General features: G+C 58.6%; 95 protein-coding genes, 1 tRNA gene and 3 pseudogenes (1 of these 99 cut by a window edge). 32 read left to right on the top strand and 67 right to left on the bottom strand.

Features of this window, described 5'->3' with window-relative positions:
- The 3 genes from AB0P14_RS06390 to AB0P14_RS06380 form a co-directional block, all read left to right on the top strand.
- Positions 1-99, top strand: the 3' portion of a protein-coding gene (locus tag AB0P14_RS06390; protein ID WP_363839217.1) for a 3-oxoacyl-ACP synthase III. The gene continues 927 nt to the left of window position 1, outside the view; only the last 99 of its 1026 coding nucleotides appear in the window; its start codon lies off the left edge, out of view; its stop codon occupies positions 97-99.
- Positions 100-101: 2 nt separating this feature from the next.
- Positions 102-2795, top strand: coding sequence for an alpha/beta fold hydrolase (locus AB0P14_RS06385; RefSeq protein ID WP_363839214.1), 2694 nt, complete (start codon positions 102-104; stop codon positions 2793-2795).
- A gap of 125 nt (positions 2796-2920) precedes the next feature.
- Complete coding sequence (locus tag AB0P14_RS06380; RefSeq protein WP_363839387.1) at positions 2921-3892, top strand: NAD-dependent epimerase/dehydratase family protein; 972 nt, start codon at positions 2921-2923, stop codon at positions 3890-3892.
- Between the two features lie 205 nt (positions 3893-4097).
- Here AB0P14_RS06380 and AB0P14_RS06375 read toward each other — a convergent pair whose 3' ends face one another.
- From AB0P14_RS06375 to AB0P14_RS06350, 6 genes are all read right to left on the bottom strand, one after another.
- Positions 4098-5066 (bottom strand): hypothetical protein, encoded by a 969-nt coding sequence (locus tag AB0P14_RS06375; RefSeq protein WP_363839211.1) that lies wholly within the window; start codon positions 5064-5066, stop codon positions 4098-4100.
- A gap of 190 nt (positions 5067-5256) precedes the next feature.
- Positions 5257-5538 carry a type II toxin-antitoxin system RelE/ParE family toxin gene (locus AB0P14_RS06370; protein WP_363839208.1) on the bottom strand — a complete coding sequence of 94 codons (282 nt, stop codon included), beginning with the start codon at positions 5536-5538 and terminating at the stop codon, positions 5257-5259.
- A 4-nt stretch (positions 5539-5542) separates the two neighbouring features.
- Complete coding sequence (gene mutM / locus AB0P14_RS06365; RefSeq protein ID WP_363839206.1) at positions 5543-6490, bottom strand: bifunctional DNA-formamidopyrimidine glycosylase/DNA-(apurinic or apyrimidinic site) lyase; 948 nt, start codon at positions 6488-6490, stop codon at positions 5543-5545.
- Positions 6490-7293 carry a ribonuclease III gene (gene rnc, locus AB0P14_RS06360; protein WP_363839203.1) on the bottom strand — a complete coding sequence of 268 codons (804 nt, stop codon included), beginning with the start codon at positions 7291-7293 and terminating at the stop codon, positions 6490-6492. The genes mutM and rnc overlap by 1 nt, the downstream gene beginning before the upstream one ends.
- A gap of 54 nt (positions 7294-7347) precedes the next feature.
- The gene (gene rpmF, locus AB0P14_RS06355) at positions 7348-7551 is read right to left on the bottom strand and encodes a 50S ribosomal protein L32 (protein WP_054011667.1); all 204 of its coding nucleotides are present in this window, start codon (positions 7549-7551) and stop codon (positions 7348-7350) included.
- A 58-nt stretch (positions 7552-7609) separates the two neighbouring features.
- The gene (locus AB0P14_RS06350) at positions 7610-8089 is read right to left on the bottom strand and encodes a YceD family protein (protein WP_363839200.1); all 480 of its coding nucleotides are present in this window, start codon (positions 8087-8089) and stop codon (positions 7610-7612) included.
- 429 nt (positions 8090-8518) lie between these two features.
- On the opposite strand from AB0P14_RS06350, the gene AB0P14_RS06345 reads away from it, so the two are divergent.
- Positions 8519-9670, top strand: coding sequence for a hypothetical protein (locus AB0P14_RS06345; RefSeq protein ID WP_363839197.1), 1152 nt, complete (start codon positions 8519-8521; stop codon positions 9668-9670).
- A 249-nt stretch (positions 9671-9919) separates the two neighbouring features.
- On the opposite strand, the gene coaD is transcribed toward AB0P14_RS06345, so the two are convergent.
- Positions 9920-10435, bottom strand: a complete 516-nt coding sequence (coaD, locus tag AB0P14_RS06340; RefSeq protein ID WP_363839194.1) for a pantetheine-phosphate adenylyltransferase — start codon at positions 10433-10435, stop codon at positions 9920-9922.
- A gap of 259 nt (positions 10436-10694) precedes the next feature.
- Here coaD and AB0P14_RS06335 point away from each other — a divergent pair, with 259 nt between their 5' ends.
- The gene (locus tag AB0P14_RS06335) at positions 10695-11891 is read left to right on the top strand and encodes an aminotransferase class I/II-fold pyridoxal phosphate-dependent enzyme (protein ID WP_363839191.1); all 1197 of its coding nucleotides are present in this window, start codon (positions 10695-10697) and stop codon (positions 11889-11891) included.
- A complete protein-coding gene (locus AB0P14_RS06330; protein ID WP_363839188.1) occupies positions 11891-12664 on the top strand; it encodes a fused MFS/spermidine synthase in 774 nt (257 codons plus the stop codon). Before AB0P14_RS06335 ends, AB0P14_RS06330 begins: the two co-directional genes overlap by 1 nt.
- Positions 12665-12795: 131 nt before the next feature.
- Here the strand turns inward: AB0P14_RS06330 and AB0P14_RS06325 are convergent, their stop codons facing one another.
- Complete coding sequence (locus tag AB0P14_RS06325; protein ID WP_363839185.1) at positions 12796-13764, bottom strand: hypothetical protein; 969 nt, start codon at positions 13762-13764, stop codon at positions 12796-12798.
- Positions 13765-14085: 321 nt separating this feature from the next.
- Here AB0P14_RS06325 and AB0P14_RS06320 point away from each other — a divergent pair, with 321 nt between their 5' ends.
- Positions 14086-14211, top strand: coding sequence for a hypothetical protein (locus AB0P14_RS06320; protein WP_363839182.1), 126 nt, complete (start codon positions 14086-14088; stop codon positions 14209-14211).
- 49 nt (positions 14212-14260) lie between these two features.
- Here AB0P14_RS06320 and AB0P14_RS06315 read toward each other — a convergent pair whose 3' ends face one another.
- From AB0P14_RS06315 to AB0P14_RS06265, 11 genes are all read right to left on the bottom strand, one after another.
- The gene (locus AB0P14_RS06315; protein WP_363839180.1) at positions 14261-15265 is read right to left on the bottom strand and encodes a Gfo/Idh/MocA family oxidoreductase; all 1005 of its coding nucleotides are present in this window, start codon (positions 15263-15265) and stop codon (positions 14261-14263) included.
- A 66-nt stretch (positions 15266-15331) separates the two neighbouring features.
- On the bottom strand, positions 15332-15937 hold the full coding sequence (gene rsmD / locus AB0P14_RS06310) for a 16S rRNA (guanine(966)-N(2))-methyltransferase RsmD (RefSeq protein WP_363839177.1): 606 nt from the start codon (positions 15935-15937) through the stop codon (positions 15332-15334).
- Between the two features lie 93 nt (positions 15938-16030).
- Positions 16031-18259 carry an ATP-dependent DNA helicase RecG gene (locus AB0P14_RS06305; RefSeq protein ID WP_363839174.1) on the bottom strand — a complete coding sequence of 743 codons (2229 nt, stop codon included), beginning with the start codon at positions 18257-18259 and terminating at the stop codon, positions 16031-16033.
- The gene (locus AB0P14_RS06300; RefSeq protein WP_363839384.1) at positions 18246-19184 is read right to left on the bottom strand and encodes a DAK2 domain-containing protein; all 939 of its coding nucleotides are present in this window, start codon (positions 19182-19184) and stop codon (positions 18246-18248) included. Before AB0P14_RS06300 ends, AB0P14_RS06305 begins: the two co-directional genes overlap by 14 nt.
- A 40-nt stretch (positions 19185-19224) precedes the next feature.
- A complete protein-coding gene (gene thiL / locus AB0P14_RS06295) occupies positions 19225-20241 on the bottom strand; it encodes a thiamine-phosphate kinase (protein WP_363839171.1) in 1017 nt (338 codons plus the stop codon).
- A gap of 101 nt (positions 20242-20342) precedes the next feature.
- Positions 20343-21023, bottom strand: a complete 681-nt coding sequence (locus AB0P14_RS06290) for a GntR family transcriptional regulator (RefSeq protein WP_363839168.1) — start codon at positions 21021-21023, stop codon at positions 20343-20345.
- A 47-nt stretch (positions 21024-21070) separates the two neighbouring features.
- Positions 21071-22813, bottom strand: coding sequence for a biotin carboxylase N-terminal domain-containing protein (locus AB0P14_RS06285; protein ID WP_363839165.1), 1743 nt, complete (start codon positions 22811-22813; stop codon positions 21071-21073).
- Positions 22810-24438, bottom strand: a complete 1629-nt coding sequence (locus AB0P14_RS06280; RefSeq protein ID WP_363839162.1) for a 5-oxoprolinase/urea amidolyase family protein — start codon at positions 24436-24438, stop codon at positions 22810-22812. The genes AB0P14_RS06285 and AB0P14_RS06280 overlap by 4 nt, the downstream gene beginning before the upstream one ends.
- Positions 24435-25193, bottom strand: coding sequence for a 5-oxoprolinase subunit PxpA (locus AB0P14_RS06275; protein WP_363839159.1), 759 nt, complete (start codon positions 25191-25193; stop codon positions 24435-24437). The genes AB0P14_RS06280 and AB0P14_RS06275 overlap by 4 nt, the downstream gene beginning before the upstream one ends.
- A gap of 123 nt (positions 25194-25316) precedes the next feature.
- The gene (locus AB0P14_RS06270; protein WP_363839156.1) at positions 25317-26132 is read right to left on the bottom strand and encodes a putative hydro-lyase; all 816 of its coding nucleotides are present in this window, start codon (positions 26130-26132) and stop codon (positions 25317-25319) included.
- A gap of 62 nt (positions 26133-26194) precedes the next feature.
- Positions 26195-27412, bottom strand: coding sequence for an NRAMP family divalent metal transporter (locus AB0P14_RS06265; protein WP_363839154.1), 1218 nt, complete (start codon positions 27410-27412; stop codon positions 26195-26197).
- Between the two features lie 545 nt (positions 27413-27957).
- Here AB0P14_RS06265 and AB0P14_RS06260 point away from each other — a divergent pair.
- A complete protein-coding gene (locus AB0P14_RS06260) occupies positions 27958-28326 on the top strand; it encodes a hypothetical protein (RefSeq protein WP_363839152.1) in 369 nt (122 codons plus the stop codon).
- Positions 28327-29219: 893 nt separating this feature from the next.
- Here AB0P14_RS06260 and AB0P14_RS06255 read toward each other — a convergent pair.
- Positions 29220-29828: an NAD(P)-binding domain-containing protein gene (locus AB0P14_RS06255; protein ID WP_363839150.1), complete on the bottom strand. Its 609-nt coding sequence runs from the start codon at positions 29826-29828 to the stop codon at positions 29220-29222.
- A 124-nt stretch (positions 29829-29952) separates the two neighbouring features.
- Between AB0P14_RS06255 and AB0P14_RS06250 the strand changes: the two genes are divergently transcribed.
- A complete protein-coding gene (locus tag AB0P14_RS06250; protein WP_363839148.1) occupies positions 29953-30393 on the top strand; it encodes a MarR family transcriptional regulator in 441 nt (146 codons plus the stop codon).
- Between the two features lie 33 nt (positions 30394-30426).
- Positions 30427-31209 carry a GNAT family N-acetyltransferase gene (locus tag AB0P14_RS06245; RefSeq protein WP_363839146.1) on the top strand — a complete coding sequence of 261 codons (783 nt, stop codon included), beginning with the start codon at positions 30427-30429 and terminating at the stop codon, positions 31207-31209.
- On the opposite strand, the gene AB0P14_RS06240 is transcribed toward AB0P14_RS06245, so the two are convergent.
- The 5 genes from AB0P14_RS06240 to AB0P14_RS06220 form a co-directional block, all read right to left on the bottom strand.
- Positions 31206-31337, bottom strand: a complete 132-nt coding sequence (locus AB0P14_RS06240; protein ID WP_363839143.1) for a hypothetical protein — start codon at positions 31335-31337, stop codon at positions 31206-31208. The genes AB0P14_RS06245 and AB0P14_RS06240 overlap by 4 nt on opposite strands.
- A gap of 20 nt (positions 31338-31357) precedes the next feature.
- Positions 31358-33037, bottom strand: a complete 1680-nt coding sequence (hutU, locus tag AB0P14_RS06235; protein ID WP_363839140.1) for a urocanate hydratase — start codon at positions 33035-33037, stop codon at positions 31358-31360.
- A 231-nt stretch (positions 33038-33268) separates the two neighbouring features.
- Positions 33269-33847, bottom strand: coding sequence for a helix-turn-helix domain-containing protein (locus tag AB0P14_RS06230; RefSeq protein WP_363839137.1), 579 nt, complete (start codon positions 33845-33847; stop codon positions 33269-33271).
- A gap of 92 nt (positions 33848-33939) precedes the next feature.
- Entirely contained in the window at positions 33940-34674 is a 735-nt protein-coding gene (locus AB0P14_RS06225) for an ABC transporter ATP-binding protein (RefSeq protein WP_363839134.1), read from the bottom strand.
- Positions 34671-35813 (bottom strand): ABC transporter permease, encoded by a 1143-nt coding sequence (locus AB0P14_RS06220; protein WP_363839131.1) that lies wholly within the window; start codon positions 35811-35813, stop codon positions 34671-34673. Before AB0P14_RS06220 ends, AB0P14_RS06225 begins: the two co-directional genes overlap by 4 nt.
- Positions 35814-36067: 254 nt before the next feature.
- On the opposite strand from AB0P14_RS06220, the gene AB0P14_RS06215 reads away from it, so the two are divergent.
- A complete protein-coding gene (locus AB0P14_RS06215) occupies positions 36068-36559 on the top strand; it encodes a hypothetical protein (protein WP_363839128.1) in 492 nt (163 codons plus the stop codon).
- Positions 36560-36595: 36 nt separating this feature from the next.
- Positions 36596-36847: a DUF6458 family protein gene (locus AB0P14_RS06210; RefSeq protein WP_363839125.1), complete on the top strand. Its 252-nt coding sequence runs from the start codon at positions 36596-36598 to the stop codon at positions 36845-36847.
- 85 nt (positions 36848-36932) lie between these two features.
- Here AB0P14_RS06210 and AB0P14_RS06205 read toward each other — a convergent pair whose 3' ends face one another.
- Positions 36933-38120: an acyl-CoA dehydrogenase family protein gene (locus AB0P14_RS06205; protein ID WP_363839122.1), complete on the bottom strand. Its 1188-nt coding sequence runs from the start codon at positions 38118-38120 to the stop codon at positions 36933-36935.
- 303 nt (positions 38121-38423) lie between these two features.
- Here AB0P14_RS06205 and AB0P14_RS06200 point away from each other — a divergent pair, with 303 nt between their 5' ends.
- Complete coding sequence (locus AB0P14_RS06200) at positions 38424-39896, top strand: cytosine permease (protein ID WP_363839119.1); 1473 nt, start codon at positions 38424-38426, stop codon at positions 39894-39896.
- A gap of 68 nt (positions 39897-39964) precedes the next feature.
- The gene (locus AB0P14_RS06195; RefSeq protein WP_363839116.1) at positions 39965-41071 is read left to right on the top strand and encodes a histidinol-phosphate transaminase; all 1107 of its coding nucleotides are present in this window, start codon (positions 39965-39967) and stop codon (positions 41069-41071) included.
- On the opposite strand, the gene AB0P14_RS06190 is transcribed toward AB0P14_RS06195, so the two are convergent.
- The 3 genes from AB0P14_RS06190 to AB0P14_RS06180 form a co-directional block, all read right to left on the bottom strand.
- On the bottom strand, positions 41068-41367 hold the full coding sequence (locus tag AB0P14_RS06190; RefSeq protein WP_363839399.1) for a hypothetical protein: 300 nt from the start codon (positions 41365-41367) through the stop codon (positions 41068-41070). The genes AB0P14_RS06195 and AB0P14_RS06190 overlap by 4 nt on opposite strands.
- An 18-nt stretch (positions 41368-41385) precedes the next feature.
- Positions 41386-42774: an FAD-linked oxidase C-terminal domain-containing protein gene (locus AB0P14_RS06185; protein WP_363839113.1), complete on the bottom strand. Its 1389-nt coding sequence runs from the start codon at positions 42772-42774 to the stop codon at positions 41386-41388.
- Positions 42775-42932: 158 nt separating this feature from the next.
- Complete coding sequence (locus AB0P14_RS06180; protein ID WP_363839111.1) at positions 42933-43772, bottom strand: IclR family transcriptional regulator; 840 nt, start codon at positions 43770-43772, stop codon at positions 42933-42935.
- Positions 43773-43914: 142 nt separating this feature from the next.
- On the opposite strand from AB0P14_RS06180, the gene AB0P14_RS06175 reads away from it, so the two are divergent.
- The gene (locus AB0P14_RS06175; RefSeq protein WP_363839109.1) at positions 43915-45105 is read left to right on the top strand and encodes a CoA transferase; all 1191 of its coding nucleotides are present in this window, start codon (positions 43915-43917) and stop codon (positions 45103-45105) included.
- A gap of 307 nt (positions 45106-45412) precedes the next feature.
- Positions 45413-46156: pseudogene (locus AB0P14_RS06170) on the top strand (iron chelate uptake ABC transporter family permease subunit).
- Positions 46157-46165: 9 nt separating this feature from the next.
- Here AB0P14_RS06170 and AB0P14_RS06165 read toward each other — a convergent pair.
- The 3 genes and pseudogenes from AB0P14_RS06165 to AB0P14_RS06155 all read right to left on the bottom strand — a co-directional run bounded on the left by AB0P14_RS06165 (position 46166) and on the right by AB0P14_RS06155 (position 46925).
- Positions 46166-46465, bottom strand: coding sequence for a hypothetical protein (locus AB0P14_RS06165; RefSeq protein WP_363839106.1), 300 nt, complete (start codon positions 46463-46465; stop codon positions 46166-46168).
- Positions 46407-46724, bottom strand: a pseudogene (locus AB0P14_RS06160) (alpha/beta fold hydrolase); the annotation flags it as partial. The pseudogene AB0P14_RS06160 and the gene AB0P14_RS06165, both read right to left, overlap by 59 nt.
- Positions 46725-46784: 60 nt before the next feature.
- Positions 46785-46925: a hypothetical protein gene (locus AB0P14_RS06155; RefSeq protein WP_363839103.1), complete on the bottom strand. Its 141-nt coding sequence runs from the start codon at positions 46923-46925 to the stop codon at positions 46785-46787.
- On the opposite strand from AB0P14_RS06155, the gene AB0P14_RS06150 reads away from it, so the two are divergent.
- A complete protein-coding gene (locus tag AB0P14_RS06150; RefSeq protein ID WP_363839101.1) occupies positions 46924-47937 on the top strand; it encodes an aminotransferase class I/II-fold pyridoxal phosphate-dependent enzyme in 1014 nt (337 codons plus the stop codon). The genes AB0P14_RS06155 and AB0P14_RS06150 overlap by 2 nt on opposite strands.
- Here the strand turns inward: AB0P14_RS06150 and AB0P14_RS06145 are convergent.
- Entirely contained in the window at positions 47911-48750 is an 840-nt protein-coding gene (locus tag AB0P14_RS06145; RefSeq protein WP_363839099.1) for an IclR family transcriptional regulator, read from the bottom strand. The two genes, AB0P14_RS06150 and AB0P14_RS06145, sit on opposite strands and share 27 nt — an antisense overlap.
- A 189-nt stretch (positions 48751-48939) precedes the next feature.
- Here AB0P14_RS06145 and AB0P14_RS06140 point away from each other — a divergent pair, with 189 nt between their 5' ends.
- From AB0P14_RS06140 to AB0P14_RS06095, 10 genes and pseudogenes are all read left to right on the top strand, one after another.
- Positions 48940-49515: a YdcF family protein gene (locus tag AB0P14_RS06140; protein ID WP_363839096.1), complete on the top strand. Its 576-nt coding sequence runs from the start codon at positions 48940-48942 to the stop codon at positions 49513-49515.
- Positions 49516-50021: 506 nt separating this feature from the next.
- Positions 50022-51164, top strand: a complete 1143-nt coding sequence (gene wecB / locus AB0P14_RS06135; protein ID WP_363839381.1) for a UDP-N-acetylglucosamine 2-epimerase (non-hydrolyzing) — start codon at positions 50022-50024, stop codon at positions 51162-51164.
- Between the two features lie 409 nt (positions 51165-51573).
- Complete coding sequence (locus tag AB0P14_RS06130) at positions 51574-52824, top strand: hypothetical protein (RefSeq protein ID WP_363839093.1); 1251 nt, start codon at positions 51574-51576, stop codon at positions 52822-52824.
- 435 nt (positions 52825-53259) lie between these two features.
- Entirely contained in the window at positions 53260-53670 is a 411-nt protein-coding gene (locus AB0P14_RS06125) for a hypothetical protein (RefSeq protein WP_363839090.1), read from the top strand.
- On the top strand, positions 53667-55781 hold the full coding sequence (locus AB0P14_RS06120) for a glycosyltransferase (protein WP_363839087.1): 2115 nt from the start codon (positions 53667-53669) through the stop codon (positions 55779-55781). Before AB0P14_RS06125 ends, AB0P14_RS06120 begins: the two co-directional genes overlap by 4 nt.
- Positions 55778-56416 carry a hypothetical protein gene (locus tag AB0P14_RS06115; protein ID WP_363839084.1) on the top strand — a complete coding sequence of 213 codons (639 nt, stop codon included), beginning with the start codon at positions 55778-55780 and terminating at the stop codon, positions 56414-56416. The genes AB0P14_RS06120 and AB0P14_RS06115 overlap by 4 nt, the downstream gene beginning before the upstream one ends.
- Positions 56413-57789: a UDP-glucose/GDP-mannose dehydrogenase family protein gene (locus AB0P14_RS06110; protein ID WP_363839081.1), complete on the top strand. Its 1377-nt coding sequence runs from the start codon at positions 56413-56415 to the stop codon at positions 57787-57789. The genes AB0P14_RS06115 and AB0P14_RS06110 overlap by 4 nt, the downstream gene beginning before the upstream one ends.
- A gap of 527 nt (positions 57790-58316) precedes the next feature.
- Positions 58317-58682, top strand: a pseudogene (locus AB0P14_RS06105) (IS481 family transposase); the annotation flags it as partial.
- A gap of 422 nt (positions 58683-59104) precedes the next feature.
- A complete protein-coding gene (locus AB0P14_RS06100; RefSeq protein ID WP_363839072.1) occupies positions 59105-61348 on the top strand; it encodes a putative transposase in 2244 nt (747 codons plus the stop codon).
- A gap of 42 nt (positions 61349-61390) precedes the next feature.
- Positions 61391-61792: an ATP-binding protein gene (locus AB0P14_RS06095; RefSeq protein WP_363839378.1), complete on the top strand. Its 402-nt coding sequence runs from the start codon at positions 61391-61393 to the stop codon at positions 61790-61792.
- Positions 61793-61961: 169 nt separating this feature from the next.
- Here AB0P14_RS06095 and AB0P14_RS06090 read toward each other — a convergent pair whose 3' ends face one another.
- Together AB0P14_RS06090 and AB0P14_RS06085 are read right to left on the bottom strand one after the other, a co-directional pair.
- Positions 61962-63245: a hypothetical protein gene (locus AB0P14_RS06090; protein WP_363839078.1), complete on the bottom strand. Its 1284-nt coding sequence runs from the start codon at positions 63243-63245 to the stop codon at positions 61962-61964.
- A 206-nt stretch (positions 63246-63451) separates the two neighbouring features.
- The gene (locus AB0P14_RS06085; RefSeq protein WP_363839075.1) at positions 63452-64399 is read right to left on the bottom strand and encodes an ISAs1 family transposase; all 948 of its coding nucleotides are present in this window, start codon (positions 64397-64399) and stop codon (positions 63452-63454) included.
- Between the two features lie 63 nt (positions 64400-64462).
- Here AB0P14_RS06085 and AB0P14_RS06080 point away from each other — a divergent pair, with 63 nt between their 5' ends.
- Positions 64463-66706, top strand: coding sequence for a putative transposase (locus AB0P14_RS06080; protein WP_363839072.1), 2244 nt, complete (start codon positions 64463-64465; stop codon positions 66704-66706).
- A gap of 13 nt (positions 66707-66719) precedes the next feature.
- Here the strand turns inward: AB0P14_RS06080 and AB0P14_RS06075 are convergent, their stop codons facing one another.
- The 13 genes from AB0P14_RS06075 to AB0P14_RS06015 form a co-directional block, all read right to left on the bottom strand.
- The gene (locus AB0P14_RS06075) at positions 66720-68951 is read right to left on the bottom strand and encodes a putative transposase (protein WP_363839070.1); all 2232 of its coding nucleotides are present in this window, start codon (positions 68949-68951) and stop codon (positions 66720-66722) included.
- Positions 68952-69340: 389 nt separating this feature from the next.
- On the bottom strand, positions 69341-70000 hold the full coding sequence (locus AB0P14_RS06070; protein WP_363839067.1) for a CatB-related O-acetyltransferase: 660 nt from the start codon (positions 69998-70000) through the stop codon (positions 69341-69343).
- Positions 70001-70103: 103 nt separating this feature from the next.
- Complete coding sequence (locus AB0P14_RS06065) at positions 70104-71264, bottom strand: polysaccharide pyruvyl transferase family protein (RefSeq protein WP_363839064.1); 1161 nt, start codon at positions 71262-71264, stop codon at positions 70104-70106.
- Between the two features lie 46 nt (positions 71265-71310).
- A complete protein-coding gene (locus tag AB0P14_RS06060) occupies positions 71311-72471 on the bottom strand; it encodes a hypothetical protein (RefSeq protein WP_363839061.1) in 1161 nt (386 codons plus the stop codon).
- A 911-nt stretch (positions 72472-73382) separates the two neighbouring features.
- On the bottom strand, positions 73383-75551 hold the full coding sequence (locus AB0P14_RS06055) for a polysaccharide lyase family 8 super-sandwich domain-containing protein (protein ID WP_363839058.1): 2169 nt from the start codon (positions 75549-75551) through the stop codon (positions 73383-73385).
- 172 nt (positions 75552-75723) lie between these two features.
- Entirely contained in the window at positions 75724-78222 is a 2499-nt protein-coding gene (locus AB0P14_RS06050; protein WP_363839055.1) for a heparinase II/III family protein, read from the bottom strand.
- A gap of 272 nt (positions 78223-78494) precedes the next feature.
- Complete coding sequence (locus AB0P14_RS06045) at positions 78495-82940, bottom strand: glycosyltransferase (RefSeq protein WP_363839052.1); 4446 nt, start codon at positions 82938-82940, stop codon at positions 78495-78497.
- A gap of 27 nt (positions 82941-82967) precedes the next feature.
- Positions 82968-84221, bottom strand: a complete 1254-nt coding sequence (gene wecC / locus AB0P14_RS06040; protein WP_363839375.1) for a UDP-N-acetyl-D-mannosamine dehydrogenase — start codon at positions 84219-84221, stop codon at positions 82968-82970.
- A gap of 7 nt (positions 84222-84228) precedes the next feature.
- Positions 84229-86136 carry a glycosyltransferase gene (locus tag AB0P14_RS06035; protein WP_363839049.1) on the bottom strand — a complete coding sequence of 636 codons (1908 nt, stop codon included), beginning with the start codon at positions 86134-86136 and terminating at the stop codon, positions 84229-84231.
- Positions 86133-87023: an ABC transporter ATP-binding protein gene (locus AB0P14_RS06030; RefSeq protein WP_363839046.1), complete on the bottom strand. Its 891-nt coding sequence runs from the start codon at positions 87021-87023 to the stop codon at positions 86133-86135. The genes AB0P14_RS06035 and AB0P14_RS06030 overlap by 4 nt, the downstream gene beginning before the upstream one ends.
- Positions 87013-87861 (bottom strand): ABC transporter permease, encoded by an 849-nt coding sequence (locus AB0P14_RS06025; RefSeq protein WP_363839040.1) that lies wholly within the window; start codon positions 87859-87861, stop codon positions 87013-87015. Before AB0P14_RS06025 ends, AB0P14_RS06030 begins: the two co-directional genes overlap by 11 nt.
- Positions 87862-87907: 46 nt before the next feature.
- On the bottom strand, positions 87908-89638 hold the full coding sequence (locus tag AB0P14_RS06020) for a glycosyltransferase family 4 protein (RefSeq protein WP_363839037.1): 1731 nt from the start codon (positions 89636-89638) through the stop codon (positions 87908-87910).
- Positions 89635-90873, bottom strand: coding sequence for a glycosyltransferase family 4 protein (locus tag AB0P14_RS06015; protein ID WP_363839034.1), 1239 nt, complete (start codon positions 90871-90873; stop codon positions 89635-89637). The genes AB0P14_RS06020 and AB0P14_RS06015 overlap by 4 nt, the downstream gene beginning before the upstream one ends.
- A 104-nt stretch (positions 90874-90977) precedes the next feature.
- Between AB0P14_RS06015 and AB0P14_RS06010 the strand changes: the two genes are divergently transcribed.
- Positions 90978-91472, top strand: a complete 495-nt coding sequence (locus AB0P14_RS06010) for a hypothetical protein (protein WP_363839031.1) — start codon at positions 90978-90980, stop codon at positions 91470-91472.
- Between the two features lie 393 nt (positions 91473-91865).
- Here AB0P14_RS06010 and AB0P14_RS06005 read toward each other — a convergent pair whose 3' ends face one another.
- Positions 91866-92267, bottom strand: coding sequence for a hypothetical protein (locus tag AB0P14_RS06005; RefSeq protein ID WP_363839029.1), 402 nt, complete (start codon positions 92265-92267; stop codon positions 91866-91868).
- Positions 92268-92405: 138 nt separating this feature from the next.
- Positions 92406-92729, bottom strand: coding sequence for a hypothetical protein (locus AB0P14_RS06000; protein WP_363839026.1), 324 nt, complete (start codon positions 92727-92729; stop codon positions 92406-92408).
- A 246-nt stretch (positions 92730-92975) separates the two neighbouring features.
- On the opposite strand from AB0P14_RS06000, the gene AB0P14_RS05995 reads away from it, so the two are divergent.
- On the top strand, positions 92976-93467 hold the full coding sequence (locus AB0P14_RS05995; RefSeq protein ID WP_363839024.1) for a DUF3515 domain-containing protein: 492 nt from the start codon (positions 92976-92978) through the stop codon (positions 93465-93467).
- Positions 93468-93506: 39 nt separating this feature from the next.
- On the opposite strand, the gene AB0P14_RS05990 is transcribed toward AB0P14_RS05995, so the two are convergent.
- From AB0P14_RS05990 to leuC, 13 genes are all read right to left on the bottom strand, one after another.
- The gene (locus AB0P14_RS05990; protein ID WP_363839021.1) at positions 93507-94541 is read right to left on the bottom strand and encodes an LCP family protein; all 1035 of its coding nucleotides are present in this window, start codon (positions 94539-94541) and stop codon (positions 93507-93509) included.
- 72 nt (positions 94542-94613) lie between these two features.
- Positions 94614-96290: a hypothetical protein gene (locus tag AB0P14_RS05985; protein ID WP_363839018.1), complete on the bottom strand. Its 1677-nt coding sequence runs from the start codon at positions 96288-96290 to the stop codon at positions 94614-94616.
- A gap of 145 nt (positions 96291-96435) precedes the next feature.
- Complete coding sequence (locus tag AB0P14_RS05980; RefSeq protein WP_363839014.1) at positions 96436-97605, bottom strand: class I SAM-dependent methyltransferase; 1170 nt, start codon at positions 97603-97605, stop codon at positions 96436-96438.
- A 144-nt stretch (positions 97606-97749) separates the two neighbouring features.
- The gene (locus tag AB0P14_RS05975) at positions 97750-98298 is read right to left on the bottom strand and encodes a hypothetical protein (RefSeq protein WP_363839011.1); all 549 of its coding nucleotides are present in this window, start codon (positions 98296-98298) and stop codon (positions 97750-97752) included.
- A gap of 325 nt (positions 98299-98623) precedes the next feature.
- Positions 98624-99757, bottom strand: a complete 1134-nt coding sequence (locus tag AB0P14_RS05970) for a D-alanine--D-alanine ligase family protein (protein WP_363839008.1) — start codon at positions 99755-99757, stop codon at positions 98624-98626.
- A 3-nt stretch (positions 99758-99760) separates the two neighbouring features.
- Entirely contained in the window at positions 99761-100798 is a 1038-nt protein-coding gene (locus AB0P14_RS05965; RefSeq protein ID WP_363839005.1) for an NAD(P)H-dependent glycerol-3-phosphate dehydrogenase, read from the bottom strand.
- A complete protein-coding gene (locus AB0P14_RS05960) occupies positions 100795-101670 on the bottom strand; it encodes a lysophospholipid acyltransferase family protein (RefSeq protein WP_363839003.1) in 876 nt (291 codons plus the stop codon). Before AB0P14_RS05960 ends, AB0P14_RS05965 begins: the two co-directional genes overlap by 4 nt.
- A 5-nt stretch (positions 101671-101675) precedes the next feature.
- The gene (gene murA / locus AB0P14_RS05955) at positions 101676-103013 is read right to left on the bottom strand and encodes a UDP-N-acetylglucosamine 1-carboxyvinyltransferase (RefSeq protein ID WP_363839000.1); all 1338 of its coding nucleotides are present in this window, start codon (positions 103011-103013) and stop codon (positions 101676-101678) included.
- A gap of 388 nt (positions 103014-103401) precedes the next feature.
- The gene (locus AB0P14_RS05950; RefSeq protein WP_363838997.1) at positions 103402-104691 is read right to left on the bottom strand and encodes a sugar ABC transporter permease; all 1290 of its coding nucleotides are present in this window, start codon (positions 104689-104691) and stop codon (positions 103402-103404) included.
- A complete protein-coding gene (locus tag AB0P14_RS05945) occupies positions 104688-105614 on the bottom strand; it encodes an ATP-binding cassette domain-containing protein (RefSeq protein WP_363838993.1) in 927 nt (308 codons plus the stop codon). The genes AB0P14_RS05950 and AB0P14_RS05945 overlap by 4 nt, the downstream gene beginning before the upstream one ends.
- 90 nt (positions 105615-105704) lie before the next feature.
- Positions 105705-106826, bottom strand: coding sequence for a sugar ABC transporter substrate-binding protein (locus AB0P14_RS05940; protein WP_363838990.1), 1122 nt, complete (start codon positions 106824-106826; stop codon positions 105705-105707).
- A 216-nt stretch (positions 106827-107042) separates the two neighbouring features.
- On the bottom strand, positions 107043-107642 hold the full coding sequence (gene leuD, locus AB0P14_RS05935; RefSeq protein ID WP_363838987.1) for a 3-isopropylmalate dehydratase small subunit: 600 nt from the start codon (positions 107640-107642) through the stop codon (positions 107043-107045).
- Between the two features lie 12 nt (positions 107643-107654).
- Complete coding sequence (leuC, locus tag AB0P14_RS05930) at positions 107655-109118, bottom strand: 3-isopropylmalate dehydratase large subunit (RefSeq protein ID WP_363839372.1); 1464 nt, start codon at positions 109116-109118, stop codon at positions 107655-107657.
- Between the two features lie 270 nt (positions 109119-109388).
- Between leuC and AB0P14_RS05925 the strand changes: the two genes are divergently transcribed.
- Positions 109389-110108, top strand: a complete 720-nt coding sequence (locus tag AB0P14_RS05925) for an IclR family transcriptional regulator (RefSeq protein WP_110106717.1) — start codon at positions 109389-109391, stop codon at positions 110106-110108.
- 85 nt (positions 110109-110193) lie between these two features.
- Positions 110194-110727 (top strand): DUF1697 domain-containing protein, encoded by a 534-nt coding sequence (locus AB0P14_RS05920; RefSeq protein WP_363838984.1) that lies wholly within the window; start codon positions 110194-110196, stop codon positions 110725-110727.
- Positions 110728-110762: 35 nt separating this feature from the next.
- On the opposite strand, the gene AB0P14_RS05915 is transcribed toward AB0P14_RS05920, so the two are convergent.
- The 4 genes from AB0P14_RS05915 to AB0P14_RS05900 all read right to left on the bottom strand — a co-directional run bounded on the left by AB0P14_RS05915 (position 110763) and on the right by AB0P14_RS05900 (position 115259).
- Positions 110763-112373, bottom strand: coding sequence for a GTPase (locus AB0P14_RS05915; RefSeq protein ID WP_363838981.1), 1611 nt, complete (start codon positions 112371-112373; stop codon positions 110763-110765).
- A complete protein-coding gene (locus tag AB0P14_RS05910; protein WP_363839369.1) occupies positions 112370-114091 on the bottom strand; it encodes a dynamin family protein in 1722 nt (573 codons plus the stop codon). Before AB0P14_RS05910 ends, AB0P14_RS05915 begins: the two co-directional genes overlap by 4 nt.
- Before the next feature lie 283 nt (positions 114092-114374).
- Positions 114375-114698, bottom strand: coding sequence for a DUF4234 domain-containing protein (locus AB0P14_RS05905; protein WP_363838979.1), 324 nt, complete (start codon positions 114696-114698; stop codon positions 114375-114377).
- A 488-nt stretch (positions 114699-115186) separates the two neighbouring features.
- Positions 115187-115259 (bottom strand) — tRNA-Glu (locus AB0P14_RS05900).
- Positions 115260-115343 lie beyond the last annotated feature (84 nt).

Genomic DNA, 115343 nt, shown 5'->3' with positions numbered 1-115343 from the left:
TTGGCCCAGGAATCCCAGAGCCTGAACCGTGGCGACCGCGTGCTGTGCATGGGTGTTGGCTCCGGTTTGAACACCGCCATGATGGAAATTGCGTGGTAGCAGTGGCTTCTGAAGGAATTGTTTTTTCTCAGCTTGAAGCACAGCCGCTTTCTCAGCCGTGGCCCGGTGTTGAAGCATCGTGGCGACACGTTCGCAACGTTCCCTCCACCGCCGCGGTTGATCCCGAGGGCACCAGCCGGCAGTGGCACTATCTGGACAACGAGTCCGATGTGTTGGCCACCGGTCTTGTGCCCCGCGGTACCCTGCTGTGTGTGCACGGCAACCCCACGTGGTCGTATTTGTGGCGGACCCTGCTCGCAGAAGCCACCTCCCCGGAGACCTTGGCCACCGGCGGCCCGTGGCGCGTCATCGCCGTAGATCAGCTCGACATGGGTTTCTCTGAGCGCACCGGCACCTTCCGTCGCCTCGAGGACCGCATCACCGACCTCTCCGACTTCACCGCCGATCTGGGTCTCAGCGGTCCGATTATCAGCGTGGGGCACGACTGGGGCGGCATTATTTCCCTTGGCTGGGCCACCCGCCACAAGGACCAGCTGGCCGCCGTCGTTCTTACCAACACGGCTGTTCACCCAGCCGGATTCTCACTTCCCCCGGCCCTTCAATTGGCCCTTCATCCCGCTGTTCACAAGTGGGGCACGACGACGTCTTCCGCCTTTTTGCGCGTCACCCACAATCTCGCGCAGCCCGCCTTGGCTGATGAGGTCAGGGACGCGTTCATGGCCCCGTACCGCTCTGTGGCGCGGCGAGCCGGTGTAGGTAACTTTGTGGCCGATATTCCTGCCACCCCTGCGCACCCCTCATGGGCTGCGCTGGATGCAGTATCTACGTCCATCAGCTCCTTGGAGGTACCCGCGCTGCTGCTGTGGGGTCCCAAGGATCCGGTGTTCTCGGACCGGTACCTGCGTGATCTTTTGACCCGGTTGCCGCAGGCCCAGGTGCACCGTTTTGAAGGTGCCAGCCATTTGGTTCAAGAAGACCGCGACATTGCCACTCCGGCATTCGCGTGGTTGGCCCAAGCGGTAGCCGAGCCTGTGGCGCCGGTTTCTACAAGCTCAACTCTCGCGGCCACCGACGCCTCCGGCTACATCCCGATGCTGGCTGAGCTGGATACGCGCAGTACGGACACCACCACCGCCGTCGTAGACATGCTGCCTGGTGGAGCAACCCGCGCCCTGACGTGGGCTCAACTATTCCGCGACGTGAACGATCTCGCCACTGGTCTGCGTGAGCTCGGCGTCAAGCCCGGAAATCGGGTCAACCTCTTGGTGCCCCCTGGCATCAACCTGACCACCTTGATCTACGCGTGCCTGCGTTTAGGCGCCGTCATTGTTGTGGCCGATGCGGGGCTGGGCACCAAGGGACTCAGCCGAGCCATCAAGGGAGCCGGACCGGACTTCCTCATTGGCATTGAACGCGGTCTAGCTGGTGCTCGCCTCTATAACTGGCCCGGTATCCGGATCGCCGCCGAAGATTTTACCGGCTCCACGGCCGCTGTGAAGAAGTCCTTGTTCAACGTTGCGGCCACGGTGCCTCAGCTAATGGCCAACGGTCGCGTTTCGCGGCTTGCAGGCTACCCCTCCGCTTTTGCCGCACCCGAAGCTGACGCTGATGCAGCCGTGCTGTTCACTTCTGGTTCCACGGGCCCGGCTAAGGGAGTGGTGTACACACACCGCCGCCTGGCCGCTATGCGCGACACTCTCAAGGCCACCTACCGTTTGGAGGCTGGAACCGCCCTTGTGGCCGGATTCGCTCCGTTCGCGCTGCTAGGTCCGGCGCTGGGAGCAACCACTGTCACCCCCGATATGGACGTCACGGCCCCGCGCACGCTGAGCGCCAAAGCGTTGGCGGAGGCTGCTGCCGCGATTGAGGCAACAGTTGTTTTCGCCTCCCCCGCGGCACTCGTGAACGTGGTGGCGACCGCAGCGGAACTCTCACCTGAGCTGCGAAAGGTGATGGCCGGCGTCGAACTTCTCCTCTCGGCGGGCGCTCCCTTGGGGCACAAGCTGCTCACTCAGGTGCAGGAACTGGCCGCCAACGCCGAACTTCACACGCCGTACGGGATGACCGAAGCGCTGCCGATCACCGACATTGACCTGCCGGGCATCCTTGCCGCCGGCGTGGGAAATGGCGTGTGTGTTGGGACTGCGGTGGCTGGCGCTACGGTGTCGATCGCGCCGATCACGGGCGAGGGGCTGGTGCTGGAGTCGACGACGGCGGCGAATGTCACCGGTGAGATTCTGGTCAGCGCTCCGCATGTGAAGGAACGTTACGATCGTCTGTGGATCACCGAACAGCACAGCGTTTCCATTCCGGGCTGGCACCGGACTGGCGATGTGGGGCATCTGGATTCAGAGGGCCGGTTGTGGGTTGAGGGGCGGATGGAGCACATCCTGACCACAGCCGCTGGCGTGAAGACTCCTGTTGCTCCCGAGCAGGCCATCGAACTCGTGGCTGAAGTTTCGCGGGCCGCTGTGGTTGGTGTGGGGCCGATGGGCACTCAAGCTGCTGTGGCGATCGTGGAAACCAACCCCGCGGTCAAGCGCCCGGGCTTGGCCTCTGCGCCGCTGACCACCGCTGTTCGGGAAGCGTCGCTCTCAGTGGGTTTGCCGCTGGCCGCGGTCATCACCATTGACGCCATGCCCACCGATGTACGGCACAATTCCAAGATGGACCGGGCCAAGTTGTCGCGCTGGGCGGCGCGCATGTTGGCTGGGGAGAAAGCCGGACAGCCGTGAGCACCGGCTCTGAAGTTGCGGGCTTGCGCGGCGCTGCAGCCTCTGGCGCTGGCTCCGGCTCTGGCCCTGGCTCCGGCTCCGGTTCCGGCTCCGGCTCTGGCTCTGGCTCTCCTCAACGGAGGGTATTGGTCACCGGCACCAGCGGCATGCTGGGCCGTGCCGTGGCGCAACTGTTGCACGATCGTGGATATTTTGTCCGCAGCTTGCAACGCCGCCCGGTCCAGGCTCCTTGGGAATCCATCCAGGGCTCTGTTGCGGATCCTGATGTTGCGGCCCGGGCCGTGGCAGGGATGGACGCCGTAGTGCATTTGGCGGCGAAGGTTTCCTTCACTGGCGATTGGACAGACTTTGTGTCCACAAACATTGTGGGTACACGTCAGCTGATCTCCGCGTCCCAGCATGAAGGCCTGCGAGATTTCGTGTTTGTTTCTTCTCCCTCCGTGGCGCATTTTGGGAGTTCCATTGTGGGCGCTTCCGCCGGTACCGCCAATCCTGATTTGGCCCGTGGATACTACGCGCGGTCCAAGGCAGCCGCCGAGGTAATCGCACTGTCCGAGGACTCCCCCGAGTTCCGAGTCACGGCTATTCGCCCGCACGTGGTGTGGGGTCCTGGCGATACTCAGCTGGTGGAGCGCGTGGTGGAACGCGCCCGTGCGGGACGCCTCCCATTGCTTGATGGCGGGCGCGCGCTCATCGACACCACCTATGTGGACAACGCAGCCGAGGCCATTGTGCGCGGACTCGAGCGCATGGACCAGGCTCACGGGCAGGCACTGGTTGTCACCAATGGCGAACCCCGTGCCGTGGGCGAGCTCATTGCCGGAATCTGCGCCGCTGCTGGCGTAAAAGCTCCGGGCTACTCCGTCCCAGGATGGCTGGCTCGTGGTGCTGGTTCTGTCATTGAAAAGGTCTGGACAGCTGCCGGTTCGCGGGGCTGGGTTCACGACGAACCTCCCATGACCCGATTCCTCGCCGAACAGCTCTCCACCGCCCACTGGTTCGATCAGCGGCACACCCAAGCGGTGCTGGATTGGACCCCTTCGGTGTCACTCGATGAGGGTCTGGCCCGGCTCGCGGAGTACTACAGCACGCGCTAGGTATTGACCGTCGCGTTGTTTGGAGACCCCTGTGTAGGGTGGGGCGGGCTCCTGCGAGCCGCATATATTGCCGGAACAGACTCCTGCTGGGCCCACCGCAGATGAAACTACCAGCTGATCGGTGGTTAGCCACGTTCTTCGATGTGTAACTACCGATCTCGGGGCTAACATCAGCCCACGTTTGCCGTGGTCAGATATGCGCCTGCTACGCGGCAGCTTGTGCGGCAGAAAGATAGGCCGGCATGATCCTGACTTTGAGCGTTTCGGGATCCTCGAGGTGCTTCCACTTCACCCGAATGAATCTCCAGCCCTCTTCGACCAAAGCGTTTTCGCGTTCACGTTCTTTGATCAATGCCTGTTCTGGGCTGTCCCCGTAGTCGAAGTACTTAGTGTCACCGTCAAACTCCAGGATCAGCCGGATGCCACGCCACATGAAATCCACTCTGAAGCTTCCGTTGTTTGTGCTGATCCAGACTTGTTGCTCCGGCTGTTCAATAGGCAGTTCTCCAACAATGAGTCTGGTTCTTGTTTCGCCAGCGGATTCTGAGGATCTGCTCAAGGATCTGATAGCCTGCCTCGCCCGGCGAATACCGCGTCGCCCTAAGCCTCCTTCAAGCAATTGATCGAGAGCCTGAAGACTCAGCCCAGCCGCCAAAGCCGAATCGCCGATCACCACAGCCTGGGCAAAGGGTGCCACCGTTGCACAGTCGAGCACGGTCCTCTCCAATGTGGTGAACTTGACCCGGCCCAGTCCGTGAATGACCCTTTCGACGATGTCCTCGTCACGGACTTCCTGGGCATGCATCACCACGTCCGACGCAGTTTTTGACGGTGATGAATTGTTGGGAGAACTGATATGGATGAGCGGAGAACTGTTCCACACATGCAGGCGATGTAATCTCGCGGCGCTGAAGTGCGAATAGACGTGCTGACTGTTGGACTGGACAATGTGCGCGGACAGGACAAGCTTGTCCTGAACCCACGGTTTCCGTCCCTGCCACTCGTGCATGGGAATGTACACACCACGACGCATCCGATAAACAAGCCCCGCGTTGACGCCAACTTCCAGATTTCTGGTGGTCAATCCAGCGCTGAGCAGCTGCCCTGTGGTGGCAATAATTCTGCCTTGAGGCCAGAGCTGCGTAAATCGTGCCTCCGTGGGTGAACTGTCCATGGAAGAAAGTCTGGTAAAAATTGGACGCTCAAACAATGGCAAAGTCAGGAAAGCGCCGTTTCTGTGGATAACGCGAGCTCCTCGCCGTACAAACTGAAAAACTTGGGCTGGAGTTAGCCTCGAGATCGGTAGATACACAGCCTCTCACGTGGCTAAGCACCGATCATCTGGTGGACAGGCCCAACGTGGCTCAGCGGTAGATCTCGCGGCAGTGTCTGAGCCGCAAGTCGAGCACAACACGTTGGTCATCGTTGACGTCAGAGGCCACCCTGTAGTCACCGACGCGAATGCGTAGTTCACCATCACCGTCGGTCAGCTGAATACACCCCGACGGGCTTAGATCTTCGCTCAGATTCTCGATGGCGCGCAGAATATTATGCGCAATCGACTGATTGAGTTTCCGAAGCGCCTTCGCAACAGATGGTACGTAGACGATCGAGTAAGACGACGCACCCACAGCCTGCTTTGCCAAAACCCTACATTCGCGCGTTGCGGGGCTTCGCTTGACACACAGGGCAAGTGAAAGAGGACCGGTTCATGAACATATCGCGACGTATCTTGGTGGAGAGCCCCAGCTCTGCGCAGCGATGGCAGAGTTCGCCTTCACGGCCGTAGGCGTTCAGTGAGCGGGAAAAGTAACCCGAAGCGCCGTTGACGTTGACGTACAGCGAATCGAAGCTGGTGCCACCGGCGTCCAGCGCCCTAGACATGACATCCCGTGCCGCGTAAATGATGCGCTCAGTATCGGGACGACGGAACGTTTCCGTGGGCCGGGCGTAATGCATTCTGGCAGCCCAGAGCGCCTCATCAGCGTAGATATTGCCAATACCGGAAACAAAAGCCTGATCCAGCAGCGCCCGCTTGATTCCCGTCTTGCGAGCACGCAGGCTCTGATGGAGAGCCTCAATGTCGAAGTACGGATCAAGTGGATCCCGAGCAATATGGGCCGCTTCTTCGGGGATTAGAGCCCAATCACTCACGCCAGCACCGCCGGGAAGTCCGTCGGCGGTGGGGACAAGTGAGGTCACGAAGAGTCCACCGAAGATGCGCTGGTCAACAAAGCGCAGTTCTTCCGGTGCGTCGGCTCGCGAGGAAAAGGAAAGACGGACCTTGAGGTGTTTTTCGTGCGGCTGTTCCGGTGACTCCACCAGCAACTGCCCGCTCATACCCAAGTGAGCCACGAGTGCTGTGTGCGGCGTGTCTGAAACGGACGGGTCATCCGACAGCGGCATCCACAGGAACTTGCCGCGGCGAACCACGTCCAGCACGGTGGTGCCGATCAAGTTGCCGCGGAAATCTTCAACACCCAGCGAGTGCCGGCGGATGGAGCGGGGATCAGGGACAGAAACATCCACAATCCTCCGCCCGGCTACCCAGCGCTCAAGGCCGCGGCGGACAACCTCAACCTCGGGCAGCTCCGGCATTATTTGTCAGCGGAAGAAACGTCAGGGGACACACCCTCGGAGGAGGGTACGGCGTCGTTCTTGGGGGCGGAAGAAGACGAAGAACCAGAAGAGAACTTCTTCTCCAGATCCACCCAAGCGGCAGCTGCGGCAGTGCGCTCGGCTTCCTTCTTGGAGGGTCCGGTGCCCGTGCCATAATGCTTGCCGCCAATCATCAGGTTGGCGGTGAAGGAGCGGTCGTGGTCAGGACCCACACCGGTGATGTCATAGACAATGGTGCCGAGGTGGCGGGAAGCAGCAATTTCCTGGATGTTGGTTTTCCAGTCGGTGCCGGCGCCGAGCACGGCGGAATCGGCCAGCAGTGGGCCAACCAGGCGCATGACCAGTTGGCGGGCAACTTCGATGCCGTGGGTGAGGTAGGCGGCGCCAATGAGCGCTTCCATGGTGTCAGCCAGGATGGAGGACTTGTTGCGGCCCTTGGTGAGCTTTTCGCCCTGTCCGAGGTAGATGAACTCGCCGATCCCCAGCTCGCGGCCAATGGAGGCCAAGGCGCGGGTGGAGACTACGGCGGAACGGCGCTTGGCCAGGTCACCCTCGGGCAACAACGGGTTGTCGCGGTAGAGCGCGTCGGTGACGGAGAAGCCCAGGATGGAGTCGCCGAGGAACTCGAGGCGCTCGTTCGTGGGGATGCCACCGTTTTCATAGGCGTAGGACCTATGTGTGAGGGCAAGACGAAGCGTCCCGGCATCAATACTGACACCGAGACGCTTCAAGAGCAGTTTGTGTCCGTCCGTGAGTTCCGGTGATGGAATTTCTGCGGACATGACTCTCCTGCTAAGTATTAAACAAACTGAACGGACCAAATGGTCCAGGCGTCTTTAGACGTCAGCAACCTTACGGCCCTTGTATTCCAAGAACAGTGCGGTACCGGCTGAGTCGGTGACGACCTTGGCCTGGTGCGGCAGGCTGTAAACAACCTCGCCGTTTTCAATGGTCTTGACCAGAGCAGGCGCGGTGGCCTTCCACTGGGAACGGCGTGCGCGCGTATTGGCACGGGACATCTTCCGCTTGGGAACAGCCACGGCAAACTCTTTTCTCTCGATAACTCACAGGCATCTGCCCATGAGTAAAACTTATTTGCTAGTTTTCTTCGCCGGTTAAGCCCTGTAGGGCAGCCCACCGAGGATCTAGGATCTCGTGATGGTGCCCCGGCTCATCCGCAAGGTGTATTCCGCATTCGGAACACAGACCCTCGCAGTCTTCCCGGCACACCGGCTGGAACGGCAGGGCGGTTACCACTGCGTCCCGCAACACCGGTTCAAGATCGATAGAATCGTGCTCGACCCAACGTTGCTGATCTTCTTCTTGTTCAAGGAATTCCGCGGACGGCTCCTCGTAGAAGAAAAGTTCTTGCACATCGACTTCGAAGTCATCCTCGAACGTCTCCAAGCAGCGGGAACACTCACCTGTCACATCGACAAGTACGTTACCCGAAACAAGAATACCTTCATGAACGGCCTCAAAACGGAGCTCCAGATCCAGTTCGGATCCAGGAACCGCGCCAATGAGCGGGGTGCCAAAATCTTCCGGCACAGGTATACGCTCTTCGAACTTCCACATACTGCCCGGGCTGCGCCCAAGCTCCCTTACACTGACGGTGAGGGGCGTGCCATGGCTGGGCTTGTTGCCCAACGTGGTTTCGCTAATGAGAACTCCTGTAAGAACATATGACCGACGCACCATCTTAGCCCGAAAGCTCCCGGGCATCAAAATGAGCGGTACCAGACCAAATTGGCCTTATTCAGTCTACGACAGTAAGTGCCTTTGCGACGAACCGCAATCCGTGATGTAACTCTCAGGCCGTGCTCGATTGGCTGCTTTGTCCACTTTGGCCCTGATCTGCATGGTTTTCTTCCTTAAGCACGACGCCGGATGGCCGGCCCGTGTCCCTCTCGCTTCCTTTGGCTTGGCCCAGGGTTGGGGACGCCACGGCCGTCAAGAGCTGCTGTTTTCAGGCGCAGTGGCAGCAAAGTGGGCATAATCGAAACCATGATCCTCCCCGTGTACGTCCCCGACTGGCAAATAGGCGATGGTGACATCGAGCACCCCCGCCTCGGCATGTCGCTGAGTCATGTGCTGGTTTTGGAAACGGACAACCGCCGTCCAAAGTTGGATACTGAACAAGACCAGTCGTATGGGAACTTTGGTCAGGAAGTCACGCTGTCCGGAGTGGCCAAGCCGCTGGGAGCCCAATCCGTGTATGCCCCAGGCGCTTTCCCTACAGCGATCCATTGCGAGGGATTCGAGCTGTATTGGGATGCTCCAACCCTGACCGAAGGCCCGGTGACGCTGACCGGGATCATCAATGCCACGGATTACGGCAAGGTGCCCGAAGGCTTTCCGGAAGCCTCCGGTGTGGTGGTCTCCATGGAACTGGCAACACTGCTCTATGAAAACGCAGACGGTGGCGGAGTGCACTGGGCTCCTGCCCACGGTCACGAGCAGCAGTTCCGACCCATCAGCAACTATCCAGACTATGTGCCAGCAGCCGGCGAGGCCGGGGCCGGCACCGAATCGTCTCCTCATCTGGTGACCACAGGTGTGGTGCTGCATCTGGACATCAATGCCGTGGATCCAGAGGCAGCGGCCGCTACAACTGACCCCACACAGGCCGACGCAACTGGCTCGCTTATCCGTATCAGGCTCTATCCCGACTATGCCGATACCGTGCTGTGGTTGTACGGCCCTGTGCCGTATGCCGACGCCAAGCTTTCCCCAGCTCTCACTGCAGACATGGAAGCGTGGGAGGCCTCGTACTACGCCTCACTCGACAGCAACCAATCATGGAAGCATCCCAAAGCTGCTACACCGTTCACCGCCACCGGGACGAAACTAGCACAGCGGCTCGCCGAAGAACTGGGTGACGGCTTTGAAGTGGACTTCCACTCTTACGCGCCCAGGTCCACCCGCAAGCGCTTCCGCTCGGAGCAGCCCAGCCAGAACCCCGCAGCAGCAGACGCTTTCCGTGCCATGGTGGCCGCCGAGGAGGAACTCAAGGCGCGCATCGAGGCCGATCAGAGCGACGGCGTGGGGTGGTTCGCGTATGCGCCACTTTCCGGGACAGTATATGATCCGGGCGGGCACTTTCCGGCACATCAGCTCAACCCTGCCCAGCAGGAAAACCTCGAAACAGGGCCATAACCGCCGGGGCATCCCTCAGCTCGCGTCTCCCCGCCCCGCGCCTCAGCAACACAGCTCCTCAGCTCCTCAGCCACTCAGCAACACAGCGCCTTATTTATACGCACGCCACACCCGGCCAAGCTGCGGTGCTGTGACACTGCCGCAGCTAGGCGCCCTCCGGTTGCGCATAAGTTAAGTCGAACTTTGCGTATCCGCATTGCGGGCCCGCCGCCGATGCGGATAAGTCGCGGAAAGCGGAACCCAAACCTGCTACCCCTTCGGCGGGACCACGGTGACAGGTCTGGTGTCCGGACCGACGTCGCCTTGCAAGCGGCGCAACACTGCGCGTGGCACAAAATCAGCTACGCTCCCGCCGAGTGTGTGCACTTCCTTGATGAGGGTGGAGGACAGGTGCAAGTAACGGCTGTCCCCGGGCAGGAACACAGTCTCCACTCCGGAGAGCTGGCGGTTCATGGTGGCCATCGGCAGTTCGTAATCAAAATCTGAGGAGGACCGCAGACCCTTGACGATGGCGGAGACTCCGCGGTCGTGACAGTAGTCCGAGAGTAGGCCCTCCCCCATGGGCTCGACCACAATCCCTGACAATGCCGCGAAGGTGTTCCGCGCCATGTCCAGACGTTCAGGGAGCGTGAATCGGTACTTCTTCGCATAGTTCGTGGAGACCGCCACGATCACTTCGTCGAACAAGGCCGAAGCGCGGGCAATCACCTCAATGTGTCCCTTATGGATAGGGTCAAAGGATCCGGGGCATACAGCGCGTCGCATACAGAAGAATCTAGTCCACCTGCATGCCGCTGACCAATGTTTTTGGCACACACACGTCATCTTGCGTCGAGTACCAGCCGGTAACGATCAATAAGCACCCAACACAGGAACCAACCAGAGCCACCCAACAGCGCAAACCCGGCACACCTCCCCCGCTCGGCCTAGCTACTTATAGGGCTTAGCGCGCCCCGGCCGGTAACCTTGCCAAGGTAGCCTGCGTTATATGAGAACACTATGAGCACTTGATTGAGGAGCATCCATGAGCACGCCCTGGCACCGGACCGCACAAGGAGCCAATCTATTAGGCCCGGATGGGTCCCTCGGGGTGACCATTTTCGAGGAAATAACCACCCTCGCCAACAGGCACCAGGCCATCAATCTCGGCCAGGGCTTCCCGGATGAAGACGGCCCTGCGGAGCTCAGCCGCATCGCCCAAGACGCCATCGCCAACGGCAACAACCAGTACGCGCCCGGCAAGGGCATTCTGGATCTGCGCCGCGCCGTTGCCGACCATCAGCACCGCTTCTACGGCATCACCCTCGATCCGGAAACCGAAGTCATCATCTCCACGGGCGCCACCGAGGCCATCGCCGCCGCTGTTCTGGCACTGACCGGCCCCGGCGATGAGGTCCTCACCTTCGAGCCTTTCTACGATTCCTACGGCGCCATGATTGCCCTCAGCGGCGCCAAGCACACTACGGCTGCGCTGCTGGCACCTGACTTCATGCCGGATCTGGCCACGCTGGAGAAGAGCTTCAGCCCGCGCACCAAAATGGTCATCCTGAACAACCCGCACAACCCCACCGGCGCCATGTTCCCTCTTGAAGTGCTGAGTGAAATTGTCCGCCTCGCCATCAAGTACGACGCCGTCATCCTCAGCGATGAGGTCTATGAGCACCTGACGTTTGGTCCCCGGCACATACCCGTAGCCACGCTGCCCGGTGCGGCTGAGCGAACGCTCACCATCTCCTCCGCTGGCAAGACCTTCTCCTTCACCGGCTGGAAGATCGGCTGGCTTTCCGGCCCCGCGGAACTCGTCGCCGCGGCCCGCACCGTCAAGCAATTTCTGAGCTACTCCTCCGGCACGCCGTTCCAAGGTGCCATCGCCGCCGGCCTGCGCATGGAGGACAGCTTTTTCACCGACGCCGCCGCGACATTGGCCCACAAGCGCGACATCCTGGCCGAGGGTCTGCGCGCGGCCGGGCTCGACGTCTATTTGCCGCAGGGCACGTATTTCATCAACGCCGATACGCAGAAATTGGGCATCACCGATGCCACCGCATTGGCCCGCCGCCTTCCGGAACTCATTGGCGTTGCCGCCATTCCTGTCCCGGTCTTCTGCCACCCCGATGGCGCCAAACGCACCCGCTCCCTGCTGCGTTTCGCCTTCTGCAAACAAGTTCCGTTGCTGGAACAGGCCGCCGAACGCCTCGCAACCCTCAAGGACAAGCTCTAATGGCCACGCCCAGCCGTTTCCTGCGCACCAGCGGTGTCCACGCCACAATCGAAGCCGATCCTTGGCACAACAATGCCTTCGTCTTGAGCATCGACGGTGCGGAGCAGTCGCACGTAAACCTTGCTGCACCGCAGGAAGTGTTCTACGAATATCTGCGCCGCATTGCCAACGCCATTGATCTAGTCAAGCCTGCTGGGGAACCCATTACTGCGTTGCATCTGGGCGCCGGAGCCCTGACGCTGGCCCGCTACATTCAGGCCACCCGTCCGGGTTCGCTGCAGCACGCCGTGGAACTCGAGCGCGAACTGTTGGACTTTGTCTTGGAGCAGCTGCCCCTGCCCGCCGGCACAAATCTGGCCAGCCATGTGGGCGATGCCCGCGAAGAGTTGGCCGCTCTGCCCGAAAACCTGAAGTTCGACGTCGTTGTCCTGGACATTTTCAGCGGTCCGGACGCGCCTGCTCATCTCGCCTGCGAAGACTTTTACCGCGAAGCCGCGGCAGTGCTGGCGCCGGAAGGAATCCTGGCCGTCAACGTAGGAGACGAGCCCGGTTTCACCCTGGTGACCAGCCAGACCAAGGCACTGCAGGAAGCCATGCCCAGTGTGGCCGCTTATGGCACAACCATGTTATTTAGCCGCCGGTACCCCGGAAACATCATCCTGTTGGGCAAGAACAGCCCATGGCCACAAGGGTGGGCGCAAGCACTAGTGGCGGCAGGACCGCACCCGGCTACAGTCATGAGCGGCGTAGAGCTAGACGAACTGATCAACTGACGAGCTAGCCGCCCGCCCCACTACAGACGCTAGCGCAGTAAATGCCGTGTTTCTCCAGACGCTAGCGCACTAGAAACGGCGTTTCCCAACCCTTCAATCACCCAGCGAGGGAGCTCCTGCAGAAACCGGCGTTACTTCACGGCCCAAGCACAGGCCATGTCCTTGCCGCCTAAATCTGATTCAACGCCGAACACTCTAAAGCCCACTAGATTCCATCCCTCACGTGCAACTAAGGGAAAGTCGATTTGTTCAAAAATAACGCCTTCCTGTCCGGCAGTGGCGGCCACTTGGGCTGTCTTGGACGGGCTCGCCCATAGATCGACAAGACCGGGTGCAGAGTCGGGATATTTTGGTCCAGGACAAATGCCACCCCACGCGACAACCGGGGCCGTCTGCACCGGCCACGTCTCCGCTCCGGAGTCAGCTTCTGACCCTGTGTTGTCTGAGATGACAGTGATGGTTCGTTTTTTCAGACCCGTGCCCGGATCGGAGCATGGAATTTCGTCATCGAGTCCAGGAATCCGGTGGTACTCGGTCAGGTTAATGGCCCCCTCGGTGATCACCGGGAGTTCTACCAATGTGGCGCACCTGCCGGTTTCCGCTATCGGATACTTCAACTGCACAGCCCCGGAGACTTCGGCGATCCAGATGTACCAGAAACCTCTAGATCCTTCAGGCGTCTGACCGTCGATGCGAGCCACCGCATCGTCATCGCCGTCCCCGTCAACGTCGCCGTAGACCATCTCACCCAGCTTGTAAGTGCTGGAAAATTCCCCGGGATTTATAGTCGCCTCCCCGTTGACCAGCTTCACCTCGCTCGGCAGTTCTAATCCGCGGAAAGAATACAGCCACGTGGTGTTGGCCAGATCTATGCTCCGAATATCCACTGCGCTGGGCGTGGGAGAGCTGGGTTTCGATGAAGCGGTTGACGGTTTAGTGCCAGCCGAGCCCGTTGCAGTAGCTTCGATGGAGGTTCCATCCGAAGCGCCCGATTCTCCCCCGGATCCTGGCGGATCTGATGCCCCGCCATTACAGGCTGTCAGCGCTGACAACGCCATAGCTCCAAGGACGAGTGAGAGAGTTGCAGTCCGGGTGCGCATAATTGAAGCCTTTGGCTCAGCAAGTGTGCAGTGTCCTGAACTTATGACAACACTGCCGGGCTGTCAACGTTGAGTTTTCAACCGTGCACGGACCCTCCAACAATCGGTCCCACGGCTTTGTTTGAGGAAAGCGAGAGCACCGTTACACGGCCCACATTCTCATTCCGGAGGCGGTTCCCCGTAAGATGGAAGACGGTTCGGGCTGGCACCCGAGGAATTACCGCTTATTCATGGAGATCAATGTCCCGCTCAGCAAGGGTCCGAACATCGGACCGCCGAAGCTCTAGCAAACACGGTTCTGACAAACCGGCTTATCGCCGCATGAACCACTCAGTGGACCACTCCAACCGCAACAAGCGCCGCGCCTTCGCGATCATCTCCGCCTGCGTTGTACTGATCGCAGCCACAGCCCTCGTGCTAGCGCTGGCACCCTTGTTCACGCGCTAGAGCACCTGGCGTTCACGCCCTAGACCACCCAGCCCGCCACGATCACACGCTAATGAGCCAGCAGCCCAGCCACCTCAGCGGCCGAGAATTCCACCGGCTCGCCCGAGGCGATTGAAGCGTAAGCTGCCTCTGCCAGCGCAACCGCCATGACACCGTCAAGCGGGCTAACCCGAGATGGCGAACCAGTGGCCAGTGCCGCAGCAAACTCCGCAATCTGCAAAGTGTAAGGGCTATCAGCCGGTGACTGCACCGGCAGCTGACCGCCCACTGTATCCTCAGCCGCGCCGTCGTCAGCGGCGGCCACGGGCAGCGGAAAACGCCACATTCCGGCGTCACCCTCCACCGCAATGGAGGTGTGGAACGGCATGCTGTCCGGGCCCCACTCCCCCTGCAGCAAACTGACGGCACCGCTTTCATGGGTCAGAAACACCTTCGCCGTGACTGGCCGCGGAACCACACCGTTTACTGTACGCGGGTCCTGCAGAGCCTCAACTTGGACGACTTCCCCGGCCAGCCACCGCGCCTGGTCGAGATCATGGATCATCTGGTCCCTGACAATGCCCCCGGCCAGCCCCTCGTTGAAAAACCAGGAACCCGCCGCCGGAGCCGCACTGGCACGGCTAAGCCGCACCACCTGCGCAGCACCGAACAGACCCTGATCCAGCCGCTCCTTCGCCTGCACATACTCAGGGAAAAACCGCACCACATGAGCTGGGAACAGCCGTACCCCTGCAGCCTGGGCGGCGTTGACGATCTCGGCGGCCCGGGTGACAGACTCGGCCAGCGGCTTCTCACACATCACGTCCTTACCCGCAGCAATGGCAGCCATGGCGTAGTGATGGTGCGTCGTGGTAGGCGTGAGAATGCTGACCAGGTCCGAGGCGGCCAGCAGCGCATCGAGTGAATCCACCTCCGCAACCCCGTATTCCTGCACCAGATGAACGGCCCCGGAGCGCGAATAAACACTCACCTGTGCCCCCAACTGCTGCCACCCGGCAATGTGAACGCCGGCAATCCCACCGGCACCAATGAGACCTACGCGCAGCTGTGTCACTAAAGCATCCTTGTCGTTAGTCAGTGTGAAAACGCTTCGAGCCGTGGGCCGATGTGGGTCGGCTGCTTAATCAGTTGAAGGTTCGACGCCGGCCGCTTCAGTCACCGGCTCGGCGAACCAGAGGCGGGTCTCACCGTATTTTTTATGTGCCAGTCCAGTCAGTCCGGCCGGCCAGGTGGGCTCGGGCGTGCGTGCTGAACGCTCCACAATCACCACGGCAAAGTGGCTCAGCTGCGGAGCCAACAATTCCAGCACCAAAGAGAGTTCTGCCTCGGTCAGCGGGTACGGCGGATCCATGAAGACCAGGTCCCATTGCTCTAGGGCAGCCTCGGCAGTCCTGGCCAGGAATGATTCCACTTTGGAGCGCTGCACCCTGACAACTTTGGAGCCGAGCACCTTGTTGACCAGGTCGGCATTGAGCTGGCAGACGGCCGCAGCTTTGTCGTTGAACTCGACGAGTTCTACAGATTTTGCACCGCGGCTGGCACTTTCGGCACCCAGAGATCCGGAGCCTGCGTACAGGTCAAGAACCCGCGTGTCAGCGAGCATATTCATGGATTCCAGCCGAGAAAAAAGTGCTTCCTTGACTCGGTCGGTGGTGGGTCGGGTGCCCTCCCCCGGTACTGACACCAAGGTGCTCCCGCCAGCTGCTCCGGCCACAATGCGGGTCATGCCCGCGCTCCAGCTACCATGCAGTTCACGGCCGGTGCTGTGACAAGCACAGCTGTGCCGCTGCTAGCACGGCCACTCAGAGCCACGGAATTCTTAGCCACGTTCAAGGAAAGCCTCATTCTGTTCGGTCAAGTACATCTCAATTTCCAGCTTCAGCGCCGGATGGAATTCCAGTTCAGGATCAAGCTCAACAATCCGGATGGCGTCCTGCCTGGCCCTGCCGATCAATGCTTCATCCCGCACCGCACTGAGCATTCGTAAACCACTGACGCCGCCTGATTGCCGAGCACCCAGAATGTCGCCTTCTCGGCGCATTTCCAAATCTTGCTTGGCCAGCACAAAACCATCAATCGTGGCAGCCACGGCATCGAGCCGTTTTCGGCTGGGGTGATCCCGTTCCAAGCCGGTCACCAACAGGCAGGTTCCGGGGTGCCCGCCGCGTCCAATGCGGCCCCGGAGCTGATGCAGTTGTGACATGCCAAAGCGGTCGGCATCCACGATCACCATGAGGGTGGCATTGTGCACATCCACACCCACCTCGATCACCGTGGTGGCCACCAGAACATCAATCTCACCGGCAGTGAATCCTGCCATGACGTCCTGCTTCCGGGCAGAATCCATCCGCCCGTGCAGCATCTCAATTCGCAGACCGGCTAGGGCCGGAACCGTGCGCAAGTACTCCAGAGTTTCCAACACACCTGTCATGGGGCGCGCGTCTGTCTTGTCCGCAGGAATGTCCTGCGCATCGGGAGCATCACCGATCTTGGGGCAGACCACATACACCTGATGTCCGGCGTCGACCTCTTCACGAGTGCGGGCCCACACGCGCGATTCCCAGCTGGGGTGCTCCGACAGAGGAGCGACGTAGGTAAGGATGGGTGTGCGCCCAGCCGGCAGCTCCGTCAACTCCGAGACCTCAAGATCTCCAAACACGGTCATGGCCACGGTGCGCGGAATGGGCGTGGCGGTCATGACCAGCAGGTGTGGGGGCTTGTGGGCTTTGGCGCGTAGAACATCGCGCTGCTCCACCCCGAAGCGGTGCTGCTCATCGACCACGATGAGCCCCAGATCGGCAAACTGCACATTGTCGGATAAAAGCGCATGCGTGCCAATAACAATGCCAGCTTCGCCGGAAGCGGCCGCCAGTAGCGCCTTCTTCTTGACCGCGGCGGGCATGGATCCGGTCAGTAGCGTCACTTGAGTGGCGGAGGTACCACCCAGCAAGGAGCCCTCACCCAGCGGACCCAGCAGCGCAGAAATGGAGCGTAGATGCTGGGCGGCCAGCACCTCGGTGGGGGCTAAGAATGCTGCCTGCCCACCGGCGTCGATCACTTGGAGCATGGCACGCAGGGCGACAACCGTCTTGCCGGAACCCACCTCACCTTGCAACAGCCGGTGCATGGGGTGGCCCTGGGCAACCTCGGAGGCGAGCAACGCGCCGATCTCCTGCTGGCCAGCGGTGAGGGTGTAGGGCAGTTTGGTGTCGAAGGCGTCCAACAATCCGCCGTGGACCGGAGGCCGGCCGGTGGCGTCCTGCTTCATGACCGCCAGACGGCGTTGCGCCAAAGCCGTTTGCAGCGCCAAAGCCTCTTGATAGCGGAAGCGCTTGCGTGCCCGGGGCCACGATTCCATGTCCGTAGGAGCGTGGATCTCGTTGTAGGCCTCAGGCAGTGGCATGAGCTGCTCACGCGCGGCAATGTGCTTGGGGATGGGATCGGGCACCTTATCCAGATCCAGCACAGGCAGCAGCGCCTCGATAACATCCGCCGTTTTCCAGCTGGGAAACTTCAATGTGGCCGGATACACCGGAATGGGCCTAGCAGCCTGAAGCTCTGCTTCATGCTCGGCCAGTTCGTCATCCGGCAAAAGAACATAGCCGGGGTTGGTCAGCACCTGGCGGCCACCGTACTCCCCCACCTTGCCGGAGAACAGAGCCAACACTCCCTCTTGGAGTTCCTTCTTAGCGGTGTAGCCGTTGAAAAAACTGATGGCTAGATCGGCCGGACGCCCGGAGTTGTCCTTGATGACAATGTCGGTGATGGTGCCCTTGCGCTTCTGCATAAAGCGAGTGTGCTGGGATACCACGCGTGCCAAGATGGTGGCGTCCTCACCCAGTTCCAATCGGTTCAGATCGGTCAGATCACCGCGCTCCAGATACCGGCGCGGGAACTGGTGCAGCAGCTGGCCGGCCGTGGTGAGGCCCAGGTTTTTTTCCACCACATTGGCCGTGGCTTGGCCCAGCAGACGGGAGATATCCATGGCAAGGTCTGAATTCCCTTGTGCAGGGTTGGGGAATCTGGGGCCGGGGTCAGAGGAGCTCATGGGCGTCCTGCGCTGCAGTGGCGGACAGCGCTGAAATGCTCACGTTGCTGGGATCACCCACAGCATGGATAGCTTCGAGAGCAACATGGGCTGAGGGTACGTGGACATGCACCCGCCACGGATACGCGCCGGTGGGGTCAGCCTGTTCAGATACCGCGCTCATGATGACCGAGTCACCCATGCTATCGAGTTCCAAACGGAGGCCGGCTGCGGCCAGCGGCGTCAAAGAGATGGTGCACATGACCTCGACGCCTTCCTGTTCCGGCATGGTCAGGGCAATATTGGGGTCTTGAACCTTGTAGCCGGATAAACCATCCAATAATTCTTCCTGCAACGGCTCCCCGATCATGACCGAACGCAAGCAGTCCAAGATGAGCAGCAATCCGACGCCACCAGCATCAACCACGTGAGCTTCGCTGAGAACTCCCAGCTGGGACTCGGTCAGCACCACGGCATCCCGGGCAGCACGGACGGCGGCGTCGATGGTGTCCGCCAACGCTTGGTTGGATTCGTCACCGTTGAGGGTGGCTTCCGCGGAAGCGGCACCCCGGGCTGCGGCTTCCAGTACGGAGAGCATGGTGCCGGGCATGGGTTCGCTCAGGGCGCTCCAGGCCCGCAACTGGGCGCGGTGCAATGAGGCTGCCAGCAGCGGTCCGCTCATGCGTTGGGCGTCGATCAGGGGTTCGGCCATGGCGGCCAGTGATACGGCGAAAAGAGTTCCGGAGTTTCCTCTGGCCTGTTCCATCGCGGCGCGACCCGCGGCAGCCAGGGTGGCGCCAACATCGGACGGCTCCAAGTCCGCCACTTCCTGTGCGGCCGCACGGACCGTCAAGTACAAGTTGGTGCCCGTATCTGCATCCGCCACCGGGTAAATGTTGATGGCGTTTAGTCTGTCGCTGTGGTTGGCCAACGTTTGTTCGGCCATGGCCAGCCAGCGGCGGACTACGGGTGCAGTTGCGGTGATCTTAGACTGCAAAATGATCCCATCCCAGGGCGCCTGAAACGACGCCTTCAAAATTCTGTCCGTCAATGGTCACGGCCGCAACAGCCGCCTCCATGGACACTATTGAGCCTATCGCAATGAACCCTTCCGGGAGTGTGCGGCCTGCCGGGAATGTGGATAAGAGTCCGTGATCTTCTCCGCCCGTCAGCACCCATTGGAGCGCATTTTTCCCAAGCACGACGGCGGTTTCCTCCAGTTCGCGTGCCATGACGGCGAGCACGGTGGAGTCCAGATCCACAGCTACTTTACTTGCTGTGGCGATGCGGGTGGCGTCTCGCAGCAGGCCATCTGAAATGTCCATCATGGATGTGGCCCCGGCCCGCGCGGCTGCGGGCCCGGCGACCAGCGGCGGGATCGGGCGGGCAAAGAGTCCCGCGGCGTGAGCCATGGCCGGGGTGAACTCTGAGACGGCAATGCTGCTCTCATGCAAGGCCCAGCCAGCAGCGGAGACTCCCATATTTCCGCAGACTGCCACTTGGTCCCCCCTCTTGGCGCCGCTGCGTAACACAGGCTCCAGCCCCTCCAAAGATCCTGTGACCGCCACTGTCACCACAAGTTCGCTGCCGCCGGAGAGGTCCCCGCCTGCCACTGAACACTGTGGGGCACCGAGCCCTACTATGGCGGCACTCAAGCCGTCGGCAAAGTCCTCAACCCAGGTGACCGGCGTCGTACGTGGGAGGGTGAGGCTGACAACCATGGCGGTGGCAACGGCACCCATGGCATTGATGTCGCTGAGGTTTTGCGCGGCGGCCTTCCAGCCGACGTCGTACCCGGAGGAGGTGCTGCCGTTGGGCCAGAGGAGGCGGAAATCCTTGTCCTGGACTTGGGTGTCAATGGAGATGACCGTGCGGCCGTCCGGGGCGGCGATGATGGCGGAATCGTCGCCGGGGCCCAGCAGTGTGGTGTTGCCGGCGTGCAGGCGCGGGAAGATCCGGGCTAGGAGCTCGGATTCGGAGAGTTGATCCACGGTCAGGTTCATCCTTTAACCGTAACCGAGGGGTAGGACATTGCTCGCAATGGGCTGGTGGGGTGCTCGCCCACCATGCTCGCAGGTGCGGCAGGACGAGAGCACCCCACCTGTTAGTTCTCCTGCTCCAAATGCTCTAGCAGCTCGGCTTCTGCCCGGTCCAGGTAAAGGCGCAGCGCCTGTGCTGCCTCCTCGCGCTTGCCGTCCTGCAAAAGCGTCACCAGTGAGCCATTGAGCTCGACGTAGTGTGAATGGAAGTCTGGTGCATCGCTCATGGCATGGAAGACCAGACGCATTTGCGCCAACACGCGCGTCATCAATTCCTGCAGACGTTCGCTGCCGGTGGCCCGCACCAACTCTTCATGAAAGCGCTGATTAGCATCGGCCATGGCCGCAGTGTCACCTTCAGCAAGCGCGGCCCGAGCGTCAACCACCACATCCGCCAGCGCCTGAACGTCTAATTGTTGGCCCCAGAGGACGGCCGCAGGTTCGATCATGCGCCGCACACCGTAAATTTCCTTCACGCCCGCGACGCCGGGAGACGCCACAAAGACACCGCGGTTGGGGATGCGGGTGATGATCAGCTCATGATCAAGCACTGTAAAGGCCTCACGCAACGTATTCCGGGATACCCCCAGCGCTTCGGAGAGTGCCAGTTCCGAAAGCTTGGCCCCCGGAAGTAATTGGCCTTCCGCGATGCGGGCGCGGATCACGGAAGTTACCCAGGCGCCGGTGTGCGCGTGGGTGGACCCCTCCGCGAGGGGTTGGACTGAAAATAACGCGTTCACTGGCATCTTCCCAATCTAATCCACCCCGGTCCCCAACCACGCACCCGCAAGTGTTAAGCGATAGTTCCGAGGACATCGCCCCGGGAAATCGCAGCGCCCGGTTCCTGACCACCGCGAGTAAAGGTCCCGGCCTTATGCGCCACAATGTTCGATTCCATCTTCATAGCCTCCAGTACGGCCACGGTGTCACCCTCGGCCACGACCGCGCCGTCCACGAGGACCCATTTGATCAGATTCCCATTCATCGGGGCGCTCAGCGCGGCATCGTCGGTGGCCGCAGCAATATTTTCGGCCGCAACATCGCGTGCCGTCCCGCTTGCGCCATGGCGGATCGAATCAACCAGTGAGGCGGGCAAGCCAATGTTCATGGCCTTGCCATCGATCTCGATAGTCAGAGTTTCGCGTTCGGCACCCGGTTGGGCGGCGGCGATTTCCGGGCTGGCGGCCAGCTCCTGGGCAAACTCGGATTCGATCCACGTGGTGTAGACCCCGTAGCGCTCGTCATTGGCAAAGTCGGCGTTACGCACCACGGCACGGTGGAAGGGCAACACACTGGGGACACCGGTGATGACCATTTCATCCAGTGCCACCTTGGCCCGGCGCAGCGCCTGGGCGCGGGTGGCGCCTGTGACGATCAGCTTCGCCATCAGCGAGTCATAGTGTGAAGGGATCACCGATCCACTCCGCACCCCGGAGTCCACCCGGATACCCGAACCGGTGGGTGCCTCAAAACCGGTGATGCGGCCCGGACCGGGCAAGAAGCCACGGGCAGGGTCTTCGGCGTTGATCCGGAACTCGAAGGAGTGGCCCACCGGTGCAGGATCTTCGGTGAAAGAGAGGGGCAGTCCCGCGGCAACTCGGAATTGCTCGGCCACAAGGTCCACACCGGTAGTTTCCTCGGTGACCGGGTGCTCAACCTGCAGCCTGGTATTGACCTCCAGGAAGGAGATCAGCCCATCCGGTGCCACTAGATACTCCACGGTTCCGGCGCCATGATAACCGGCCTCGCGACAGATGGACTTCGCTGAAGAATGGATGGAGGCACGCTGTTCCTCGCTCAGGAAAGGGGCCGGCGCCTCCTCGACGAGCTTCTGGTTGCGTCGCTGCAGTGAGCAGTCGCGGGTGCCCACCACCACCACATTGCCGTGCGTGTCAGCCAGAACCTGGGCTTCGACGTGGCGCGGCTTATCGAGGAAACGTTCTACGAAGCATTCGCCGCGGCCAAAGGCCAACGTGGCCTCACGGACCGCCGATTCAAAGGCGTTGTCAATCTCCTCGAAGCTACGCACCACCTTAATGCCGCGCCCGCCGCCACCGAAGGCGGCCTTGATGGCCACCGGCATGCCGAATTCTTCGGCGAAGGCGCGGACCTCGGCACCTGATGCCACCGCGCCATCGGTGCCCGGGACCAACGGGGCTCCGGCACGAACCGCGATTTCGCGTGCCGTGACCTTGTTGCCCAGCAACCGAATGGCCTCCGGGGTGGGCCCGATCCAGCTCAACCCGGCGTCGATGACAGCCTGCGCAAAGTCGGCATTTTCGGAGAGGAACCCGTACCCCGGGTGCACAGCGTCAGCACCAGAGCGTGCAGCTATGTCAAGGATCTTGGGAATGTTCAGATAGGTCTCGGCACCTGTGGAGCCATTCAGTGCGTAGGCCTCATCGGCCCGGCGCACATGGAGCGCATCGGCGTCGGGATCCGCGTATATGGCCACCGAAACCATTGAAGCGTCGGCACAGGCGCGGGCAATGCGGACGGCGATTTCCCCGCGGTTGGCAATCAATACTTTTTTCATGCGTGGATTCCTTCATCGGGGAGGGCCTGAATGGGGGCGTGCAGATCAGACAAAACAAAACGGATAGAGGCACCGGGCGGCAACTGAGCGGCCGCGGGCAGATCCTCGGCAATGACTCCGGCAATGACGGGATAGCCGCCGGTCACCGGATGATCTGCCAGGAAGAGTACCGGCAGCCCCGAGGGCGGGACCTGCAGGGCACCAGCCGCGACGCCCTCCGAGGCCAGCTCGCCGGTGCGGGCGCGTTCCAGTGCTGTGCCGTTAGCCCCAAGCGCAAGACGAATACCAACGCGGTTGGATTCTGTCGAGACGCTCCAAATTTGTCCTGTCAGCTGAGCGAGCCCCGCGGCATCGAACCAGTCATCGCGGGGACCCGGACTGATCCTCAAGGCGTAGATACCGTCAGCGCCGGGTAGTGGAAGCGTCGAGGATTCCGGGTTACCAACTACGTGCGCACCACGGATGGCACCCACGGGCAGCATGCTGCCGCGGGCCAGTGGAGCCGGGCCAATGCCGGACATGGAGTCGGTGGAGCGCGAGCCAAGCACCCGGGGAACATCGATGCCACCGCGGACGGCAAGATAGCTGCGGAGGCCGTCGCCTGCAGGGGTGAGGCTGAGGGTTTCACCATCCAGCAACGCAAACGGAGTGTCCATCGGAAGTTCGCGTACCCCGTGGAAGTCATCTCCATCCACCGGCTCCACAGTGATAGTTGCGGTGGCGCCGGAAACAGCCAGGACCGCATCGCCCTGGGCGCGCAAGCTCAAGGAACCCATGAGATTTTCGATGACCGCGCACCGATCGTCGTTGCCCACTAGGCGGTTGGCCTGAGCTGCTGAGCGAGTATCGGCTGCCCCCGAGGCGGAGACGCCCAGATCGCCCAGCCCGGGACGGCCAAGGTCCTGGATGAGGGATTGCGGACCCGGGTCCAAGATTTCTAGCAGGTTGGTTCCGGCAAGCATCGCCGGAACGTGGGTGTTGGCTGGCGCCGGGGAAACATGTAGAGTCTCGCGGCTCGGGACGAAGCGCACCCGGTCCTGAGGTCGGATCAATGCTGGTTTTTCACGGTCAAGATCCCACAGCACAGCATCGGTGTGGCCGATCAGTTGCCAGCCGCCGGGAGATTGCCGAGGGTAGACGGCCGAAGAATTCCCGGCCAGTGCCACGGCCCCTGAGGGGACCACCTTACGCGGGGTGGAACGGCGAGGGACGTTGAGCAGCTGATTTTCACCCATGAGGTAGGCGAAGCCGGGCGCGAACCCACCGAAAGCCGCCCGCCAGGTTTGTTGCGTATGCGCGTTGATGACAGCTTCAACGCTCAGTCCGGTCAACCCCGCGACCTCGGCAAGATCATCGCCGTCGTAGTGCACGGGTATTTCAACGAGTGAACCGGTGTTGGCTGCCGCTGTGCCAAGTTCCAAGGCCAGCACCGCGGTCGCGATTTTTTCTGCGTTCTCCGTGGAATCTGCCTTGATGAAGAGAGTGCTTGCCGCAGCCAGTACATCGATCTGACCCGGCAGCGGGTTAGCGCTCAGCAACGCGGCCAGAGCCAGTACCGAATCGAGGTCCGAGAGCTCAACGAGCACCGCCCGGGAACCTGCGAAGCGCGTGGCTAGGACGCTCATACGAAGCTCTTGATGCCGACGCCCGCGTTTTCCAAGCCCGCGCGTACCGCCGCGGCCATGGCCACTGCCCCTGCTGTGTCCCCATGCACGCAGATACTCTCGGCATTCATTGGGATCACCGAGCCATCGATGGCCACGATTCTTGCCTCGGTGGCCAGCCGGAGCATGTTTGCGGTGACTTGCGCAGGGTCGTGCAGTACCGCGTTGGCTTCGCGGCGAGAGACAAGGGTACCGTCGGGGTTGTAGTTCCTATCGGCAAATGCCTCGGCGACAGGTCGCAGTCCTGCGGCCGCAGCCTTGGTGAGCGCAACCGAGCCGGGCAGCAATAGCACCGGCAGATCCGAACCGAAGGCACGGATGGCATCCACCACGGCTTGGGCATGGGCTTCGTGATGCACGATGGTGTTGTAGAGGGCGCCGTGTGGTTTGACGTATTTGATGCCCGCTCCGGCGGCCCGTGCCAGCGCCTCGAGGGCACCGAGCTGATAAAGCACGTCGTCGGCGAGCTCGGTGGGGGAACAATCCAGGAAGCGGCGTCCGAAGCCGGCGAGGTCCCGGTAGCCGACGTGCGCGCCGATAGTGACACCCGCGGCCACTGCGTCGCGGCAGGTCTGAGCAATGACGCTGGGATCTCCTGCATGGAATCCGCAGGCAACATTTGCTGAGGAAACTGAGGCGAAAATTGCTGCGTCATCCCCCATGGTCCAATTGCCGAAGGATTCTCCGACGTCAGAATTCAAGTCTATGTATGGCATTTGTGACCCCGGTCTCGTGAATTGGCTTGTTCTAAGGATGCACCATGAATCAAGATTGTTCAACAATCTGCGATTGAGCGATTCCTGGCTTCGTTGGGCTTCGTTCGATGCCCCCGGGAACCGCTAGGGCACCAGGTAGCGGCTGTCCCTGGCGTCGGTAATGAGCATGTGCCCTGGGGCGTGCCCGATAGCAAGTGCCGGACGTGATTCCATGACCGCGGCCTGGGGCGTGACCCCACAGGCCCAGAACACCGGAATATGCCCAGCCGGGATGTCGACTGCATCACCAAAGTCGGGCTTGGAAAGATCCATAATGCCCAACTCTTCGGGATTGCCAATGTGCACCGGCGCTCCATGGACGGCGGGGTAGCGCGAGGTGATGCGTACGGCGTCGGACACCTGTGAGGCGGGGATGGGGCGCATGGAGACCACCATGGGCCCGGACATGGCGCCGGCCGAAGCGCTGCGGATGTTGGACTTGAACATCGGCACATTGACGCCCGCCTCGATGTGGGCGATGGAGATTCCACCCTCCATCAATGCTGTCTCAAACGTGAATGAGCAGCCCACTATGAACGTCACCAGATCATCGCGCCAGTACTCACTGAGGTCAGTGGGTTCGGCGACCTTGATGCCGTTCTCATACACGTAGTATTGCGAGACATCCGTGCGGATGTCTCCACCTACCAGCAGTTCCCCGCTGGTCTCGCCTGCGTCAAGCACGCCGAGGATAGGACAAGATTTGGGGTTGCGTTGGGCAAAGAGCAGCACGTCGAAGGCCTGCTCCTTGGGCACAATGATCAGGTTGGCCTGCGCGTAGCCCCGGGAGAACCCGGCCGTAGGCCCCACCAGTCCGTTGCGGAAAAGTTCGCGTGCCTGCGCAGGTGACAGCTCGGCGCGATTTTCCGGTAGCGAAGCGCTTCGTTTAATTGCGCTCATGACGTGACGATTCCTTTCAAAAGTTCCAAAAGACGTGCGGCCCGGGTGGGAGACGGAGTTACTTAGACCCATAGTTTGGCCAGGCCGGCCAGCGAGTTCCAGCCCAGGAACAGGGTGAGTAGCCAGGTAGCCACACCGATGACCAGCAGCCACTTCGGATAGACGTAACCCTGCAGGAGATCCCGGCGGCGCCAAGCGGCCCAAAGCAGGACAGCGAAACCGAAGGGCAGAATCAGGCCGTTGAAGGCGCCGGCGAAGATCAACAGCGTCTGCGGAGCCTGGCCGAGGAAGAGATAGATGACCGCGCAGACGGCAATGAAGGCGACGGTGATGAGGTTGCGGGTGCGCTCCGGAGTGCTGGACTTGGTAATGAATGAAACCGAGGTGTATGCGGCACCGATCACCGAGGTCAGAGCGGCGGCCCAGAGGATCACACCGAAGGAGCGGATGCCGATTTCACCGGCCGCGTGGCCAAAGGCCTCTGCGGCCTTGTTGTCGCTGGTCAGGACCACGCCGCCGGCGACTACGCCGAGGATGGCTAGGAACAGGAGTACGCGCATGATGCCGGTGACGATGATGCTCAGGATTGAGGTCCGGGTGATGTCCTTAACGTTCTCGACGCCGGCCGCGCCGGAATCGACCATGCGGTGCGCACCGGCGTAGGTGATGTAGCCGCCCACGGTGCCACCGATCAGTGTGGTGATGATCAGGAAGTTAATGTTCTCCGGCGCCACAGCGTTCTTCAGCGCTTCGCCCACGGGAGGGGCGGCAACTATGGCTACGTAGAGCATCAGCAGAATCATGATGGCCCCGAGCAGCACCACGATCTTATCCAGCGCCATGCCCGCACGCTTGGAGAGGAAAATGAGGATCGCGACGCCTGCGGAAATGAGCCCACCAATCTTGGGATCCAGCCCCAACATGGCGTTCATGCCCAGACCGGTGCCGGCGATGTTACCAATGTTGAACACCATTCCACCAATGAAGACCAGGGCGGCAAGCGCCCAACCAGCACCAGGCAGGACCTTGTTGCCCAGTTCCTGGGCGCGCATTCCTGAGACGCCAATGATGCGCCAGACGTTCAACTGAACCGCAATGTCCACCAGGATGGAGACGACAATGGCGAAGGCGAAGGAGGCGCCGATCTGGACCGTGAATTCAGTGGTCTGAGTGATGAATCCGGGACCGATAGCGCTGGTGGCCATGAGGAACATGGCACCGAGCATTGCCGTACGTCGTGCGGAAGCGCTGAGCTTCGGTTTTACAGTGGGAGTAGCCATGATTCCATCCGTCGGGGTGCGGGTGACTGTCGTCACAAGAAGGAGCGATGAGAAGTGCACTACAGGTTGTTGAACAATCTCAGCAATAGGTTGTTCAACAATCTTTTTCAATAGCGGTGGCTAATCTCAGTCGTCGACTACCCCGACACCGCTACATAGCCTTGGACATGACATGCCCCAGACAGTAATGGGACAGGAATCGATGTACCAGACCTTGTATCTGAGGGCCCCGGCATTACCGCATCCTGAAGCCACACCGTCAATTGCAGCTATGGGAGCTTCTGGCGGGCGACCTCACTGAATTCATTCATACGACTCCCCGCATTCAGGCCATCGCCCACCACGGCCGATTTGAACCTCAAGAACTGGCATACCCGAATGGATCACCCTCCACGCCACTAACACTGATGCGCTTGTCACCAAACAACGTGACACCCAATAGCACTCAACGCTTCAGGACCAGATCCGCAGGAACTCTCGCAGGCTGGCTTCCACGATTGGCCCAGCGCTGTGCTGGAGTCAGGAGCCAGTGCTAATCTCCCAGCATGAATGCTTCACAGCGGTACTTGATGAATTACAGCTGGGTCTGGGCTCCTGAGAATCCAGAGCTGATCAAAGTCGCACGTCTCGTCATGAGCCTGGAGTTGGCCCCTCAGGAGCAAGATGAGCTGGAGCCCCTACTGGAAAAGTGGCTTGACGGTCTGAACCGGGACTTTGCCACCAACCACTGGTATAGCGGTGGTTGCGGCTTTCAGTTACTCGCCAGAGAAGAAGATTCGGTCCAGATCCTATTCTCCTCTGGCGGGCAGGACGTGGCCGACTCGCTGCAAGCCGGCGTGGACACTTTCTACGATCAGGTGCTGAAACCACTCCACACAGCCAGAGTTACTTGGACCGAGCTGCCATTGGGGTGAAGCAGGCGTGAGACCGGCGGCGCCGCAGCCCCCGAGGAAAACTGCTGATCACTATTTTGGTACTGGCCAGCCTTCATTCAGCCGTCAATTTAGACATGCCACAAGCCACACAAACATCCACTCCCGCACCACCAGAGGTGCCGCTCGCAACAAATTTGGCCACGGGCTGGGCATGAGGTTCCACTCCAAGATGGGCATCTATTGATTCACATGCGTCCAACCGCTCTATCAAGTCATGCGTGGACACGATGGGTCCGTTGGGGCGTAAGCCCACCGCTGCTGACCGCTGGGCAAGAGTTGTGAGAATCGAGCTTCTAAAGGACCACAAATAATCATTCCTAGCCCATGATCCTGAGTCTAATTTCCCAGACCACGAGGACGACTAGGGCAACAGCCAAGCCAGCAAATACAGCCAACAAACTCTCATTCGTGTCAGCCAACGCGCACATAAGAGGATTAGGCGGGGCTGGGAGACGGCCCAACATAACAGGCGCCGGACGGACGAAACTTGTTGGACAATATTGTTGTCCGATCCAGTGCAGTATCAGTCCGGTACCCACCCAGCTACCTACGAACCAGCCTGACTCCCACGCAACATCTCCAGATGTTCGTTCCGGCATGACGCCTCCATATTTCAGTTCGTGGTCCAATGATCCGCCCACAGCCCGCCTCTGGCAATAGGACGGTTGGGACCATTAACTTGCGCCAGCGAAAGGCAAATGGGCAAGCTGTGGATACGGACCAAAAACTACTCACGCACCAGCCACGCCTTCACGATCTGCCTCCCAAAACCATGTGCCTTACATGGCTGGCGAAATCCTGGCCGGAAATCCCGTCCCAGCCCGGCACCGGCGCTCCCACCCGCACCCGCAACCCACCCCGTCAGCGAACCGTCAGCGAACCACGCGGATATTGAACGGCGCACCGTGGAACTGCTGCATCATTGCCACGAAGAGCGGAAAGTAGTGCTCCACTCCTCGAGCCGATGCGATGCCACCCAGATCCACCTGTGTATCCACGCCCCAGCCCAGTTCCGTAAGCAGCGAGCTGACCAGGGCCTTAGCCTCGGCGTCGTCGCCCGAAAGGAACACCGACGACGCTTCCGGGAGCGATCCCGGCGCCAAGACTAGCGTCCCCGGCACCGTGTTGAGCGATTTGACCACCTTCGTCGCCGGCAGTGCCTGCTGCAGGAGCTCGCCCAGGCTCACAGTCGGGTACATCAGTTCAAAGCTTGGCGTTACGGCGTTGCCGATGTCCAACAGCACTTTGCCGGCAAGATCATCGGCAAGCGGAGTCAAAAATTCCAGCGTGAACGAAGCCAGGATCGCATTCACCACCAGGTCAGCATCGCGGATCGCCTCAACAGCGCTGGTGACTGGCGCAGCCAGGTCCGCGTGTGCCGCGGGGTCCCGCGATCCAAAAACTACCGTGTGCCCCGCAGCGATGAACCCGCCGGCAAGTGTGGTGGCCATGTGGCCTGTCCCAAGGATTGCAATATGCATAACTATGCTTCTTTCAGAGTGTGGCACTAAACTAAAGTAGTTCGAACTTGAACTACTTTTTCAACGTAGCACTAGTTCAAATTTGAATCAATAGTTTATGTGCGACCCAAAAAAGGAGCCCCAGATGAAGGAAACACTGGACAGCGGTGAACTCGATGCGTACTTTGCGCTCGTCACTGCCGGAGACCTCGTCCAGCGTGCCGTCTCGGCGCAGTGCTCCGAGCATGGACTGACTCCGTTGCAGTTCTCTATCCTTGCCCGACTCCTGGACGCCAAAGATGGGCTCCGGATGAGTGACCTCGCCGATACTCTCGTCGTCTCGCGAAGCGGACTGACGTACCAGATCGGCCAGCTTGAGAAAGCGGGCTTCGTGGTGAGGGAATCGTCGGACTCGGATAGCCGGTGCGTGGTCGCACAGCTGACATCTACCGGACGTGAGCGGGTGCAAAAGACATTCCCTGGACACGTTGCGCTGGTACGGGAAAAGTTCATCGATCTCCTCAGCCCGGAAGAAGTTGCCACCATCCGCACCGCCCTGGAAAAAGTTGTTGCCAGCTTGCAGTAGCACCAGCTGCCAAGCCGTGTGAAGCTAGGAGCAATGACAAGCAAAGAGCAGTACCTCAAGGCCTACGACCAGCAACTCCGCACCGACGCCGAAACGCCCAGCGCCATCGACGTCACCAGGCTCGGCCCGCTTCGCCTGGTGACGTTTGCCGGTGGCCGCGGCTTCATCACGTACCAGGACCTCGGCGGCACCCACCACATCCCAACCCTCGTCACCACAGCGCTGGATCATTTCCGCGCCATCCCCGAGATTTCCAGTGTCGAGTGGAAAACCCGCGGCCATGACAACGCGCCCGGCCTGCATGAGGCACTGATCGCCCACGGCTTCGTCCCGGAGGACCCGGAATCGATCATGATTGGCCCACTCGAGGCTTTGGCACAAGAGGTCCAGCTGCCCGCAGGCGTGACGCTACGAAAAATCGAAGGAGAAGCCGACATCCGCGCCATGAGCGCCATGGCTGACGCAGCCTTCGGCGACCCCGCCAGCACCCGCATGGCCGATTCGCTGCTCGCACGTTTAGCCAGAGACGACGGCATGGAGCTCTGGGTCGCCGAGGCCAACGGCCAGATCGTAAGTTGCGGCCGCCTCGAGCCCGTCCCCGGCACAGATTTCGCCGGAATCTGGGGCGGCGCCACGCTCGAGCCGTACCGCGGCCGCGGCATCTACCGCGCTCTGACCGCCGCCCGCGCCCGCTCAGCCCTGTCCCTCGGCAAAACACTGGTGCACAGCGATTCCACTGAATTCTCCCGTCCCATTCTTGAACGAGCTGGCCTCATGAGAGTCTCCACCACCACTCCATACAACTGGAGCCGTTAGAGCACGACGCCGGGCACCCCCTTGCGCTGCCGGCCCACCGTGGGCGTAGCGCCCCTCGCCACAAAAATGACGGAGATGTGGTCTTCCGCTGCTGATAATTCAGTAGCGGAAGACCACATCTCCGTCATGAATGAGTGGTGCGGAAGTTTTACTGCTCCTGCATCGGAATCCGCACCCCGCGCTCGGCTGCCACATCAATGGCCCGCTCATAACCAGCGTCCACGTGGCGGATGACGCCCATGCCCGGATCGTTCGTGAGCAGGCGCGCCAGCTTCTCCCCCGCCAAAGCAGAACCGTCGGCAACGGAAACTTGGCCAGCGTGGATGGAGCGGCCAATGCCCACGCCGCCACCATGATGAATGGAAACCCAAGTGGCACCGGAGGCGGTGTTGAGCATGGCGTTCAGCAGAGGCCAGTCGGCAATGGCGTCGGAGCCATCCTTCATGGCTTCAGTTTCGCGGTACGGCGACGCCACGGATCCGGAGTCAAGGTGGTCGCGGCCAATCACAATCGGCGCAGAGACCCGGCCGGAGGCAACGAGTTCGTTGAACAGCACGCCTGCCTTGGCGCGCTCTCCGTAACCGAGCCAGCAAATACGCGCCGGCAGGCCCTCAAACTCAACATGCTCCGCAGCCGCATCGAGCCAGCGGTGCAAATGCACGTTCTCGGGGAACAATTCCTTCAGCGCTTCGTCAGTGACGCGAATGTCCTCAGGATCACCGGAGAGCGCCACCCAGCGGAACGGGCCAAGGCCCTCGCAGAACAGCGGGCGGATGTAGGCCGGGACAAAGCCCGGGAACTCGAAGGCCCGCGAATAGCCGCCCTTGCGCGCCTCGTCACGGATGGAGTTGCCGTAGTCAAAAACCTCGGCACCAGCATCCTGGAAATCGACCATAGCGGCAACGTGGCGGGCCATCGCGTTCTGGGACTTCTTCGTGAAGCCCTCAGGATCAGCTTCCGACTCCGCCACCCACTCTTCAACGGAGTATTCGGTGGGCAGGTAAGAGAGCGGATCGTGCGCGCTAGTCTGGTCGGTGACAATATCCACGGTGAACTCGCCCGCCTGGTGGCGTCGCAGAATCTCCGGGAATACCTCGGCAGCATTGCCCACAACACCCACGGACAAGGGCACGCGAGCAGCCTTCGCCTCGAGAACGCGTGAAAGAGCAGCATCCAGAGACGGCGCCAACTCATCCAGGTACCGCTTGCCCACGCGGCGCAAAAGGCGTTCCTCAGAAACGTCAACAATAAGGCAGGTGCCACCATTCAAGGTCACGGCCAGTGGCTGCGCCCCGCCCATGCCGCCACAGCCACCGGTCAGCGTCAGTGTCCCGGCAAGAGAGCCGCCAAAGCGCTTCTCAGCAATGGCAGCAAAGGTCTCAAAGGTGCCCTGCAGAATCCCCTGGGTGCCAATGTAAATCCATGAGCCGGCCGTCATCTGCCCGTACATCATCAGGCCCTCAGCCTCGAGCTTGCGGAATTCGGGCCACGTGGCCCAGTCCCCCACCAGGTTCGAGTTGGCCAGCAGCACGCGCGGCGCCCACACATTGGTGCGAAAAACACCCACGGGCTTGCCCGACTGCACCAGCAGGGTCTCGTCATCCTCGAGCGTCTTCAGCGTGGCCACAATGGCGTCGTAGGCCTCCCAGGAACGGGCCGCACGGCCGGTGCCGCCGTAGACCACCAGGTCCTCGGGGCGCTCGGCAACCTCGGGGTCCAGGTTGTTCATGAGCATGCGCAGCGGCGCCTCAGTCTGCCACGACTTGGCGGAGAGCTCGGTGCCGCGGGCCGCGCGAATGGTGCGGGAGGGGTCATGCATCGTTGCCATGATATTTCCTTAGCTGTCGGTTCAAAGACGGTGGCCGGAACGGATCCGGTGAATGTACCTATGTCTCCATCAAACCTCGACAACGGGCCCAATCCTAGGGGCCGGCCGAGCACACCGTCTGTGATACAAGACAGTTAGGTGCCAGGGCGTCCTGCCTTGGAAATGTCCGACTCCGTGACGCCACCTTGCGCTGCAGCGCCGCCTCACGTCCTGCGCACTTCAGTCCGTCCGTCAGCGGTGCGCGGCAACGAAGGGATCCAGCAACGAATGCAGGTGGGCGTGGACCTGCTGGATGGACTGCCCGGATTCGAGCATGCGCGTGCCTGCGTGGACCACGGAGTTGATCATGTCCGAGATCGAGGCCGGATCGTCAATGCCCAATTCGTCGAGTGTGGTGATCAGCGGTTCCTGCAGCTGGCGGTGCATCCTGTCCGCCTGCTCGTCCAAGGCAAGGCCGGGGGCCAGTGTGGCTAGGGCGGAGCCAACGGCATGGGCGCCCTCGGCGACGAGGTCCACGTTGGCCAGGGCGTAGGCAAGGATCCGGTCGGCCTTGGTGGGGGCGTCGGCCATGGCACCGGTGACGCGCTCGGTCCAGCGGGGGAAGATGTCTGCGACGAGTTCCTGCAGCAGGTCCTGGCGGGAGGCAAAGTATTGGTACACGCTGGGCCTGGCCAGGCCGGCCCGTTTGGCCACTTCCGCCATCGCGGGGGCCTCCGAGGTTTCCCGCAGCAGCTCATGGGCGGCATCCAGCAGGGCGCGCTTCTTCGCGGCGCGGTGCTCCGCCACACTTGAGGCATCAATCTTGGGCATCCCCACTCCTTATCGCTAACACGTCAAGGGTACGGCCGACGGCGGCGGCTTGCCTTCGCAACCCGCCGCCGTCGATCCTTAAGCGTTGATGCTTAGCCTCGCTGGGCGGTCTCCGAGCTGGCAGACAGCATGCCGTCCACCATTTCCAGGACGCGGTCGCAGTGGCTGAGCACGTCGTGGTCGTGGGTGACCATCACGGTGGCCACGCCAAACTCGTGGCTTTGCGCGGCCAGCAGCGCCACCACGTCGCGGCTGCGGGCCCGGTCCAGGGCGGCCGTGGGCTCATCCACGAGCAGCAGTCTGGCCCCGGTGACCAGTGCGCGGGCAATGCCCACGCGCTGGCGCTCACCGCCGGAGAGCTGCCCGGGGCGGTTCTTGGCGCGGTGGCCCATGCCCACCGATTCCAGCAGCGGCATCGGATCGAAGCTGCGCGGCCCGCCGGCGAGCTTGTTGACCAGGCGCAGCTGGTCCGCCGCCGAAAGTGCCGGGATCAGGTTCCCGGACTGGAACACAAAGCCGATGTTGGCCATGCGGAACGCCGCCCGCCGGCCTTGGCGCAGCGCACCAATGTCCTGCCCGTGGACGTGGACGGTGCCTGAATCGGGGCTGGACAGGGCGCCGGCCACGGCCAGCAGCGAGGACTTGCCGGAGCCGGAGGGGCCCACAATGGCCACAAACTCCCCAGACGCCACGTCCAGGTTGACGTTGTCCAAGGCCAGGACCTTGCTGTCGCCGTCGCCCAGCTCCAACCGCGCATTGCGGATGGACAGGCCGGCTGCCGGGGATGCGGTGCCAGGGGCGGCGTTTTGAGAAGTTGTCTGTGTCATCGCTGTCCTCCGAGAGCATTGAGCGGATCGATTCGGGAAATCCGGAGCACTGCGACGGCGGCGCCAATGAGCCCCAGCCCAATGGTCAGCGCCGTGGCGGTGGCGATGGGGGCAAATTCCAGTGCGAAGGGCATGGCGTCCGGCATGATCGCGCCGAGGCCAATGCCCGCGGCGAGCCCCACGGCCGTGAAGCCCACCAGGACGATCGCGGCCTGGGCCAGGCCGTCCCGGAGCAGGTATCCGGTGGAGGCGCCAACGGCGCGCAGCACGGCAATTTCATGCTTGCGCTGGATGGTCCACACCGTGAAGAAGGCACCGACCACCAGGGCGCAGATGGCGTACAGGAACATCTGGATCATGCTCAACGTCATGGTTTCGGCTTCGTAGCCGGGAGAGGCGTTGAAGGCTTCCTTCAGCGGCTGGCTGGAGGTTTTCGCCGCAGCATCGGCCGCGGCCAGGTTCAGCTCTGTGCCGGTTTGCGCCTGGACGGCCACCACGCTGGCGTTGTGGAAAGTGCTGGCGGCCACCTGGGCCGGTGTTGGCGCGCCGTCTACCGTGGCGCCCGATGCGAGCAGCTGCCATGTTGCCAGCGGCAGGTACGCCACGTCCACGTGGCCAAACGTTGCCTGGCCCGAGGTGAAGCCCACAACGGTGAGCTTGGCGCCTATCCGGTCCAGCGTCACCACGGTCCCCAGCTCGATGCCTTCGGCCTTGGCGGTGGGAGAGACGACGATTCCGTCGGCCGCCCCCAAACCCTTGCCGGCCTGCGCAGCGGGTTCCAGGAAGGATCCCGGTTCGACGCCGAACAGGGTCAGGTCAACCTGCTTGCCGGAGTCGGTGACGGCGTTGGACATGCTGACGCCCATGAATTCAGCGTGCTCAACACCCTGAACCCCGCGCCATGCTTCGAGCTGCTTGTCATCGACCGCGGAGCGGGAAAAAGCGTTGTCGGTCTTGGTGCCCTGGTCGAAGGCAAAAGCCGTGGCGGGCATCGACTTCAGCCCGGAAACACCGTCATTGACCAGCCCTGAGGAGAGGCCGGACAGCATCACCATGAGAACGGCGATGAGTGCAATGACACCGCCCATGAGACTGAAACGGCCACGCGCGAACATCAGTTCGCGGACTGCAAGGAACATAATCCGCCTTGTCTTTGGAAATGGCTAAAGATGCCAACACGGTGTCAGCATCTTTCCAACATCTTGTCAGCAACATGACCGTTCGCCCAAATCCGTCCCGCGCAAGGCAGGCGGCAGGCCGCCTGACGCCGGGCCAGTACTGTGCAAAGGCCCCCATCCGGGGCATGATGGAAAAGTAACGTGATTTTGCACCGCTTGACGAAGACGAAGTTCCAAAGCCTGTCGGAACTGCAAAAGGACGGAGACTGATTCACATGGATTCAACGATGTGGATATGGATCGCAATTGCCGCAATAGTCATCATCGTGATCATCGCAGTGCTGATTTCCCTCGCCTCCCGGCGACGCCGCGAGGCGAAAGAACTCCAAGCAAAGGAAGATCGGGAGCGGGCGGCCAAGTTGCGCGAAGACGCCAGGGTTGCCGAGCTCGACTCCCGCGAGAAAAACGCCGCTGCAATGCGCAAGGCATCCGATGCGGAACAGGCTGCAGTCGCCGCTGAACGCTTAAGCATGGAAGCCGAGCAGCAACGCTCGGATGCCGCCGTCGCTGCAGCCGCGGCCAGGGAAAAACTTGCCGAGGCCGCCGACGTCGACCCCGGAGCCGATGCATCGAATCGTGCGCAGCCCTCCCCCGCCGAGGATCGCACGGACCGACCCTCAGGGGAAGACGCCCCGGAGGAAGGAAATGATGCCGGCACCGGCCGGCACTCAGCAGCGGGCAGCCGGCCCCTCCATGACGGCCCCTAAACCCAACCATCACGAGAATTTTGAAAGGACATCATCATGAGCATCGGTGCCGGAGTAGTTCTCTTTGTTATTGGCGCAATTTTGAGGTTTGCCCTCGAGATCCAAGTGGCCTGGATCGACATCGCGCTGGTCGGCAACATTCTGATGGGGGCCGGAATCGTGGTCTTCATCCTTGGCCTCATTTTCACCTTCCGCAGGCGCCAGTCCTCGTCCAGGACCGTCATCCGCCCGACTGACGGAAACGGCACGCTCCGCCACACAGACCGCACGGATGACACCGGCGTCTAGCCCTTAAAGAAGCCCGACGGCGCCCGCCCCACCAAGGTGGGCCGGGCGCCGTCGGGCTTCAGGCAGAGGGGCTCAGGCAGAGGGGCTAGACGAACGCGGCAATCCCGGTGATGGCGCGCCCGGCGACCAGGGTGTTGATCTCATAGGTGCCCTCGTACGTGTAGATGGCCTCGGCGTCGCAGAAGATCTTGGCCATCTCGTAGTCCACGGAGACGCCGTTGCCGCCAAGGATGCCCCGGCCCAGCGCCACGGTCTCGCGCATGCACTTGGTGACGAAGGCCTTGGCCATGGCCGAGTGTTCGTTGCGGGTGGTGCCGGCGTCTTCCATTTGCGCCAGCCGGACCATCATGCCCATCGAGGCCTGCGCGTTGGAGAGCATCGTGACGAGCTGTTCCTGGATGAGCTGGAAGCTGGCGATCGGCTTGCCGAACTGGTGGCGCTCCACGGCGTAGCGGCGGGCGGTGTCGAACGCGGCCAGCTGGATGCCCACAGACTGCCAGCCCACCGTAGCGCGGGTGGTCTTGAGCACCTTGTTGGTGTCGCGGAAACTGTTGGCACCCGCGAGCTTGTTGAAGTGCGGCACGACGACGTCTTTCAGGACAATGTCGGCATTCTGGACCGCGCGCAGGGCAATGCGATTTTCAATCAGGGTGGCGCTGAACCCCGCCCGCGAGGTCTCCACCAGGAATCCCTTGACCTGGTCATCGGCCACGTCCTTGGCCCAGATGATGACGTAATCGGAGAACGTGGAGTTGCCAATCCAGCGCTTTTCACCGTTCAGCACCCACGAATCGCCGCGCCGCTCCGCAGTTGTCCGGGTACCGCCGGCAACGTCGGATCCGGCCAGTGGCTCGGTAATGGCGAAGACGCCGGTCTTACGCAGCGCGTAGATGTCAGGCAGCCATGCAGCCTTTTGTTCCTCGGAGGCCAGCAGTTCGATGGAGCCGGTGAACAGTCCGTCGTGCCCGCTGAAGAAGGTGCCGAAGGAGGCGTCCACGCGGTGGATGGCGGCGGTGATCATGCCGGCCAGCAGGTGCGAATGCCCTTGGCGCCGGACCGGGCTGATCATATCCAGCTTGGCGACCTCCGGGATCAGGTGCACGGGGAACTCGCTGCGGTTCCAGAAATCGCGGGAGATGGGGCGTACATTGGCCTCCATCCAGTCGCGGATTTCATTGAGCCGGGCCAGCTCATTGGCGGGCAGCAGGGTTTCAAAAGCGAAGAAGTCGCCGTCAGGGTACGGCAGGGCGGCGGAAACAGTGGTGTCGGTCAAGGAAATCTCCTCCAGGGAACGGGAAGTGGCGGGACAGGATGGGAAGGCCAGGGTGGCCGTTGGCCAGGGAATCGGCCGGAAGGTGGCGTGTGGCGCCGGCTCCGGGCCGCCGCCGTCAATTGCGGCGTACTTCGAACATAGCCCGGACCCGATGCGGAATATGAGCCAGATCACGCAAATCAACCGCTCGTCTCGGATCACAGACGAGTTTGGTGAACCGCATCACTTCAGCACCGGCAAACATGCTCAGATTGATTCAAGAAAAACACCAGCGACAACACTAAATTCCAATGGAGGAATGAGATGTCAAGAATCCAAACCGTGCGAAAGAGCGGGCCGGCCATTGAGCGCCGGTCCATCGACTTCGTCCCCCACCGCGAGCGCCATGGCAAGCCCTTTGGCCAATTCACCCTGTGGTTTGGGGCGAACATGCAGATCACGGCCATCGTCACCGGTGCCCTGGCCGTCATCTTCGGCGCCCCCGCCTTCTGGGGCATTGTTGGTCTGTTCATCGGCAACCTGCTGGGCGGCGCCGTCATGGCCCTGCACGCGGCACAGGGCCCCAAGCTGGGCATGCCGCAGATGATCTCCAGCCGCGCCCAGTTCGGCGTGTTTGGCGCCGTCATCCCGCTGATCTTGGTCATCGTCATGTACCTGGGCTTCGCCGCAACCGGGGCAGTGCTCGCGGGGCAGGCCGTGGACGAGATCCTCCCGACGGACAGCCCCGTCATAGGCGTGCTGATCTTCGGCGCCCTGACGGTACTGGTGGCCACTCTCGGGTACAAATACATTCACATGCTGGGCCGGATCTCCACGATCGTTGGCATCATCGGCTTCACCTACCTGGCCATCCAGCTTTTCCTCAAGCACGACGTCGGATCCGTCATGGGTGTGGGTGGTTTCGCCATCCCCACGTTCCTGCTCGCCATTTCCCTCAGCGCTGGCTGGCAGCTGACCTACGGCCCCTACGTCGCCGACTACTCCCGCTACCTGCCGGCCAACACGCACGCCACCAAGACTTTCTTCGCCTGCATGTCCGGTTCCGTCCTGGGTGCCCAATGGTCCATGACCCTCGGTGCGTTGTTTGCAGCCATCGCGATGCCTGCGGGCAAGGGCTTCATCGACAACCAGGTCTCGTTCGTCGGAGACTTGGCAGGCGGCGGCGTCATCGCCGTGCTGATGTACATGGTGATTGTGGTGGGCAAGCTGACAGTCAACACGCTCAATGCCTACGGCGGCTACATGACCATTTTGACCTCCGTCAGCGCCTTCACCCGCCAGCTGCGCTTCGCGCCCTGGGTCCGCTTTGCGTACGTGATCGGCTTCATCGGCGTCTCCGTCATCATTGCCCTCGTGGCCTCGGAGGACTTCGTCTCCAACTTCAAGAACTTCGTGCTGCTGCTCCTGATGGTCTTCATCCCGTGGAGCTCCATCAACCTGGTGGACTTCTACTTCTCCTCCAAGGAAAAGGTTGACATCCCGGCACTCTACGACCCCAAGGGCCGCTACGGCGGTTGGAACGTTCCGGCGCTGCTCACCTACCTGCTGGGCGTGGTTGTCCAGATCCCGTTCCTGGCCCAGCACATGTACACCGGCCCCATCACTCCCCTGCTCGGCGGGGCCGACATCTCCTGGATCGTTGGCCTGCTGGTCACGGCAGCCGTCTACTATCCCGTGGCCAAGCGGTTCAACCACCCGCCGGCAGAGATGGTCTACCCGGCCGACGACCAAGTCTCAGCCGACCCGGCAACCGCCGCAACGGCACCCGTCGCCTGAGCAACCAGGCCTGACCTGATCTGAGCAACCCTGCCTGCCCAGCCCGCCCCAACACGAAGGAACGATTCATGACCACGACCCAGACCCCGGCGGAGACCGCAGCGCCGCCTCAGCCCCGGGACCTGGTGGCCGCGCTGCCCGTCTATTCCAAGGCGGGCGGCACTGCCCCGCCCAGGTGGCGGGCGTCGTCGAACGAATCCTTCCTGCCGCCGTCACCGGCAGTGCTGGCCGCAATTGATGCCGCGGCCCGGCACTGCCAGCGGTACCCCACGCTGCAGGGCGAACCCCTCATCGCCGCACTCAGCCGCAACCTCGGCGTCGCTGCGGAGCAGATCGTGGCGGGCGGGGGTTCGCTCGCGGTGCTCCAGCAGTTGCTGACGGCGTTCGCGGGGCCGGGCAAGGAGGTGGTGTTTGCGTGGCGCAGCTACGAGGCCTACCCCATCCTGGTGCGCCTGACCGGTGCGCAGGACATCCCGGTGCCACTGACTGCCGGCCACGGGCACGACCTGCCCGCCATGGCCGCCGCCGTCACCGCAGACACCGCCGCCGTGATCCTGTGCAGCCCCAACAATCCCACAGGCACCGTCCTGGGTGCGGCCGAGGTGGAGGATTTCCTGGCGCGCATTCCTTCCCATGTGGTGGTGGTGCTGGATCAGGCCTACATCGAATTCGCGGACGACGCCGAGGCTTCCTCCCGGCACAGCCTCGCCTTGCTCGCAGCGCATCCAAATCTGGTCCTTTTGCGGACATTTTCCAAGGCGTACGGCTTGGCCGGACTGCGGGCAGGCTACCTGGTGGCCCACCCCGGCATTGCGGCCGCGGTGCGCGCGGTGTCGCCGCCCTTTGGCTTGAATGCGGTGGCCGAGGCTGCCGCCGTTGCCGCTCTCGCCGACACCGGTGCACTGGCCGCAAATGTTTCCACCGTGCGCGAAGGCCGGATAGCGCTTCATGCAGCCCTCGCCTCCCGCGGTCTTGCACTACCGGACAGCGGCGGCAATTTCCTGTGGCTGCCCGTGGGTGAAGGCTCTGCGGCCCTGGAAGCCGCATGTCTGGCCCAGAGCATCAGCGTTCGCAGCTTTGCCGGCGAGGGCGTGCGGGTCACTGTTGGCTCCCGGGATGCCGAAGCCGCGGTGCTGCGCGGCGTTGACGCCTGGCTGGCCGGCGGAAGGGTTTAACGCAGCCCCACGCAGTTGCAAAAAGCCCGGCCATCTCCACATACAGCCGGCTCGCGTGCAGCGCCAGGTAGGAGACCTCGTCGTCGTCGAGCTTTTACGCCAACGACGCCTTCCAGGACATGGTTGTCCAGGACGGGATAGGACGCGACTGTGGTGGGGCTGGACAGAGCGCCCGAGGTCAGCGACATCGCCCGGATGATCAGTAAGAAGTTTTCCGGCAGTTGAAACGGCAGCGAGCGCCTCACCTCACCGAACTCACCGGCAAAGTCGCGCAACTCCCGAACCAACCGGGACATTTTTGGTGCCCTGACCCGTTAGCCCGCCAGTACCTTGCCGGGGTTGAGAATCCCCTGCGGGTCCAGCGCATTCTTGATGGCCAGCATGACCGGGATGGCGGATGCATGCTCCTTCACCAGGGAGGCAGTCTTGCCCAGTCCGATGCCGTGCTCACCCGTGCAGGTGCCTCCCATGGACAGGGCCCGCTCAACGAGCCTGTCGTTGATGGCACCCGCTTTCACCAGAACGCCGTCGTCCCCGGGAGGAAGGACAAAGGCGAGGTGGAAGTTGCCGTCGCCCACGTGGCCAACGATCGGGGCCAGCACACCCTCACGGTCGGTATCGGCCTTCGTCAGCGTGATGCATTCGGCCAGCCTGGAAATTGGCACGCAAACGTCGGTTGACCAGGTGCTGGAGCCGGGAACCAGGGCCGTGTAGGACGGCAGGGCGTCGTGGCGGGCACGCCAGATGCGGCTGATTTGATCGGGATCACTGGCGTAATCCCAGCCGGTCCCGCCGTTCACCAAGGCAAGCTTGCGGACCGCCTCGCCCTGGTCGGCGATGTTCGCGGCCGAGCCCTCAAATTCAAAGATCAGCGTTGGCATGACGGGAAGTCCCAGCCCGCTGTAACGGTTGACGGCATCGACGGTGACGTCATCGAGCAGTTCCACCCTGGAGATGGGTACTCCGGACTCCAATGTGGACTGGACCACGGCGGTGCAACTTTCCAGGGTGGGGAATGAGCAGATTGCCACGCTGGCTGCTTCAGGGATGCCGTACACACGCAATGTAACTTCGGTCAGCACGCCAAGGGTTCCCTCGGCGCCGATGAACAGGTGCGTGAGGTCGTATCCGGCTGCCGATTTGCGTGCGCGCCCGCCGGTCTTGATGATGGTCCCGTCCGCCAGGACCACTGTCAGGCCCAGCACGTTTTCCTTCATGGTGCCGTACCGGACCGCGGTGGTTCCGCTGGCCCCCGTAGAGGCCATGCCGCCAACGCTTGCATCCACGCCCGGGCCCACGGGGAACGTAAGCCCGTGGCCGGCCAGGGCCGCATTGAGGGCGCTCTTCATGACGCCGGCCTGGACTATGGCGTCAAGGTCGGCGGAACCGATGCGCAGGATCTTGTCCATGCCGGACAGGTCCAGGCAGATGGAGTCGGCCGTGCTGTTGGCGCCACCTTCCAGCCCGGTTCCCGCCGCGATCGGCACCGCTGCCACGCCGTGGCGTGAACAAATGGCCAGGGCCTCGGATACGTCCCCGGTGCTGGTGCAATGCACCACGGCCATGGGCGCCTCCCACGGCAGGTGCGATCTGTCGTGCCCGCGGGCTGACCGGACACCGTCGTCAGTGTTGACCTTGCTTCCCAGCCCGGCCCGCAGCTCGGCCAGGACCGCCGTCTTATTGTCGGGTGCAAGCATTGTCATTGGTTGTTTCCTTCGTGTTGCGTGGCTGTGGCGCGACGCTGCACCGTCGGGCTACCGCAACGATACCCACTGAATCCGAGCTTGTGCGGCCAATCACATTCCTGCGGGCCAATTCTCGGATCCAAGACATTTTCCCATGTTCGACGGCGGCCGGCCCGTCACCCACTGGGGCGTAGCCGGCGCGAAATCTCCGTGGCGCAGCGGGTCACCTCGGGCAGCCATTGCGCAGCCAGGTCCTCCACGTCCACGGTGCGTTCCTGGAGAATTCCCTCGGCCTCATTCCGTGCCGCGGCGGCCGGGCTCAACGCCGGGCGGTTGGCCACAGTGAGCGTCACGCTGGCCACGGCCAGCCCGCTGTTGTCCAGGACAGGAACGGCAATGCTGGAGAACCCGTCGGTGATCTCATCCTGTTCCCAGGAAAAGCCCCGCTCTCGGATCCGCACCAGCAGCTCATTGAGCGCCGGCACCGAGTGCACGCCCGTTTCATACCGTGTGGGGAAGGCTTCAGGCCCCGGATACAGGGCCGCAAGCTGCTCGGCCGACATCGAAGCAAGCATGGCGCGTCCGCTTGCCGTCAGGTGGGCGGGCAGCCGAACACCTGGATTCGTCACCAGCGCGGACTGCCGCTTGGCCCGTTCCTCAATGACGTAAATGACCTCGCGGCCGTGCATGACGGCAAGGTGGGCGGTGCGCTTGGTGCGCTCCACCAGCTGCGCTATGGGAAATCTGGCTAGCCGCTGCAGCGGCGCCTGGCGTGAATAGCCGGTGCCAAGCTCGTGCGCCGTGACGCCGAGCGCATACTTGCGCTCCTCGGGCAGGTGAACCACAAAGCCGTCATCCACCAGCGCGGCCAGCAGGTGGTAGGTGGTGGAGCGTGGCAGGTCAACTTCCCGCGCAATGGCGGCCGCACCCACCGGGCCGGCCTGCGCCGCAACGTAGCGGAGCACCGAAAGGACGTTCTTGGCGGCTGGAACCTGCGGCAAATTCTGTGTACCCATGGAGCCATGGTAACCGTTGTTCGTCTGTGATCACAGACGGGATGCCGAGCCGAACTGGGTCTTTCAGCGCTTTCAATGCTGTGATGGTACTAACAGTTGCCGGATTGCCGGACCCTCCCCACGTTCAAAGGCTGAATCTTCCATGACCACTCCCCCTCCAGCCACGGCCACCCATGAGCCCGCTGCGCTGAACCGCCCCAGTTCCCTCGAAGGCCTGCGTGTCCTGGACCTGTCCCGTGTGCTGGCCGGTCCGTTCTGTGCCATGATCCTTGCCGATCTGGGCGCTGAAGTCATCAAGGTGGAAAGCCCCGACGGCGACGATTCCCGCCACTTCGGCCCCTGGTACAACGGTGAATCCGCCTACTACCGCCTGTTCAACCGCAGCAAGTACGGCGTCACGATGGACCTCAAGGTTGCAGCGGAGCGTGAGCGCCTGCTCGCATTGGTGCGGCGGTCCGACGTCGTCATTGAAAACTTCCGCCCCGGCGTCATGGACCGGCTCGGCCTGTCTGCGGAGAGCCTCATGGCGGAAAACCCCAGACTGGTCATCGTCAGCATTTCCGGGTTTGGCCAGGACGGGCCGCTGCAGAAGGCGCCCGCCTACGATCTCATTGCCCAGGCCATGAGCGGGCTGATGTCCATCACAGGGTGGCCAGGCGGTGAGGCCACGCGCATCGGCATCAGCATCGGCGATGTCATTCCGGGCCTCTACGGGGCCATCGCTGCGCTGGCAGCCATCAACGAACGCCACAACACCGGCCGGGGCCAGCACATTGACGTCGCCATGCTGGACAGCCTCATTTCCGTGCTGGAATCCGTGGGCATGCGCGCGCTCCACGGCGAGGATCCTGTGGCGTGCGGCAACGACCACGCCATGTCCACGCCATTCAGCACCTATCTGACGGGGCGCGGCACCATCGCGATCGCGATTGCCGGCGACCGCCTGTTCCCCCGCCTGACGGAGGCGTTGAACCGGCCCGAATGGTTGGTGGATGAACGCTTCCGCGAGCAAACCCGCCGGAATGAATTCCCTGTCGAATTCCGCGCCGCATTGGAGGAGGCCCTGAGCCCGTTCACCGACGACGAGGCGATCGAACTACTGTCCGACCACCACGTCCCGGTATCCAAGGTCCAGACCGTCAACGAGGCACTGACCAGCGAGCATTCGGAATATCGCGGCACGGTCGCCACGGAGTCGGACGGCTTCAAGACTTTGGCCTCACCCCTACGCCTGACCGGCTCGGTACCGCCCTCCCCCGCCCCCACGCTGGGCCAGCACAATGACCAGATCGGCACCTGGCTGGAAGGTCCTGTTCGGACGGGACGTCCATAGTCCCCGGTTAGACTGGGCCGATGCCGAACCCTGTCCAGGGCTGCCCTTGGCCTGCTGGCGGCTCTGTTGGCGTGGCTGGTTTTCGCGTTCCAGCTCTTCTGCAACGTGCACACTCCACCGCTGCAAGCGGCCGACGCCGTGGTGATGCTGCCTGCTGTGTCCGCTTCGATGGCTTGATATGAAGATTGCCCAGAGTTGATGTCTGTGGCTCGTTACAGGAATGCCTCGTGAGTGACCCCCACGCGGGCTGCCGGCCGCACTATGGCCGGAACAATCCGAACCGTCAAAGAGAAAGGAATGAGTATCAATGCCCACTGTCGCGCATCTATATCCATTCATTATCGGTGTAGACACCCATGCCCGAACCCATACCTACGCCGTGACCGCCACCAACGGTGAGCAACTCGGCATCGAGACTTTCTCCAGTACGTCCCGGGACGGAAGCGGGCGATCTCTTGGGTAGCGCGCCGTACTCAAGGCTACGCTGATACGCTCTGGGTCATTGAAGGGGTCGGTAGCTACGGTGCCTTACTCACAGGCACAGTTTCACGCACTGGTTACCGTGTGGTGGAGGGACCCCAGACATATGGTCCAACCCGGCGTGGTGCCGGAAAATCAGACCTGTTAGATGCCGCCGCCATTGCTGCGACGGCACTGCCACTTGAAGAGCCTCATCTACGCAATCCACGACAGGACGACGGGATTCGTGCGGCTCTACGGTGTTTTGGTGGATGCTAGAGAACAGATGACGCTTGAACGAACAGCCAAAGCTAACGCGCTCACTGCTCTGCTAAGGACCATGGATCTGGCTGTTGATGTGTGGAAGCCTCTGAGCGATACGCGGATCGTAACTACAGCAGCCCGGGCCTTGGTGGGCGCCCGGCATGGCCAGCTGATCCCGGTCTCGATGCTGCTGGGCGCGCTCCTGGTCTCCGTGGCCGATATTTTGGGCCGGACCCTGATTTCGCCGGCCCAGATTCCAGCCGGGCTGATGATCGCCCTGATTGGCGGCCCCTACTTCGTATGGCTGCTCCGGCGCTCGCGCGGGTAGCCTGCCGCGTCAGGCGTGGGCCAGGAAGTCCCGAATCAGGGTGCTGATCAGTTCCGGGCGCTCAGCAATCAACCCGTGGCCGGCGCCGGGCACGATGGCGAGCTGCGCCCCCGGAATCGACGCCGCAATCAGCAGGCTGTGGGCCGGCGGGATTGAGCCCCGGTCCCCCGACATGATCAGCGTCGGTGCGCTGACGGCGGCCAGATGGGCCGGATCGAGGTTCGGCTCGCTGGTCCACAGCCGCATAAGTTTAGCCAGGACCGCGTCTGCATGCCCGACACCATCCGGCGAGAGCCGCCCATAATGCATCCGCTCCAAATCCGGCTTCGGTTCCCCGGCAATAGGAGCCGACGGCGGGGAGTCCAGTCTGGGGCCATTCCCGGCTGCGCGGGGTGAAGACGCCGGGATCAAGGTTGGCGCTGATAGCTACCAGCGAGCGCACCCGCTCAGGATGATCCATAGCCAGCATCAGCCCAATGATCGCGCCGCCGCTGTAGCCAATCACGTGTACCGATTCCAGGCCCTGGGCGTCAAGAAAGGCGAGGGTTTTGACTATGCCGCGGGCGTAGCTGTAATCCGCGTCAAAGTCGGCCGAACGCCCATGGCCTGACCGTTCAAAGGCGAAGACCTAGTAATACTCCATCAACGCATCGGACTGTACACGCAGAGACTCCAGGGAACAGAAACCGCCATGCAGCAACAGGGCGGGATCTCCCGCACCGGTAACTTCCATATACAGCTCTTCCCCGTTGATACTCAGGTATGTCATGGGATCCCACCATCTTTCCGAACCGTTTTACGCGTTGCACTGCTGGGCCGTTCTGCCCGTCAGAGAGTACCACCGTGCCAGGCAGGGCGATCCCCTGATCACTGCGCTCAGCCGCGAGCTGGGCGTCGAGGTGGACCAGATCGCCACCGGCGCGGGATCCCTTGCCGTGCTGGCGCAACTGCTGACGGCGTACGCGGGTCCCGGCCGCGAGGTGGTGTTTGCGTGGCGCAGCTATGAGGCGTACCCCATCCTAGTCCGCCTCACGGGAGCCCGCGATATCCAGGTTCCGCTCACCGCCACCCACACGCACGATCTGCCAGCCATGGCCCGGGCCATCACCGCCGACACGGCTGCCGTCATCTCGTGCAGCCCCAACAATCCCACGGGCACCGTGCTGGATGCGGCGGAACTGACCACCATGCTGGCGCACATCCCCGCCCACGTGCTGGTGGTCCTGGACCATGCCTATCTGGAGTTCATGGACGACGCCGGATCCTCCTCCCAGCACAGCCTCTCCTTGCTCGCGGCTCACCCCAATCTGGTCCTGCTGCGCACCTTTTCGAAGGCGTACGGCTTGGCTAGGCGGCGGGCTGGCTATCTGGTGGCCCACCCCGGCATTGCGGCCGCGGTGCGGGCGGTCTCGCCTCCATTTGGCTTGAATAAGGTGGCTGAGGCTGCCGCTGTTGCCGCACTCGCGGACACGAAAGCACTGGAGGCGAATGTGGCAACGGTCCGCAACGGCAGGAGTGCCCTGCGCACTGACCTGGCCGCCCGCGGCATTGCCGTTCCCAGCAGCGGCGGGAACTTCCTGTGGCTTCCGGTGAGTGCCGGAGCTGCAGCACTGGCGGCTGCGTGCTCGGCTGAAGGCGTCAGCGTCCGCAGTTTTGCCGGCGACGGTGTGCGCGTCACGCTCGGTTCCCGGGATGCGGAGGCCGCGGTGCTGCGCGGTGTGGACGCGTGGTTGGGCAGCGCGGCCAAGGCCGTATCAGGCGGAGGGACGCAGCCGCCGTGAGATTTCCGTGGCGCAACGGGACACCTCGGGCAGCCATCGTTCCGCCAATTCCGCAACGTCAACGGTGCGCTCCTGAATTATGCCTTCTGCGGCGTTGCGGGCCGCGGCAGCCGGGCTGAGGGCAGGACGGTTGGCCACCGTCAGGGTCACACTGGCCACGGCCAGCCCGCTGCGGTCCAGCACGGGGACCGCGATGCTGGAGAAGCCGTCGGTGACCTCGTCCTGCTCCCATGAAAAGCCCCTCGCCCGGATTTGTACGAGCAGCTCATTCAGCGCGGGGACCGAATTGACTCCCGTCTCGTAGCGAGAAGGGAAGGCCTCGGGCCCTGGATACAGGGCGGCCAGCTGCTCAGCTGGCATGGCAGCCAGCATTGCGCGGCCACTCGCCGTCAGGTGGGCCGGCAGGCGAACGCCCGGATTTGTCACCAAGTCAGTCTGCCGTTTGGCCCGTTCCTCAATGACATAAATGACCTCACGCCCGTGCATGACGGCAAGGTGAGCCGTCCGCTTGGTCCGCTCCACCAGCTGCGCGAGGGGAAAGCGGGCCAGCCGCTGCAGCGGAGCCTGACGGGAGTATCCGGTACCGAGCTCGTGGGCGGTGACACCGAGGGCGTATTTGCGTTCCTCGGGAAGGTGCACCACAAAGCCGTCATCCACCAGGGCCGCCAGCAGGTGGTAGGTGGTGGAGCGGGGCAGGTCCACCTCGCGGGCAATGGCGGCAGCCCCCACGGGGCCTGCCTGTGCCGCCACATAGCGCAGCACGGACAGCACTTTCCTGGCGGCCGGAACCTGCGGCAAATTCTGTGTACCCATGCAGTCATGCTAACCCCGCTGCGCCTGTGCCATGTTCGCGGAGCACCTAGGCTCAGAGGCAACTCAGTCTGACGAGTTCGGTGGCACTGATCTATGTGTCAACGTTGAGCTAGCGCACCCGGATCAAGTTGGCTGGATGGAAGGGCTGTCGGCACAGTATGCTCATGCTGTGCCGGTTAGAATGAGTCAATGCCTGCACTCCGCCTACCACGCAAGAGAACCGTATTCATTACGGTCGGCATTCTTGTCACTCTTTTCGTAGCTTGGTTGATCGCCGCATCACAGTTGTTCTATAACGTCACCACCACAGCACCTAAGCAGGCGGACGCCGTGGTGATGTTGGGTGGAGCTAGCAAGGAACGGCTATTGGATGCAATGATGCTGCGAGCTGATCTCAAGGCACCTTACCTGGTGATTTCGAACACGGGCACTCCGGGCAATGCCAGCGCTGACGACTATTGCAAGACGCACAGCAACAAGGTCATCTATCCAGACGTAATCTGTTTTACGCCAGAGCCAATGGACACTCGGGGGGAAGCAACTTCGCTCGGCCATCTGGCGGCGGAATATCAATGGGACAGCGTGGCGGTCGTAACGTCTAAGTACCACGTCGCACGGGCCGGGATGCTGATGGACCAATGCGTGGATTCGGAGGTCACGATGGTCCCCACCACCCCCCAATTCTCCACTTGGCAATGGCTAAGGCGTTTCGTTATAGAAACGGGGGGGCTGATCGACGTGAATTTGAGGCTTCAGTGTCGGTAACCTTAACCCGAGTTAGGATTGTCCACGTGCCCCTCGGGCTGGATGGACAATCGAAGGAAATTGAATGCTCAACTCCGAGCACCGGAGTTCAGAAGGAGGTCGAACTATGGAGCCCAACAGCTACGCATCAGCCGGCCGTCACATGAATCAACGTTTTCGCTCCACAGTTTCGGCAAGCCCTCAAAGTACACAGCTCCCTCCTGTGAACTTGGTCAAAGAGTGGATAGCCGAGTCTGAACGACTGGCTTCCGCCGGACCTGAGGATATTCGGGCAGACCGAACAATCCCGATGGCAGCTCCGAACAGCACTCCCCTAGAGTTGGACGCCGTTGCACGAAAGATGCTTTCAATTGACCAACGCGAGCTCACACATCGGCGAAAGAAGCGCGTTGCCGCAGCCCTGGCCGTGAGTGTCATCACAACTATCCCACTATTGTTGATCGCGCTTCTCTTCTTTGTCTGAAGTAGACTCTTTGAGGAATGTCCACCAAAGTGAGGAAAACATCGTGCCAACTATTATGCCCATATTCGGCACTCGCCCTGAGGCAATTAAGATGGCACCAATCGTTACGGCTCTTCAAGCCGACGATCGATTCGATTGCATAGTTACTGTCACTGGACAGCATCGCGAAATGCTGGACCAAGTCAACGAACTGTTCGGGATTACCCCCGATCATGATCTTGACATTTTGCAGCCAGGCCAAACCCTTTCTGACATCCTCACGCGCACGATCAATGGGTTGGACAAATTGTTCGCAGCCTCTAAGCCGGATGCTGTAGTTGTTCAAGGAGATACCACAACGTCAACGGCTGGGGCCATTGCCGCTTTTTACCGAGGAATCCCCGTCATTCATGCTGAAGCTGGGCTACGGAGCCACAACCTCTACTCACCATTCCCTGAGGAAGCTAACCGCAAGATTACCTCGCAAATAGCTAGCCTCCATCTAGCGCCGACCAGCACAAGCAAGGCAAACTTGCTGGCCGAAGGCGTGAAGGAAGCAGACATTGTTGTCACTGGCAACACCGTCATCGATGCCCTGTTGACAACCGTAGATAAGCAGATTCCATTCACAGATCCTGCTTTGGAAGAACTGGCGTTGAACGGGAAAAGGATCCTGCTCGTCACCACCCACCGGCGCGAGAACCAGGGTGATGCAATGCGCGGAGTGGGCAGAGCGCTAGCCCGCATTGCCAAGGCAGAACCTGATCTGATCATCGTCCTTCCGGCACACAAGAACCCAGTCGTTAGGGAAGCAGTTCTGCCCGCAATTGAGGGCTTGTCCAATATCATCGTCACCGAGCCCCTGGCTTACGGTGAATTTACACGCATGCTATCAATTGCGACGGTTGTACTTACTGACTCCGGCGGAGTTCAGGAAGAAGCGCCGAGCCTAGGCAAACCCGTTTTGGTTATGCGCGACAACACTGAGCGTCCAGAGGCCGTAGTCGCCGGCACAGTAAAGCTGATTGGTACAGATGAAGAGACAATCGTCGAAGAAACCACCCGATTGCTGAATGACCCCGATTACTACGATTCGATGGCCAATGCCGTGAACCCCTACGGTGATGGACACGCAGCTGCTCGCACCGTTGCCGCCGCAGCATTCCTTCTAGGCGCTGGAGAGCGCATGGGCGAATTCGACTCGTAGAATGCATTTAGCCTTAGATCTTCAAAACCACATTCAAATTAATGTCGAATCACTCAGTATATGAATTTCGCCAAAGCCAGCTGATGACCGAGAGGTTCAAGTGTACAAGATAGACATAGGACACCTTCAAACCCCTGACACGGGCCGTCTAATACTTCGACTAAAATCAAGCGTCACCGGCGAAGTTAAATCCAAGTTATTGAATCGCAAACACCCAACAATTATCGACAGTAATTTCTTACCGGGACCTGAGAATGAAGTTGTGGCCTGGATTGAAGACCAACAAGGCCCTGAGACACGAGTCGCAGTATCGCCTCGCAGCCGAATTTCAAGTCTTCGACAGATAGCGAACTTGGAAATATGGCTCAGGAATCCGGGGTCTGCCTGTAGCGCCAAGGATGCTGACGACATGGCAGAAATTCTCCACCATTGGGAGTTTATCGGCATAGTCAACCTGGAGAATCGATTAACCAGAATTGTCAATGATTCCCTAAGGCGAATACATCGGCTCAAGAAACTAGATGAAACTTCAAAACTGGTTTCTATTTGCAGAGCCTATCGAAAATTAACTCCAATTAACGACTCTCTCCCGGGCAATCTGGTCAGCGGCCTAGAGTCAATTATCGAAATCCACACTCTTCTTGCCCAACATCCCATGCAATCCCAAGAGTTAGTTCGCCACCCGAATACCAGTAGCATCCTTTCGGAAAACCTGCGTAAAGCCATGGAGGGATCTTGGATCTACACTTCGGGTACCGCAGAAAATAGTACTCTTGGCCTAGTTTCACGAGGATACATTACGAGCCTACTTGAGGGCCGGTCGTCTGGCTCCAGAGTAATTGCGGACGCAGTGGTTAAGCGATCAGCGACCGTCGCCAAATTTGGAATGGACATAGGAGCTATGACCTACGGCACTGTGGGTGAAGCGCATCAATACAAAACTCCGGGGATTCTTTGGCATTCCGCGAATTATAGCACCAACTCAACAGTAACTGTTTTATATTCAGGAAATGTAGCGTTCCTAAGACGGTATCTAGGTCGAATATTTTTTTATCTAATCGCTCAACCACAACTCTCAGCTCATATTCACATCGTTGCAGATTCAGCTGAGGCACTATCTTTCATCACCGAAGCGGATTCCCTTCTAATGGCGATGCACAGTTTCGCCGGTCGAGATTCTGATGTGCCAAGTATTGCCTGGTCGTCATCGGTTCCCCCCGAAGCAATAGGCAACCTCATCACCTACTTCGCGTGCGCTCGCTATCTCGTAGCCCTAGACGTCATGACCAAACATGACAGTGCTATCTGGATTCAAGACGTCGATTTGTTTCCAACGTCACCGATTACCAACACCAAAGATTCCCTTGACTTGTTCGATGTGGCACTAGTTCAATCTGATGGCCTCAATTTCATGGCCCCATGGCGCCGCTATCTGGCTGGCAATGTGTATATTAATCAGACTGATAACGCGAGAGAGTTCTTGCGGTTCGTCTCGGAATACATAACATTTTTTCTTTCCAGGGAGCACAGTTGGATGCTGGATCAGAACGCACTCGACTGGGCCGTTGAAAAATGTTCAGATTATGTCCGCATTGGAAATATGAAACATCTTAATATTAACCTCACACAGTCCATCATGAATTCGGCCATTGAGAGTTGATATTCGTATCGAGGACCATCTCTCGAGCACTCAGGTCGGAAAATTTATTCCATGGCTTTTATATCGATGTACCAACTTCCACGCGACCCGCCAACCTTCTACCTTGGTTAAGTACACGGCTCATGGCCCAGACTGGAGACGACGTCTCCAGAGAAATTGAATCCCTGGCATCCTATAGTGTCGATACGGAGTGGGTCCGCACACTTAGCCAAAGGGTTCTCGTGGCCTACCGAATGTCCGACTTGCCAACGGAACCTGACTTGAAAATGTCCGGTTTCCCGCACAGCATGACAGTGTTCTAGAGGGCCTAAGACTGTTTTTCTTGAGTCTTTAACTGAATAGTCAATGAGTGGGTTAGAATCTTTCTGGCGGCGAGCAGATTCATTGACTCAGATATCCAACCGCTGTCGCAGCCTAAGACTAGAAAGTTCGACGATGACCGGAATCGATCAAGATCCATTAATATACAGTGCGCTAAGAAATGACTTAGACCTCAATGTTGTTTTTGCCTACAAGGTGCCCGTACTCGCCAAATCATTGGTTGCCGCATTTAAGTGGCTCCCAGAAAACGCTAGCGTGCACGCGGATCTCGATCTTTCTTGGTCGGGTGGGTTAAATAGCTATTTTTCCTATGCTCCAGGGGCTGACACCGCTGGCCTTCGTCGGGGGCCAACGATCAGTTTGCCAGGTCCAGGTCGGCTTGAGATTCGATTGTTGAATTGGCCGGCAAAGACACCTGCGCAAATTGATGTGATAAGTGGGCTATTTGCCGCCAAGACGGTTTCAGCAACCGGTACCCCGTTCATTGGGTTACAACGAATTCGTGGAAATGGACGCAACTCATGAGCGCCAATATTGATGTTTCAGTTGTCATCGGATTCAGGAATTGGGGATTACGTCGTTTACAACTTGCCGTTAAGAGCATTCAAGAATCATTTGGCAGTATCAACGGCGAGGTCATCGTTTCTGACTACGGATCCGACGACGGCCAAGTAACCCAAGAAGGTATCGAGTCCGTTGGCGCACGATACGTCTATACACCTACGGACGGTAGGTGGTCTCGCTCGCGTGCCTTGAATGCCGGTTTCGCCAAGGCAAAAGGTTCGGTACTTGTTTCAACGGACGCGGACATGATCTTCAGTCCTCGATCATTTGAGATAATCGGCAAAACGCTCATCTCCGATCCGATGCTCTGCCTATTGCTGCAGTGTCGTGATCTTCCCGAAGGATGGAGCGACCTTGAGGTAGAAGCCGCGGGATTCGCATGGGAAACGTTTGACAGCATCTCGCGGCTCCGTCCCCGATGGGGGATGGGCGGCATGATGGCTGTTCACCGTGACGTGTATTCGCGCATACGTGGCCTTGATGAACGCATGCATACATATGGCGGGGAGGATATTGATTTCGCGACTCGAGCCAAGCGTTCCGGTCAACGGCTTCTTTGGGTTGAGGATCCAGATGTTCGGATGTACCACATGTGGCACCCGCCAACCAAGGCGCTGGTGGAGGTGTCACAGGAGGCTCGCGACGCAATTGAATACAACAAGGACATCGTATATAACGACAAATCGTTCGTAAGGAATACGAGCAATTGGATTCATCGTTTAGAGGGAGCCGCGCCGCTCGTTTCCGTGGCCATAGCCACTCACAATCGTGCCGAGTATCTGTTCGAGAGCATCACATCTGTACTCGGTCAGACCATGCAGGACTTTGAAATAGTTATAGTCGACGATGGATCAACGGATGAGACTCGCGAAGTCGTTGCAGAATTCAACGACTCCCGCATCAAATACTTCTATCAAGACCAAGCGGGTGTGGCTGCTGCCCGAAACCGGGCTGCAGACGAATCCCTAGGCGCATACACCGCCGTCCATGACGACGACGACTTGATGACGCCTTGGCGCCTTCAGTCGCAACTTGATGCCCTTGAAACGGGCCTTCATGGTACTTTCGGAGCCTTCGTCAATTTCGACAATGCTTCTGGTGCCATGACGCTCTTCAGGGCCAAGGCGCTGAACGCCGGAACGATCAACGAAACCGGTGGTGCCCCAGGCCATGGAACGTGGTTGCTCGAAACGAAAGTTCTGCAACGCCTAAGATACGACGAATCACTTTCTAGCGGCGTTGACAACAACTTGGCGTTAAGATTGGTTCGCTCCGGATTCCGCTTTGCCCACTCCGGCGAAATCGTAATGATGCGCCGTATGCATCCGGGCCAGATCACAGTATCCGACGAACATACCCAAAAGTTGGCCGCGAGACAGACTCGTCACGTGTTTTCGTTTGGAACCTCAGTTTGGGGTTCCACCAAGATGAAGGAGCAACGCGGCGCAAGTGACTGGACTAAAATTCGACTCGCGGATAATTTGGATGCCCTGCTGCCTTTCCTTCCCGACCACCTTGTAACGCGCCGGGCAGCTTCACCGCAACTTGTGACCGAAGCTAAGAAGTCTGATCGTCCCCAGGTTTTCGAAGAGGGCAACGCGTTAGGTTCATTAATGTCCTCAGGACCAATTTCAGCCGTGAATCTCGCAAGACTAACCTCAACGGGTGAAGCCCCGGAACTGATCGCAGAACTCAAAGCCCAAACGATAGAAGTCGGCAACTTTGACGAGATTGAGAACCCTGCTGACACCATAAACGATTACCTCGCGGACTCGGCCCGTGCGCTCCTACTCGAAGTTGGAGGGAACGAAGCCGTTGTTGTGGCCGTTTGCGGGTCACCGTGGGAAATAAATGCGATCCTTGGTGAGAACGATTTCGTCACAACTTCCCGCGAGATTCAATATCGGGCCACTACGCAATCATTTACCTTCCTCGTGGATAAAACGGGCCGGGAGTGGGCGGCTTGGGTGGCACTCGGAGAAATTGACGTGCAGAGTGTCACCGCGATTCACGGGGTCAACATTTACCCATCTGTACTCAATAGCCCGGCTGAAGAAGGAATCAAAGCATGATCATCAAATGGCTGAGTGAGTTTGACGGTCAGTCTGGGTTCTTCGTTGAACCAACTGACTACGATGGCACTCCCGTCATCACTAACCTCTGGATGGACTCCGCTCCAAAAGTGCGGCACTGGGACCGACAGGCGATTGCCGCCTATTTGGTATTCGGTTCTACGTTCGGCGGTCCAGTGACGATGCCGCACAAGTTCTCGCCAGCCGTTGCGAACGCAATGAAGGCACTTTCAACCCCAATCCAACTCGATCTGCAGCCCATCGAGTACTACCCTAAGGCTTTACCTACCGGTGAAGGCAGGCTTGTACTGGTTCGGAACGGGCCTGTTCCCGAACGCCTTCTAAATCCCGCAAATCAGAGCGATTCCTACCTGGAGATTGTTCGTTCAGATAAAGCCAGCGGGGCCATACGCAGAATCAATGGGCTGACTGTCGCGTCTAACGCATGGCTACACCAGTCGACAACTGGACTGGCTTCCTGGTATCCGTTTATCGCCATGGCATGCCTATTCGCCGAAGACCTAGACGCCGGAACCATTGTGATTCCTGAAGCAATCGACACTTCATTGCAAGAATGGAAAGACCTGAGCTACCTACTTTCAACAGCCCGCCTTGGGCTAGAGAGTGCACTATGAAAAACTCATCAGATATGACCACATCCAGGCCCCGGCTGACGGTGATCGGCACCGGATACTTGGGTGCCACACATGCAGCTGCTATGGCCGAACTCGGGTTTGAAGTCATGGGGGTTGATGTTGATCCCGACAAGATTGATCGGCTCAGCCAAGGCATACTCCCATTCCATGAACCGGAACTGCCCGAGCTGCTCACTAAACACCTTAGTACCGGGCGTCTCAGATTCACGACGTCCATCGAGGAGGCCGGTGCATTTGGGGACATCCACTTCATCGCTGTGGGTACACCTCAGAAAGACGGTGAAGGAGCCGCAGACCTGTCATATGTGGACGCCGCCGTCGAGGCCATTGCGAATGCTGCCACACATAACTGCGTCATCGTTGGGAAATCAACCGTACCGGTTGGTACTGCCCGTCGGCTCCAAGCTCTTGTCGAGAAAGTCAAGAAAACAAATGTCGAGATCAGTTTTGCCTGGAATCCTGAGTTTTTGCGAGAAGGCTTTGCAGTTCAAGATACCCTCGCGCCAGACCGGCTTGTCGTGGGGACCAACAGCGACTTGGCGATAACCGCTTTGAGGTTCGTGTATCAGGACGCACTTTCCCGGGGCACTCCCTTCATTGCGACGGACTTTGAGACGTCGGAATTGGTCAAAGTGGCCGCAAATGCTTTTTTGGCAACGAAAATCTCGTTCATCAACGCTTTTTCAGAAGTTACTGAAAAAGTCGGCGGCGACATTCGCACGCTCGCCGACGCAATCGGTCATGACGCCCGTATTGGCCGGCGCTTCCTCAATGCAGGTGTTGGTTTCGGAGGTGGCTGTCTCCCCAAGGACATTCGGGCTCTTCAAGCGCGTGTAGGCGAACTGGGCCTAGACCACACTATGGCCTTCTTGCACGAGGTGGATAGCATCAATCTTCGAAGACGAGAACGTGTCATTGATGTTGCCCACTCGCTGCTGAACGGGGTGAACGAGAAGAAGATTGCTATTTTAGGTACGACATTCAAACCGAATAGCGACGATGTTCGCGATTCACCCGCACTAGACATCGCGGCCCGGTTATATGGGCAAGGGGCTGACGTTCGAGTGTTTGATCCTAAGGGTATGGAGAACTCGGCCAAACGATTCCCCAGGCTTACATACAGCCGCTCACTCGTCGATGCTGTTGAAGGAGCAGACCTGGTCTTGTTATTGACTGAGTGGGAGGAATTCCGCAAAATGGATCCCAACCATATTGGAGGTCTGGTGGGTTCCAAGGTTATTGTTGACGGGCGTAATGTGCTCGACGTAGTTGAGTGGGAATCGGCTGATTGGCAATATCATGCACTCGGACGGAAGTCGATCCACGCTAATCCCAGCATATTGGCCACGTAGCCGCGAAGGAAATAGTGAGCCCGAAAAACCGGTCTGGCAACATTAGGTCAAATCGGATCCTGCCGTTTTGAAACCTAAGCTGCCATCTCACTTTTCGATACACCCCCTTTTGTTTAGCCGGGAGGTGTCTTAGGGGCTCTTCGTGGTTCGTGGGGATTCGGATTTCCACGAACCACGAAGAGTCACTAAACGATCGCGGAGGCTTCCTGTGGAGCGTGCCATGGCGGGGATTTGGGCGGTGAATTCAAAGAACGACAGCCGCTCCCGCGCTGGCTCTTGGCACTACCATGGGTACTTACGCCACAAGTGGCGGATAGCCCTATTTGGTACTGCTCGTCCACGTAGTTGGTGTGTAATCTCGCTACATCGTGGACAGTGAATCTCACCTCTTCGTGGACACAGGGTCTCAATACTTTGTATGTCCTGTCTCATCACTTCGGGGACACACGATCTCATGACATCGGAGACACCATGTCTCAGCACATCGGAGACACTTTTATCGGTGCGTTGGCGACGATAGTCATTGCATGACGAACTCTCTTTCACCTCAAACTCGCGCCGCCATCATCAACTACGTTCCGACCCAGCCTCATGCACTCTCAGTCATGGAGTTTTGCCGTTCGGTCAAGATTTCCCGCAGCGTTTTCTACAAGATCCGCGGGCGTGCCCTCCATGAGTCCACGGCGGCCCTTCACCCCCGTTCCCGTGCACCGAAGACTCCGGCCCGTAAATATGGCCCCGCGGTTATCAACGAGTTGGTGAAGATCCGCAAGCAACTCAAAGCCGATGGTTGGGACTACGGCCCACGCTCGATCTACTACGAAGCGAGCCAGCAGGAGACGTTCCCGGGCGGGAAGGTTCCCTCGGTCGCGACGATAGCCCGCCTGTTATCCTGAGTATTTGAGGCTTTGAGCACCACCTAATCGTGCGGTTCAGCACCAGCGTTCGTGCGAGAGAGCGCCAGTGGTGGTGTGGCTGGGAACCACCGGCGCCCTCCGTCATGGATTACGAGGCGGCTTGTGCGGTGTGCTCTCTCATGTTGTAGGTGCCGGTCTCGACCCCAGGGCTCTGGACACGGTAGCGGTGGGGTCTCAGGCCTCCGGACATCACGATTTAATTGATGAGAGCCGGGGTCTGATGGCGTATTTGAGGATCAGGTCAGTCCCCAGGCCTCTGGACACGGTGACGCTGGGGCCTTTGTAGTTCGTTGAATTGCCGCGGTTCTTACTGTGGCCCGGGCTGTTAATTCCACTCATCTTGTGAGATAATAAGGGTGTGATGATTTTCTGGGTGGGTGGGTGAAACAATGGTTTCAATGACCACCCAAACTGCCCTTCCCCTGCTGCCGGATCTCGGCGCCGTGCCCGTGGGCGAGCATGCAGCCCTGCTGGAAAACGAGTTGGGCGGAAAAGTCTTCATCAACGGGCAGTTGGCCTATGTATGGGGTGCCGGCCAGGACGGGTTGCGCCGTCTGGCGGCTTCGCAGCTTGTCGATACGGGCGCGGCCCAGGTCAACGAGGTTGCGGCTGGTTTCGGCGTGAACACGGAGTCATTGCGGCGCTGGCGCAAGTCCCTTGAAGGTGCAGGCCTGATGGGTTTGGCGCCGGTGAAGAAGGGGCCCAAGCGCCCGTCCCTGCTCACGGATGCGAAAGCGGCAGAAATCCGTGATGTTCGTGCCGGCGGGGCGAGCCTGCGGGCGACCGCCGAAGCGACCGGGGTTTCCACTGACACGGTCCGGCGCGCCATGGCCATGACCTCCATGACGGAAACTTCGGCCGCTGAATCTTCCCAGAATACTGGGGTGCCCCTTGAGCCGGCGGAACAGCTGCCACTGCCTGTGCTGCCGGCACCGGTCACCCGTGACGGGGAGCGGGCAGCGGCACGTTCCGGACTCCTGGGCTGCGCAGCCCCGGTGTTTGCCCCGGCTGCCCGCATCCGCCATGCTGGCTTGTTTTTGGCGGTGCCGGCCCTGGAAACCACCGGCCTGCTGGCCTGCGCCAGGGAGGTGTATGGGTCTTTGCCGGATGGGTTTTACGGGCTCGACAGCATCCTGATCGACGCGGTCCTGCGGGCTTTGGCTGGGGAGGCCCGGGCCGAGGGAGCTACCCGCTTCGACCCGGTGGAGCTGGGCCGAGTGCTGGGGTTGGACCGGGCACCGGAAGTGAAAACGATCCGCCGCCGCATCTCCCAGCTGGCCGAGGCCGGCAAGGCCCAGGTGCTGATTGCTGCCCTGGCCAAACACCACCTCACAGCCATGGGGCCGGGCGATGAGGATCTGGCCGCGGTGCTCTATGTTGACGGGCATGTGCGCGCCTACCAAGGCACCAAAAGAATCGGAAAGCTGTACTCGACGAGGTTGAAGTTCCCGGTCCCGGCGACCGAGGAAACCTGGGTCACCGACGCCCAGGGTTCCCCCGTGTTCGTCGTCATGGCCGCCCCCGGCGCTTCGCTGGCCGGTGAGCTCCGCACCCTCCTGCCCGAACTACGCACAGCCGTAGGGGATGAGCGGCGCGTGCTGGTTGGTTTTGACCGTGGCGGCTGGTCACCGGACCTGTTCAAACACATGGATGAGAAGGGGTTTGATGTGCTGACCTGGCGCAAAGGCGCCAGCAAAGACGTGGCAGAGGATCTCTTCAAAGAGGTCTCCCACACCGACGAAAATGGTGAGGAGAAGACCTGGTCGGTGGCGGACACTCTCGTTGACCTGTCCCTGGCCACGACTGCGAAGACCGGGGAAGTCCTCTCGATTCGGCAGCTCAGCCGCATCGTGGCGGCAACAGGCGGCGGGACCCGGCAAATCCACATCCTCACCACCGACAAGACCATGGGGGCCGGGGAAGTGGTGTATCGGATGGGAGCGAGATGGCGGCAGGAAAACCAGTTCCGCTACGCCCGCATGCACTTCGATCTTGATTCCCACGACTCCTACACCAGCACCGGTGACGATGAGGGCAGGATGGTGCCGAACCCGGCCAAGAAAAAGGCCTACCAAAAAGTTGTTGCCGCCAGGAATGCCCATGCCGAGGCCGCCGCGATCGCCGATATCAACCTGATGGCCCTGAAAACCCCGGAAGAAGGCAGAAATGAACTTGCTGTCACGGTCACCAGTGCCATGCACAACCAGGCCATGGCGCCGCTGTGGGAGGCAGAAAACGCCCTGATCGCGGCCGAGAAGGCGCATAAGGGCATTCCGGCGAAGCTGCGGCTCGGTGAGCTGAACCCCGGCCAGCAAGTCCTGGACACCGAGGTGAAGCTGATCCATCACGGCATCCGGATGGCCGCCTACAACACCGCGATGACCATCGCCCGGGAGATCCGCACCAACACCGGCTACAAACGCGCCACCCAGGAAGCCCACGCACTCATGCGCCAGGCCTTCAACCAGACCGGCGACATCGATCCCACCGCCCCCGGCTACCTCACGATCACCCTGGACCCGCTGCCGACCAAGGCGAAAACCGCGGCCGTCGCCGAGCTCTGTGCCCACCTCACGGCAACCGAAACACGCTACCCCGGCACCGAGCTCATTCTGCGCTACAAAATCAAGAACCACGCCTAACAACCCACAACAATTACCTCACCATGACCGGAGTCCTGGGCCCTGGGCCAGCAAGCCGTCGAGGAAGGCCTGCGCGTGGCCTGGTTCCGGCTCGAGGACCTCGGCCAGCTCATCCGAGCCCACCGCACCGACGACAGCGTCACGAAAGCCATCAACCGGGTACTGCGCGCCGATCTGGTCGTGGTCGATGACATTGGTCTGCTGCCCGTGGGAACCGACGCTGCCGAGGGGCTTTACCGGGTCGTGGATGCTGCCTACGAGAAACGCTCCATTGCGATTTCCTCCAACCTGCACCCGGCCGGTTTCGATGAGCTCATGCCGAAAACCTTGGCGACGGCGACGGTGGACCGGCTACTGCATCATGCCCACGTCTGCCAGACCAGTGGCGACTCCGTCAGGCTGACCCAAGCCCTGGCAGGAAAGGGAGTGGCACAAATGAGCTAAAACAATGGAACGGAATGGCCAACCACAAATCTATATTTGCGGGCAGATCTCATGGCCATATCCGGGCATTTTTACTGGCCAGCAGCGGGCAGATAACCTGGCCGCTGGTGGGCAGAAGCTCATGGCCCTTGACAAGCCTCTCGATAAATTGCATACAGATTCCGCAGATTTAATTTGGGCGTTCTGAACGTGTATCCTTCGTAAGAATCTTGCCGATGATAAGTCTCTTCAACGAGTTCGGAAAATATTTACTAAATCTACTTAATTTTCTCTGAATCTGCAGATAGGGATTATCTGCGTGTTTATTTTTTAGCGACTGGACGCTCCGTTGCAAAATACTATTGTCTGATCTAAGTTTTACGTTCTCTTCTTCGAGCTCTAAGAGTGAACTTTCAACATCGAGGGCGCGTTTGTATAAGATTTTCTGCTTGTCGAGTGCGATACTAGCCGTCATGACGGCTTGCTTTTGTTGTTGTTTGCTCTCGTTCAATCTTAGTTGGATCTGTTCATATTCTTCTTCGGTCTTCTGCATGCTGAAAGCGACATCGGGGTACTTTAGCAGTGCGGAGTTCGTGGCACGGTGTCGAGGTAAGAAACCAGCACTAATAATTGCCGATTCAGTGTCAATGTCTTGAGCCAGTTGAGATACTATTCTCCGTACCTGGTGAGCTGGGATCCCGCCGTGGCCCAGTTTGTCCATTGAGAACTGCAACTTCAATCGAGAATCCTCAGGAGTTGCTTCTAGAAACGGAAATAGTTGTAGGTTTAAAAACCAGGGGTCTAGTAAGTTGTGGTAGATCAAAAGATCGTGGTTGAAAGGCCCATCTTTGAGCGCGCTAATTTCTATCGGACCGTAAGGGGCAAGGAACTGGCGGTCGTCATCGGTGAGTTGTCCTGAAAAGAGCCGATTATGACAATTGTTAAAGTATTTGCGCAACGGTCTTTCTGACCATCGTTCGAGGCTGAGTCGAGGATTGCAAATGAGTGCGATCGAGTCAGGAAAGTCATGGGCTAAATGTGCGGCAGCAAATCCGCCGCCAGATCCACCAAACATAATTGTTCGAGTACCCCCGAGGGAGACCACTACGTGCCGGATAAGGTCGGAGAGCACGCTCCGGAGAGGGCCGGTGTGTGAATTTCCTAAGTACCATGCAACCGTGATCTCGCCCATGTTCATGGAAGGGTCTGCCACTGCAATCAAATTTACGCCAGTATCTTCAGCGAGAGCACGTCCTCCAAAGGCCGGCGTATGCTTTGCCTTTGAGCTAAGGGCGCCAGAGAACACCACAAGCGTAGTCGATGAGCCCCGGTCCTTGACCAATAAATCCAGTATCTGTCCGTTGTACTGGATGGCATGCGCGCCACTCGTCGTCCGCATACCAAAGAAGAGTTCTGGGGACTCGTAGTCAAAGCAGTCGACATTCCATCGACTCAGATTTCTAACTCGTTGCATACAAGCCACTATATATTGTCCAAGCCAACTAGCCAGGGTGTGTGTAAAGTCGTTTGGCTGGTATTGAGACTGGCGAGTTTGAGGGCGCAGCACAGGTCAGTTGCGGGCGCCGCGGGCGGCTTTGGCAAGGCTATTTTAACCTTCGAGCCGCCGGATCGAGATGCCTATATGCCGCAGGGGACGACACAGGGCTTCTGCAAAGTCGTTTAGCTGATAGATAGGCCAGCGAGTTTGAGGGCACGGTCCGGGTAGTTGCGTGCGCCCCTGGTGGCTTTGGCAAGGTTTGTTTCACCTTCGAGCCTCAGGATCGTAATGGCGATGTTCCTCAGGGACGCCATGACACGGGGCGCGTTGCCTCGCCGGACCTGGCTGGAGTCTTCTCGCCAAGTTACGTCCCGGCGCCAGTGGAGGCCGTTTTCAATTCCCCAGTGGCCGCGGATCAGGGATCCAATGAGCTCCGGTTTCCCTGCTGCCGAGGTCAGCGAGGTGACGATGTGGACCGTCTCGGTCGACCACTTCCGGGCTCCGAGCGGCCGGGACTTGCGGGTGATCTGTGCGGCCTGGGATGCATGGGGGAACTTGATCCCGGCAGCGACACTGACACATTTGACGGTCCGCTGGATCTCGCGGCCATTGGCGGTTTCGTGGGTCTTGTGCCCGGCCCTCACCTGCTTCCACGGCAAGGCGCACAACTGGTCGTGAAGCTTGGGCTGGTTCGCTTTCACGGTCATTACATAGTGGGCTTCCCTTGAGTGCAGGTACTCGGCATGCTCCCGCTGGGTATGCAACGCATCGGCAGATATCACGACGCCGGCAAGGTCTTTGATTCCCTCCAGTAGCGGCTTGAAGTAGGTGATCTCGTTGTGCTTCTCGGACACGTTCTGCTGCACGAGGACGGCCCCGGTGACGTGGTCAATGCCGGCGAGCAGGTGGATCCTGGTGCCGCCGCCGTTCTTGGCGCCACGGACTTCTTTCCCATCGATGGCGATGGCCGCCACCGGTGTCATGCCTTGTGCCCATGCGCCGATCAACTGGTCCAGGGCATTGGCATCCAGGAGTTGGAGAACCCAGGCCTCTGGACACGGTGACGCTGGGGCCTTTGTAGTTCGTTGAATTGCCGCGGTTCTTACTGTGGCCCGGGCTGTTAATTCCACTCATCTTGTGAGATAATAAGGGTGTGATGATTTTCTGGGTGGGTGGGTGAAACAATGGTTTCAATGACCACCCAAACTGCCCTTCCCCTGCTGCCGGATCTCGGCGCCGTGCCCGTGGGCGAGCATGCAGCCCTGCTGGAAAACGAGTTGGGCGGAAAAGTCTTCATCAACGGGCAGTTGGCCTATGTATGGGGTGCCGGCCAGGACGGGTTGCGCCGTCTGGCGGCTTCGCAGCTTGTCGATACGGGCGCGGCCCAGGTCAACGAGGTTGCGGCTGGTTTCGGCGTGAACACGGAGTCATTGCGGCGCTGGCGCAAGTCCCTTGAAGGTGCAGGCCTGATGGGTTTGGCGCCGGTGAAGAAGGGGCCCAAGCGCCCGTCCCTGCTCACGGATGCGAAAGCGGCAGAAATCCGTGATGTTCGTGCCGGCGGGGCGAGCCTGCGGGCGACCGCCGAAGCGACCGGGGTTTCCACTGACACGGTCCGGCGCGCCATGGCCATGACCTCCATGACGGAAACTTCGGCCGCTGAATCTTCCCAGAATACTGGGGTGCCCCTTGAGCCGGCGGAACAGCTGCCACTGCCTGTGCTGCCGGCACCGGTCACCCGTGACGGGGAGCGGGCAGCGGCACGTTCCGGACTCCTGGGCTGCGCAGCCCCGGTGTTTGCCCCGGCTGCCCGCATCCGCCATGCTGGCTTGTTTTTGGCGGTGCCGGCCCTGGAAACCACCGGCCTGCTGGCCTGCGCCAGGGAGGTGTATGGGTCTTTGCCGGATGGGTTTTACGGGCTCGACAGCATCCTGATCGACGCGGTCCTGCGGGCTTTGGCTGGGGAGGCCCGGGCCGAGGGAGCTACCCGCTTCGACCCGGTGGAGCTGGGCCGAGTGCTGGGGTTGGACCGGGCACCGGAAGTGAAAACGATCCGCCGCCGCATCTCCCAGCTGGCCGAGGCCGGCAAGGCCCAGGTGCTGATTGCTGCCCTGGCCAAACACCACCTCACAGCCATGGGGCCGGGCGATGAGGATCTGGCCGCGGTGCTCTATGTTGACGGGCATGTGCGCGCCTACCAAGGCACCAAAAGAATCGGAAAGCTGTACTCGACGAGGTTGAAGTTCCCGGTCCCGGCGACCGAGGAAACCTGGGTCACCGACGCCCAGGGTTCCCCCGTGTTCGTCGTCATGGCCGCCCCCGGCGCTTCGCTGGCCGGTGAGCTCCGCACCCTCCTGCCCGAACTACGCACAGCCGTAGGGGATGAGCGGCGCGTGCTGGTTGGTTTTGACCGTGGCGGCTGGTCACCGGACCTGTTCAAACACATGGATGAGAAGGGGTTTGATGTGCTGACCTGGCGCAAAGGCGCCAGCAAAGACGTGGCAGAGGATCTCTTCAAAGAGGTCTCCCACACCGACGAAAATGGTGAGGAGAAGACCTGGTCGGTGGCGGACACTCTCGTTGACCTGTCCCTGGCCACGACTGCGAAGACCGGGGAAGTCCTCTCGATTCGGCAGCTCAGCCGCATCGTGGCGGCAACAGGCGGCGGGACCCGGCAAATCCACATCCTCACCACCGACAAGACCATGGGGGCCGGGGAAGTGGTGTATCGGATGGGAGCGAGATGGCGGCAGGAAAACCAGTTCCGCTACGCCCGCATGCACTTCGATCTTGATTCCCACGACTCCTACACCAGCACCGGTGACGATGAGGGCAGGATGGTGCCGAACCCGGCCAAGAAAAAGGCCTACCAAAAAGTTGTTGCCGCCAGGAATGCCCATGCCGAGGCCGCCGCGATCGCCGATATCAACCTGATGGCCCTGAAAACCCCGGAAGAAGGCAGAAATGAACTTGCTGTCACGGTCACCAGTGCCATGCACAACCAGGCCATGGCGCCGCTGTGGGAGGCAGAAAACGCCCTGATCGCGGCCGAGAAGGCGCATAAGGGCATTCCGGCGAAGCTGCGGCTCGGTGAGCTGAACCCCGGCCAGCAAGTCCTGGACACCGAGGTGAAGCTGATCCATCACGGCATCCGGATGGCCGCCTACAACACCGCGATGACCATCGCCCGGGAGATCCGCACCAACACCGGCTACAAACGCGCCACCCAGGAAGCCCACGCACTCATGCGCCAGGCCTTCAACCAGACCGGCGACATCGATCCCACCGCCCCCGGCTACCTCACGATCACCCTGGACCCGCTGCCGACCAAGGCGAAAACCGCGGCCGTCGCCGAGCTCTGTGCCCACCTCACGGCAACCGAAACACGCTACCCCGGCACCGAGCTCATTCTGCGCTACAAAATCAAGAACCACGCCTAACAACCCACAACAATTACCTCACCATGACCGGAGTCCTGGTCCCGGGGTAGCGGGTTTTTGTGCTGGTGAGGTGGTTGCAGAGTTCGGCGGCGGCCGCGGTTTTGGCCTTGGTCGGTAACGGGTCCAGTGTGATGGTGAGGTAGCCGGGTTGGGTGGTGTTGATGTCGCCGGGCTGGTTGAAGATCTGGCGCATGAGGGCGTGGGCTTCTTGGTTGGCGCGCCGGTAGTCGGTGTTGGTGCGGATCTCCCTGGCGATGGTCATCGCGGTGTTGTAGGCGGCCATGCGGATCCCGGTGTGGATCAGCTTCACCTCGGTATCCAGGACTTGCTGGCCCGGGTTCAACTCCCCGAGACGGAGCTTCGCCGGAATGGCTTTGTGGGCCTTCTCGGCTGCGATCAGCGCCGTTTCTGCTTCCCAGAGGGGTGCCATGGCTTGGTTGTGCATGGCGCTGGTGACCGTGACGGCCAGTTCTGTGGAGCCTTCTGCCGGGGTTTTCAGCGCAATCAGGTTGATATCGGCGATGGCGGCGGCCTCGGCATGAGCATTCCGGGCGGCCACGACTTTTTGGTACGCCTTGGCCTTGGCAGGGTTGGGCACCATCCGGTCTTCATCGTCATCGGTGCTGGTGTAGGAGTCGTGTGAGTCGAGGGCGAAGTGCATGCGGGCGTAGCGGAACTGGTTTTCCTGCCGCCACCTATTGCCCATCCGATACACCACCTCCCCAGCGCTCATGGTCCGGTCGGTGGTGAGGATGTGGATTTGCCTCGTGCCGCCACCAGCGGTGCCCACGATCCGGCTGATCTGCCGGATGCTGAAGACTTCACCGGTTTTCTTGGTGGTGTTCAAGGGTAGGTCAACGAGCGTGTCAGCGACCGACCATTTGCGTGTCTCCCCGTGGTCGTCGGTGTGGGACACCTCAGTGAACATTTTCCCTTCGATGTCTTTGGTGGTGCCTTTGCGCCAGGTCAGCACATCAAAACCAGCCGCATCCATGTGCTTGAACAACGCCGGGGACCAGCCGCCCCTATCGAAGCCGACCAACACGCGCCGGTCGTCCCCGACCGCTGTGCGCAGTTCCGGCAGCAGGTCGCGGAGTTCGGCGGCCAGGGACGCGCCCGGTTTGGCCATGACGACGAAGACGGGGGATCCTTGGGCGTCGGTGACCCAGGTTTCCTCGGTCGCCGGGACGGGGAATTTCAATCTCGTGGAGTAGATTTTCCCTATTCTATTCGTGCCTTGGTAGGCGCGCACGTGTCCGTCAACATAGAGGATCGCTGCCAGATCTTCCCCGCCCGGGCCGGTGCCGGCCAGGTGGTGTTTGGCCAGGGCAGCAATCAGTTCCCCGGCGTTGCCGGCCTCAGCAAGTTGGCTGATCCGGCGGCGGATGGTTTTTACTTCCGGGGCCCTGTCCAATCCCAACACGCGTCCGAGCTCAACCGGGTCGAAGCGGGTGGCACCCTCGGCCCGGGCTTCCCCAGCCAACGCCCGCAGCACACTATCGATCAGGATGGTTTCCAGGCCGTAGAAACCATTCGGCAAGGGACCATACACCTCCTTGGCGCAGGCGAGCAGGCCGGTGGTTTCCAGTGCCGGGAAGGCCAGGAACAGTCCGGCATGGCGAACGTGGGCGGCCGGGGCAAACACCGGGGTTGCGCATTCAAGCAGTCCGGCGGCGGCACGTTCCGCTGCGCGTGGTGCCGGGGCCGGCTGGAGCGGCAGCTCAGGCTGCTGGGCTGGTTCCAAGGCTTCAGCTTCATCGGCGGTGGGTGTTTCCGCAGCGTCAGCAGCGGCTTGTTCGGCAGCGATTTTCAAGGCACGGCGGACGCTGAACTCCGAGACGCCGACAGCGTTGCCGACGGCCTGCTGGGACAGGCCGGTGCTGCGCAGTTCCACGATTCGGGTGATGACAGTGTCGCTGAGTCGGGAGGCTTTCCTCGGCCCCTTCTTTTCCGGCACCAACGCGGCAATGCCACCCTCGAGCAGTAGCTGCTTCCACAGCCACACTGTGGATGGGTCGACATCGAAGACGGCGGCAATTTCACCGACCCCGGCAACTTTCATCGCCGCTAGTTTCACCGCTGCCCAGCGGCGGCCGGCTTCATCGCCAGCGTCCCAGGAAAACGAGGCTTGTCCGTGCAGGAAAACAGTGCCACCACCATCGGCATTCCTCAGGAGTTCCCCGGCTAGGCCCAGCGGGACCGCACCGGAAACCATCGCCACAGGAAGAGGAGGTTGAGCAGTCATGACACTCATCATTTCACCCTTCCAAGAGGCGTTGTTTCTTGGATCTATTTTATCGAATAATGGGCAAAATTAACAGTCTTTTACCCAAGGAAACCCTGATAAATCAACGAACCCGCAAACCCGTCACCCAAGCATGTCCGGAGTCCTGAGTCCAGGAGATTAAGAAGCATCTTTACGGCATCGACTGCCACAACGGGAGGGTCGTTCAAGGCTCGTGGTCCTGTTCAGGTCGAATGCACAGATACTACTCATCCCAGTAGGGCCACGAACCCTTTGCATAGCTAAATCAAGATCTCAATCCCCTACGAACCACGAAGAGCCCTGATAATGCTCTCCGGATTCGGTAGAGCCACAACGGTAGCCGTAACCGAAAACGAGCCAAATTTCAGTCAATCTTCAATACTCAACAAATCAACCGAGGTTATCTTCATTGGTCTAAACTCTTCAAGATCCTGAGTTACATTCTTGAACTCGTCAATGAATTGATTAATATCAGTAATGTCACGCTTCATGAAACTCGCCGGCTCATACTTCCACCACTGAAGATCCAAAAGTTCATCGATAACACGCTGAACAAACCGATATTTTATGATCCTAGCTGGATTACCACCAACAATGGCATATGCGGGCACATCCTTGGTGACGACTGAATAAGCAGCAATTACGGCACCATGGCCAATTCTAACGCCACGATTCAAAGTCACGTTCTGGCCGATCCACACATCGTTGCCAATTATTGGCATAGGTTTTTCGAAAACCCTCGCATCACGGAACATAATTGAATCAGGGCGCGACTCTAAGTAAGCTTGGATGTTCGGCGAGTGTCGTTCGTAGGTAATATTGCTTACGGTAAGCCACTCATAGGGGTGACGCGGACCCGTAACAGACAGACCCCAGCTGATCGCGCAGTAACGACCTACAGACATTCCAGGCTGCAACGGCGAATGTGAATAAGAAAATGCACCAATCGTGCACAAATTCCCGCCAGCATATATACCAGCGTATTGTTCGATCTCGATATCGGTGCGAAACGTAAATTTGGATGGCATTGCACGAGGCGATGAAGCCCTCCAGCTCAAACCAATACCGAAACTAGAAAACAAATTCGCAAGCTCGATTGAATAAAGTACGTTCTTTTGGCTAACTACCATCTCACACTCCAGACACATTCGTCAAAACCGACTTAAATGGTGCCTTGATTGACGGCAGACCATTTTCTGTCAAGTAATAGTTGAAAGATTCAAATTTGCCGCCAATTGAATCAAAAAATGGCTCAAAGTCAATAGCTTTATGAATATCTTCAGGTTCAATTTGACCAATATCTTCCAGGGCCATGCTGGGTAAATTGGCAAATTCAACTAACTCGCGAGTCCTCGCGTCATGAGTGAGCCACAACGCCGGAACTCCACTTAGAATTGAGGACATGTTTGCGTGGAATCGCGTTCCATAAGTGAACGAGACATGTTCCATATTGAACTGAGTCCAGCTGTCTAAGCTTCGAAAAAGTCGGTAGTATTTCATAAAATAATCAGGAATTGTCGATTTCTCACTAAAAAGATCAGGAAATTCCCGCTTAAGAGGCTTCATACTGTAGGGAACTTCCATATTTTCTCTACTAGAAATCCTAATAAAATAATCGTGAAAGGCACGGGAAACTGGTTCTACAAGGTAATGTTCAGCCCGAATTGCACGCCCTAGAAGTACTCTCTCGATAGGACGCTGCAGATTAGTGACATTGACGGCCGGACGGCCAAAACGAATGCCGTTCTTGGAATTCCTATACAAATCTTCAAGCATTCCCGGCCTCGAATACAGTGATGGGCATCCTGTCACATAGGCGTTCTTCACTCCTGCTAATTTCTCAACAACGTTCTTCGTGTATTCACCACGTACTCCGAGAAGTGAAGCTCTCGAACTCAAAAACTGTACTAACTCGATCGCCTCTGGGGGCAGCGTCGCGTTCTCTAAATCATAGCCGTTGGCTTGAACACCAAGACCGAATACAACGATTGGCTTATTATACTGCTCCAAAGACTTTTGAAATCTAGCATAAGCTGTTCCATCTTCACGGCCTAAGATCAACATATTTGCAAGCGTTACAATCAGGTGACTACACGAATTATTCACAAAAGGCCGAAAGCTCCCCTGACCCGAAAGCTTTATGTGCGCATCAGAAGAGTAAATACTATTCGGGTACATTAGTAGCGGAGCGTTAGCATGCACCATATTTCCGGAATTTTCCGGCGTATAGATAGGAAAGCTGTCAGGCAACTTAGGCAGGCATCCCATGACGCCAATGGGTTGTGTGTTCATGCTATTCGCCTTCATTCTGTGGATGGTAGTCTGCCGAGGAGACAAATCATGATTTCAAGCTCGGATGCCAAGTCGACAAATAAGCGATGGTGTCCCTGTATTCACACCAATCTAATTCATTGTAAATCTCGACCCTGGCCGCCAATAACTTAGAATAAACTTGCTGTTTCTGATCGAAAGACCACGCAGCCGTAAAAATAGGATTGATCTTCTCGAAGAAATCCAGAGTTCTTCCCTTGAGAAACGAATCTATATCATGCGGAATCTTGGACACGAGCTCTTCAGCCTTCTTCTTGCCTTTTCGTTTGCAGATATACAAAGAAAGGAAATCGGAAGCCAAGCTTTTGCCGAATTCAAAATGTGCTTCGGTTGTGTCTTGTTGAACCGATATTCCGAAATCATCGCTAAATAGTTCCTGAACAATATTAAGCAATATAATTTTTCTATTCAGCTTCTCCGACTTCGGTGCCGCCAAAGAGCTCAGACTCTTTGCGAATAACTCTGGTAGATGTTTTGCTATTACCATGACCGTGCCCACCTCGGTGAGTCCAAGTACCGGATTGAACTGCGCCATGTCCGCCGCAGCAAAAACGGGTTGAGGCTTATTGGTAAAATGTGATTGCTTGAAGTTCCAAGGTGACGCTTCCAGAATCGATCCAAAACTGTATGTTTCTATTTCCAAGTAGTCTCGGAGGAGAATCGTGCCGATCCCCATGAAAGTCCAATGGTTACTGGCGAATCCTAGATTACGGAAATTTGTTCTAACGACAGTGGTATCAAAACTATTGAAGAACTTACTTTCACGTTCGAAGGAACCTCCGAAATCTAGGGAAACCAGCTTCCGGTTTTCGGGCATAAGAGCCAGAGCGGCAAGCGAGTCAAACCCTCCACTGAAGTTCAACGCCGTCGTCCGTCCAGGAGGTGCACTGTCCGGCAGCGCCGCGCGGCCTGATTTAATCTCCGAATTTGTTATGGCAGAAATATACCGACGGGTTCTGTCTGTGATCGCCAGGTCCAGCTCAATTTCAGAATACTTCTGACCTATCAAAGTGCAGAGACTCAGCGCAATCAAATCCGAGGACGGTACAAACCTTTCCGGGAGTGTAAACCGTATGTCCCGGGAACCTGTTGAATCCTTCAATGTGAATCCAAAATCCGAGCTATCGTTCACTCCGAAATCAAAAATACGTCCCTGCATGTTATCCATTTCATCCGAGCGATAAAGTTGAGTCTGGACTGTCTGGTATTTGTGACGACTGCGATGCTCATCCTAGGACGCCTCGTTGTCAAGCAACATCTACAATCACTCATACCCTATTCTATTTTATCTACATTCGCCAGCCAACAACTACCACCTTGGAGCCCTAGCATCACAACCCAACCATGTCTTTGATGACCAAGGATGGGCGTGGCCAGCGGCATCTGTCCGAACAGAAAAAATCTATTGGTATGCAGACATGGCAGCCGGCCCCAGAGGCAGCAGTCCAATTACCATCCAAATGGGCAATACTAATTTTCGACGCATGGTTCGCTTCACTAGCTGGTGAGAGACTGATTGCAATATCGCTTCGTAGGATACATACTTGCCCAACAACTAGCTGCAGCACCCGAGCCTCGCCACCTCGACAACGGCTCTATTCCTCGTCGCAGTGGAATCACCCCTAACCTCACAGCCGGACCCAAGGCCAGCGTCCACGGCAATTGCTCCGGCGGTTCTGGTCAAACTGAACTAACACGAATAGATCTCGCAGGTATCTCGCAAAGTCGGTGCGTACTAAGGTACGCACATTTCAGTTGCGGGCAACAAGAATAGACTAACGGCCCGCATTCGGATAAAACTTACAAATCGAATATCGAAAGATGTGTCAGAAACTTTGTCACATGATGTGTGATTATTGGTCTTGGGGCCGGGAATCGACACCCTAACGAGGCACTGTGGCGAAGCGTAATCGAGACATGGGAGAGGTCAATCAGGGGCGAATCTAGATGAGCTGGCCCCTTTGTTCAGCAGAACGACCCTTCTAAATACCACTCGCCCAATTCAGCACTCCACACCCATGAACGACCTGAAATAGGAGCCTCTCACGCCTTCCATGGTAACTAGATCAGCTTCCACAATTAATTCAGCAGTAGCGTTTGTGAATTGCGGCCTACATTCTCCAGACTCAAATTTGAATACAGAGGATGACTTGGACTATCAATATTGCTGTAGCTGAGTCCTATATCAATACGACCTTGGCCGTCCTCTGGATCGCAGACAGTCAAACTAGACTCTCCTTCACTGCACTGAATAACCACAATACAGGCCTTGGAAACATCGATGTAATTTGATTCGGACAAAAAATACTTGCCGGCTGAACGGATGGCCGCAGTGAAGCATTCTTTACCCAAAGATACAATCTGGGCCGAATTGTCATTCTGAAGAACCACTGGATTCTTAAAATAATCTTGAGACAGATTATTCATTTTTTCTTCCTGTGAATCCGACAACGGAATAATAGAATACGAAAATGATCGCCTAGCATCCTTATGATTCATATAGACTGTCAACCAATACCAATTAACGCCATCAACCGTAGAGCTCGATTCATCAACGTCCAGAGAACCGTCTAAAGGACAAATCCATCCCCAGCCATCCAGGAAAATAGATCCTTCGCTAGACACGGAAAAATCGCGTCTCTGGCGATCTCTAAATGTGTGAATTGTAGTACGAACTTCACCGAATCCCGAGTCGATTATATAACCGACACAAACGATTGAACTCTCACTAACATTCCAAGACTTAGATATCCGAAGACTTGACTGATAGCCCCTCACATCTTGTGATAAACAATTTACGCCATTCTCGGCCACCGCTCCACCAGCCCACGAATTACTAGGTGCTAAATTATCCCACGGGCGACCCGCATCAAAGCTGCCGGAAATATCAACACTAGTTCCTGGGACTCTATCCGCGGCAATTGTGGCCCAATATCTTGATGAGCTGTCAGTTAGAGCCGACGGAACCTGTACAAATAGGGCTCCGTTCCCCGAATGATATCCATTCAAATTCTCACCTGCTCCGTTTTCAAAATAGGAAACATTGCAGTCACTCAAAGCGAATCCGGCCGACCATCCAAATCTACTTCTGTAAATGCCCCGGAGCATCGTGGAATACCATGTCATTCGGTTCGATGCCGTAGGCAATTCGAAACTAGTCAGCAGCGCCTCATCGGCCAAATTAAACCAGGAACTCACGGAAGTCATCGCGTCGCAATTGCAAGGCACCCTCGTGAGGGAGTCCTGTGCCCACTTACCAGCGCGAAACCACAAATCTAGCAGCCACGTCCCGACACCTTGGTGTAGGGACATTCCGAATCCGATTAGGTCAGAAAGGGTTCCGAGAGTATCAACTATAATTCCTTCCCGTCCCATGGCTCTCCCACAAACCATCGGTAAAAAACCGCCGTCAGCTAGCAGTGGGGCAAGTCCGTGCTCGGCGAAGAAATCTAAATAAAGGTGGGCCTCAGACGCCATCTTAAATTCCGTTCCATGCACAAGTCGCCACGTAATCGACATAACATGAAATGCAGCGGCCCCATAAGTTCCATTATAGGGAACGTTTCTGTGGAAGATAAATGAACCATCCCGATAAAGTCCCTCACCCGCCCTGACAAGCTTCATGGTTTGTTCCACAACATCGATCATTGATGTCATATCTGCATAGCTATTTCGTAGAATCGCGATTCCTATGAGGCTATACGATTGGTCGACTAAATTCGCGCTTGTCATTACACGATTGCCATTCGTGCGGGCCCATCTATTTATTCTTGGATCGGGTATATTGTATAAAATTGCAGAAATAGTTCGATCTCGCAGGTCCTGCGAAAAGTCAGCCTCAATAAGCAATAAACAATCCGTTAGGCGCTGTGGAATCCCTATTGTCCACTCCCACCAATTCCCTTCTGCATTCATTCCTTCAAAATAACTATTATCTACTAATCCAGTAACAAGCGAAATCGCAAGCCTACGTGCTTCTTTGGATTCAAAATAGATCGAATTGTCCGTAACCGACGCTAGAGACAATAATTTGGCTATTTTTGCTAGTCTCCATGACTCAGACCCAGTCTGTCGTCGACCAACTTCGAGTAAGAGTTCTGCCTTAGTCGTCAGAATTTGACTTACAGAATCATCAAACCGATGGAGAGCAAGAGTCGACGTAAATGCGCCTCCATCAGGACCGGTAAGTAAATCCTTCCACCTAGCAGTTAACGTCGCCCATATACCGTTGTCCGCGACCAAAATCAACCAGCCTCCGTTATTCTATACGCTTGCCATAGTATTGTAGTGAGTATTTCGCCCTACAAGCGCCAAGTAAAGACGAGAACCACTGCCCTATTCATTCCTTCGGTTCATCGTCGAAACGAAAAGGTGCGGCAAACGACTTTAGACTTCCACTTGGGCCACTTCCACGAAGATACTAACCCCTAACCTCAACCCATTGTGTTGTGAATGCTTGCCTCATTGTCGGGTCAGCGTTGTCTCTCAAATAAACACGAACCCGGTAACGACCAACGTCCAGATCCTGCCACCGATGTCTATCGATGCGAGAATACGGAATATTGGAAACTACGCTGGAATCCCTATACAAATTCAAAGCAACATCGTTACCTTGAAGTCCACTAAGTTCCAGAAGTATCGACGATTCGCCTTTCAGTGAGGCTATCACGGCTGCAGGTCCAAAATGTCGTGCTCTTGGTTCCAGATTCCCAGTCTTAGATTCCAATCGTGACGACAGGAACTGCCGAAGCGCTCGGCCATAGACCGGGCCAATCTCTGAATGCGGCAGACCTGGACGCGTGTCCAGTTTTACGTCATGCGACAGTCTTTCCATGTGCGCCACGAAAGGCAAAACATGATTCTTGTAGTGGTGGTCAGCTTCACCGACCAGAATAGAGATCGCAGGAAGTACTGGCGTTTTTTCCGTAAGCGAGAAAATTACGTCATCTAACATTTGAATATGCTCGGGGGATGTCCCTCCCGCCATGAACCCCAACACGTTTGGATGCGGCTTCTCTAGAAAAGAACCAATACAAGTTTGGGGCGCCCCAACGAAAACATCACCTGCACCCGCAGCAATCCCATGGATAAGGGCCGCGGAACCTCCCTTAGATGACCCAACGGTCACCATATCCAATCCTGTCAGACCCAATTCGTCGAGTTTTTGACGGATCAAATCTTGTGTAGTTTCAAAAATGTACGTATCGCCATGGTCACTATAGTAATATGATCCCTGATCGCCAAAATCATCCAATATATAAAGGATATTAGCCGTGCAGTCAGCTAAAGTTGAACGGTAATTGTAGGTGAAATCACCAGGTCCGCTAATAGCGGAAAATACGACGACGAGAACATCGCGTCCTTCCGGACTTGACGCTCGAGTCATCGAGTAATTAATGCTAGAACGTCCTTGGAAACGCTCCCATTTTACTGCTGATTCCAATAGTTTTCTGTCCACATAATTGAATGACTTTAATCGAAATTTAGTCTCTAGCTTTGCCTGGAGTCCACGAAATGAAACAACTATGGCGTTATTAGGCTCGGACACGCCAAATGTTGGACAACGCCACCCAACTCGTATCGGATAAGTCGCGCCCCGCTGCAAACTAATTTTGAGGGGAACATCAGCTGTCATTAGAGCATCCATGACTTTGACACCTTTGTGGAACAACTCAAATCCTTGACCATGCACGACTGGAACTACATCAGGACCTAGGTTCCAGACCAAATCAAAGTCATTTTCGGATTCCGATTCAACGGTATCCAATACATCTATCTTAGTTTCGCCTTCCACTTCCAAAATTTTTACCGTGCGGCTATGTTTCGTTTCATAAAGACGTTGGGTGACACCTCTAACTGAAAGATTATCAACGCTATCGTCCTCAACGAACATCCGCACAGTGTCGGATTTATTATCTGTACGACGAACACTTCTACGATTAACGACTATATTATTGTGAGCATATTGTCCATAGGCAAAGACAGTCGCCGGATCCTTATAGTTATAGCCATGAGGACCAGCCTCAGTTATTAGATCAATCCCATTGCTGGTCAAGAGAAACGATAGATCATCTGAATGCTTGTGATAGTCGGCATTATATGCAGCGTGGAAGTATGCAAAAGTTGCATTAGGATCACTCCAGGACGAGCGGTAGATCATGTATCCAGAGTCACCTAGTAGCAGAACCCGTTCTTGGGGAATCTCACCTTTTAGTCCCCGACTGGCAGCATATTTGAAGTTATTGTCTTCGAAAAGATTTGAGGCATGCCATTCTAGACTTTTCTGCGTCGTGTCACTGACAGGAGGGAATTTTCCTGACGGCATTATGCTGTGAGTTGCAAAAATTGATGCCTTTTTAAAAATTTCAGTCAAAACTTCTAGATCTGGATGGTTAATGATTCGAATAAGTTCCAGATGTGATTTCAATTGATGACAAATCATTAAATGGTAAGTGGGAGTGTTTTCTCGATGTACACCCTCGGAAGTAAAGCAGGACAGGAAATATTGGCGAATGCGTCGTTCGCCAGTTTCAAAAGAATTCACTCTCGCAGTGTCGTCACGCCAACTAGCAAGTACAGAATAATTTATTAGAGCAATATCCTGGAACATTCCATGGTTGTTCCCAGTGGAATGGAATTCGCTATCTTCGAGAAGACTGGCTGTTTCATCCAAAATCTCTTCTAACCATTTCAGGTCCTGATCCATCAAATGGCCTATGCATGCATTGTGTATCGCAAGAAGATTTATCATCCGTTGAGCTGTCGTCTCATCATGATATGCCATCGGATTCAAAGATTGAGGCGAAGGATAACGTGAATGCCAGCATTGAATTATGTTAATTGCTGCCGCCGCCAACCCACCAGTGGAATCGTTCTTGATCGACAGGGGCCAATCTGCAAAGAATATGAGCCCATGCATGAACCGCGACTGTGCCCGATCAGACTCGTCAGACCACATTTCACCGTCTGAGAATGGAATGTCGGGGAACCCTGGCCGAACGAAACACTTGGATTCTTCGAAAGTCCTCACTCGTCCGGCTGATTCAAACGCAGCCCCGCTCGGAAGACGATGAATCACAATCCCTCGAAGATCGAAAAAACTAGTATGGTCATTTACTTGATCATGCATAATGGTCCCGCTGAGCCTTTGCTAAATATTGTCCGCTAAATCAACTGATTCTGTTAAAAGAATCAAAATCCAATAATTTCTCCCAGTATTCGGTCTAAGACCAGGGCTTCATCAAAGTTCCGACTTGAGAATTCTCGGGCCTCCTGCGAGCGTTCCAACCAATTTTCTTGGGTTCTGGTAACTTCGAGTATCTCCTGAGCCAGACTGGGTGCATCGGCTGAGAGCCACTTTTCCGGATATATCTGGTCTGCACCCGGCCACGCAAGACTCAACGGAACGGAGCCAGAGGCTGCTCCATCAGCAAGAGTTAAGTGAAAGGACTCGAAATCACTGAGTGATAGCGCTATTCCGATCTTGCTGTACCATTCAGGCATATCATCACCATGTCCGTCGAAATGAACGGCATCTTTCAGTAAAGGATCGCTTTTGATTCGTGAGAATTGTTCCTCGTAGAACTTCATCTCGTCTGGACGGTCAGCCATCCATGAGTAATCTTGCGGCCGTTTTCCCTTGATAAACAGCTGGAATCGATCATCCTTGCTTCGCAGACTAGTAAGTATGTCAAGAGCGATATCGAAACGTTTCCGCTCAGGGATTATTCCAACAAGACCGAGGTTAAAACGGGCATTAGCAGCTTTGTTTTTACTCAGAGAGGCTACGTCGACATAGTTTGGGATGACAGTGGTCTTTTCCGCTGGAATTCCGTGATCACGAATTGCCACGTCCGCCGTATGCTGGCCAACGAAAATCACCGAATCCACGCTGTTGAAATCTATGCGGTCCAGGTATGCAGTCGACAACTCTTGCAGGTGCAACCTCGAGACAAGTCGTTGGTTCGGAGACTTGTTTTTGGAGTACCACACAGCATTTCCAAGAGTCCACTCGCAAAATATGACGTCAGCGTCATACAGACGAGAACGACTCAGCTCTTCATCGTGACCGCTATGCCCCGTCCACTCATCAATGGTGACCTTGTGTCCGTCAGATTTCAGCTTACGGATGATGCCGCCGGCGAACTTTAGATCATGACCAGCAACTAGTACACGCAAGGTTTTCTCGGGGTGGTATGGCGCACTAGCACTTGGTGCCACTGGACTGTCGCCAACCGGCTTCCTAAGAACTAGCGATCGCGTTGCCCGCTGGGTTATGGCCGACATTTTTGCGTGGCGGGGGTCCGGTGTTCCTTCATGGGCCATTCCCAGTCCTGGAGTGTCCAGTCCATCTGACGTCGACGAAACTACCCCCCATGTACCAAAGCTCAGAGCAGTTAGCAGATCCTCAAACGATGTGCGATCAAGAGCTTCAGTTCCCAAAGTACCGAGCCAATTCAGTCCAAGGCTCCTCGCCCCAACTACGGCATCGGGATAGGACTCAACCGTGGTGATTGGAATGTCTGTTGTAACGGATCCCTGGTCAGTCAAACAAAACACTTGTGTTGGAAGTACGGTCTGCTTTGCCAGCTGTGCCAGTACCTGCGCTGTGACACTCTCGACGAAAACACCATATTTCTCTGGCTCAGGCGATTGCACCTGCAGACCTGCAGTCCGTAGCGCGTAGGCAAGCCTGTGAGCGGCAGTGTGCATACGATGCACCATTCTGTAGCTCAACCAAGTGTCACGTAGCCGAGTCTCCTCGTCCCCAAGCCATTGCCTGATGAGGAGCCCCGCATCGCCTTTGCTACTGACTACTGGAACAAGTCCTGCGAATATTTCCTCGACTCCCCGGCCCTTGCCGCTGACAATAGCGCCTCCCGACGCAGCAATCTCCATGACGCGTCTGGAGAACATTGTGGGCGAATCTGCGACAGAGTTAACGTTGATATGGACGGGGTGTGCCTTATAAGCCTCGACCATCTCGGAGTAGTCGAGCCCACCATGAACATATCGCGATAATTCTTCAGGGAAGCGATAAGGACTGTCCGGATTCAAATGTTGACGGTCATAGATGGAAAGGCCGTAATCACTTGCCGCGGTCAATAGTTTGGCCAGCTCGGCGGAACGCTCAGCAAACCGTTCTCCGTAATAGGACCCTGCGTAGTTAACAGTGTGCTCATATTGCCTCATGCTGGGGAGAATGTTATGCAACTTCGGTTGAGCATAAAACGAAAGCGAAGAAACAGTTTTTTGCCTAATTCCAGCATTGTCCATGTAAGATTTAATGCACGTGGCATCCGAGGTGAATATATGGTCGAAATACTTTGAAGTTTTCCGGAAACGGTTGAAATGGACCGGATCTTCTTTATTCCAAAATATCGTCGGAACAGCCATCTTGTTACATGCAGCTAGAATCTGTTTGAGATCATCGAATTTCTCGTCGTCATAGAATCCAATTTTCTGCCGCCACAGTCCATTGATCCCCTCCCATGCAGATTCAACAAACAATGCGTCGACGGGTTGGCTAACTAGCTGTTCTCGCCAAGAGTCTGGGCGCAACACAACCAGGTTTACTTCGGGCTTGAGGCCCTCCATTGTGAATTGATCGGAGATGATCGCAATAGTCAAGCCTCCCAGTGGTACACCCGGCTGCAACAGACGGTAGTCTTCTCTTGCTGCACGATGCGCAGCCACAGCCACAGCACCTGCCTGAATCCAGGTACGCTCCCGTATGGTCCAAAGCCGGGCTCTCCTTGCCATCGACCGACTCAAGGCGTCATCATCCATCAATGCAGTGATGGCAGATGACAATGATTCTACATCTCCTGGAACTGCCAGCAATGCCCGCTCACCGTGGCTGCCGGCGAGTTCTCTCATTGGAGCAAGATCGCTAAGTATCATGGCCTTTCCGCAGGCCATCGCCTCTAGCGGTTTCAGGGGAGAGACCATCTCAGTGACCTGCAGTTTCCGTCGAGGACAGGGCATGATGTCAAACACGCTGATGTACGCCGCAACCTCAGTACTCGGGATTCGACCGGTGAAGGTTACGCAGTCACTGAGACCCAGAGCATTGGACTGCTCCTTCAGTGCTTTAAATTCAGGTCCATCTCCTACCACAACAAGCGCAATGTCTCGTCCATCCGTCCGGAGACTGCCAACTGCAGAAACGAGGTCAGCGACACCTTCATAGGCAACGAGGCTACCCGCATAACCCACAATTGTGGTCTTGTCGTCAATACCCAACTTCGCACGTAACCGCCGGGATGCCGGCATCGGGGCGAAAGCATTGGTGTCAACAGCGTTTGGTAGGAGAGATATCTTTGCCGGATCTACGCCACGATTTATGAGTTCTGCCCGAACTTGACCCGTAATGGCCAAAACACGATCAGCGTTGGTGGCCACAAGACTTTCCAATTTCTTGGCCAACTTGAACCGGTCAGATTTGTCCCACCATGATTTTGTGGATAGCTCCGTTATCTCCCAAAGCCCCCGCACTTCATAGACGAAAGGTACCCCCATCCTCCGCGCTGCGATAAGTGCAGGCAGAGCAGTAACGTAATTGGACGCCGAATGCATAAGCGAAACTCGGTTCCTCTGGGCTTCGCGAACAAAAATATCAGTAGCCTCCGCTAGGTACTGATCCAATCGATCCGAAGTCCAGCTGGGACCAGGATTGAAAACGTGAGGCACACCGTTGATTTGCTGTTCAAACCGCTGAGTTTCACGAGCAGAAATGTCGACCTTGGAATCCCACGGATAACCAGGCCGTGCTACAACTACCACGTCTTCTCCGGCTGTCTGCAGACCACCAACCAAACCGGTCGTTCGAGTTGAATAACCGTTACTGTTGAAGTGCCCGGAGCTATGGGCGCAATACATTATGCGCCCACGTTCAGCCAGATATCCGATATTTGACTGCCTTGGGGGGAGAGCTGGCGCCTCGACGAGCAGAGCGGCTTGCCCCTGTATGTTGCCCAAGACTTTGAGTTCCTTTGGAGTAACCTCGGCGAGTAGGTTGGCATGCTCCTGAATGAAGTCTGCCGGCCGCTTGAGTGAACCGCAGGTGAAGTAGTCAAAGTAGATCACTTTGATGGCACTGCCCCTTGACGGCGAATCCAAGAACTGATTCAACAACCAGTTGTAGTGGCTCTCAACCGTTGTTGAGTCATGCCCCGCATCCGGTATGACGGGGGCCGCCTTGCGAAGAAGCTGTTTCTTTTCGCTTGAATCCCCACTCAGGTGACTGGCCGCCAGCTGTGGTGCGGCCTTGACTGATGGCAGCTTTGCGGAAGATTTCATGCCTGTGAGCGATCGGCGCACAGGCTCAACGAGTTGCCATGGACGACTAATGGCCCTACCCAGTCGATAGCTTCTCGAGCCACGAAGCGCTATCAACGATTTTTTTAGGTTCGCTACCTCAATGGTCAGCGCAACAGAAGCAGCACGTTGCTCGATTCGAGCCGCCTCTGACGCCGCGAGGCCACGGCGCAGCGACTCGACTTCCCTTTCACGCCTCTTAAGTCTTGCTAGGGCTCCTTCATATTTAACAATCAGCGCATCTATGTCGCGTGCATGCTCAATACGCTTAGCCAACTTAATGGCTGATACCTTTGCTACTTCGTCGTCGTGCTTCATTGATTCCGCCTCAGGAGTATTCCGGATCTACTTGCGCCAGATGCCACGGGTGTCGACGAGAGGAACATTCTCGTAGGCAGCCGGGTCGACGTTCTTGAAGACATCGTGATCGACAAGCACAACAATTACATCAGCTTGATCCAGAGCTTCGTTCAGAGGAGACAACTGGACGTTTGTCAAGCCAAGAAGTGATTTGGGGAGCTCATCTACATGTGGTTCGACCACAAGGAGAGTTGCGGCATCCAACTTACGACTCAACTCCTGTGTAATTACCACAGCTGGGGACTCGCGGAGATCGTCAATGTTGGCTTTGAAGGCAAGACCGAGCACGGCAATTTTAGGATCGGTCAGTTCCCCGGTCAATCGGGCCACTTGTTCAACGACCCAACCTGGCTTTGCATCATTCGTCTCTCGAGCTTGTCGGATCAACTTTGATTCATCCGGGGCCGCGGCGACAATGAACCAGGGGTCAACAGCGATGCAATGTCCGCCAACGCCGGGACCCGGCTGAAGAATATTCACGCGAGGATGGTGGTTCGCTAACCGAATTAACTCCCACACGTCAATGCCTAACTTATCGGAGATGACGGACAGCTCATTGGCAAACGCAATATTTACATCACGATATGAGTTCTCAACCAGTTTCGCCATTTCCGCGGTAGCAGCATCTGTTGTTAACAGTTCACCCTGGCAAAAAATAGCATAGAGTTCCTTTGCACGTTCAGCCGCCTCGACAGTCAGCCCGCCAATAATTCGATCATTGGTTACCATCTCAATCATGATTCGACCGGGCAGTACTCGCTCGGGGCAGTGGGCCACATGCAGAACGGGCTTCCCTTTGCCGGCGACCAAACTCAAGTCGGGCCGTAGCTCAATCAAGTACTCGCCCAGCATCTTGGTGGTCCCTGGAGGGGATGTGGACTCCAAGATAACCAGCTCTCCGCCAACTAGTTGAGGCGCAATTCCCTCGGCGGCAGCACGAATGTATTTATCATCCATGGACTTGTCAGCCAAGAAGGGTGTCGGAACAGCCACGATATAGGCCTCCGCTTTCGGAGTCACCAGGGATGCCGACAATTTACCCTTACTGACTGCTCCAGCGACGAAACCGCTCAGGTCTGGCTCCACGAACGGAACCTCGCCCTGATTGACAGCGTCAACGTTTCTCGAGTTGACGTCAACACCAACAACGTGCACACCCTTACTGGCCAAAATGGCAGCCGTCGGAAGCCCAATGTAGCCCAGGCCAATAACAGCAACACTTGTGAATGAATTCTGCATTTTTCCCCTAAACGGAAACTTCGAATTGATATTGTCCAAAAAATCTTAAGTCACTGCCTGCGATCAGACTCATATCCGAAACCAACCAGGTATGATCAACACCGGACCTTTGCTGACAGTAATTAAATCTGTCAGATGAATAAATAGTTCCCGAACCATCAAGAACTGATTGGAGGAACTGTGAATCCTCACCACTTCCAACGTTAGCAAAAGGGTTTTGTGAGAATACTTCGTTGCTGGCCATAATCGTTGGTCCCATTACCGTGCGAGTCCATTTATGTTCTCGCTCCGGGAACCGGAGTATTGTGGCATTTTGTTCAGCCAAATGCATATAGTGAGCATGTTTACCAACGACACTTGCCCCAGAATATTCGAGGGCATGGAGCTGGTCACTAAGGTAATGCGGCGCATAGAAGTCGTCATCATCCATTTTGGTCAGAACATCTCCTTGAGCAGCCCTCACACAGTCGTTCAAACATTCCCCAAGTGTTTTCTCACGGCCAGCTGTCAGGATCGTGACGCTAGAGACACCGTACTTCTCTTTCATCAGAGCCAACTCACCATGCGCAAGAGTAAATCCGTGCGTCAGCAGGACGAGTTCAACTTCAACATCGACCTGACCAGCAATCGTACGGAAGACATGTTCCAATTGATGAGGCCTGATGGTTGAGACTAGCGCCGAAACCGTTGCTCGTTTGCGTTCCTGAATCAGATCCGGCACAACAGATCGAAGTACCTGTTCGCTGCGGTGACGGTAAGTGTGCGATTTCCAGATCTTTCGTTGGGCCCGGTGCAGGTGCCGCTCGCCCAGAGCGGGATTGCGATGAAGAGCCAATAGTAGATCGGCCGCTTCAGCCCGAGATCCGATGGAAAAGACCTCACTGGGACTGAAGAAATTATCGATTGCTGGGCTTGGCGTACTGACAATGTTGGCACCTGATGCCACAGTTTCAAATATCCTCCGAGAACACATTGTTGGCGAATCTACAACAGTGTTTACGTTCAGAAAAGTATTGTAGGCCTTATATGCGGTCAGCATCTGAGCGTAGTCAAGGGATCCGACAACCTTTGAAGAATATGGTTCAGGGAACTGATACTTGGTGTCACCTCCCAACTGACGTGAAAATATCTCAAGCCCGGTTGGCATTTTGTCCGAGACGTCTGAAGCTGCACCCAGTAGAATATCGAGTTGTTCACGACGTTCAGGGTATTTATCCGCAAAATACATGCCAGCAAATGCAACATCGCGACTCCGCCACCCATAGCGGGGGCGAATGGGATTGTGAATGGCTGGCTGGGCAGCAAACGGCAGGACGTCGATCCGATCATGGCCTAGATCTCGGCGATACTCTGTCACTCTGTTCGAATCGGTGGTGAACACTTGATCAAAGAGCTTGGCAGCTTCGATAAAGTCCTCATAGTGCACCGGGTCTTCCTTATTCCAGAAGACTGTTGGCACAGAATTCATTCTGCACCAGTCAATTATCTCTTTTAGAACGCTGTGGTCCGCATTCGAGCCAGCGATCTTACCCGCCCAAATCCTGGTGGGCCCGGACCAAGCCGACTCCACGAAAAGCAAGTCAATCTTGGTTTCCTCCATCTGTTTCTGCCACATTTTAGGAGTCAGGGACACGCAATTCCACTCGAATCCAAAAGCTGCCGCCGAAAAATCGTCCAGGATGACGGCAACATTTACACCGCTGACATTGTTACCTTTCCTACCTTCCGGGGCTGGTTTGAACTGGAGTGCGCGTTGCGAACGGCGGCCGCTCCACACTCCTTCCGCGCCACGTGCATTCTCCAGGTCTAAAATCCCCCGCTCGATCCGGTCTCGTTGGCGCCACACCTTCAGTTGGCGAAAACCTCCTGTACGAAAGTGCCATACAAGCTTTCTGAAGGACTCCAAATTATTCACTTGGAACCTCGATTTCTACGCTCAGAGTTCCGATCCAGTACTTCTGCAACCTCAAGATCATGAATCAATCGACGACGCAACTTCAAGGCGCCCACCCGGTCGCCTCCAGCAAGTCGTTGCGTGAACAAGCGATAGAACTTGACTGCTGCAGCAGGTTCCCCATCAAACAAAAGCTCTCCATCGTCCAACCAAATAACTCGGCTACACATTTCCATTACCGTCGATAGGCTATGACTGACCAGAAAGACTGTTCCGGCGTTATTCAATAATTCGTGCATCCGTTTTAGAGTCCGACCTTTGAACTGGGCGTCACCAGTGTTCAAAGCCTCATCAATAATAAGAATTTCCGGATCGATGCTCGCAGCGATGGCAAAACGCAGACGTGAAGCCATGCCCGACGAATAAGAATTCATGGGCATATGAATCGCATCCTCCAGACCCGACAGTTCAACTATAGATTCATATTTGCCGTCAATCTCAGCATGCGACATCCCCATTGCCAAGCATCCGAGAACAATGTTCTGATCGCCGGAGAGTGCCGGGAGTAAAGCAGCGTTAACTCCCAGCATTACAGGAGTGGCCGATGCGTAGACTACCCCGGATGTTGGTGGAATCTGGCCACAAACTATTTTCAGTAGAGTGCTCTTTCCTGACCCATTTCTACCTATGATGCCGACCGATTCACCGTGCTCTACGACGAGAGACAAGCCCTTTAGCGCAGAGACTTCGACTGATGTGGTTTGACGTTGCAGGTTTCGCAGTCGTGAAAATCTACTGTTCTTCGTTTCGGCCGGGTCATATTTTCTCGAAGTTGTCCTGTATGTCATGCTGACTTTGTCGATGACAACAGCCGGTGAATACTCCAAAAAATTCAGATCAGAACTCACGACCATAGCTTTCTTCAGCTTTCCAGAAGTAAACCGCACCCACAGCCAACATTGTGAAGGCCCATAAAGACAATATGATCCACGAGTTCCAAGAGGGTGTTTTGTCATAGATCAACGCTTCACGCGCCATAAATAGTACCTGATAAAGTGGATTATGTTCCATGATCTTCATAATAATGGGCATTTCTGAAAATCTTTCGATCGAAAAAAACATACACGACAGATACATCCAAGCGCGCATTCCGTAGGTCAGTACTTGATTGATATCATTGTATCTTGCCGACAATCTTGCAAGAATTAGACCAGCGCCTACATTGAAAATAAATTGTAGAACGATAATTGGAACTATCAGAAACCACTTAACTGATAGACGTTCGTCGGGTGGCAATACGATAACTAGTGCCATCAAAGTTAAGATTACCGGAATATTTAAAAGAAGCTCTCGTAGATTTGTCGATATTACCAGAGAAGCTCGAGGAAATTTAAATGCATGAATTACATTTTTATTTGAAAATATCGCTCGACTACTAGCGTTTATAGATCTCGTTGAAAATTGGAATAGAAATACTCCGATAATCAGGTACGATACAAAGTTTTCAATATTTCTACCGGATTTAAGTAGAACACCCATCACAAAAAAGAACATTAAACCATTCAGAATGGGGCTTATGATGAGCCACAAGCTCCCGAGCTTGTCCTTTTCATTGTTGGTCGTAACGCGCGCCTTCGCATCATAATAAATGAAATGACGATAGTCCCATAGCGAGACAAGGTAGTCCAAAAAAGAGGGGCGGGCGCCTACCCGTTTCAAGCGACGCAAATTGACCGACGTTTTCACAGCCGTCGGTTGCGGGCCCTCGGCCGTGTCTCTTCTCGCTGTCAAGCTATTTGCCCCTCAATTTTTCGTATCGGCTTGCGTAGGTTGCGGCATTGATTGCCCAAGTTCGCGTTTCCATCACTAATTTCCGGCCCTCGGAGCCGAGGTCGTTCATCGTTTTTTCTTCCAATAAAAGACTTGCCACGGCCTCCGCTAATTGGACGGGATCATCAGGTGGAGTGAGACGACCATTTTTACCTTCAAAAACAATTTCCCGGAGTGCAGGTAAATCACTGGCGATGACTGGCCTGGCACTTGCCAATGCTTCAACTGGTTTCAGGGGAGTGACTGCACGAGTTACGTCTAGGTCTTTGCGCGGGACAACAAAGATGTCGATAGCCTGGTGATAGAGGGCCGTCAACTCGCGGGGCACCCTGCCAGTAAAAATTACGCTCTTAGCAATGCCAAGCTTAGTGGCCTGATCCTGCAGTGCCGGAGCCGCTAGTCCACTGCCCACGAGCAGCAGTCGAAGCTTGGGAAATTCTGGAGCCAATATGGCAAACGCCGATATGAGATGGTCGAGGCCCTCGTAATCAACCAGAGAGCTGACAGTTCCAATGTAGCTCAGTGCCGGATCTAGGCCGAGTTTCTCCCGGGCAGCCATCGGCGTCCCTGGCTCGAGCAGGTAGTCCCCGCCGACAGCGTTAGGGCTAAGTACAACTTTTTCTGCGGCAATGCCCATGCCAACAATGCCCTCAAGCATGGCTGCGCCCAAGGTTACTATGGCGTCGGCCTCCTGCATGACCCGAGCTTCCGAGGCCTGGAACTTCGCATAACGTTCGCTTTCCTTGGCAACATCGCCACGGGTGGAAGCCCAGGTATCTGCCAGCTGGCCGCGCACCTCATAAACCCACGGAATATTCAGGGCTTTGGCCACGGCACCAACCACCAAGCCGTTGGTGAAGTGCGTGGTGGTGTGCAAGACGTCCGGGCGGAACTCAAGCGTCACCTTGAGTAGTTCCTCGGCTTCCTGCTGCAAGCGAGCATCAGGGGTTGGCGCAAGTTTGGACGGAATCATCCTGCGGTAACGTACTCCGTCAACCAGGTCTTCACCCTCTGCAAGGATCTTGCCAACCTGAACCGGGTATCCAAGGCGAGTCACGGCCAAAACCTCATGGCCGGCGTCCTGCTGTGCGAGCAAGATGGAATGGCTGCGCTGAGCATAACCACTACCCGTGTGTGGCAGAGAATTTGTCAGGAGGTGAAGTACACGCCCCTTGACCGGAACCATATAAGTTTTGGGCAACACCGGTGTCCAGCCACTAAAGGTGCGGCTCTCCCCTACCAGCCGATTCTGGTGCCGTTTCATTGAACCGCGCTGACCGGCAAGGGCAGCGATGGCACCTTCCATGTCACCGTGGTACCACTGGTTACGAGCGAGGGTTGCAGGAAAACGCTTCGACAGCTGTGCCAGAGGTAGGAACTGCTCCGCCCATCCCGGCTGACCAGCGGCCAGAGCAACGTCAGCCGCAAGCCTGGCCCGATTGGCCTGCGGGTCAGAGGCCAGCGCAGCCGAAAGCTTGGACTCAAGCCCTGTTGTATCCCCTGTCAGGTAGGTGGCTAAAAGCGCAGGGGTGGACGTGGAGCGAGGACATAGCCGTGTGACGAGCATGGCAGCGGGCGTGACCACAGCGGCCGGCAGTCGCCGGGAAATCTGCAAGGCCAAAACCACAGGATCATCCGCTAGGTGATTTGCTGCAGTTCTGGCGGCCAGATTTAGATTTTTGAGCAGGCTCATGCGTCAACACCAACCTTGCCAGTGACCGAATCGATGACCCGCATGTATTTGGCAGCCAAGACAGGATAATTTGCGTGCGCGCGGACCCAGTCACGACCCGAGGTGCCTGCGTCCAGACGGCTTCGATCTGCAGCCAACTCGCGCCAGAGCTCGGCAATCGCTTCAGGCTTCCATGAGACCACATCGCCAGCATCAGCGTCATTGACGATGCGGGCGGCTTCGCCACGCACAATGGCCGTGATGTGACGCCCGATAGCCAACACCTCATAAGTCTTGGAGGGCACGGTTGCCTCGAAGGACTTCCAGTCATCTCGCAAGGAGACAATGCAGCTATCCGCAGATTTGTAGCGATCAAGAACGTCTTTACCGTGGAGAGAATCATGAAATGTCACCGGGGCGTTGAGCTCAGCAGCGAGTTTGATCAAGGCAGGGCGGTGTGTTCCGTGGCCCACCATGTGCAAGTGCATGCCCGAACCTACCAACGCGCTTGCGCGGATCACCGCATCCAACCGCTGGCTCTGGCCATGGTTGCCCAGATACAAAACCTCGAGCGTTTCCTTGTCCAGGGCGGGTGCCTCGAAGCTGGGCACCGAGTCAACGTCAAGACCATTGCTGACCGTGACCACATTCTTCACCCCACGCGCCCGAAGCGTTTCGGCGAAACCCTGAGTCACGGCAATTACCACGTCGGCACGGAACTGGATGGCCTCAACCACACGTTCGATACTGCTTTTGACGTTGCCTTTGACGAGCCGGGCGTCTCTGGCCAGATCCGGCCAGGCATCGCGCATTTCAACGATAAGTGGAACACGCCTGACTCTGGCGACGACATATCCAGCCACAAGAATGGGCAGGCTTGGCGCCGTCACGATGACTGCATCCGGCCTGCGCCAGAAGATTCCAGCGGGAATGGACATTGCTGCTGAAAAAAGCTGGTCAATTAGGCGTGCGGGATGGAAATTTCCGCCGTGTGGCAGGTAGGGGATGCGCAGAATAACTTCGCCATGAGGGCCCTTTTGGCTGCGGAACATCGTGCCAGCAACCTCTCGAGGAAGGGTGCGCGTTCCCTGCGGAAAATGGGCCACGGGGACAACGGCGTCCACTTGCCAGCCTGCTGCACGGAACTCACGAATCAGCGACGACCAGCGGCGTTGAGGCGGGCTGTTCTCTGGCCAATACGAATGGGCCAGGAGCATGATCCGTGTGCGTTTGCCACTCTTTTCACTTTGGGACATGTGCGGACTATTTCACCGGGCCCGTTGTCGCTGATGCACTGCGCCGACCATTACGCCCCATGAAGTACATGTAGAGAACCCCTATGGCCGCCAGAATACCAATCATGGACAACTTCAGTAATAGTGAATTGGCAGGTCCAGATGGAGTTGACGAGGTCGACTGGACAGGCAGTGCCTCCGCTGTGCTGCTCGGACTTCCGACGGTGGGCCGAATGGTGGCCGACACGGTGGTGGGGGCCCCGGTTGTTGGTGCATCGGTCGTGGATGTCGCTTCCACCGGGACCTCTTCCACGATCTCCTGGACTGGTTCCTCAATGGTTGCAGGTTCCAGCACGGGGGCTTCCGGAGTCGGTCCTTCAACGGTCGCTGGACCAACGTGGGGCGTTCCTGAAGGCGGGGAGGTGGGAGATGTCGTGACAAGAGGCGATTCTTCAACAGGCGTTTCTGAAGGCCGCGTTTCTGAAGGTGTCGTGGTGGGAGGTGTCGTGACAACGGGCGATTCTACGACAGGCGTTTCTGGAGACGAGGTTGCGGGCAATGTCGTCGAAATGTCGATATCGGCTTCAGTGCTTTCATCAGCGGTCGCTACGGATGCCTGAGGAAGAACGAGGAAACCCAACAGCAAAATAGCTGCCATCAAGGCAATTCGGGCATAACTCCTGCACCCACTGACCACGCTGAGACCGCCCTTACTTCCCACTAGTGATGACCCGAGCGGCACATCTTCGATGTGGTGCACGACACATATTCACGGAACTGAAGGGCATTACAATTAGCCCATCTGATAGATCATCTCACGGACATAGTGAATTCACAGGGTTCACGGTGAAAACTGTTAGCTTTGTCATGTACTTTTCCGAGTCATAATTGGTGAAACTTCTTCACAGCGTAGAGTGGGCCCACCCGCCGTCGGACTTAAGACAGGCAGGGCCCCACTCAAAGCTCTGGTATCCTGCGAGACTGCGCGCCGGGCTAGACCGGCTCAACTGCCTTTAGTACGTGAAATTCATGATGGTGACTGTTCCTGCCGTGAACGAGAAGGTCTGAGATTGCACACCCGGCTTGAAGTTCATGGGTGCGGGGCGCTCGGAATCAGCCTTGGGAGCACCGGCAGCCCCATCGATGGCAACACCGTCGTGAGCGGAGTAACTACTGCCCTTCATTTGGGTCATGGTTCCCGTGGCAGGAATGTTGGGCAGCTTCAGCGTCACCTTGGTTTGTGCAGCCGTCTCCGGGTTGTTCTGATTGATCAGGACACCAGTGGTGCTGCCATCTGCCTGCTGGATGGCGTATGAATAAGCCACCCCACCGCCGGCGTTCTCCATCTTGAGGTATTCTCCCCCACCAATGGCGCCAACCATCGACAATCCGAAGTAGTTGGCTCGCGGCTGCATCCGACCGGTCGGCCTGAGGCACTCACCGTCGAAGCACACCACGGACATGGGCGGTCCGCCCTTGCAGGTGATGAGGGAGCTGTGGCAGTCCAACTGACTGACAACAACTTGAGCGGAACCGAGCGCATAGTCTGCGCTCTACATTGCCGAGGCATACGTTTTGGTGGTCTCATTGCCACACACGCACGCGGAGATTCCCGTTTCATCAACCCAAATGGGCAGCATTGCGGTATTTCCCTTTTTCACAAATGAGGAATGGTAGTTGATGGAGCGGTCATGCATATTGGGCGCCATGAGGTTGGCCATGGTGGGCTGGTCCGCGGCGAGACCTGGGCTGCAGCCAGTCAGCGGATAGTTGTGGAAGGTGAGAATCTTTGGCTGTTTGAGAGCCAGGTCCACCCAGGCCGAGGCCCGATCTGCCGCATAGGTGCCGGGGCCGGAAATGGTGAGGTTCGGGGCCACGAGGCGTTTGCCAAAAATCTGTACGGCGTGCTTGACCAGGTCCGCCGCACGCTCGGGGTTGTAGTCACCCAGGTTTACCGACAGGCTGATAGAGGCATCCGTCTTTTTCAGCAGACCATTGAACGTCCCCAGCGTGTTATCCGCGTAAACGCATCATGACAGCAACCAGCGTGGGCAGGAGCAAGGACTGCCCACCACAGCCATTGCCCGGAGAGCATTCCCAGCTTGAACGGATAGGCTGGTGACATGCCTCTGATTTCCCGCTCCTGGCGGACCGCTGCGCCTTTTGCCGCCGTCGCGCTTCTCGCCTTGAGCGCCTGCGCGCCGTCCGTGACCATCAACGAGGCCACGGATGCAAACAATCCGGCATGCGCCCCCATGATGGTGGCACTGCCCGATTCTCTGGCGGACGCCAAGCGCCGCAGTACTTCCAGCCAAGCGACTGCCGCATGGGGCGACCCTGCAGCTGTACTGCTGCGCTGTGGCGTTCAGGTCCCCGGTCCCACCACCGATAGGTGCGTGACTGTGAACGGAGTGGACTGGGTCATCAAGGAAGGTGAAACGTCCTGGACGTTCACCACCTATGGGCGTAACCCGGCCACCGAGCTGATTCTGGAGGAGAACAAGGTCCCCTCGGACACGGTCCTGACCCAAATCTCAGCAGCTGCGGCAAAGATTCCCTCGACCGGCGGCTGCATTGGAATTGACGACGTACCCACGTCCACCTCCGCCCAATAGCATCCGCCGGGAACCCGGCGTCAGGTTGGTTCGCTGGATTTAGCGCAGACCGTTGTTATCGATGTGCAGGACCAGCGTGTCCGAGGCAAGGGCATCAGCGATAGCCGAGATGGCGGCGTCGTCCTTGATGACAATTGACTGGCCATCAGCGCTGGTCCCCGTCCCCAAATTGGGAAGCGTGAAGGACAGGACATTGGAGCCGCGGACATCGCGGAGACTCACAGCCATGCTGGCCATCGCTGCTGCATCCAGACCTTCATCAACGGAAACAAAGGGTGAAACCTGGCTCACGAGATCGCTGATCTTGCCAGGGTTAGTCAACGTGGCGGGCGTCAGCGCCGTGTTCATGACCGATTTAAGGAACAGCTGCTGGTTCCGCACTCGCTGGTAATCGCCGTCGCTGAACGCGTAACGCTCACGGACAAACGCCAGCGCCTGATCACCGTTCAAAACCTGCGGGCCGGCATTAAACGTGTGCTGTTTGTTGCCGGTTGTGAATGCCATGGGGACATTTACCTTGACGCCCCCGAGTGAATCGGTGATGGCCTTAAAGCCCTCAAAATCAACAATGGCCACGTGGTCGAGCCGGCTCTTGAACAAACCCTCAAGGGTCTGCACCACCAGAGGGACTCCCCCGTAAGCCATGGCAGCGTTGATCTTGGCTTGACCGTGACCGGGAATGTCTACCCAGGTGTCGCGCATGATGGACATCATGACGATGTTCTTGCCGTCACCCGGGATGTGGACCCACATCATGGTGTCGGAGCGTTGATCGGACGCCTCACCTTCGCTGGCCATGTCCACAGAAGCGGCGCGGCTATCACTACCCAGAACCAGGATGTTCTGGGCTTTTGATGCCGGACCCTCTGTAGCTTTGACGGGCCGCGTGGACTCCTCGGGGAATGCCTGGGCGATCTTCTGAGTCTGGCTGTTGAAGCTGTTAGCCAAGTTAACGACAAAGACCCCACTGACAATGGCTGCCACCACGAACAGGCCTAGGATCACCAGCAGAGTATTGCGCCGGGTTTTCTTGGCCTTGCGGGGACGCAGATCCATCTCAGTTTCATCAATCATGGAGGCCATCCTTACACGTTTAGATGGGAACTCCCCGTGTGACGCTATGCGTCCCCGGGGAAGTCCGTTCCGTCAGTATTTGAAGTTCATGACCGTGACAGTGCCGGCGGTCAACGGGAAGGTCTGCAACTGCTGTCCTGGCTTGAAGTCCATGGGAGCTGGACGTTTGTCATTCGCTCCGGGGGCGGCATCCTGACCGTCGATCTTGCTGGTGTCCTCAGAATCGTAGCTGGTGCCCGTCATCTGGGTCATGGTGGCCGTGGCCGGAATGTTGGGCAGCTTCAGAGTGACTTTAGTTTGCGCCGCAGTCTCCGGGTTGTTCTGGTTGATCAGGACTACTGTGGTGCTGCCATCAGCCTGTTGGAGGGCGTAAGAATAGGCCAGCCCGCCGCCGTCGTTGGTCAATTTCAGGAACTCGCCGCCGCCAATGGTGCCAACCATGGACAAGCCAAAGTAGTTGGCACGGCCTTGCATTTCGCCGGTGGGCTTGAGGTACTCACCGTCAAAGCACACGGCGGACATGGGCGGGCCACCTTTGCAGGTGATGAGTGAACTGTGGAAGTCCAGCTGGCTGACGCCAACCTGAGCCGAGCCGAGGGCGTAATCGGCGCTCCACAACGCTGACGCGTGAGTCTTAGTGGTCTCGTTACCGCCAACGCAGGCCGAGATCCCTGTTTCATCAACCCAGATGGGCATGTTGGCAGCATTGCCCGTGGCCACAAAGGTCTTGTGGTAATTGATGGAGCGGTCATGCATGTCGGGGGCAAGAAGGTTAGCCATGGTGGGCTGGTCCGCGGCGAGGCCCGTGGTGCAACCCGTCAGGGGGTAGTTGTGGAAGGTGAGAATCTTGGTCTGCTTGATGTCTAGGTCAACCCAAGCTGAGGCCCAATCCGCAGCATAGGTGCCCGGGCCGGAGATGGGGACGTTCGGGGCCACCTTGTAGATGGCATCAGCGTAGACCTTTGCTTCTTTCCCGAAGTCAGCCGAAGTGTAGCCATTGGGACGGAGCGCATGCGCCAGCACCATATTGGGCGCAAAGCCATTGGGTTCATTACCAATGGTGATGGCCAGTAGGCGCTCGCCAAAGATTTGTGCACCATATTTGGCTAGATCTGCTGCACGGTCCGGATTGTAGTCGCCCAAGTTCACGGACAGGCTGATGTAGGCATCTGCTGCTTCCAGCAATCCATTGACCCGAGTGAAGTCATCGGGACCGACTACTCGAGCAGGGTTAGCTTTGGTTCCGGCATAGCTTGACGGAAGGGCCTCGCCAGTGGACGTCCAGAAGAAGCGACGATCAACCGCGTTGCCACCGAACCGCAGAACAGGTTTCCCTAGTCCCTTCAGTCTGGCGACCACGGTCTCGTTGTCCCCGCTCAACAAAGGGTCAGCCAAATCCGTGGCTTCGAGTGAAAGACCAACCTGAGTGGGACTGAGCTTGGTTCCCACTTTGTCTGCGCTGACGGTCACCGTTTGTGGTGCAACTGGCGTCAACGGCGAACCTGCCGGAGGACCAGCCTGCTCGTAAAAATTGGTGACAGGTGCGTAGGTTTTGGCGGGGGTGGGGGCGGCCGTGGGTGCTGCAGAGCTCTCCGCCGCAATGGGGTCACCTGCGAGCATCGGAGGAACAACAAATGCTGCAACAGCCAATACCGCTACTGTGGCACCTGCGGAGACAATCCACGCCGCCTTCTTACGAGGTTTCTTCTTTCGTGTGGGCAGCTGAATTTCTTCTGGCGTCTCAGCCATAGGTGTACTCCATAAATCGTGATGGCATACCGGTGGAATCCATCGTCCCCAGCGTAATGTCCACGCAAACGCGTGTCGGCACCCACCGGGCACCAAAGAAATATCTTAGCAGTGGGAGATTTTCTTAAAACCTCTCAGGCGCTCGCTAGCCCTTGACACCCAGTCGCCACAGGGAGGTGATTTCCTTTGATCTGGCGTCGAAGAAAGGGTCCGAGCGGTCCATGGAACGCGGGTGCCGAGCCGGCGTTTCCACCGTGCCTTTTACTTCAAGTCCGCCGGCATCGATCCAGCCCGTGAGTTCCTCGCGGGAGCGCAGGCCCAGGTGTTCGGCCAGGTCCGAGATGATCAGCCAGCCCTCTCCCCCGGGTTCCAGGTGCTTGGCCAACCCGCTCAGGAAGGCTTTGAGCATGCGGCTCTTGGGGTCATAGACGGCGTTGTCCAGCATGGTGTTGACTGTTCCGGGCAGCCACGGCGGATTGCAGACTACCAGCGGTGCCTTCCCTTCCGGGAACATATTGATCTGAACGGCTTCGACCGTGTCAGCCAGTCCCAGATTTTCCAGGTTCTCCTGTGCGCAGGCAATGGCAGCTGCTTCGCTATCCGTGGCCACGATGCGCTTGACGCCGCGTTTGGCCAGGATGGCTGCCAGCACGCCCGTTCCGGTGCCAATATCGAAGGCCAGCTCCATGGACGGCAGTTCCACGCTGTCCAGGAGTCCCAGATATTCGCTGCGAACCGGTGCGAACGTGCCGTAGTGCGGGTAGATCACGGCGTCGAGTTCTTGGATGAACAATCCATTGCGCCGCCATTCCAAGGCACCAACTGCACCCAGCACATCCTGCAACGGCGCCACAGACGGCTCATCAACAGGGCCGGCGGCGAGCAGCCAGGCCTCTTTCAGATCTGGGGCCCGGCGCAAAGGCACTACCGGTCCGGGAGCCAGCGGCACCAACACGCGTCCCAGCATCTTGGCTCGTTGGGTCCGACCCTGGCGGTAGCGGTAGAAGGACTGGGCGACGGATTCGCCGTCGAGCCTTGAAAAGACGGGCAGTCTGCGAGCCATGGCTGAGAGTAGCTGGCGGGCGTTGTGATAGTCACCTTGCCACAGCAAAGCCGTGCCTTGAGCGGCGAGACGGTAGGCGTCGTCGGCCGTCAGAGAATCATCCACCGCCACCACCTTCTTGGGCATGGCGGCGCCACTGGCACTAATCCACAGCGCCGACTGTTCGGCATCAGGGCGTTCGGCATCAGGCTGTTCAGTGTCACGGGGCATCCAGCGCAGGATGTTCGGCTGCGGCGCAGACTCGGTACTCATGGGGAAGGCTCCTAAAATATCGCCTGCGCCAAGCGTGGTGGTGATTTCTGCTGCAGGACAAGACCAGCGCCCAGTTTATCCCCTGAAAGGGGCAGCGTTCGGTGAGCCGGTCCGGCGTCGGGCTTCACGAGTGTTAGCTCCAGCTCAGCTGAGGCCTAGCGCAGCAATGAGCTGGTCCAGCGTTTCAGGCTGTGCAGCGATTTCGATAGTGCCTTCATCCGTTGCGAACGTCATCGCCTGAAGCCCGTAGTCAGGAATGTATTTGCGGTCTTTGCCGCCCACTTTTCGGCGCTCAGGAGAAAAGTTCTGAATGGCGATCGTCGTGTCCCGTCCAAACGGCTCCAGGGTGTCATAGAAGGCTGGCTGGAACTGGATGGAACTGGGGCTGGGGTTTGAGCAGGGCGTCGCGATCCCCTGGCTCCAGATGCTGCTCAGTGAACCGGGCCGCGAGTCAGGGTAGCGGAGGTAGACCATCATTTGGCCTTGGTCCTGGAGACTGAGTGTGGCTTTTCTTCTGCGCCGTATTTGGGTGAGCGCAATGAGCCAATAGAACAGGGTCCACACGAACGCGGTGAACAGGGCATACTTCAGGTCCCGTCCGGCTACGATCCAAATCCCGGTGCCAACCGCAAAGAAGAGCACGTATCCCATGGCTAGTGCCTGATAGGGATGGACTCGGATCCATTCCTTCATGGAGTGTCACTTCCTTAGGTGTTCACTTTGCCTACTGCCGGAGCAGAGCAGCACCCAGTGTAGCGGCGGGTTTATCCGGCGGGTTTAGCCGCTGATCATCCGCTGAAGGAGGCCAGCATTTTTTGGATGGCCGCAAATTCACTGCCTTTGGTGTATTCCTTGGCCGCGTCCATGGTGTCAAAGCCCTCGTTGTGCGCGAACCTGACATACCGCTGAGTCTGGTTTTGAGGGACCGATCTCACATGGAGAGAACGTTTGAGAAAAAGCCCCGTTTGCTGATGCAGCGTTGGGGAAAAAGGGCCGCTTGGTGATGCGGCGTTGGGGGTTAGCGGAGGCCTACTTTGCGATTTAGTGCCAGTTGCAACAACTCATCGATCAGCTCCGGGTAACTCAGACCCGAGGCCTGCCACATCTGCGGGTACATGGAACTGGGCGTAAAGCCGGGCATGGTGTTGATCTCGTTGATAATCAACTCGCCACCCTCGGTGTAGAAGAAGTCCACGCGGGAAAGCCCCTCAGCCCCCACGGAGTCGAACGCCACCGCTGCCAGCTCACGGACTCGCTCGATGTCAGCATCGGGCATGTCCGCCGGGCAACTGAGGTTCACGGCATTGCCCTGGACGTACTTGGCTTCAAAATCATAGAAGGCGTGATCGTCATTAGCCATGGCAATCTCGCCGGGCAGTGAGACGCGCGGGGTTTCACTCCCCCGGCCTTCAAGAACAGCAACTTCAATCTCGCGCCCCACAATGCCAGCCTCGATAACCAGCTTCAGATCGTGCTCGCGGGCCTCGGCAATGGCAGTATCCAGCTCGGCCAGCGAATCCACTTTGGAGATTCCCATGGAGGAGCCAGCACGGGCGGGCTTCACGAATACGGGGAAACCAAGCGCGGCAACGCGTTCGCGCACCTTCGCCGGATCAACACTCCATTCGCGGTCGGTCACGGCAATGTACGGTCCAACCGTCAGCCCTGCCGACTCGAAAACCACCTTCATGAAGTGCTTGTCCATACCCATGGCCGAGGCCAGCACGCCGGCGCCAACGTAGCGGGTATCGCTGAGTTCCAGCATTCCCTGCAGGGTGCCGTCTTCGCCCCACGGTCCGTGCAACAGCGGGAAAACCACGTCCACGGCGCCCAGTTCCTGCGGCAGCTGACCGGCTTCGGACAGTACCAGCTGGTGCCCGCCACCCAGGTGAGCCAGCGAAACAGTCTGCTCCCCCGGAGTAACCTCCGGCAGGGCACCCCCCGAAAGGGACCAACCGTCGATGCCTTCAGCAGCCAAAACCCACTGGCCGTTTTTCGCGATACCGATGGGAACTACGCTGTACTTGGTCCTGTCAATGGCACCCAGCACACCGGCGGCGGTCACACAGCTCACGGCATGCTCGCTGGAGCGCCCGCCGAAGAGAATGGCCACACGGATGGGCGCAGTTGTAGCGGGGGAATCGGTAGTCACGCGTTAGTCGCCTTCGGATTTCAATTGGCGGGCCAACAACAGCGGCCCCAGTTCATCGACAGTCAGTTTACCCTCAAGGACGCCCACTACCGCGTTGGTGATGGGCATATCCACCCCCATCTTGGCGGCAAGGTCAGAGACTGCACGCCCCGATTTGATGCCCTCGGCGGTCTGCGTCATGCGGTTATTGACCTCATCGAGGGTGAGTCCCTCGCCCAGCATGCGCCCGGCGGTGTGGTTGCGACTCAGCGAGGACGAACACGTGGCCACGAGGTCACCCAAGCCAGCGAGCCCGGCCATGGTTTCGGCCTTGCCGCCCAGTGCCAGGGCCAGCCGCGTGGTCTCGGCGAGTCCGCGCGTGATGACCGAGGCCTTGGTGTTATCGCCCACCTTTTGGCCCTCACACATGCCCACGCACAGGGCGATCACGTTCTTGACGATCCCGCCAATCTCCACGCCCACCACGTCATCGACCGTGTACGGCCGGAAGTACTTGGGCTTGCAAACCTTCGCGACCCACTTGGCCGTATTCTCATCCGCGCAGGCCACCACCGAGGCAGTGGGCTCCTGGCGGGCAATCTCCATGGCTAGGTTAGGCCCGGAGACCACCACCACGCGGTCCTTGCCGATCCCCAGTTCCTGCTCGATGACTTCGGACATGCGCTGGTCCGTGCCCAGTTCCAGCCCCTTCATCAAACTCACGACGACGGCATCCTCGGCTAGGTGCCCGGCCAGCCCACGCAGTTGCTCGCGCAAGGTCTGGGCGGGAACGGCCAGCACCACCAGCTCGGCATCCTTGAGGACCTCTTGGACGTCCATGGAGGCGGAGATATTCTTGGGCAGCTCCGTGGTGGAGAGGTAGCGCTGGTTGCGATGGAGGTCATTGATCTGATCAACCACTTCTTGGCGCCGGCCCCAGAGTACGATTCTGCGGTCCGTGCCTGCAGCAGCGTCGCCGAGGATCTTGGCAAAGGTGGTTCCCCAGCTGCCGGCACCCAAAACGGCGATCTTTGTTGGCGCCAAACCATCCACAATACTCACGTCAGGTCCCCTGTTTCTGTTGCGCCGGCGTCGGGCTCGGTGTCTGTGCTGGTTTCTGTGGTCTTGCCGTTGTTGGCGGATCCACGCTCCACGAAGCGGCCGTGGCTGGACTGCTGATGCGCGGCGGGATCCCAGCGTACGGCCGGGGCCTTTGTCCCGCGGAGTTCCTCCAGCATCTCGGTGATCGCCACCATGATGATTTCGGTCATGGCCTCGAGCGTGGCCTTATCGCCGGAGCGGCCATGGAATTCACTGAGGTCAATCGGGTCACCAACGACTACCTTGACGCGCTTACGCGGGAAGATTTTGAAGCCCTTGCCGTAGCGGGGAAAGACCTCCTGGGCGCCCCAATGAACCACGGGAATGACCTTGGCACTGGTACCCAGGGCGAGCCTGGCCGCACCGGTGCGACCCTTCATGGGCCACAACTCTGGATCGCGGGTGAGCGTTCCCTCGGGGTAGATCACTACCGCGCCACCGCCGTCGAGCACGGTCTGTGCGGCAACGAGGGACTTGCCAGCACCGGCACCACTGCGCTCCACGGGAATCTGCTGAGCGCCACGCAGGGCGGTGCCGACCACGGGGATGTTGAACAACCCATCCTTGGCGAGAAAGTGCGGCATGATGTTTTGGTTATACAGCAGATGACCCACCACAATCGGGTCAATTTCTGTGCAGTGGTTAGGCACCACGATGAAGCCCTCGTCCCGGGGCAGCTTCTCCAAGCCGTGCCATTGCTTGCCGATGAGCACATTCATGGCGGGCCGGGCAACCCCTGCCACGAGCGTAAAGAATATTCGCGTCTTGATGCTCATGCCCTTGGGTTTGAAGGGCCGTTTGTGAGGAGCCTTGCCAGTCTCATCAGCGCTCATGATCTCTAGCCTACGAACTTTGTGGAATCGTGCACGTCGAAGTCAGCGCCGAGTCCCTGCAGCTTGGTGGTAAAACGTTCGTAGCCGCGGCTGATGACGTCAATGCCGGTCACGGTGGAGGTTCCTTCGGCTGCAAGAGCCGCGATCATGTGGCTGAAGCCGCCCCGTAGATCGGGGACGTTGATGTTGGCGCCCTTCAGAGGTGTTGATCCTGAAATGACGGCCGAGTGAACAAAGTTGCGCTGCCCAAAGCGGCACGGAATACTGCCCAGGCACTCGCGATGAAGCTGGATGTTGGCGCCCATCCGGGTCAGTGCCTTGGTGAAGCCGAAACGGTTTTCGTACACGGTTTCGTGGACGATTGAGACGCCCTCGGCCTGGGTCAGGGCGACCACGAGTGGCTGCTGCCAGTCAGTCATGAAGCCGGGGTGCACATCGGTTTCTAGAACCAGCGGTTTCAAGGCGCCGCCCTTGTGGAAGAAGCGGATGCCGTCGTCCTGGATGTCCATGCCGCCGCCGATTTTGCGGAAGGTGTTCACGAACGTCATCATGTCGCGCTGGCTAGCGCCTTCAACATAGATGTCGCCGCCGGTGACGAGCGCAGCCGAGGCCCAGGATGCGGATTCGTTGCGGTCCGGCAGGGCGGTGTGATCGTAGCCGGTGAGCTCGGTGACGCCCTCAATGCGAATGGTCCGGTCCGTCTGCACGGAGATGATGGCGCCCATCTTTTGCAAGATGGCGATCAAGTCAATGATCTCCGGCTCAGTGGCGGCACCGGAAAGTTCGGTGATGCCTTCGGCGCGAGTGGCGGAAAGCAGCACCTGTTCGGTGGCACCGACGCTGGGGTACGGCAGGGAAATCTTAGTGCCCTGGAGTCCGTTGGGTGCGGTGATGGAGATGCCGCCGCCGGTCTTTTCAACGATGGCACCAAACTTGCGCAACACATCCAGGTGGTAATCGATGGGACGGTCACCGATTTTGCAGCCACCCAAGTCAGGGATGAAGGCGTGGCCGATCGAGTGAATCAGCGGTCCGCACAACAGGATCGGAATACGTGAGTCACCGGCGTGAGTGTTAATCTCGGCGCTGGATGCCTTCTTGGCGTTGGAAGGGTCCATGGTCAGATCCCCTGTGACGGGGTCCTTTTCCACCTTGATGCCGTGAATCTGGAGCAGCGAGGTTACGACCTCGACGTCCTTGATTTCGGGTACATTGCGTAGCGTTGAGGGCGAATTGCCCAACAAGGCCGCCACCATCGCCTTAGGTACGAGGTTTTTGGCACCGCGCACCTGTACGCGTCCCTTTAGCGGAACACCGCCACGGACTGTCAGAATTCCGCTCATTGTCACCTAATCCTCTGTTCCATCTTTTTGCCCGTTGGCCTACGGGGTTCTCCCGGGCCCGCCGGGCGCCTCCCGGTACACGCCGGGGCTTCAGTCAAGCATAGTTTCTTCGCTACGGATGCTGAAATGTGCGGGAGCCGGTTGGCTGCTTGGGGTCGTTGGCTACTGGTTACTGGCTACTGGCTGCCTAGTTGTTCGGGATTGCTGCATCTGCCACGGGGGTTGGAGTTTGCCAGCAAGCGACGGTGAGACTCATACCGGGGCTGGCATCCGCGCGGCCTAGCAGTGCGCCAAGACCCAGCACAGGACAGGGGCAATTGAGTAGGCGGTGCCGGGTTCCCGTGCCCTCTGTCCCGCCACGCCTCCTGTGGACGCCGTCGTCGTAGCTTTAGGCCTGCCCGTGGCTCGCCCGTGAGCGGCGTGAGAGCGAGTCGATAATGACCGCCAGCAGTAGCACCGCCCCGGTGATCATGTAGCGGATTGAGGAGTCTAGATTGAGCAGGGTCAGCCCGTTGGAAATCGATTGGATCACCAAGATGCCCAACAGCGCCGAGTACGCACTTCCGCGTCCACCAAACAGGCTGGTTCCGCCAATAACTGCCGCGGCGATGGCGACCAGGTTGGTGTCTCCGCCGCCGCTTGACAGGCTCGCCGAGGTCAGCCGCGCCGAGGCGAGCAGTCCGCCAAGGGCCGCGAAAAATGTGCCCAACATAAGTACCGAGATGTAAATGCGGTTGACCTTGATGCCAGCGCGCCTGGCGGCCTCCACATTGCCACCGACGGCGAAGACCGAGCGACCCCAACGTGTGCGGGTCAAGAAGAAATTCATCACCACCACCAGGATGACGAACAGCAGAAACATCATCCCAATGCCCCGGTCCGTCGCCAAGTACGCAACCACCACAATCAAAATCACCAAGAGCGCCACGCTCTTGATGACCATGAGGGACACCGGCCCGGTGGACAAGCCCGCACCGCGACGGCGCCTGGCACGCATCCAATCCGAGGAAAAGGTGCCGCCCGCGGCTAGCACAGCCAACACGATGGCCAGCCACGGTGGTAGGAACCAGCCCTGCGCAAACTGGACAATCCAGGAATCGTAAGGGAGGTTGATGGACCCGTTCGGTCCCAGCACCCGCAGCTGCAAGCCAAGGAAGGCGAGCAGCCCGGCTAGGGTGATCACGAATGTCGGAACGCCAAATCGGGTAAACAGCAGCCCGTAAATGAGGCCGATGAGGACCCCGACAGCCAAGGCCACAATCACTGCGAACCAGATGGGCCATCCGGCGCTTGTGATGCCCACACCCAGGATGGCCGCGGACAGGCCACTGATGGAACCGATCGACAGGTCGATCTGCGCCACCAGCAGCACCAGCACCACCCCGATGGCAATGGTGCCGGTGGCAGCACACTGCAGCGATAAGTTCACCAGATTATTGGCGGAGAGGAAGTTGGGATTCATGATCTGGAAGATCGCCCAGATAATGACCAAACCCGCCACCACGGGAAGTGATCCGAGGTCACCGACGGACACACGACGTCGGAATGATGTGATGGCGCCGCCGATGCCTTCCTCGGCGGCGAGCCGCTCGTCCTGCCGATCGGCCGCCAGCGCTGCAGCAGAGTCTGGGCCTGGGCCGGAAGTCGGTGACTTTGCAGGGCCGCTGGTTGAAGTCATAGCTGTTGTCCCTCCTCGGTGCTGTGGCGGATGATGGATGGATCCGCTCCGGGTCCGTCACCGCGATCATCCGGTTGCGGACCCCCGCGCTGGGTGGAATCAGCTTTGGACAGGGACGTCTGGGCAGTCTGGGCGCTTGCCCGTCGTGTCACGGCGTTATCACTGGCGCCGGTGATGGCGGCGATGATGTCCTCATAGCTGACATCGGCCACCATGAAGTCACCGTTGTTGCGTCCCAGCCGCAGCACGACAACGCGGTCTGCAACTGCTTGCACGTCCGCCATGTTGTGGCTGATGATCACCACGCCCAGGCCGCGTTCGCGCAACCGTTCAACGAGGTTGAGTACTTCGGCGGTTTGGGCGACGCCGAGGGCAGCAGTCGGTTCATCCAGGATGACAACCGCCGGTTCACCAATCAGCGATCTGGCAATGGCGACCGTTTGGCGTTGCCCTCCGGAAAGTGAGGCCACGGCGATCCGTACCGAGGGAATCTTCGCGGACAACTGCCGCAGCAATTCCCACGAACGTTTCTCCATCTCTTCTTCTTTGAGTGTAAAACCACCCATTTCATGCCCTAGGAAAAGGTTTGAGACCACATCGAGGTTGTCGCACAGTGCCAAGTCCTGAAACACGGTGGCCACTCCCAGTGCCCGTGATTCTGACGGCGACGAGATGGAGACTTCCTTGCCGTCGAAGCTGATGGTCCCAGAATCCTGCGGGTGAACCCCCGCCAGTATCTTGACCAGGGTTGACTTGCCAGCACCGTTGTCACCGACAATGGCAACTACTTCGCCGCGGAAGATGTCAAGATCCACCGCATCGAGGGCCCTGACGGCACCAAAACTCTTGGAAATTCCACGCAGACTCACCACTGGTTCCCCAGCGGGTCCGGTGTGTTCAATGGAGGGTGCTGGCTGAGTCACGGGCACTTCCTTCAATTCGGCGGGTGGAGACGTTGCTATGGCACTTTTACGTCGGCGCCGTTTTACAACAGCGCCGACGTAAAAATGTGGTTATTTGATGCCGGCCTTATCGCACGCTGCCTTGTAGTCTGCAGTGCAAATCTCGGCCACAGTGTAGAAGCCGTCCTTCACCACCGTGGATGCAATGGTGTCCACCGTGACGGCCACCGGGACCAGCAGGAACGACTGAATGTCCGCGCCGCCCTTGGTTTTCACGGTGACATCACCCTTGGGGTTGTTTCCTGCGGTGAGGTCGATGGCGAGTTCGGCAGCCTTCTCAGCTTCGGGCTTGAGGGCCTTGTACACGGTCATGTACTGGTCTCCGCTGAGGATGCGCTGGATTCCTGCCAGTTCCGCGTCCTGTCCGGTGACCGGGGGAAGCGGTGAAACGCCGGCTGCCTTCATGGCTGCGATGGATGCGCCACCCACGCCGTCATTGGCGGCATAGACGCCCTTGATTTGGCCCTTGAACTGAGTCAGCTGGCCGGCCACCCAGTCCTGTGCCTTGGCGGGTTCCCACCCTGGTGTGTCAAATTCGGCCAGGACCTTGTAGCCACTGGCGTCAATGATGGTGTGCGCGCCCTTCTTGAACTGGCTGGCGTTGTTGTCCGTGGGTGAACCATTGACCATGAGGATGCCGCCATCACCGGGTGCGACGCCGTCGGCCTTCAGTTTGTCGACAAGGGCTGTGGCCTGCAGCTCACCCACCTTCTCGTTGTCGAAGGAAATGTAGTAGCTGAGGTCTGCGCTGTTGATGAGCCGGTCGTAGGAGATGACCGGAACGTTTTGTGCCTTCGCGGCCGCAGCGATGGCGGCTGCTGCCTCGCCGTCAAAGGGATCCAAAACCAGAACCTTGACGCCCTGGGTCAGCATCGACTCGGCCTGCTGTTGCTGCTTGGCTGCGTCGCCGTCCGCATTGGCGTAGAGCACTTTACAGTCGGCGCAGAGTTCTTTGACTTTGGCTTCGAAGTAAGGCTTGTCTGCACTTTCATACCGTGCCGTGACAGAGTCCGGCAGGAGCAGCCCAATCTGGGCATTGTTGGCGGCGCCTGAACTTGTATCCGGGCTTGAACCTGGGGTAGTTTCGGCCCCGTTTGAGCATCCCGCAAGGACACCCATTGTCAGAATGAATGCGGCGCCGACGGCTACCACTTTCTTCGTGGCGATCTTCATTGGAAAAACCTCCCGATCTGCGCCGCCGGCTTTGGCGGTTGGCTTCAGCGTTACACTGGAAGGTTTGGCCGTCAAGGGGTGGACGTGCTGCTCTGCCGACGCCACGCATCGGCGGGCCAGCCGCGGAAGGCGAGGTCCCGGCGTCGTACTTCTGGTCATCCAACGCAAAAGCCGGCCCATCCCGAAGGGGACGGACCGGCTTTTGGCGGCGGGAAGTTAGAACTTCGCCGGCAGCGTGAGCGGCTTGATGGCCGGGCGCTTGGCCTCGAACGCGGTGATATCCGGTTCGTTGCGCAGCGTCAGGCCAATGTCATCGAGGCCTTCGAGCAGACGCCAGCGGGTGTAATCGTCCACCTGGAACGGGGCAACAACCGTGCCGGCCGTGACCATCTTGGCCACCAGATCGACCCTGACCTCTGTGCCGGGAGCGTTTTCGAGAACCTTCCAGATCAGCTCGATGTCATCTTGGGCAACCTCGGCGGCCACGAGCCCCTGCTTGCCCGAGTTGCCTCGGAAAATATCGGCGAACCGCGAGGACAGCACAGCCTTGAAGCCATAGTCCTTCAGCGCCCAAACAGCGTGCTCGCGTGAGGAACCCGTGCCGAAATCGGCGCCAGCAACCAGCACCGAACCGGCCGAATACGGCTCCTGGTTCAGGATGAATTCCGGATTCTTGCGCCAGCTCGAGAACAGCGCGTCCTCGAAGCCGGTGCGGGTGATCCGCTTGAGGTAAACGGCGGGGATGATCTGGTCCGTGTCAACGTTGCTCTGGCGCAGCGGGACACCAATACCGGTGTGGGTGGAAAACTTTTCCATGGTGTGAGCTCCTTACGCTACGGTGCTTGCGGCAACAGGTGACAGGTCCGACGGCGAGCTGAGAGTTCCGCGAATAGCGGTAGCAGCTGCCACAACAGGAGAGACGAGGTGGGTTCGGCCACCCTTACCCTGCCGGCCTTCGAAGTTGCGGTTTGAGGTGGACGCGCAACGCTCGCCCGGCTCCAGCTGATCCGGGTTCATGCCCAGGCACATGGAGCAACCGGCAAAGCGCCACTCGGCACCGAAGTCCAAGAACACCTTGTCCAGGCCTTCAGCCTCGGCTTCAAGGCGGACGCGGGCGGAACCGGGAACCACCAGCATGCGGATGTTGGGATCCTTTTCGCGGCCGCGGATGATGTCCGCAGCAATGCGCAGATCCTCGATCCGGGAGTTGGTGCAGGAGCCCAGGAACACCGTGTCAACTCGGATGTCCTTCATGGGCGTGCCGGCTTCCAGATCCATGTAGGCCAGTGCGCGCTCGGCGGCGGCCTTGGCGTTTTCATCGGCAAAGTCCTCCGGGTTGGGAACGTTATCGCTCAGCGAAACGCCCTGGCCGGGGTTGGTGCCCCAGGTGACGAACGGTTCCAAGGTGTTGGCGTCCAGGAAGACCTCGGCGTCAAATTCGGCGTCGGCCTCTGTGGTCAGCGACTTCCAGTACTCAACGGCGTCATCCCACTCCTGGCCAACCGGAGCGTGGGCGCGGCCCTTGAGGTACTCGAACGTAATCTCATCGGGAGCGATCATGCCGGCACGGGCGCCGGCTTCAATGGACATATTGCACACGGTCATGCGGGCATCCATGGACAGTGCCCGGATGGCCGAGCCGCGGTATTCCAGCACGTAGCCCTGGCCACCACCGGTACCGATCTTGGCAATCACGGCCAAGATGATGTCCTTCGAGGTGACGCCGGGGCGCAGCGTGCCTTCAACGTTGATGGCCATGGTCTTGAACGGCTTCAGCGGCAACGTCTGAGTTGCCATGACGTGCTCAACTTCAGAGGTACCAATGCCGAACGCCAACGCGCCAACGGCACCATGGGTTGAAGTGTGAGAGTCGCCGCACACCACGGTCATGCCCGGCTGAGTCAGACCCAGCTGCGGGCCCACCACGTGGACGATCCCCTGTTCGGCATCGCCCAGTGAGTGCAGCCGGACGCCGAACTCGGCGCAGTTGTTGCGCAGTGTCTGGATCTGGGTGCGGCTGGTCAGATCCGCGATGGGCTTATCAATGGCCAGCGTGGGAGTGTTGTGATCCTCCGTGGCGATGGTCAGATCGGGACGGCGCAGCGGCCGGCCCGCCAAACGCAGTCCTTCGAAGGCCTGCGGTGAGGTGACTTCGTGGATCAGGTGAAGGTCGATGTAGAGAAGGTCGGGCTGGGCAGCGTCGCCCTCGCCTTCGCCTTGGCGGACAACGTGATCGCGCCACACTTTTTCTGCCAGCGTCTTTGCAGCCCTGCGCGGGGCAGACGGTGCCACTTCTACTGCGTCTACTGCGTGGGGAGTGATTGACTCGCTCACAGCAGCTCCCTTCACTTGTTGAAACTCTTGTTGAATCACTGGTTATTCCACTGGCCCAATTGTTGGTTTGGCCGTTTGCGATGCCGTGCCGTAGTGGCCCCTTCGCTTAGAATTGAAGGCAACTTCCGGTGGATTCTTTGCTTGTATACCTCTACTGTTTCAGCCCCTTCCGGGCGGAAGCCAATTCTTCGATTGGCATCTCACATAATGAGACCGTAATATCATTACATGGACAATTCTAGTGGCGTTGGCGTCATCGACAAAGCGGCTCTTGTGCTTGATGCATTGGAAGCCGGACCCACAACCTTGGCTCAGCTTGTTGCAGCCACCGGTTTGGCCCGGCCTACGGTGCACCGGTTGGCACTAGCCTTGGTACATCACAGGCTGGTCAGTCGCGATATGCAGGGCCGTTTTGTGCTCGGCAGCAGGCTCGTAGAGCTGGCCTCGGCCGCGGGCGAGGACCGACTCATTGCCGCCGCCGGACCCGTTCTGCTGCAATTGCGTGACTCCACCGGCGAAAGTGCTCAAATTTTCCGCCGCCAAGGCGATTCCCGCGTCTGCGTGGCCTCCGCCGAACGGCCCATCGGCCTGCGCGACACCATTCCCGTGGGCACGCAGCTGACCATGAAGGCTGGCTCCGCCGCACAGGTATTGCTCGCATGGGAAGACCACGAACGCTTGCTCGAAGGCCTGCACAATGCCCGCTTCACCCCCACCGTTCTGGCTGGCGTCCGACGCCGCGGCTGGGGACAATCGCTCGGCGAACGCGAGCCCGGCGTGGCCTCGGTATCGGCTCCCGTGCGTGGCCCCTCCGGCCGTGTCATCGCCGCCGTCTCCATCTCCGGCCCCATTGAGCGCCTCACCCGCCAGCCCGGCCGCCTGCACGCCGAAATTGTGTGCAACGCATCCCGGATCCTGACCGAGGCACTGCGCAAAAGCACTTCGTAGCCGATTTTTGCCGCGCGCAGCTTCAGGGGCGCCGCGCAATTTCAGTGACACGCGCCGGCATCCACCCGTCGGGTAGTGTGTGCGCATGAGCAAATATGCTGTGTTCCTTCGCGGGATCAACGTCGGCGGCATCAAGGTAAAGATGGCCGAACTCCGCACAGCACTGGCCACCCTGCCCATCAGCAAAGCCCGAACACTGCTGGCCTCGGGAAACATCGTCTGCACGGCAGAGGTCTCCGCCCCAGAGCTGAAAACCATGGTCGAGACCCTGTTGCGCGAACGCTTCGGCTACGACGCCTGGGTGGTTGTCATCGACCAGCCCACCCTGGAATCCATCATCGCCACCTGCCCCTACCCTGCCGACGATGACTCCACCCACTGCTACATCACGCTCTCCTCGGACCCCGCCACCCTCGACGATCTGGCGCGGCAGGGTGGTGCGATTCCCGGCGTCGAACTTGTCAGACTCAGCCCCGAGGCGCTCGCCTGGACGGCTCCTGCCGGGGGAACATTGGATAGCCCGTTCAGCAAACTCTCGGCCAAACCGCGCTATAAAAGTACGACGACGACCCGCAACGTGCGCACCCTCGTGAAGTGCCGCGACACGATGGTTGGGTGACGGCGCCACCGGACGCCCCAAACAACCCCCAGGGCTTAGCGGGTCTCGGCCAGAGCCTCTCGGAATGCGCGGAAATGGGCAATCTCGGCCTCGGTGGGATCCACCACGAGCGTCTCCCCCGTGGCAGCAACGCTCTCACGCAGCCGCCGTCTGGCTAGCGAAGCCCTGCCGCTGGCCCCAGCCGCCGCCAAGAACTTCGACGTGATGGCCAGGAAAATGCCCAGCACCACGCCAGCGAGCACCATCAAGGTGGGCAGCGGCCAGCCTTCCACCTTGGGCACCTCGGGAACAGGCATTTGGAAGTAGGCCAGCGCGGCGAGCACACCCAACCACACCAGACCGCCCACGGCCACCAGTAGTGCCAGCCACTGAATTACGGAGAACACCGGCCACCACCAAGCGCGGGTGTTGGCTTTCAGATCGGTGCCAGCCACGGCCTGATCCAAAGCGTCGGGCAACTCGGCACGATTGCTGCGCGCGGCGGCCCGGATGGAGGCACGCCACGGACCAGATGAGCCGGCGCTGGCGGCATCGGCAAAGTCGCGGACGCTGGAATCCAGCTGCGCCAACTCGGCAGCCCCGGCCGCTGGCAGCGAGGTCCGGTTCACCTCAGAAGTGCCCTCGCGGCGCAGACTCAAACGGCGCAGCGGATCCTTGCGGAAGCGAGAAATCCAGCGAGTTACCGGCCATCCCGTCCGCTTGGTGGCATCCAACTTGTAGGAAGCGCGCACCGCAGACACAACGTTTTCTACGTGGGCGGCATTGGCCAGCCCGGCAGCCAGCGCCTTACGGTCCTGTTGGTGCACGCCGGCCGCTTCGCCTTCACCGGATGCTTCGGCCAGACGTTGGGCGGCCACGGAAACATCAGCGGCAAGCCGTGCAGACTTGGCGGCCTTGGCCTTCACCACGGTGGCGATCCGAGTACGCAGCTCCGGCACGCCCTGGCCCGTCAAGGCCGAGACGCCGGAGATTTTCACGTTGGAAAGTCCGTCGCGGTCCAGGATAGAAGCCAGCGATTCCAACACAGGCTTGACCTCGGCGGAATCCAGCTTGTCGATCTGATTCAGGACCATCAGGGTCACGTCGGCGTGGGTGGAGAAGGCCCGGATGAAGTCATTGTGGATGGCGGCATCGGCGTACTTTTGCGGATCCAAGACCCACACCAGCACATCCACCTGCCCGGCCAACCGTTCCACAATGGCTCTGTTACTCAACTGCACCGAATCGAAATCCGGCAAATCCAGCAGGACCAACCCGCCGGCGTCGTCCATCAGGCCGGGAACTGGCTTACCCTCGCGGCGATCGGCGATCTCCAGCCAGTCCAACAGTGGCGCGCTGCCCTCCATGCCCCAGATCATGGCGAGCGGCTCGCTGGTGGTGGGCCGGCGCACGGCAACCCGGGCGGCATCCGCGCCAGAGACGGCGTTGAACAGCGAGGACTTCCCACTTCCGGTAGCCCCGAAGAAGCCCACCACCGTGTGATCGGCGCTGAGCGAACGGCGTGAAGTGGCGCGTTCAAGGACGCCGTAGACGTTCTCCAGGGCGGCGTCATCGAGCCGCCCTTCGCCCAATTCGCGGGCTTGGTTAAGTGCGGCGAGTTTGCGATCCAGCGTCGATTCGGTGCGACTTTCGCGGTGCCGACTCATGCCTTGCTCCCTTGCGTTCCGAGCTTTCCGAGCTGCTTGGCGAGTTCCGACAGGCGTTTCGAATCAGCTTGCGCAGGAGCGAGCCTGTCCAGAAAACGCTGTTGCTGACCTTCCAAAAGACCTGCGCAACGCTTCTCGAGTGCTGCTTTGGCCTCCTTGGCCAGCCGGCGCACGGCATCCTCGCCGAAGATTGCTTCCAGCAATTTTTGACCCACGACGGCGGTGCCTCCGGCGATGCCCACCTCGGCTCCCGTCAGTCCCCCCGTGAAGGAAAAGACCACGACCATGAGGATGACCCCGAGACCGTTGACGCCGAAGGAAAGCCAGCGTGCTTGGGAGCGTTTGGAGGCGCCTTCGGAGCGGATGAGCGCCAGCACTTCACCTTGCCAGGCCCTGATTTCAGCGGCAACTTGGTCCGGGAAATCTGCGGTGACGCCTGAGAGGTCATCGAGTCCGAGTAGCTGGCGGCCGGCGGGATCTGCCCGCCAGCGCTGATCTGCATCCTCTGCCGCTCGTGCGGCCTGATCCAGGATGACTGCCTGCAACCCGGTTTCAATGGCTGTTTCAACCTTGACCGCTGGTGGCGGCTGGCCCTTGAAGAACGCGCCAATCCTGTCGCGGAAGCGGCCAATGTTGCTTTCCAACGCTCGGAAGAATTCGCCGGTGCCCACGAAGTCCTGCCAGCGGGCCAGGACTTCTCCGCGCAGGAGGGTACCGTCACTGGTGGACTGGGCGATCCTCGTCGCAGCGTCCGCGAAGGCAGCCCGGACGTCTTCGCCCAACTGGCTTCCGGCGTCGTGCTGGTCTTGGACAGCTTGGGACAACATGGTGAGGCGCTCGGAAAGGGAACGCACGGTGCCGTTGAGCGTGCGGCGGACGATCTCCGCGCGGCCGGTGGCATCCTCGCTGATGTTGGCCAGCCAAGCGTTGATGGGCTGGACAGACTCGGGCGGGAGCATGCCGAGCTCGTTCAGGGTGGCCTCGGGAACTACGAATAATTGCGCACCGGCCAGCCCCTCGCGGTTCAGCATGGCGTGGAGATCGTCTGCAACTTCCTGCTCGGCGCCGGCTGGGACACGGTCCAAGATGATGGCCACGGTGATGTCACGCGAGGCGGCGTCCAGGAGGAGTTTCCACGGCACGGCGTCGGCGTAGCGGTTGGCGGTGGTGACGAAGAGCCAGAGATCCGCCGCTGCCAGCAGCTGCCCGGCAAGCTGGCGGTTGTCATCGGAAATTGAGTCCACATCGGGTGCATCCAGGAGCGCCACGCCTTGGGGCACGGCTTGATCGGCAACGAGGACCAGAGACGTCATGGCGCCCGCGTCTGGGGACGCGCCGGCGCGGGAGGCCGGGGTGTTCGCCTTGACCAGCTCACCGTGCACCCTGCTTAAGGTGGGCAGCACCCGGTTGGAGGTGAACCAGTCAGCATCCTGCGGGTGGTGGAGCAAGATTGGCTGGCGCGTGGTGGGGCGAATGGCACCGGATCGAGTAACAGGGTGGCCCACCAAGGCGTTGACGAGCGTCGATTTTCCTGCGCCGGTGGAGCCGCCCACCACTGCCAACAGCGGAGCGTCCAGACTGCGCCAACGCGGCAGGATGTAGTCATCTAGCTGGCCGAGGGCATTGGCTGCCGTGGTGCGGGCTTCCTGCGCGCCGGGCAGCGCAAGGGGCAACTGCAGTGCGGCCAGTTCAGCACGGGCACTTTCGAGCAGCTCAATGGCTGCCTCTTGCTCCGCCGCGCCGGCGCCGTTGCCAGCGCCATGGCCGGCACTGGTGCTGCCGGGGTAGTTTCCGGAGTAACTCGAATCGGTGGGGTTCACAAGCCTTATCATGCCAGTTCGGCGCCTAGTTTCTGCACATTGGCCGTGTTCCGGTACAGAATTGTTGTGCCGGGGGTTGTATCAGTGGGGGCGAGGCCTAGGTGCCACGTTTCCCGGTACGACAATGCCCCCGTCACCTGAGCGTCGGGGGCATTGTGGTGATGGAGGTGTGCTGTTGGGCCTAGTACACGGCCTTCAGCTGCGTTCCGCCGCCAACAGCGGAAGTATTCAGGCTGCTCTGTGCTACGGCAGCGCCAATGGGGCCCAGGAGCAACAAAAGCCAGAACGCGGCGTGCCTGCTCATTCCTGATACTCCCTCCACACCAACCGCGAATCGCCACATGCACCAGATGTCCGCAATCGGCACTAGCAGCAGCCATGCGGTGGGGATGCCAGCGCCACGAGCATTCATTTCGATCTTGGTCTTGACGTACCAAACGATCGAGTAAATACCGAAGGTCATGAAGGGAAGAAGTAAGGGCGCGGCCGGACTGCGACGTTTCATGGGGATCCTTTGATCGAGCAAAGCCGGTGTGGCGGGAACAATCAGAGGACATTCTAGGCACGTGTGCGCAGCAGCCCGGCAAATAAGTCCTCACAGCATCCGCCATATTTCGCCGGGACAGTGGCTGGGTCCCGCACCTCGACTTTGAAACAGCAGCAAATGCGATCTACACCCCACCGCCGATTCGACATCGCAGATACGGCGATGAATCCGCGATTTTTACCGCATCAGCTGCAGTTTGGAACCGGACGCTAGTGGCACGGGATCTCGAATTTTGGCCGCTAACCCCCTCACTCGAGTCCCCAGATATGGCCCGTTTAATCGCATTTTCGGCGCCAGATGTGGCGACTCGAAGATGGCGATCGTGGAAGCCACTGACATGCCCGGGGCTGTACACACATTTTGGCCGCTAACCCGCTAACCCGCAGCTGGGCCCCAAAAGGGCACAGCAAAAAGGCCGGAAACCCGTAGGTTTCCGGCCTTGCTTGTGACCCCAGCGGGATTCGAACCCGCGTTACCGCCGTGAGAGGGCAGCGTACTAGGCCGCTATACGATGGGGCCCTAATACATCCGTTTTTTGCTACCGAACTTCAAGAATAATACTTGAAGATCTACTCGCATGCCAACCGAAAAGCAGCTTATCTA

This window comes from Specibacter sp. NPDC078709 (assembly GCF_040686795.1).
GTDB lineage: Bacteria > Actinomycetota > Actinomycetes > Actinomycetales > Micrococcaceae > Specibacter.
Note: the sequence above shows the minus strand (reverse complement) of the source record. Positions and strands in the feature narration are given on the sequence as shown.

Bases quoted from the DNA above. Each gene is read 5' to 3' on its own strand.
- AB0P14_RS06045 (WP_363839052.1), bottom strand. From the start codon at position 82,940: ATGAAGCACGACGACGAAGTAGCAAAGGTATCAGCCATTAAGTTGGCT.
- AB0P14_RS06190 (WP_363839399.1), bottom strand. From the start codon at position 41,367: ATGTCCCGGTTGGTTCGGGAGTTGCGCGACTTTGCCGGTGAGTTCGGT.
- AB0P14_RS06050 (WP_363839055.1), bottom strand. From the start codon at position 78,222: ATGCATGGGCTCATATTCTTTGCAGATTGGCCCCTGTCGATCAAGAAC.
- AB0P14_RS06165 (WP_363839106.1), bottom strand. From the start codon at position 46,465: ATGCATTATGGGCGGCTCTCGCCGGATGGTGTCGGGCATGCAGACGCG.
- rnc (WP_363839203.1), bottom strand. From the start codon at position 7,293: ATGTCCGCAGAAATTCCATCACCGGAACTCACGGACGGACACAAACTG.
- thiL (WP_363839171.1), bottom strand. From the start codon at position 20,241: ATGAACCTGACCGTGGATCAACTCTCCGAATCCGAGCTCCTAGCCCGG.
- AB0P14_RS06275 (WP_363839159.1), bottom strand. From the start codon at position 25,193: ATGCCATACATAGACTTGAATTCTGACGTCGGAGAATCCTTCGGCAAT.
- rsmD (WP_363839177.1), bottom strand. From the start codon at position 15,937: ATGACCCGCATTGTGGCCGGAGCAGCTGGCGGGAGCACCTTGGTGTCA.
- AB0P14_RS06125 (WP_363839090.1), top strand. From the start codon at position 53,260: ATGACCGGAATCGATCAAGATCCATTAATATACAGTGCGCTAAGAAAT.
- AB0P14_RS06015 (WP_363839034.1), bottom strand. From the start codon at position 90,873: ATGTCCCAAAGTGAAAAGAGTGGCAAACGCACACGGATCATGCTCCTG.
- AB0P14_RS06225 (WP_363839134.1), bottom strand. From the start codon at position 34,674: ATGACACAGACAACTTCTCAAAACGCCGCCCCTGGCACCGCATCCCCG.
- AB0P14_RS06060 (WP_363839061.1), bottom strand. From the start codon at position 72,471: ATGGATAACATGCAGGGACGTATTTTTGATTTCGGAGTGAACGATAGC.
- AB0P14_RS06240 (WP_363839143.1), bottom strand. From the start codon at position 31,337: ATGACGGAGATGTGGTCTTCCGCTACTGAATTATCAGCAGCGGAAGAC.
- AB0P14_RS06345 (WP_363839197.1), top strand. From the start codon at position 8,519: ATGATCCTCCCCGTGTACGTCCCCGACTGGCAAATAGGCGATGGTGAC.
- AB0P14_RS06305 (WP_363839174.1), bottom strand. From the start codon at position 18,259: ATGAGCTCCTCTGACCCCGGCCCCAGATTCCCCAACCCTGCACAAGGG.
- AB0P14_RS06270 (WP_363839156.1), bottom strand. From the start codon at position 26,132: ATGAGCGCAATTAAACGAAGCGCTTCGCTACCGGAAAATCGCGCCGAG.
- AB0P14_RS05940 (WP_363838990.1), bottom strand. From the start codon at position 106,826: ATGAAGATCGCCACGAAGAAAGTGGTAGCCGTCGGCGCCGCATTCATT.
- AB0P14_RS06115 (WP_363839084.1), top strand. From the start codon at position 55,778: ATGATCATCAAATGGCTGAGTGAGTTTGACGGTCAGTCTGGGTTCTTC.
- murA (WP_363839000.1), bottom strand. From the start codon at position 103,013: ATGAGCGGAATTCTGACAGTCCGTGGCGGTGTTCCGCTAAAGGGACGC.
- AB0P14_RS06245 (WP_363839146.1), top strand. From the start codon at position 30,427: ATGACAAGCAAAGAGCAGTACCTCAAGGCCTACGACCAGCAACTCCGC.
- leuD (WP_363838987.1), bottom strand. From the start codon at position 107,642: ATGGAAAAGTTTTCCACCCACACCGGTATTGGTGTCCCGCTGCGCCAG.
- AB0P14_RS06120 (WP_363839087.1), top strand. From the start codon at position 53,667: ATGAGCGCCAATATTGATGTTTCAGTTGTCATCGGATTCAGGAATTGG.
- AB0P14_RS05950 (WP_363838997.1), bottom strand. From the start codon at position 104,691: ATGACTTCAACCAGCGGCCCTGCAAAGTCACCGACTTCCGGCCCAGGC.
- AB0P14_RS05915 (WP_363838981.1), bottom strand. From the start codon at position 112,373: ATGAGTCGGCACCGCGAAAGTCGCACCGAATCGACGCTGGATCGCAAA.
- AB0P14_RS06325 (WP_363839185.1), bottom strand. From the start codon at position 13,764: ATGCGCACCCGGACTGCAACTCTCTCACTCGTCCTTGGAGCTATGGCG.
- AB0P14_RS06065 (WP_363839064.1), bottom strand. From the start codon at position 71,264: ATGAACACACAACCCATTGGCGTCATGGGATGCCTGCCTAAGTTGCCT.
- AB0P14_RS06280 (WP_363839162.1), bottom strand. From the start codon at position 24,438: ATGAGCGTCCTAGCCACGCGCTTCGCAGGTTCCCGGGCGGTGCTCGTT.
- AB0P14_RS06100 (WP_363839072.1), top strand. From the start codon at position 59,105: ATGACCACCCAAACTGCCCTTCCCCTGCTGCCGGATCTCGGCGCCGTG.
- AB0P14_RS06005 (WP_363839029.1), bottom strand. From the start codon at position 92,267: ATGCAGCCGCGAGCCAACTACTTCGGATTGTCGATGGTTGGCGCCATT.
- AB0P14_RS05925 (WP_110106717.1), top strand. From the start codon at position 109,389: ATGGACAATTCTAGTGGCGTTGGCGTCATCGACAAAGCGGCTCTTGTG.
- AB0P14_RS06155 (WP_363839103.1), bottom strand. From the start codon at position 46,925: ATGACATACCTGAGTATCAACGGGGAAGAGCTGTATATGGAAGTTACC.
- AB0P14_RS06200 (WP_363839119.1), top strand. From the start codon at position 38,424: ATGTCAAGAATCCAAACCGTGCGAAAGAGCGGGCCGGCCATTGAGCGC.
- AB0P14_RS06180 (WP_363839111.1), bottom strand. From the start codon at position 43,772: ATGGGTACACAGAATTTGCCGCAGGTTCCAGCCGCCAAGAACGTCCTT.
- AB0P14_RS05905 (WP_363838979.1), bottom strand. From the start codon at position 114,698: ATGAAACGTCGCAGTCCGGCCGCGCCCTTACTTCTTCCCTTCATGACC.
- AB0P14_RS06335 (WP_363839191.1), top strand. From the start codon at position 10,695: ATGAGCACGCCCTGGCACCGGACCGCACAAGGAGCCAATCTATTAGGC.
- AB0P14_RS06250 (WP_363839148.1), top strand. From the start codon at position 29,953: ATGAAGGAAACACTGGACAGCGGTGAACTCGATGCGTACTTTGCGCTC.
- hutU (WP_363839140.1), bottom strand. From the start codon at position 33,037: ATGGCAACGATGCATGACCCCTCCCGCACCATTCGCGCGGCCCGCGGC.
- AB0P14_RS06145 (WP_363839099.1), bottom strand. From the start codon at position 48,750: ATGGGTACACAGAATTTGCCGCAGGTTCCGGCCGCCAGGAAAGTGCTG.
- AB0P14_RS06130 (WP_363839093.1), top strand. From the start codon at position 51,574: ATGGCAGAAATTCTCCACCATTGGGAGTTTATCGGCATAGTCAACCTG.
- AB0P14_RS06215 (WP_363839128.1), top strand. From the start codon at position 36,068: ATGGATTCAACGATGTGGATATGGATCGCAATTGCCGCAATAGTCATC.
- coaD (WP_363839194.1), bottom strand. From the start codon at position 10,435: ATGCGACGCGCTGTATGCCCCGGATCCTTTGACCCTATCCATAAGGGA.
- AB0P14_RS06070 (WP_363839067.1), bottom strand. From the start codon at position 70,000: ATGCCATCCAAATTTACGTTTCGCACCGATATCGAGATCGAACAATAC.
- AB0P14_RS06210 (WP_363839125.1), top strand. From the start codon at position 36,596: ATGAGCATCGGTGCCGGAGTAGTTCTCTTTGTTATTGGCGCAATTTTG.
- AB0P14_RS05920 (WP_363838984.1), top strand. From the start codon at position 110,194: ATGAGCAAATATGCTGTGTTCCTTCGCGGGATCAACGTCGGCGGCATC.
- AB0P14_RS06220 (WP_363839131.1), bottom strand. From the start codon at position 35,813: ATGTTCCTTGCAGTCCGCGAACTGATGTTCGCGCGTGGCCGTTTCAGT.
- AB0P14_RS05995 (WP_363839024.1), top strand. From the start codon at position 92,976: ATGCCTCTGATTTCCCGCTCCTGGCGGACCGCTGCGCCTTTTGCCGCC.
- AB0P14_RS06285 (WP_363839165.1), bottom strand. From the start codon at position 22,813: ATGAAAAAAGTATTGATTGCCAACCGCGGGGAAATCGCCGTCCGCATT.
- AB0P14_RS06230 (WP_363839137.1), bottom strand. From the start codon at position 33,847: ATGCCCAAGATTGATGCCTCAAGTGTGGCGGAGCACCGCGCCGCGAAG.
- AB0P14_RS06175 (WP_363839109.1), top strand. From the start codon at position 43,915: ATGACCACTCCCCCTCCAGCCACGGCCACCCATGAGCCCGCTGCGCTG.
- AB0P14_RS06110 (WP_363839081.1), top strand. From the start codon at position 56,413: ATGAAAAACTCATCAGATATGACCACATCCAGGCCCCGGCTGACGGTG.
- AB0P14_RS06090 (WP_363839078.1), bottom strand. From the start codon at position 63,245: ATGCAACGAGTTAGAAATCTGAGTCGATGGAATGTCGACTGCTTTGAC.
- AB0P14_RS06300 (WP_363839384.1), bottom strand. From the start codon at position 19,184: ATGGCCGAACAAACGTTGGCCAACCACAGCGACAGACTAAACGCCATC.
- mutM (WP_363839206.1), bottom strand. From the start codon at position 6,490: ATGCCGGAGCTGCCCGAGGTTGAGGTTGTCCGCCGCGGCCTTGAGCGC.
- AB0P14_RS05985 (WP_363839018.1), bottom strand. From the start codon at position 96,290: ATGGCTGAGACGCCAGAAGAAATTCAGCTGCCCACACGAAAGAAGAAA.
- AB0P14_RS06150 (WP_363839101.1), top strand. From the start codon at position 46,924: ATGGGATCCCACCATCTTTCCGAACCGTTTTACGCGTTGCACTGCTGG.
- AB0P14_RS06290 (WP_363839168.1), bottom strand. From the start codon at position 21,023: ATGCCAGTGAACGCGTTATTTTCAGTCCAACCCCTCGCGGAGGGGTCC.
- AB0P14_RS06265 (WP_363839154.1), bottom strand. From the start codon at position 27,412: ATGGCTACTCCCACTGTAAAACCGAAGCTCAGCGCTTCCGCACGACGT.
- AB0P14_RS06375 (WP_363839211.1), bottom strand. From the start codon at position 5,066: ATGGACAGTTCACCCACGGAGGCACGATTTACGCAGCTCTGGCCTCAA.
- wecC (WP_363839375.1), bottom strand. From the start codon at position 84,221: ATGCAGAATTCATTCACAAGTGTTGCTGTTATTGGCCTGGGCTACATT.
- AB0P14_RS06185 (WP_363839113.1), bottom strand. From the start codon at position 42,774: ATGACAATGCTTGCACCCGACAATAAGACGGCGGTCCTGGCCGAGCTG.
- AB0P14_RS05980 (WP_363839014.1), bottom strand. From the start codon at position 97,605: ATGAGTACCGAGTCTGCGCCGCAGCCGAACATCCTGCGCTGGATGCCC.
- AB0P14_RS06080 (WP_363839072.1), top strand. From the start codon at position 64,463: ATGACCACCCAAACTGCCCTTCCCCTGCTGCCGGATCTCGGCGCCGTG.
- AB0P14_RS06010 (WP_363839031.1), top strand. From the start codon at position 90,978: ATGGACAACTTCAGTAATAGTGAATTGGCAGGTCCAGATGGAGTTGAC.
- AB0P14_RS06020 (WP_363839037.1), bottom strand. From the start codon at position 89,638: ATGAGCCTGCTCAAAAATCTAAATCTGGCCGCCAGAACTGCAGCAAAT.
- AB0P14_RS05990 (WP_363839021.1), bottom strand. From the start codon at position 94,541: ATGATTGATGAAACTGAGATGGATCTGCGTCCCCGCAAGGCCAAGAAA.
- AB0P14_RS06140 (WP_363839096.1), top strand. From the start codon at position 48,940: ATGCCTGCACTCCGCCTACCACGCAAGAGAACCGTATTCATTACGGTC.
- AB0P14_RS05975 (WP_363839011.1), bottom strand. From the start codon at position 98,298: ATGAAGGAATGGATCCGAGTCCATCCCTATCAGGCACTAGCCATGGGA.
- AB0P14_RS06075 (WP_363839070.1), bottom strand. From the start codon at position 68,951: ATGACTGCTCAACCTCCTCTTCCTGTGGCGATGGTTTCCGGTGCGGTC.
- AB0P14_RS06320 (WP_363839182.1), top strand. From the start codon at position 14,086: ATGAACCACTCAGTGGACCACTCCAACCGCAACAAGCGCCGCGCCTTC.
- AB0P14_RS06195 (WP_363839116.1), top strand. From the start codon at position 39,965: ATGACCACGACCCAGACCCCGGCGGAGACCGCAGCGCCGCCTCAGCCC.
- AB0P14_RS06255 (WP_363839150.1), bottom strand. From the start codon at position 29,828: ATGCATATTGCAATCCTTGGGACAGGCCACATGGCCACCACACTTGCC.
- AB0P14_RS05960 (WP_363839003.1), bottom strand. From the start codon at position 101,670: ATGAGCGCTGATGAGACTGGCAAGGCTCCTCACAAACGGCCCTTCAAA.
- AB0P14_RS06350 (WP_363839200.1), bottom strand. From the start codon at position 8,089: ATGTGGAAGTTCGAAGAGCGTATACCTGTGCCGGAAGATTTTGGCACC.
- AB0P14_RS06260 (WP_363839152.1), top strand. From the start codon at position 27,958: ATGAATGCTTCACAGCGGTACTTGATGAATTACAGCTGGGTCTGGGCT.
- AB0P14_RS06330 (WP_363839188.1), top strand. From the start codon at position 11,891: ATGGCCACGCCCAGCCGTTTCCTGCGCACCAGCGGTGTCCACGCCACA.